Source organism: Spirosoma litoris (assembly GCF_054776755.1).
Genome location: NZ_BAAHBI010000052.1, coordinates 1 through 115,343 on the forward strand (window position 1 = coordinate 1; position 115,343 = coordinate 115,343).

General features: G+C 45.8%; 119 protein-coding genes and 3 tRNA genes (1 of these 122 running past the window's edge). 78 read left to right on the forward strand and 44 right to left on the reverse strand.

Annotation, left to right across the window (positions count from 1 at the left end):
- Positions 1 to 479 (reverse strand): hypothetical protein (locus ACYVGR_RS27775; RefSeq protein WP_460962968.1); only part of this gene is annotated, 479 nt, incomplete at its 3' end.
- A gap of 356 nt (positions 480 to 835) precedes the next feature.
- Here ACYVGR_RS27775 and ACYVGR_RS27780 point away from each other — a divergent pair.
- Positions 836 to 2,089: a tyrosine-type recombinase/integrase gene (locus ACYVGR_RS27780; RefSeq protein ID WP_460962970.1), complete on the forward strand. Its 1,254-nt coding sequence runs from the start codon at positions 836 to 838 to the stop codon at positions 2,087 to 2,089.
- On the opposite strand, the gene ACYVGR_RS27785 is transcribed toward ACYVGR_RS27780, so the two are convergent.
- The 3 genes from ACYVGR_RS27785 to ACYVGR_RS27795 form a co-directional block, all read right to left on the reverse strand.
- Positions 2,090 to 2,449 carry a helix-turn-helix domain-containing protein gene (locus ACYVGR_RS27785; protein WP_460962972.1) on the reverse strand — a complete coding sequence of 120 codons (360 nt, stop codon included), beginning with the start codon at positions 2,447 to 2,449 and terminating at the stop codon, positions 2,090 to 2,092.
- Between the two features lie 98 nt (positions 2,450 to 2,547).
- On the reverse strand, positions 2,548 to 3,297 hold the full coding sequence (locus ACYVGR_RS27790; RefSeq protein ID WP_460962974.1) for a hypothetical protein: 750 nt from the start codon (positions 3,295 to 3,297) through the stop codon (positions 2,548 to 2,550).
- A gap of 46 nt (positions 3,298 to 3,343) precedes the next feature.
- The gene (locus ACYVGR_RS27795) at positions 3,344 to 3,532 is read right to left on the reverse strand and encodes a hypothetical protein (RefSeq protein WP_460962976.1); all 189 of its coding nucleotides are present in this window, start codon (positions 3,530 to 3,532) and stop codon (positions 3,344 to 3,346) included.
- A 65-nt stretch (positions 3,533 to 3,597) separates the two neighbouring features.
- Here ACYVGR_RS27795 and ACYVGR_RS27800 point away from each other — a divergent pair, with 65 nt between their 5' ends.
- Positions 3,598 to 3,810, forward strand: a complete 213-nt coding sequence (locus ACYVGR_RS27800) for a hypothetical protein (RefSeq protein WP_460962978.1) — start codon at positions 3,598 to 3,600, stop codon at positions 3,808 to 3,810.
- On the opposite strand, the gene ACYVGR_RS27805 is transcribed toward ACYVGR_RS27800, so the two are convergent.
- The 4 genes from ACYVGR_RS27805 to ACYVGR_RS27820 are packed head-to-tail and all read right to left on the reverse strand — an operon-like array spanning position 3,807 to position 8,000.
- Positions 3,807 to 4,820: a hypothetical protein gene (locus ACYVGR_RS27805; protein ID WP_460962980.1), complete on the reverse strand. Its 1,014-nt coding sequence runs from the start codon at positions 4,818 to 4,820 to the stop codon at positions 3,807 to 3,809. The genes ACYVGR_RS27800 and ACYVGR_RS27805 overlap by 4 nt on opposite strands.
- A 53-nt stretch (positions 4,821 to 4,873) precedes the next feature.
- Positions 4,874 to 6,595, reverse strand: a complete 1,722-nt coding sequence (locus ACYVGR_RS27810; RefSeq protein ID WP_460962982.1) for an autotransporter outer membrane beta-barrel domain-containing protein — start codon at positions 6,593 to 6,595, stop codon at positions 4,874 to 4,876.
- Between the two features lie 22 nt (positions 6,596 to 6,617).
- Complete coding sequence (locus ACYVGR_RS27815) at positions 6,618 to 7,196, reverse strand: SHOCT domain-containing protein (RefSeq protein ID WP_460962984.1); 579 nt, start codon at positions 7,194 to 7,196, stop codon at positions 6,618 to 6,620.
- Between the two features lie 6 nt (positions 7,197 to 7,202).
- Positions 7,203 to 8,000, reverse strand: coding sequence for a LexA family transcriptional regulator (locus ACYVGR_RS27820; protein ID WP_460962986.1), 798 nt, complete (start codon positions 7,998 to 8,000; stop codon positions 7,203 to 7,205).
- Positions 8,001 to 8,130: 130 nt separating this feature from the next.
- On the opposite strand from ACYVGR_RS27820, the gene ACYVGR_RS27825 reads away from it, so the two are divergent.
- The 19 genes from ACYVGR_RS27825 (at position 8,131) to ACYVGR_RS27915 (ending at position 19,278) form a co-directional block, all read left to right on the forward strand.
- On the forward strand, positions 8,131 to 8,367 hold the full coding sequence (locus tag ACYVGR_RS27825) for a hypothetical protein (protein WP_460962988.1): 237 nt from the start codon (positions 8,131 to 8,133) through the stop codon (positions 8,365 to 8,367).
- Positions 8,364 to 8,537 (forward strand): hypothetical protein, encoded by a 174-nt coding sequence (locus ACYVGR_RS27830; RefSeq protein ID WP_460962990.1) that lies wholly within the window; start codon positions 8,364 to 8,366, stop codon positions 8,535 to 8,537. Before ACYVGR_RS27825 ends, ACYVGR_RS27830 begins: the two co-directional genes overlap by 4 nt.
- Positions 8,538 to 8,539: 2 nt before the next feature.
- The gene (locus ACYVGR_RS27835) at positions 8,540 to 8,842 is read left to right on the forward strand and encodes a hypothetical protein (protein WP_460962992.1); all 303 of its coding nucleotides are present in this window, start codon (positions 8,540 to 8,542) and stop codon (positions 8,840 to 8,842) included.
- A gap of 265 nt (positions 8,843 to 9,107) precedes the next feature.
- The gene (locus tag ACYVGR_RS27840) at positions 9,108 to 9,713 is read left to right on the forward strand and encodes a hypothetical protein (protein ID WP_460962994.1); all 606 of its coding nucleotides are present in this window, start codon (positions 9,108 to 9,110) and stop codon (positions 9,711 to 9,713) included.
- Complete coding sequence (locus ACYVGR_RS27845; RefSeq protein ID WP_460962996.1) at positions 9,701 to 10,018, forward strand: hypothetical protein; 318 nt, start codon at positions 9,701 to 9,703, stop codon at positions 10,016 to 10,018. The genes ACYVGR_RS27840 and ACYVGR_RS27845 overlap by 13 nt, the downstream gene beginning before the upstream one ends.
- 34 nt (positions 10,019 to 10,052) lie before the next feature.
- Positions 10,053 to 10,532, forward strand: a complete 480-nt coding sequence (locus tag ACYVGR_RS27850; RefSeq protein ID WP_460962998.1) for a hypothetical protein — start codon at positions 10,053 to 10,055, stop codon at positions 10,530 to 10,532.
- Positions 10,532 to 11,689 (forward strand): PD-(D/E)XK nuclease-like domain-containing protein, encoded by a 1,158-nt coding sequence (locus ACYVGR_RS27855; protein WP_460963000.1) that lies wholly within the window; start codon positions 10,532 to 10,534, stop codon positions 11,687 to 11,689. The genes ACYVGR_RS27850 and ACYVGR_RS27855 overlap by 1 nt, the downstream gene beginning before the upstream one ends.
- Positions 11,690 to 11,698: 9 nt before the next feature.
- On the forward strand, positions 11,699 to 12,475 hold the full coding sequence (locus ACYVGR_RS27860) for a 3'-5' exonuclease (protein WP_460963002.1): 777 nt from the start codon (positions 11,699 to 11,701) through the stop codon (positions 12,473 to 12,475).
- 30 nt (positions 12,476 to 12,505) lie between these two features.
- Positions 12,506 to 13,279 carry a hypothetical protein gene (locus ACYVGR_RS27865; RefSeq protein WP_460963004.1) on the forward strand — a complete coding sequence of 258 codons (774 nt, stop codon included), beginning with the start codon at positions 12,506 to 12,508 and terminating at the stop codon, positions 13,277 to 13,279.
- Positions 13,279 to 13,602, forward strand: coding sequence for a hypothetical protein (locus tag ACYVGR_RS27870; protein ID WP_460963006.1), 324 nt, complete (start codon positions 13,279 to 13,281; stop codon positions 13,600 to 13,602). Before ACYVGR_RS27865 ends, ACYVGR_RS27870 begins: the two co-directional genes overlap by 1 nt.
- Positions 13,603 to 13,655: 53 nt before the next feature.
- Positions 13,656 to 14,666: a hypothetical protein gene (locus ACYVGR_RS27875; RefSeq protein ID WP_460963008.1), complete on the forward strand. Its 1,011-nt coding sequence runs from the start codon at positions 13,656 to 13,658 to the stop codon at positions 14,664 to 14,666.
- Complete coding sequence (locus ACYVGR_RS27880) at positions 14,632 to 15,294, forward strand: hypothetical protein (protein ID WP_460963010.1); 663 nt, start codon at positions 14,632 to 14,634, stop codon at positions 15,292 to 15,294. The genes ACYVGR_RS27875 and ACYVGR_RS27880 overlap by 35 nt, the downstream gene beginning before the upstream one ends.
- Positions 15,269 to 15,613, forward strand: a complete 345-nt coding sequence (locus ACYVGR_RS27885; RefSeq protein ID WP_460963012.1) for a hypothetical protein — start codon at positions 15,269 to 15,271, stop codon at positions 15,611 to 15,613. The genes ACYVGR_RS27880 and ACYVGR_RS27885 overlap by 26 nt, the downstream gene beginning before the upstream one ends.
- Positions 15,614 to 15,836: 223 nt before the next feature.
- Positions 15,837 to 16,217 carry a hypothetical protein gene (locus ACYVGR_RS27890; protein ID WP_460963014.1) on the forward strand — a complete coding sequence of 127 codons (381 nt, stop codon included), beginning with the start codon at positions 15,837 to 15,839 and terminating at the stop codon, positions 16,215 to 16,217.
- A gap of 337 nt (positions 16,218 to 16,554) precedes the next feature.
- Positions 16,555 to 16,689: a hypothetical protein gene (locus ACYVGR_RS27895; RefSeq protein ID WP_460963016.1), complete on the forward strand. Its 135-nt coding sequence runs from the start codon at positions 16,555 to 16,557 to the stop codon at positions 16,687 to 16,689.
- 44 nt (positions 16,690 to 16,733) lie between these two features.
- Positions 16,734 to 17,315, forward strand: coding sequence for a terminase small subunit (locus ACYVGR_RS27900; RefSeq protein WP_460963018.1), 582 nt, complete (start codon positions 16,734 to 16,736; stop codon positions 17,313 to 17,315).
- A gap of 18 nt (positions 17,316 to 17,333) precedes the next feature.
- On the forward strand, positions 17,334 to 17,639 hold the full coding sequence (locus ACYVGR_RS27905; protein ID WP_460963020.1) for a hypothetical protein: 306 nt from the start codon (positions 17,334 to 17,336) through the stop codon (positions 17,637 to 17,639).
- An 8-nt stretch (positions 17,640 to 17,647) separates the two neighbouring features.
- Positions 17,648 to 17,845 (forward strand): hypothetical protein, encoded by a 198-nt coding sequence (locus ACYVGR_RS27910; protein ID WP_460963022.1) that lies wholly within the window; start codon positions 17,648 to 17,650, stop codon positions 17,843 to 17,845.
- Positions 17,845 to 19,278, forward strand: coding sequence for a phage terminase large subunit (locus ACYVGR_RS27915; protein WP_460963024.1), 1,434 nt, complete (start codon positions 17,845 to 17,847; stop codon positions 19,276 to 19,278). Before ACYVGR_RS27910 ends, ACYVGR_RS27915 begins: the two co-directional genes overlap by 1 nt.
- A gap of 8 nt (positions 19,279 to 19,286) precedes the next feature.
- Here the strand turns inward: ACYVGR_RS27915 and ACYVGR_RS27920 are convergent, their stop codons facing one another.
- Positions 19,287 to 19,826, reverse strand: coding sequence for a hypothetical protein (locus tag ACYVGR_RS27920; protein WP_460963026.1), 540 nt, complete (start codon positions 19,824 to 19,826; stop codon positions 19,287 to 19,289).
- Positions 19,827 to 20,031: 205 nt separating this feature from the next.
- Here ACYVGR_RS27920 and ACYVGR_RS27925 point away from each other — a divergent pair, with 205 nt between their 5' ends.
- Genes ACYVGR_RS27925 through ACYVGR_RS27950 form a run of 6 tightly spaced genes read left to right on the forward strand, consistent with a single transcriptional unit; the run spans position 20,032 to position 24,762 of the window.
- Positions 20,032 to 21,864, forward strand: coding sequence for a hypothetical protein (locus ACYVGR_RS27925; protein WP_460963028.1), 1,833 nt, complete (start codon positions 20,032 to 20,034; stop codon positions 21,862 to 21,864).
- A gap of 2 nt (positions 21,865 to 21,866) precedes the next feature.
- A complete protein-coding gene (locus ACYVGR_RS27930) occupies positions 21,867 to 22,859 on the forward strand; it encodes a hypothetical protein (RefSeq protein WP_460963030.1) in 993 nt (330 codons plus the stop codon).
- A 36-nt stretch (positions 22,860 to 22,895) separates the two neighbouring features.
- Positions 22,896 to 23,252, forward strand: a complete 357-nt coding sequence (locus ACYVGR_RS27935; RefSeq protein ID WP_460963032.1) for a hypothetical protein — start codon at positions 22,896 to 22,898, stop codon at positions 23,250 to 23,252.
- A gap of 4 nt (positions 23,253 to 23,256) precedes the next feature.
- Positions 23,257 to 23,784 (forward strand): hypothetical protein, encoded by a 528-nt coding sequence (locus tag ACYVGR_RS27940; RefSeq protein WP_460963034.1) that lies wholly within the window; start codon positions 23,257 to 23,259, stop codon positions 23,782 to 23,784.
- Entirely contained in the window at positions 23,784 to 24,380 is a 597-nt protein-coding gene (locus tag ACYVGR_RS27945) for a hypothetical protein (protein WP_460963036.1), read from the forward strand. The genes ACYVGR_RS27940 and ACYVGR_RS27945 overlap by 1 nt, the downstream gene beginning before the upstream one ends.
- A complete protein-coding gene (locus ACYVGR_RS27950; protein ID WP_460963038.1) occupies positions 24,337 to 24,762 on the forward strand; it encodes a hypothetical protein in 426 nt (141 codons plus the stop codon). The genes ACYVGR_RS27945 and ACYVGR_RS27950 overlap by 44 nt, the downstream gene beginning before the upstream one ends.
- Positions 24,763 to 24,784: 22 nt before the next feature.
- Here the strand turns inward: ACYVGR_RS27950 and ACYVGR_RS27955 are convergent, their stop codons facing one another.
- The 5 genes from ACYVGR_RS27955 to ACYVGR_RS27975 all read right to left on the reverse strand — a co-directional run bounded on the left by ACYVGR_RS27955 (position 24,785) and on the right by ACYVGR_RS27975 (position 27,765).
- Entirely contained in the window at positions 24,785 to 25,270 is a 486-nt protein-coding gene (locus tag ACYVGR_RS27955; RefSeq protein WP_460963039.1) for an RES family NAD+ phosphorylase, read from the reverse strand.
- Position 25,271: 1 nt separating this feature from the next.
- Positions 25,272 to 25,622, reverse strand: coding sequence for a hypothetical protein (locus tag ACYVGR_RS27960; RefSeq protein ID WP_460963041.1), 351 nt, complete (start codon positions 25,620 to 25,622; stop codon positions 25,272 to 25,274).
- 234 nt (positions 25,623 to 25,856) lie between these two features.
- On the reverse strand, positions 25,857 to 26,267 hold the full coding sequence (locus tag ACYVGR_RS27965; protein ID WP_460963043.1) for a hypothetical protein: 411 nt from the start codon (positions 26,265 to 26,267) through the stop codon (positions 25,857 to 25,859).
- On the reverse strand, positions 26,267 to 26,467 hold the full coding sequence (locus ACYVGR_RS27970; protein ID WP_460963045.1) for an effector-associated constant component EACC1: 201 nt from the start codon (positions 26,465 to 26,467) through the stop codon (positions 26,267 to 26,269). Before ACYVGR_RS27970 ends, ACYVGR_RS27965 begins: the two co-directional genes overlap by 1 nt.
- 113 nt (positions 26,468 to 26,580) lie before the next feature.
- Positions 26,581 to 27,765: a hypothetical protein gene (locus tag ACYVGR_RS27975; protein WP_460963047.1), complete on the reverse strand. Its 1,185-nt coding sequence runs from the start codon at positions 27,763 to 27,765 to the stop codon at positions 26,581 to 26,583.
- A gap of 203 nt (positions 27,766 to 27,968) precedes the next feature.
- Here ACYVGR_RS27975 and ACYVGR_RS27980 point away from each other — a divergent pair, with 203 nt between their 5' ends.
- From ACYVGR_RS27980 to ACYVGR_RS28010, 7 genes are all read left to right on the forward strand, one after another.
- Positions 27,969 to 28,520: a hypothetical protein gene (locus tag ACYVGR_RS27980; RefSeq protein ID WP_460963049.1), complete on the forward strand. Its 552-nt coding sequence runs from the start codon at positions 27,969 to 27,971 to the stop codon at positions 28,518 to 28,520.
- Between the two features lie 172 nt (positions 28,521 to 28,692).
- On the forward strand, positions 28,693 to 32,004 hold the full coding sequence (locus tag ACYVGR_RS27985; protein WP_460963051.1) for a hypothetical protein: 3,312 nt from the start codon (positions 28,693 to 28,695) through the stop codon (positions 32,002 to 32,004).
- A complete protein-coding gene (locus ACYVGR_RS27990) occupies positions 32,001 to 33,809 on the forward strand; it encodes a hypothetical protein (protein WP_460963053.1) in 1,809 nt (602 codons plus the stop codon). Before ACYVGR_RS27985 ends, ACYVGR_RS27990 begins: the two co-directional genes overlap by 4 nt.
- A gap of 5 nt (positions 33,810 to 33,814) precedes the next feature.
- Complete coding sequence (locus tag ACYVGR_RS27995) at positions 33,815 to 34,780, forward strand: hypothetical protein (RefSeq protein ID WP_460963055.1); 966 nt, start codon at positions 33,815 to 33,817, stop codon at positions 34,778 to 34,780.
- Between the two features lie 97 nt (positions 34,781 to 34,877).
- On the forward strand, positions 34,878 to 35,486 hold the full coding sequence (locus ACYVGR_RS28000) for a hypothetical protein (RefSeq protein WP_460963057.1): 609 nt from the start codon (positions 34,878 to 34,880) through the stop codon (positions 35,484 to 35,486).
- A 60-nt stretch (positions 35,487 to 35,546) separates the two neighbouring features.
- Positions 35,547 to 35,954 carry a hypothetical protein gene (locus tag ACYVGR_RS28005; protein ID WP_460963059.1) on the forward strand — a complete coding sequence of 136 codons (408 nt, stop codon included), beginning with the start codon at positions 35,547 to 35,549 and terminating at the stop codon, positions 35,952 to 35,954.
- Positions 35,951 to 36,898: a hypothetical protein gene (locus tag ACYVGR_RS28010; RefSeq protein ID WP_460963061.1), complete on the forward strand. Its 948-nt coding sequence runs from the start codon at positions 35,951 to 35,953 to the stop codon at positions 36,896 to 36,898. Before ACYVGR_RS28005 ends, ACYVGR_RS28010 begins: the two co-directional genes overlap by 4 nt.
- Before the next feature lie 54 nt (positions 36,899 to 36,952).
- Here the strand turns inward: ACYVGR_RS28010 and ACYVGR_RS28015 are convergent, their stop codons facing one another.
- Entirely contained in the window at positions 36,953 to 37,252 is a 300-nt protein-coding gene (locus tag ACYVGR_RS28015) for a hypothetical protein (RefSeq protein ID WP_460963063.1), read from the reverse strand.
- Positions 37,249 to 37,803, reverse strand: a complete 555-nt coding sequence (locus tag ACYVGR_RS28020; protein ID WP_460963065.1) for a hypothetical protein — start codon at positions 37,801 to 37,803, stop codon at positions 37,249 to 37,251. The genes ACYVGR_RS28015 and ACYVGR_RS28020 overlap by 4 nt, the downstream gene beginning before the upstream one ends.
- A 174-nt stretch (positions 37,804 to 37,977) precedes the next feature.
- Here ACYVGR_RS28020 and ACYVGR_RS28025 point away from each other — a divergent pair, with 174 nt between their 5' ends.
- From ACYVGR_RS28025 to ACYVGR_RS28110, 18 genes are all read left to right on the forward strand, one after another.
- Positions 37,978 to 38,562 carry a hypothetical protein gene (locus ACYVGR_RS28025; RefSeq protein ID WP_460963067.1) on the forward strand — a complete coding sequence of 195 codons (585 nt, stop codon included), beginning with the start codon at positions 37,978 to 37,980 and terminating at the stop codon, positions 38,560 to 38,562.
- Positions 38,562 to 38,771 (forward strand): hypothetical protein, encoded by a 210-nt coding sequence (locus ACYVGR_RS28030; protein WP_460963069.1) that lies wholly within the window; start codon positions 38,562 to 38,564, stop codon positions 38,769 to 38,771. Before ACYVGR_RS28025 ends, ACYVGR_RS28030 begins: the two co-directional genes overlap by 1 nt.
- A gap of 87 nt (positions 38,772 to 38,858) precedes the next feature.
- Positions 38,859 to 38,927 (forward strand) — tRNA-Tyr (locus ACYVGR_RS28035).
- Positions 38,928 to 39,233: 306 nt separating this feature from the next.
- A complete protein-coding gene (locus tag ACYVGR_RS28040; RefSeq protein ID WP_460963070.1) occupies positions 39,234 to 40,124 on the forward strand; it encodes a hypothetical protein in 891 nt (296 codons plus the stop codon).
- Between the two features lie 56 nt (positions 40,125 to 40,180).
- A complete protein-coding gene (locus tag ACYVGR_RS28045; RefSeq protein WP_460963072.1) occupies positions 40,181 to 41,227 on the forward strand; it encodes a hypothetical protein in 1,047 nt (348 codons plus the stop codon).
- 189 nt (positions 41,228 to 41,416) lie between these two features.
- On the forward strand, positions 41,417 to 42,019 hold the full coding sequence (locus ACYVGR_RS28050) for a hypothetical protein (RefSeq protein ID WP_460963074.1): 603 nt from the start codon (positions 41,417 to 41,419) through the stop codon (positions 42,017 to 42,019).
- Positions 42,019 to 43,758 (forward strand): hypothetical protein, encoded by a 1,740-nt coding sequence (locus ACYVGR_RS28055; RefSeq protein WP_460963076.1) that lies wholly within the window; start codon positions 42,019 to 42,021, stop codon positions 43,756 to 43,758. The genes ACYVGR_RS28050 and ACYVGR_RS28055 overlap by 1 nt, the downstream gene beginning before the upstream one ends.
- A 7-nt stretch (positions 43,759 to 43,765) precedes the next feature.
- On the forward strand, positions 43,766 to 45,277 hold the full coding sequence (locus tag ACYVGR_RS28060; RefSeq protein ID WP_460963078.1) for a hypothetical protein: 1,512 nt from the start codon (positions 43,766 to 43,768) through the stop codon (positions 45,275 to 45,277).
- Positions 45,277 to 48,096: a hypothetical protein gene (locus ACYVGR_RS28065; RefSeq protein WP_460963080.1), complete on the forward strand. Its 2,820-nt coding sequence runs from the start codon at positions 45,277 to 45,279 to the stop codon at positions 48,094 to 48,096. The genes ACYVGR_RS28060 and ACYVGR_RS28065 overlap by 1 nt, the downstream gene beginning before the upstream one ends.
- Positions 48,097 to 48,100: 4 nt before the next feature.
- Complete coding sequence (locus tag ACYVGR_RS28070; protein WP_460963082.1) at positions 48,101 to 49,873, forward strand: hypothetical protein; 1,773 nt, start codon at positions 48,101 to 48,103, stop codon at positions 49,871 to 49,873.
- A gap of 1 nt (position 49,874) precedes the next feature.
- Entirely contained in the window at positions 49,875 to 51,173 is a 1,299-nt protein-coding gene (locus ACYVGR_RS28075) for a phage head spike fiber domain-containing protein (RefSeq protein WP_460963084.1), read from the forward strand.
- A gap of 1 nt (position 51,174) precedes the next feature.
- Positions 51,175 to 51,564, forward strand: coding sequence for a hypothetical protein (locus ACYVGR_RS28080; protein ID WP_460963086.1), 390 nt, complete (start codon positions 51,175 to 51,177; stop codon positions 51,562 to 51,564).
- Entirely contained in the window at positions 51,548 to 51,946 is a 399-nt protein-coding gene (locus ACYVGR_RS28085; protein WP_460963087.1) for a hypothetical protein, read from the forward strand. The genes ACYVGR_RS28080 and ACYVGR_RS28085 overlap by 17 nt, the downstream gene beginning before the upstream one ends.
- A gap of 2 nt (positions 51,947 to 51,948) precedes the next feature.
- A complete protein-coding gene (locus ACYVGR_RS28090) occupies positions 51,949 to 52,263 on the forward strand; it encodes a hypothetical protein (RefSeq protein ID WP_460963089.1) in 315 nt (104 codons plus the stop codon).
- Between the two features lie 5 nt (positions 52,264 to 52,268).
- On the forward strand, positions 52,269 to 52,754 hold the full coding sequence (locus ACYVGR_RS28095) for a hypothetical protein (RefSeq protein ID WP_460963090.1): 486 nt from the start codon (positions 52,269 to 52,271) through the stop codon (positions 52,752 to 52,754).
- Complete coding sequence (locus ACYVGR_RS28100) at positions 52,742 to 52,975, forward strand: hypothetical protein (protein WP_460963092.1); 234 nt, start codon at positions 52,742 to 52,744, stop codon at positions 52,973 to 52,975. The genes ACYVGR_RS28095 and ACYVGR_RS28100 overlap by 13 nt, the downstream gene beginning before the upstream one ends.
- The gene (locus ACYVGR_RS28105) at positions 52,972 to 53,409 is read left to right on the forward strand and encodes a hypothetical protein (RefSeq protein WP_460963094.1); all 438 of its coding nucleotides are present in this window, start codon (positions 52,972 to 52,974) and stop codon (positions 53,407 to 53,409) included. Before ACYVGR_RS28100 ends, ACYVGR_RS28105 begins: the two co-directional genes overlap by 4 nt.
- A gap of 79 nt (positions 53,410 to 53,488) precedes the next feature.
- Positions 53,489 to 54,040 carry a CHAP domain-containing protein gene (locus ACYVGR_RS28110; RefSeq protein WP_460963095.1) on the forward strand — a complete coding sequence of 184 codons (552 nt, stop codon included), beginning with the start codon at positions 53,489 to 53,491 and terminating at the stop codon, positions 54,038 to 54,040.
- Between the two features lie 73 nt (positions 54,041 to 54,113).
- On the opposite strand, the gene ACYVGR_RS28115 is transcribed toward ACYVGR_RS28110, so the two are convergent.
- The 9 genes from ACYVGR_RS28115 to ACYVGR_RS28155 form a co-directional block, all read right to left on the reverse strand.
- Positions 54,114 to 54,863 (reverse strand): hypothetical protein, encoded by a 750-nt coding sequence (locus ACYVGR_RS28115; RefSeq protein ID WP_460963097.1) that lies wholly within the window; start codon positions 54,861 to 54,863, stop codon positions 54,114 to 54,116.
- Between the two features lie 119 nt (positions 54,864 to 54,982).
- A complete protein-coding gene (locus ACYVGR_RS28120) occupies positions 54,983 to 55,210 on the reverse strand; it encodes a hypothetical protein (protein WP_460963099.1) in 228 nt (75 codons plus the stop codon).
- An 881-nt stretch (positions 55,211 to 56,091) separates the two neighbouring features.
- A tRNA-Ser gene (locus ACYVGR_RS28125) sits at positions 56,092 to 56,178 on the reverse strand.
- Between the two features lie 80 nt (positions 56,179 to 56,258).
- Positions 56,259 to 57,359, reverse strand: coding sequence for an asparaginase (locus ACYVGR_RS28130; RefSeq protein ID WP_460963102.1), 1,101 nt, complete (start codon positions 57,357 to 57,359; stop codon positions 56,259 to 56,261).
- A gap of 75 nt (positions 57,360 to 57,434) precedes the next feature.
- Entirely contained in the window at positions 57,435 to 58,244 is an 810-nt protein-coding gene (locus ACYVGR_RS28135) for a TatD family hydrolase (protein ID WP_460963104.1), read from the reverse strand.
- Positions 58,245 to 58,321: 77 nt separating this feature from the next.
- Complete coding sequence (locus ACYVGR_RS28140) at positions 58,322 to 59,338, reverse strand: glycosyltransferase family 2 protein (RefSeq protein ID WP_460963106.1); 1,017 nt, start codon at positions 59,336 to 59,338, stop codon at positions 58,322 to 58,324.
- On the reverse strand, positions 59,325 to 59,972 hold the full coding sequence (locus ACYVGR_RS28145) for a polysaccharide deacetylase family protein (RefSeq protein WP_460963108.1): 648 nt from the start codon (positions 59,970 to 59,972) through the stop codon (positions 59,325 to 59,327). The genes ACYVGR_RS28140 and ACYVGR_RS28145 overlap by 14 nt, the downstream gene beginning before the upstream one ends.
- A gap of 76 nt (positions 59,973 to 60,048) precedes the next feature.
- Positions 60,049 to 61,179 (reverse strand): glycosyltransferase family 2 protein, encoded by a 1,131-nt coding sequence (locus ACYVGR_RS28150; RefSeq protein WP_460963110.1) that lies wholly within the window; start codon positions 61,177 to 61,179, stop codon positions 60,049 to 60,051.
- Between the two features lie 86 nt (positions 61,180 to 61,265).
- Positions 61,266 to 62,252, reverse strand: coding sequence for a lysylphosphatidylglycerol synthase domain-containing protein (locus ACYVGR_RS28155; protein WP_460963240.1), 987 nt, complete (start codon positions 62,250 to 62,252; stop codon positions 61,266 to 61,268).
- 47 nt (positions 62,253 to 62,299) lie between these two features.
- Between ACYVGR_RS28155 and ruvC the strand changes: the two genes are divergently transcribed.
- The 8 genes from ruvC to ACYVGR_RS28195 all read left to right on the forward strand — a co-directional run bounded on the left by ruvC (position 62,300) and on the right by ACYVGR_RS28195 (position 67,841).
- Complete coding sequence (ruvC, locus tag ACYVGR_RS28160) at positions 62,300 to 62,890, forward strand: crossover junction endodeoxyribonuclease RuvC (RefSeq protein ID WP_460963112.1); 591 nt, start codon at positions 62,300 to 62,302, stop codon at positions 62,888 to 62,890.
- A 60-nt stretch (positions 62,891 to 62,950) separates the two neighbouring features.
- Positions 62,951 to 63,208 carry a hypothetical protein gene (locus ACYVGR_RS28165; protein WP_460963114.1) on the forward strand — a complete coding sequence of 86 codons (258 nt, stop codon included), beginning with the start codon at positions 62,951 to 62,953 and terminating at the stop codon, positions 63,206 to 63,208.
- Between the two features lie 174 nt (positions 63,209 to 63,382).
- Complete coding sequence (locus ACYVGR_RS28170) at positions 63,383 to 63,550, forward strand: Txe/YoeB family addiction module toxin (protein ID WP_460963242.1); 168 nt, start codon at positions 63,383 to 63,385, stop codon at positions 63,548 to 63,550.
- Positions 63,551 to 63,678: 128 nt separating this feature from the next.
- Positions 63,679 to 64,791 carry a histidine kinase gene (locus ACYVGR_RS28175; RefSeq protein WP_460963116.1) on the forward strand — a complete coding sequence of 371 codons (1,113 nt, stop codon included), beginning with the start codon at positions 63,679 to 63,681 and terminating at the stop codon, positions 64,789 to 64,791.
- Positions 64,788 to 65,531: a LytR/AlgR family response regulator transcription factor gene (locus ACYVGR_RS28180; RefSeq protein WP_460963118.1), complete on the forward strand. Its 744-nt coding sequence runs from the start codon at positions 64,788 to 64,790 to the stop codon at positions 65,529 to 65,531. Before ACYVGR_RS28175 ends, ACYVGR_RS28180 begins: the two co-directional genes overlap by 4 nt.
- 118 nt (positions 65,532 to 65,649) lie before the next feature.
- Positions 65,650 to 66,408, forward strand: coding sequence for a dioxygenase family protein (locus ACYVGR_RS28185; protein WP_460963120.1), 759 nt, complete (start codon positions 65,650 to 65,652; stop codon positions 66,406 to 66,408).
- Positions 66,409 to 66,560: 152 nt separating this feature from the next.
- Positions 66,561 to 67,088 carry a hypothetical protein gene (locus ACYVGR_RS28190; protein ID WP_460963122.1) on the forward strand — a complete coding sequence of 176 codons (528 nt, stop codon included), beginning with the start codon at positions 66,561 to 66,563 and terminating at the stop codon, positions 67,086 to 67,088.
- A gap of 6 nt (positions 67,089 to 67,094) precedes the next feature.
- Complete coding sequence (locus tag ACYVGR_RS28195; RefSeq protein WP_460963124.1) at positions 67,095 to 67,841, forward strand: pirin family protein; 747 nt, start codon at positions 67,095 to 67,097, stop codon at positions 67,839 to 67,841.
- On the opposite strand, the gene ACYVGR_RS28200 is transcribed toward ACYVGR_RS28195, so the two are convergent.
- Positions 67,829 to 68,686, reverse strand: a complete 858-nt coding sequence (locus ACYVGR_RS28200; RefSeq protein ID WP_460963126.1) for a toxin-antitoxin system YwqK family antitoxin — start codon at positions 68,684 to 68,686, stop codon at positions 67,829 to 67,831. The genes ACYVGR_RS28195 and ACYVGR_RS28200 overlap by 13 nt on opposite strands.
- An 87-nt stretch (positions 68,687 to 68,773) precedes the next feature.
- Between ACYVGR_RS28200 and ACYVGR_RS28205 the strand changes: the two genes are divergently transcribed.
- Positions 68,774 to 69,196: a secondary thiamine-phosphate synthase enzyme YjbQ gene (locus ACYVGR_RS28205; protein ID WP_460963128.1), complete on the forward strand. Its 423-nt coding sequence runs from the start codon at positions 68,774 to 68,776 to the stop codon at positions 69,194 to 69,196.
- 84 nt (positions 69,197 to 69,280) lie between these two features.
- Here the strand turns inward: ACYVGR_RS28205 and ACYVGR_RS28210 are convergent, their stop codons facing one another.
- From ACYVGR_RS28210 to ACYVGR_RS28220, 3 genes are all read right to left on the reverse strand, one after another.
- Positions 69,281 to 70,165: a hypothetical protein gene (locus tag ACYVGR_RS28210; RefSeq protein WP_460963130.1), complete on the reverse strand. Its 885-nt coding sequence runs from the start codon at positions 70,163 to 70,165 to the stop codon at positions 69,281 to 69,283.
- A 220-nt stretch (positions 70,166 to 70,385) separates the two neighbouring features.
- On the reverse strand, positions 70,386 to 72,422 hold the full coding sequence (locus ACYVGR_RS28215) for a thioredoxin domain-containing protein (protein ID WP_460963132.1): 2,037 nt from the start codon (positions 72,420 to 72,422) through the stop codon (positions 70,386 to 70,388).
- A gap of 235 nt (positions 72,423 to 72,657) precedes the next feature.
- Positions 72,658 to 74,307, reverse strand: a complete 1,650-nt coding sequence (locus ACYVGR_RS28220; RefSeq protein ID WP_460963134.1) for a T9SS type A sorting domain-containing protein — start codon at positions 74,305 to 74,307, stop codon at positions 72,658 to 72,660.
- 123 nt (positions 74,308 to 74,430) lie between these two features.
- Here ACYVGR_RS28220 and ACYVGR_RS28225 point away from each other — a divergent pair, with 123 nt between their 5' ends.
- The 9 genes from ACYVGR_RS28225 (at position 74,431) to ACYVGR_RS28265 (ending at position 84,500) form a co-directional block, all read left to right on the forward strand.
- Entirely contained in the window at positions 74,431 to 74,886 is a 456-nt protein-coding gene (locus ACYVGR_RS28225) for a hypothetical protein (RefSeq protein WP_460963136.1), read from the forward strand.
- A 768-nt stretch (positions 74,887 to 75,654) separates the two neighbouring features.
- The gene (locus ACYVGR_RS28230; protein WP_460963138.1) at positions 75,655 to 76,425 is read left to right on the forward strand and encodes a polysaccharide biosynthesis/export family protein; all 771 of its coding nucleotides are present in this window, start codon (positions 75,655 to 75,657) and stop codon (positions 76,423 to 76,425) included.
- A 17-nt stretch (positions 76,426 to 76,442) separates the two neighbouring features.
- On the forward strand, positions 76,443 to 78,791 hold the full coding sequence (locus tag ACYVGR_RS28235) for a GumC family protein (RefSeq protein ID WP_460963140.1): 2,349 nt from the start codon (positions 76,443 to 76,445) through the stop codon (positions 78,789 to 78,791).
- 11 nt (positions 78,792 to 78,802) lie between these two features.
- Entirely contained in the window at positions 78,803 to 79,462 is a 660-nt protein-coding gene (locus ACYVGR_RS28240; protein WP_460963142.1) for a sugar transferase, read from the forward strand.
- Positions 79,463 to 79,485: 23 nt separating this feature from the next.
- The gene (locus tag ACYVGR_RS28245) at positions 79,486 to 80,847 is read left to right on the forward strand and encodes an oligosaccharide flippase family protein (RefSeq protein ID WP_460963144.1); all 1,362 of its coding nucleotides are present in this window, start codon (positions 79,486 to 79,488) and stop codon (positions 80,845 to 80,847) included.
- Complete coding sequence (locus ACYVGR_RS28250) at positions 80,831 to 81,472, forward strand: acyltransferase (RefSeq protein ID WP_460963146.1); 642 nt, start codon at positions 80,831 to 80,833, stop codon at positions 81,470 to 81,472. Before ACYVGR_RS28245 ends, ACYVGR_RS28250 begins: the two co-directional genes overlap by 17 nt.
- Entirely contained in the window at positions 81,469 to 82,887 is a 1,419-nt protein-coding gene (locus tag ACYVGR_RS28255; RefSeq protein WP_460963148.1) for a hypothetical protein, read from the forward strand. Before ACYVGR_RS28250 ends, ACYVGR_RS28255 begins: the two co-directional genes overlap by 4 nt.
- Positions 82,888 to 82,891: 4 nt before the next feature.
- Positions 82,892 to 83,764 (forward strand): glycosyltransferase family 2 protein, encoded by an 873-nt coding sequence (locus tag ACYVGR_RS28260; RefSeq protein WP_460963150.1) that lies wholly within the window; start codon positions 82,892 to 82,894, stop codon positions 83,762 to 83,764.
- A 28-nt stretch (positions 83,765 to 83,792) separates the two neighbouring features.
- On the forward strand, positions 83,793 to 84,500 hold the full coding sequence (locus tag ACYVGR_RS28265) for an acyltransferase (protein ID WP_460963152.1): 708 nt from the start codon (positions 83,793 to 83,795) through the stop codon (positions 84,498 to 84,500).
- A 186-nt stretch (positions 84,501 to 84,686) separates the two neighbouring features.
- Here the strand turns inward: ACYVGR_RS28265 and ACYVGR_RS28270 are convergent, their stop codons facing one another.
- The 3 genes from ACYVGR_RS28270 to ACYVGR_RS28280 are packed head-to-tail and all read right to left on the reverse strand — an operon-like array spanning position 84,687 to position 87,627.
- Positions 84,687 to 85,874, reverse strand: coding sequence for a glycosyltransferase family 4 protein (locus tag ACYVGR_RS28270; protein ID WP_460963154.1), 1,188 nt, complete (start codon positions 85,872 to 85,874; stop codon positions 84,687 to 84,689).
- Between the two features lie 2 nt (positions 85,875 to 85,876).
- Entirely contained in the window at positions 85,877 to 86,830 is a 954-nt protein-coding gene (locus ACYVGR_RS28275; RefSeq protein ID WP_460963156.1) for a glycosyltransferase family protein, read from the reverse strand.
- Between the two features lie 8 nt (positions 86,831 to 86,838).
- The gene (locus ACYVGR_RS28280) at positions 86,839 to 87,627 is read right to left on the reverse strand and encodes a WecB/TagA/CpsF family glycosyltransferase (protein WP_460963158.1); all 789 of its coding nucleotides are present in this window, start codon (positions 87,625 to 87,627) and stop codon (positions 86,839 to 86,841) included.
- 185 nt (positions 87,628 to 87,812) lie between these two features.
- Here ACYVGR_RS28280 and ACYVGR_RS28285 point away from each other — a divergent pair, with 185 nt between their 5' ends.
- From ACYVGR_RS28285 to ACYVGR_RS28305, 5 genes are all read left to right on the forward strand, one after another.
- A complete protein-coding gene (locus tag ACYVGR_RS28285; protein ID WP_460963160.1) occupies positions 87,813 to 88,607 on the forward strand; it encodes a tyrosine-protein phosphatase in 795 nt (264 codons plus the stop codon).
- A gap of 43 nt (positions 88,608 to 88,650) precedes the next feature.
- Complete coding sequence (locus ACYVGR_RS28290) at positions 88,651 to 89,523, forward strand: alpha/beta fold hydrolase (RefSeq protein ID WP_460963244.1); 873 nt, start codon at positions 88,651 to 88,653, stop codon at positions 89,521 to 89,523.
- 106 nt (positions 89,524 to 89,629) lie between these two features.
- Positions 89,630 to 90,946, forward strand: coding sequence for an MFS transporter (locus ACYVGR_RS28295; protein WP_460963162.1), 1,317 nt, complete (start codon positions 89,630 to 89,632; stop codon positions 90,944 to 90,946).
- 36 nt (positions 90,947 to 90,982) lie between these two features.
- Positions 90,983 to 91,057: transfer RNA gene (locus ACYVGR_RS28300), tRNA-Val, on the forward strand.
- Positions 91,058 to 91,414: 357 nt separating this feature from the next.
- Positions 91,415 to 93,121: a hypothetical protein gene (locus tag ACYVGR_RS28305; protein ID WP_460963164.1), complete on the forward strand. Its 1,707-nt coding sequence runs from the start codon at positions 91,415 to 91,417 to the stop codon at positions 93,119 to 93,121.
- 111 nt (positions 93,122 to 93,232) lie between these two features.
- Here the strand turns inward: ACYVGR_RS28305 and ACYVGR_RS28310 are convergent, their stop codons facing one another.
- Both ACYVGR_RS28310 and ACYVGR_RS28315 read right to left on the reverse strand, forming a co-directional pair.
- On the reverse strand, positions 93,233 to 93,397 hold the full coding sequence (locus ACYVGR_RS28310; RefSeq protein WP_460963166.1) for a hypothetical protein: 165 nt from the start codon (positions 93,395 to 93,397) through the stop codon (positions 93,233 to 93,235).
- 104 nt (positions 93,398 to 93,501) lie between these two features.
- Positions 93,502 to 94,614: an acyltransferase family protein gene (locus ACYVGR_RS28315; protein WP_460963168.1), complete on the reverse strand. Its 1,113-nt coding sequence runs from the start codon at positions 94,612 to 94,614 to the stop codon at positions 93,502 to 93,504.
- Positions 94,615 to 94,844: 230 nt separating this feature from the next.
- Between ACYVGR_RS28315 and ACYVGR_RS28320 the strand changes: the two genes are divergently transcribed.
- Positions 94,845 to 97,217 (forward strand): alpha-L-rhamnosidase-related protein, encoded by a 2,373-nt coding sequence (locus ACYVGR_RS28320; RefSeq protein WP_460963170.1) that lies wholly within the window; start codon positions 94,845 to 94,847, stop codon positions 97,215 to 97,217.
- Between the two features lie 198 nt (positions 97,218 to 97,415).
- Here the strand turns inward: ACYVGR_RS28320 and ACYVGR_RS28325 are convergent, their stop codons facing one another.
- The 3 genes from ACYVGR_RS28325 to ACYVGR_RS28335 form a co-directional block, all read right to left on the reverse strand.
- The gene (locus ACYVGR_RS28325) at positions 97,416 to 98,849 is read right to left on the reverse strand and encodes a TolC family protein (RefSeq protein ID WP_460963172.1); all 1,434 of its coding nucleotides are present in this window, start codon (positions 98,847 to 98,849) and stop codon (positions 97,416 to 97,418) included.
- A complete protein-coding gene (locus ACYVGR_RS28330; protein WP_460963174.1) occupies positions 98,842 to 102,045 on the reverse strand; it encodes an efflux RND transporter permease subunit in 3,204 nt (1,067 codons plus the stop codon). Before ACYVGR_RS28330 ends, ACYVGR_RS28325 begins: the two co-directional genes overlap by 8 nt.
- Before the next feature lie 128 nt (positions 102,046 to 102,173).
- Positions 102,174 to 103,262, reverse strand: coding sequence for an efflux RND transporter periplasmic adaptor subunit (locus ACYVGR_RS28335; RefSeq protein ID WP_460963176.1), 1,089 nt, complete (start codon positions 103,260 to 103,262; stop codon positions 102,174 to 102,176).
- A gap of 644 nt (positions 103,263 to 103,906) precedes the next feature.
- Here ACYVGR_RS28335 and ACYVGR_RS28340 point away from each other — a divergent pair.
- Positions 103,907 to 104,617: a response regulator transcription factor gene (locus tag ACYVGR_RS28340; RefSeq protein WP_460963177.1), complete on the forward strand. Its 711-nt coding sequence runs from the start codon at positions 103,907 to 103,909 to the stop codon at positions 104,615 to 104,617.
- Positions 104,618 to 104,773: 156 nt separating this feature from the next.
- Here the strand turns inward: ACYVGR_RS28340 and ACYVGR_RS28345 are convergent, their stop codons facing one another.
- From ACYVGR_RS28345 to ACYVGR_RS28375, 7 genes are all read right to left on the reverse strand, one after another.
- Complete coding sequence (locus ACYVGR_RS28345; protein WP_460963179.1) at positions 104,774 to 104,899, reverse strand: hypothetical protein; 126 nt, start codon at positions 104,897 to 104,899, stop codon at positions 104,774 to 104,776.
- Entirely contained in the window at positions 104,896 to 106,107 is a 1,212-nt protein-coding gene (locus ACYVGR_RS28350) for an MFS transporter (RefSeq protein WP_460963181.1), read from the reverse strand. The genes ACYVGR_RS28345 and ACYVGR_RS28350 overlap by 4 nt, the downstream gene beginning before the upstream one ends.
- A gap of 27 nt (positions 106,108 to 106,134) precedes the next feature.
- Positions 106,135 to 106,809: a FadR/GntR family transcriptional regulator gene (locus tag ACYVGR_RS28355; RefSeq protein ID WP_460963183.1), complete on the reverse strand. Its 675-nt coding sequence runs from the start codon at positions 106,807 to 106,809 to the stop codon at positions 106,135 to 106,137.
- Between the two features lie 78 nt (positions 106,810 to 106,887).
- Positions 106,888 to 107,658: an MBL fold metallo-hydrolase gene (locus ACYVGR_RS28360; RefSeq protein WP_460963185.1), complete on the reverse strand. Its 771-nt coding sequence runs from the start codon at positions 107,656 to 107,658 to the stop codon at positions 106,888 to 106,890.
- A gap of 117 nt (positions 107,659 to 107,775) precedes the next feature.
- The gene (locus tag ACYVGR_RS28365; RefSeq protein ID WP_460963187.1) at positions 107,776 to 110,964 is read right to left on the reverse strand and encodes an efflux RND transporter permease subunit; all 3,189 of its coding nucleotides are present in this window, start codon (positions 110,962 to 110,964) and stop codon (positions 107,776 to 107,778) included.
- An 88-nt stretch (positions 110,965 to 111,052) separates the two neighbouring features.
- Positions 111,053 to 112,159: an efflux RND transporter periplasmic adaptor subunit gene (locus ACYVGR_RS28370; protein WP_460963190.1), complete on the reverse strand. Its 1,107-nt coding sequence runs from the start codon at positions 112,157 to 112,159 to the stop codon at positions 111,053 to 111,055.
- A gap of 88 nt (positions 112,160 to 112,247) precedes the next feature.
- A complete protein-coding gene (locus tag ACYVGR_RS28375; RefSeq protein ID WP_460963192.1) occupies positions 112,248 to 113,588 on the reverse strand; it encodes a TolC family protein in 1,341 nt (446 codons plus the stop codon).
- Positions 113,589 to 114,025: 437 nt separating this feature from the next.
- Between ACYVGR_RS28375 and ACYVGR_RS28380 the strand changes: the two genes are divergently transcribed.
- Positions 114,026 to 115,343: the 5' portion of a glutamine--tRNA ligase/YqeY domain fusion protein gene (locus tag ACYVGR_RS28380; protein ID WP_460963194.1), read on the forward strand. It continues 425 nt past the right edge of the window; only the first 1,318 of its 1,743 coding nucleotides appear in the window; its start codon is at positions 114,026 to 114,028; its stop codon lies beyond the right edge, outside the window.

Genomic DNA, 115,343 nt, shown 5'->3' on the forward strand with positions numbered 1-115,343 from the left:
ATTGGTTCATGGTACACGAAGTTAAAAAAGTTTCGTGTCCGGATTTTTAGGACCATATCAAGAATAGTTCGGCGCTCAGCACTTGCAGCTTCACCTCCCCTACTCCGTTTTTTATTACAAAACGCATGCTTAATGAGAAAAACAGTTATCTCCTCATTTTCGCGTTCGAGATTCTCAGTTAGTTTTTCAATACGTTGCTTAATAGTATTGAGCTTTTTATTTTGTTCTTGTGCCCAAATGGATTTGCCTTTAAACGTTTGGCTTTCGGTATCCCATTGGGACTTTTTACATTCGATATGGGTAGACCCAAATTCGGAGCGTTCAGCGTTATACGTGACACGCATTTGAATAAATCCTTGTGGGTCGTCTTGAGAGGTGTCATTAGAGGTGGGTACTTTTTTAATGTCGGTGAGTAATTGATTATTCGTGGTGGATTTACGGAACCAGAAAAGAACGCACATTCTGTTAATATGGTACATGGTAAGCGGGATGTGCACCCTCGTGCAACCGCTCTACCAAAATGATGCCTATGTAACCGGGGGTATAAACGTAACCTGGCACGTAACCAAGTTAAAACCGCGTTAAAACGCAGTGAAGGCGGCAAATGTGGCTTAAAATAAAAATAGCCGCACTTTTGGGGTGCGGCTCGGTCATAATCAGACGGCTATAAAACCTTTCAGCAGAGAGCGAGGGACTACTATAGTTGTATTATATTCACAACTCAGAGTCTTATTATAGTTATAAATCAAAGGCTTAAATGGCTAAGAAAAATATAAATTACTCTCAATCGGGAATGGTTTATATTTTTGTTGCAACACAATTGAAACGCGTTGCAATGGCGATATCTCTAAAAATTATCCTTCACACCAAGAAGTACGGCGACGGAACCCAGCCCGTCATGCTCCAATGTATTCAGTCCTCCCCTACGGGCAATGTATGGAAACGGCGAATGCTGTGTAAAGTTAAACCAGCCCAGTTCGATAAGGCAATAGGACGGATTAAAAATCACCCCAATAAGACCTTTCTAAACGCTAAAATCACCGAGGCCTACAACGAAGCCGAACAGCGCTTGTTGAAGGCGGAGGCATCCGGCCAAAAGATTGACCCGGCTTACCTGATTGCCACTGGTGAGGCTGTTGTCAAAGCCGAAGGAAACCTACTGTTGCACGGCGAAAACTACATTGCTCGTTGTCAGCAAAAGGGGCAATACCATACAGCGCTGAAGTATAAGGGGCACGTCAATAAGCTGGCGGAATATCTGGGCAAAAACAAGGATAAGGAGCAGGTAGATATCCATATGGATGAGGTAACTGAAGACTGGATCTTGAAGTGGTCGATCTGGTTAAAAAACAATGGTACCAAATCCGCTAACAGCCTCCACCGGCGAATGGCCTTCATAACGACCCTGTTTAACGATGCCCGAAAACGCGGCCTGACCAAATCAGATCCGATGGCGTTTCTTGAGTTCAAAGAACAGCGGGTTCGTAAGCCTAAACTGAGCTTTGAGCAGATTGAGGCAATGGAGCAGATTAGCTTGATCGGAGGGATCGAGCACGCCCGCAATACGTTCCTGCTTCAGTTTTATGCCTATGGCACCCGCATCAGTGATGCGCTCAACTGGAAGAAAACAGATATCGAAAAAGATGGTGACACGTGGTACCTTCGGTATACAAGTATGAAAACGGGTGAGCTCGTCGATGTGAGACTAAATCCCAAGGCCAAAGAACTCGTTAGTCACTATCTTGATTCAGTACCAGGTGACTTTCTACTGCCCTGGTTATCTAAGTTTGTGAATAACCCTATCTTATCCGATCAGCAAAATAAAGAGCGATTGATTGAGCTTATCGAAGCCAAAACTACCCTGGTCAATAAGTACCTCAAGCAGGTAGCGACAAAATTAAACTTTAACTTAAAGCTGACCACCCACATTGCCCGGCATACCTTTGCTACGCTGGCCGATAGTCGGGTTACGGATAAACGAAAAATAAGTGCAGCACTAGGACACAGTAAGTTTTCAACGACAGAAGTGTACCTAGAAGAGCTTCGGCAGGCTGATGTAAATGATGCGATGGATGGGATTTGGAAATAACTACTTCTTAACCCGCAGTCGATACTCAGTCAACTCTTTGTACTCAATAACCTCCACCGTTGGCCCTACTCCTACCTGGCTCAAGCGCATGGGCGCAATATTTAACACTAGCCAATTCGGATTACAATCCAGTTCAACCAGGTCGTAAATAGTCCGGATTGTTATATCTTGCTTTCCTTTTTCGATCGCCGATACCGTCACTTGGGTAAGGCCCAACTTATCGCCAAATTCGGTTTGTGAAAGTCCCAAATGTTTGCGGTACTGCTTAAATCGCTCCTGGTGGGATTCGTAGTGAGTATTAATATTTTCAGCCATAGAAAACGAGGTTTTGTCGTAGGTTTGGGTAAATGAAATTTTCATTTCTTACCATATCTTTAAACTTAATAGGCAATTGCAAGTGATAGCATACGTGATAATAAAGTGTTGAGGGAATAGTTATAAATCGGCCATTTTCGTCATTAATTATCTCCTGAATCGATTTTAGGCATTGGAGGCATAGGTCCTCTTGGTATACCTCTTGTGTTTCTCTCGAAATTTTTATAAAATGGAATACTATTCGTATCTAATCGAGTAGTATCAGTCTCAATCTCTTTTGCAAATTTTCGTTCAGGCATTTTTCTCCATAGAAATGATCCATTGGCATCATGCATTCCATCATAGAAGGCGTAATCTTCCATTTCAATGCCCAAAAAAGAGTATTTAACAGCCAAGGCAATTCTAGCGCTAAATAGGTTGTAATTCGGGTCAGGCCCGTAAAATGTACCGGGCTCATAGTCAAAAGTATACGTTTGATTATGAGATAATTTCTTATAGACAGCTTGCGCATTCCCACCCATAACCTTACCAATATTTTCAACGCGAGTGGTCTGCAATGTATCTACAATCAATAGCGTATTGATATTTTTTATAGCAACCCAACTTTTATTAGTCACTTCAAAAATTAATGTTATTTTATCAGACGGGTTTTTTAATTCTATTGAAACATCTGGCAAAAAATTAACAACCGTATAGCCTGTTATTCCAATTATAGCCACAATTAAGGTGTAAACTTTTGCGCTCCATCGTTTTGCTTTCCCCCAAACTCTACTCCAGTAACTATTTATGATTTCTTGAGGTATTTGTGGCGTTTTTTTTACAGGAGCAACATTTTTTACTTGCTTAGTTGGCCGTTTGGTCCGTTTTGCTTTATTGGCCATCTTGTTTTTCATGCTTGCGTCCTTTGACTTTTCAATCACTAATGAGTATAGAGCTAATTCACTTGGGGGCCAGTTGATGCATTATCTCCAAGTGCTGAGCAGCTAATGCCCTACCAGACGAGTAATAGCTATCCAGAATAGCCCAGTCAACATTATCCAGCTTTCGGACATAGTTAGCCTCGGCCATATTGGCGCAAATCAGGGACTCGATATGAATCTTTTGTTTGAGGATGGCTTTACGAGACATAGTCCACTGTATTTATAGTGAATTAGTTTTACCTTTAACTCGTTATATAACTAAACCTTACAACTATGACAACTTTCGAAATTGTTGCAGTTATTGTCCTCTTCACACTATGGCCACTATCCTTATGGTTTGACTATCGGCTTAAAAAGGCTCGTCAGAAAAGCGAAGAACAATTAACGGCATTGCGGACGGAATTAAACCGAGTGCAAAATAACCTTGATGTGATAACCGAACACTTGCAGCTTATTTACCCAATTCAACATGCGAATAAAAACTAGTCCAAGGTCAACTCATCATCATCTGCTTCAGACGAGTCGCCTGCCTCATTCGTATTGTCAGCCTCATTCACATCCTTTGGCTCGTTGTTTTTCTTTGCCTCTTCCAATAATTTTTGGGCCTCTTTCAGTTCTTTTATAGCCTTTGCGTCTGGGAAAGCGTCTTTAACTTCTTTAGGAGCAATTAAAGACGGAGTAATCTCTACCCCCTTTTCCAATAAATCTCCAAACGTTTCAACTATACCTTTATACGTATTGAGTGTATCTGCCTTATCAGATGGTATATTATTGGCCTTTAGAATTCGCTGCACCCTTTCTAGTTTATCTAGTTCATGATTATCCTTAACTTGCTGCACAATTATTTCAAGCATATCATTTTTCGCCCTCATTGACCGTAAGTGCTCTGTTGCCATTTCACTCTTATGATATTCGGTTTTTAAGTCTATTGCGGACTGTATTAAACCACCGATAAGCTTAAGAATTTTACTGCCAATAATAGCATCAAACAATAATTTAAGCAGAATAGACCCCGAATCGACTTCTTTAAGCTCAACCTGACCTCCCAGGTCATATGCCGGTACTCCAATAGCGAATTTTAATTGACTTAATGTTTTTTCAAAATCTTCTAAAGTGTGAACATGGTAAAGCTTCACCGTTAAGCCATTCTCATCTGATTTTTCTAGTACATCTGGCTCAATATAATTTAGGAATTTATTAACAACGGTATCTAAGGAAGTAAAGGCTTTTATGAACCTATCTCCATCGTTTTTGTCTGTGGTAACTTCAGAATATCTGTCATTGTATTGGTTTGTAATCTTATTTATATCCTCAAGAACACTCGGATCAATTAAAAAAGGGGCAAATTGCTGAATCCTCTCAATTGCCGTCTTAAGAAGAATTACATATTTGAATGAATAATAAAATGGCTGCTCTTTATTCGGAAAAACTTGAACTTCTGGTTTAATGTAATTTCTGTATTCGCTTATTTGCCTGTAAGCTTGCTCTAAATTCATTTATAAAGTTTAGGTTAAAAGGTGTGATAAATTATTTTAAAAGGTAGTGAATTTCATTTTTTAATCAACCGCTTTAACTCCTCAATTTCAGCCTTCATCTCTTCAATCGTCTTTTCCTGCTTGATCTGATGCAGCGTCAACTCCTCCACCTTTTCCAGTAAAGCCGCATTCATCTTAACCAGATCCACGCCATCTTTCGCAACCTGCTCAGCCGACGGAACACCAGGCAAATGCTGATTAGCTTCAATGTACTTTTTGACCTCACTAAGCGGAGTCAATCGATAGCCTGGCAAAAACACCTTATCACTCCACTCAGACGCATTATTGATCCGTAACTGGTACCGAGCCTTGACAACCTCCCCCTTTTCATTGACAGAAAGGAACTGGTCGGTTGACTGAGTCGCAGGACTGGAGGTAGTGAGATTCGATAACCGCAGTCCGCTAGCATCAGGCATTTCGCTGACGACTTCTAAACGGGTTGTTGGAGCAGATGTACCGATACCGACGTTGACTTGATTGCCCAGAATTAGGGCGTTACTGATGGCTACTCGGGAGTTTGAACCAATGGCAGTGGCGTTCTCCAGATAACCAATAAACACATTGTCATCAGAATTACTATTAGCAGGCCCCGCGCCATTACCCACAAATGTATTGTGGCTTCCTGTTAGATTGCCTTTGCCAGCATCGGTACCTATGAATGTGTTTGATTTTCCAGTCGAAGTTATTAATCCAGCCCGGTAGCCAATAAATGTATTCGAGTCTGCGATCGCTGCAAATCCAGCAGAATTGCCAACGAAAGTGTTTGCTGATCCGGCTTTGTTTGCATATCCTGCCAGATTCCCGACAGCTGTGTTTTCTATTCCGGTAGTGTTGGCTAATCCAGTCCAGTGGCCAACAGCAACGTTATTGCTTCCAGTGGTGTTTAATTTTCCGGCTTCGTTACCCACAAACGTATTGTAGGTTCCTTCGGTATTTTTCCACCCAGCCGAGTTACCAAGAAAGGTATTGTTTGTTCCTGTCGTATTAGCGGTACCCGACTGAAAGCCAACAAAAGCATTACTCCATCCAATTGAGTTGGCAACTCCAGCGGATGAGCCTAAAAATACATTATTGAATCCACTTGTATTAGCATAGCCAGCATTACTACCAGCGAAAAAATTCTCCGAACCGACCGTGTTTTTAAAGCCTGAAGTGCTTCCTATAAATACGTTTCTATTACCATAGGTATTTAGATTGCCAGAACTAGCTCCAACAAACACATTACTATTTCCCTCCTTATTGGAAGCTCCAGAATAGGAACCCATAAAGGTGTTTCCATTTGCAGTACTAAGTTGCCCAGACGATTCACCAATAAATGTATTCCCTACACCATAATAATTAGTATAGCCTGAATTATTACCAATAAAAATATTCGATGTCCCACTACTATTATTAGTCCCCGCATTGACGCCTAAAAAGACATTATTGGTGCCAGTGGTAGTATTAGCACCTGCTGAAGATCCAATCATTACATTGGCAGCCCCTGAAGTATTTTTATTTCCAGTCGCCGGACCAATGAATGTATTATTATTGCCTGTTGTATTTGTCGATCCAGAATTAGTGCCAAGAAAGATATTGTAATTACCAGTAAAAGAATTATTGCCAGCGCCATTCCCAACTAATATATTATTCTGAGAAGGAGAACTAGAATTGGCAGGAATAATGACATTTGTTAATTGGGCATAAGCGTTCTCAACAAATAAAAATCCAATAAATACTGTAGCGACTAGTTTCATGGTGGGGATGGTTTAGGTAAGTTTATTGATTCAACAGTTTCTTCTTCTGGCTATTGAATTCGTCTTGAGTGATGGCGCCAGCATCAAGTAGCTGTTTTAGTTTTATAAGTTCGTCAGCTACGCTTCCATTTTTTGTGGGCTGACTGCCGACACTTCTAAACTGGGCAGGTGGCACTATTTCTCCCGCTTCAATGGCATTGTCTAGTTCCGTATAGTATCGAACGGGCATTCCAACACCCACAACCGCACACATTTTAAAGCCTTGTCGCTTAGTGCCATTTTGGACTAGGTCTTTTACAATTCCACGTTTACCAGCGTAATTGGATTCCATATATCGATAAACCATTCGGCCATTTACATAAGTAGTCCCGAAGCCTGCTGGATTTTCATATATAAAAGCGAATTGTTTATTAGGCAAGGATGCTTTCCCGAACGTCAATGTATCGCCGTTTTTAATTACCCAACCAGGAATAGATGTCTGGTAACCAGCAGAAAGTCGGTCTGAATCTACACGCTTTTCACGCATTTCATCCGCTGTTACTGGTTGAGAGTAAACTGCAATTGTAGAAGTAAATAGTAGTGTGGTAAGGATTGATTTCATGTAGTATTATCTATGATTCCAATCCCTATCTATCTTCCGTATTTTATATAGTTCATACACTTCAGATAGTCGAATTGGAAAATTTGGATATTCGTTTTTATTAGAATTTTTAGAAGCACAGGTTATTACACCTTCCTTAACATCTTGATCCACTATTCGCTTGCATATAACCCCGTCATGAGTAACAATTATGTAGTCGGTACCACCATTTTGATATAGCTTATAGTTCCACATATCAGGATCTACCTTTTTGCCAACGGCTACATCTCCATGTCCGATTGCGTATTTCGAACCATCATCCATAGAATCCCCCCTCACTTCAAAGGCGCGAAAGAAGCCTGGTTCTGGTGCCGGCAGGACAATCGAATATTTAGGTAACTCTATCAAGTATTCAGGGTCTTTCCAGCCGTGTGGATAACTGGCATATGCAAACTCAGGTACTAAAGTCATTGTCATCAGTACCATACCATTATCCAGTTCACGAAACTCCATGCCCGATCTACTGGTCATAATTTCTGTTTCGTCGACTAACCCTATTGGCCTGGCCTCGTCATGACTGGGCTTGCCTCTTAAATATGGATCAAGCCCTTCTCCATATTTAACTATCTCAAATGGCACATCTAACGCCTTAGACATTTTCACAAGAGTCTTATCCGTAAGTGTTCGCGTGCCACTTAGCATGCTCGAAACACTTTGTTCGGCAATTTCAATCATGCTAGAAAGTGTCCGTACGGATATATCTCTAGCATCTATAATTTTTCTAATGGCCTCTCTTGATTCCACGTCTAATACCGGAGTTTCCATATGAATTAAACAATATTGTATAATTATTAATTAAACATTTTTGCAAATGTTAAACAATATTGTTTAACTTTGTTTCACTATTATGACGAACGGAACGCGAACGTCATATGAACGCAATATAACTACACAAATGGTACTAACACAAGAACGTCAGCAACGATTGACCGAAAGGTTAGATGCCTTAAAAGACATTGGGGGGGCCTCCCTTGTCGCTGAAAAGGCAGGTGTAACGCTAAGAGTAATACAAAAAGCCCAATCTGGAGGCAACGTCAAGGTTTCAACTATGGAGTCCATTACAGCGGCTTTACTACTTGCTGAAAGCGAACGAAATCTTAAGGTCAGTAAAATTGAAGATGCACTAGCATGAACCCTACCCATCCTACTCCTACTGTTGCCGAACTAATGGATACGATTCGAGACTGTGCGATCAATCTTTCTGATGCCATCAAAAAAGCGAACGAGCGTGGTATTGACATCCATGTGCAAAAAGCGCCCGAAGGTTCTGACAATCTGATTCAAATCATCTATTCCGTTTAGTCATGGACCCATTTCAAGCCCTAACCGAGCTTCCAAAGCTCATTGAAGACTACAAGCGTGTGTCAGCTGAACTAGCTCAGGCGCAACGGGAATTAGCGGCCCTGAAAGACAACCAATACGTGACCTGGGATTGGGTGTGCAACTTCTTTGGTATCGATCTAAAAACAGCCAAGTTGATGCTAGCTGATGAGAAACTGTTCGTGCACAATCGCCAGATCAAGCGCTTTCCTAAAGCGGCCATTCTATCCTTTGCTGAGCGTAATTCCGTGAAGGTGAAGGATGTCTACGTAATGAACTACAAATAGCCGGTTGGCTTAATGATACTGCCCCGAAAGGGGAGTCGTGGGGAAACCCATGAATGGTGTGGATAGAAGCGTAGTAAGACCGGGGGCATTGCTCCCGGCTCTTCTAATCCCACCCAAAACGATGCAGAAAAGTAGGTTTAGGTAAAAAGTTAGTCAAGGCCGGGGGCGCTGCTCCCGGCACTTCTTCCCTGACCTAAAAGACAAAACCCGCTCCAGTTCGGGCGGGTCTGTGGGCAATCAATAACAAATATTAAACCGCTAATTTATGGAAAAACTCTTTGTAAAAGACAAGCCAACACTCGAAGGCTTTCCGCAGAACTACCTCCCACTACCCGTGGCGCAGGTGCTGCTCGACGAAGGCTTTCGGGTTATCGCCCGGATGGATGAGCGTCGGGTGTGGCTGGAATGCAATCTGGTGGAGATGGGCGAAGGAACGCCCGAACGCCCTGATTTAGGAATGGAGCATCACACGCTCACCCTGGAAATTGGCATGTTTGGCATGCACCTGATGAAGCACATTTTACCCTTTAGCCGACTACCGATGTCGGGGGTGGTGTACTCGGGCAAAGTGCCGGGCAATGCCCGGTTCATGAAGGAGCTTTTGGCGCACGCGGTCTGCACAGGTACGTATGTGTCAGTTGATGATGATGTCGTTTCGAATAAAATCGAAGATGCCCTGGAAGATCTGTTTGGTTGTCCGATGGAGGTAATTGCCGCCTGGCATCCCGTCAAAAAGCAGGTCAGTGTATTCATTAAGCATCCCGAAACGGACGCAATCACGCTGGATGTCCCTGACGCGATCGACGCGATCAATACCTGCATTGCCACCGCTTCCGCCACCCTACACCGCTTTATTCCATGCAACGCCTAGAAAATACGTTCCGCAAAGAGCAGCAGGTAGTTGCTCAGATTCAGCGCCGAGCTCTTACGCATGCGACACCTCGTGTAACAGTCAAACCAAGCCTGTTTAAGCGCCTGGCCTACCGGCTTCGCTGGGGTTCGGTTGGTTTGTTTCTCACCTCAATGGTGGCGATGGCTTTCATCGCTCGGATTGTAGCCTATTCTCTGTCCAGTGGTAAACAGGCCAATATTCTCTGCATCGGGCTGTTTTGTCTGCCCATGATTATCCTGTCGGGTATCCTGCTTCGGGAAACGCCGAAGGACCCCAAAAACTAATCGTTTCTCACCCTTTTTTCTTCAATCGATCATCATGACAACCAACAACACGTCGCTCCAACTGAGCGACACACTGGAATTACCGGCTCAAAAAAATCAGAATCTGGCCGTTCGGGCACTCGATCTGTCCATGCCGCTGCCTGATTTGAACGAAGCCGATGTAATGCCAATCGACTTGATGTCAGACTATTGGACACCCGAAATACCGGGTGAAGCCAAACGGGTCGTGTTCGTTAAACTCGACACCTCACCGGTTCGGGATGTGAATGACCCTGAGGTTACCCATGACCTGGCTTGCGCCTATTTTCTGGAAAAGACCGATAAAGGCGAAATCCGCCAAATCCGGAATGGCTCCAAGCGGCTGGTGGGGGCTTTGGAAACGGTTATAGCGCAGGGCATGGTCGGGCAGGGCACTCCCCTACTGGTTACGTTTCTGGGTAAAAAACAGAACCGTACCAACTCCTTCAAGAGTGACAACTGGTCCATTAAGCCGCTCAAGCTCAACATCGGCTAATGGAAACGGCAAACCTATTTGATACCCTGGAAGGGGCTGACATTGGGGCTGAAATCAATCCGCTGGGTTACGACCCGGCGGATTATTCAGATCTGGAAACCGTCATTCGGCACCTGCGTACCCGTCGTAAAATCGTCGGGGTGGATCTTCCGAAACTGGCGGTTAATGGCGAAGTGATTCGGGACTCATTCGAGAAATATCTGGGCAGCAAACACCTGGGTAGTTCATCGCTGAAAGAAATCCACAAGACCCCGTTGCATTTCTGGTGCGCGCTGCATGAGCCTAAAATCAGGCAGTCGAAAAAGGCGTTTGATCTGGGGTCCTGGTGCCACATGGCCTTTTTGGAGCCCTCCCGTTTCGAACGGGTGGTAACCGAACCCCAGGCGAATATGGCCACGCTGGCCGGAGTGGAGAAGCTCCTGAAATTCTGGGAGAAAAAACTGGAAAACGTTCGGCTATCGAGTGGTGACAAGATGGTTACCTACTGCAAGCGCCTGGCCAAACGGGCCAAGTGGAACACAGAAAAGCTCGACGGGAAAAAAGCACTTATCCGCTACTACCGGGAACGGTCGGGCTTTTCGATTGTCGATGGCCATACAATGGGGATTATTAAACTCATCCGTCGGCACTACTACGCCTACGGGGGTGGCATCCTACCCGAGCTAATGAAGGGGGCACCCGCAGAGTGTTCGTTTTACGGGAATGACCCCGAAACAGGCCTGCCCGTTAAGGTTCGTCCGGACGCGTTTCAACTCGCTGAAAACGTGGGGGCAAATATCATTATTAGCTTCAAAACGACACCGGCCGATAGCATTTCGAAGTTTGCCTATGATGCGGCTAAATACCGGTATCAGATGGCTGAGGCCATGTATTTGGATGTCGTCTCGCAGGTATCAGGTCGAAAGTTCACCGGAGTAATTACGGTGATGCTGCAAACGGTAGCCCCCTATCTACCCGCTGTCTTCTGGTGGGATGCCGAGCACCTGGCGGCTGGTAAGTATATGTACCGGACTGCGCTCCAGTCGGTAAAGTCCTGCTACGAAAAGGGGATGTTTCCGGGCTTTGATGCTCATGCTGCGCATCCTGACGACATGGGAATTATTCCCCTTAGTCTACCCGAATGGTCTTTACGTGAACTAACGCCTGTGGGCGCTTAACCTTTTACCATGCTCCAACTAACTCGACCCATTGTCTTTTTCGACCTGGAATGCACAGGCCTCGATAAAGAGCGCGACCGCATCGTTCAGATTGCGCTCTACAAACTCATGCCCGGTTTTACGGCTGGCTCCATGATTTCCTATCTGGTCAACCCGCAGATGCTAATCCCGGCCAACTCGACCGAAATCCACGGCATTACCGATGAGATGGTACAGGATAAACCTGCCTTTAGAGACATCGCGGGTGAGCTGTTCGAATTCTTCGTCGGCTGTGACGTGGGAGGCTATAACTCCAACAGCTTCGATGTACCATTCCTGTTTAACGAGTTTATGCGGGCGGGCTATCAGTGGAATGCCAGTGCGTTCAACATGATCGATGTCGGCAATCTGTTCAAGATTAAAGAGTCGCGTACCCTGTCGGCTGCCGTGCAATTCTATTGCCATCGGGAGATGGAAAACGCTCATGATGCGGCTGTCGACATCACCGAAACGGTAAATGTGTTTCTGGCGCAGCTGCTGCGCTATTCGGACCTGCCGGATACAGTGGAAGCATTGGCGCTGTTCACCAACTACGGCCAGCGGTTAGCGGATCTGTCGGGTAAGTTCTACTACGATCAGACCAACCAGCTGCGCTACAACTTCGGCAAATACAAAGGGGAATTGGTCGCTGACCACTTGGACTTTGCCGAATGGATGTACTTCAAGGCCAATTTCCCGACCGACACCAATGAGATTCTGGCTGAAGTACTGAACGTGTTTCCTGGCGAAACCGACGAGTGGGATTAAGCAAGTAATCAATAACAAATTCATAAAACTATGTCAGGAGTAATCAAAGAGATGGTGACCTATACGCACCATTTTACCAAGGAAGAACAGGAAGAAAATAACCTGGCTCTGGCTCATGCCCGTGTAGCAGTTACCGAACTGGAAGACGAGAAAAAAGCCGTTATGAGCCAGTACAAAGCCAAGATCGATGCCAAAACCAGTGACATGAATCTGTTGGCCCGGTTCGTCATCGATAAGTGTACGTCCCGGTCAAAATACGCAGCCAAGACCAAGAACTTCACCAAAGGTCTATGGGAATGGATTGATGAAGAAACCGGCGAAATCATCAAAACGGAAAAGCTTTCGCCGAAGGATCTGCAACAGGATATCCCGTTTCCTGAACCCGAAAAGCCAAAGGATGAAACGCCCGTCGGTGGGGATGTGCCGTTGATGGAACGGGAAACTCCGCAGGCTCCTCCCCTGCCACCGCTGGAAACGATCCTGAATCAGGACCGGCCAACGATTCCGTTTGATGCGATTGTCACGCCTACCGAAGTGGAGGATTTGAATAATGGCCATGATGGTGATCTTCCGGATAGTGTGCAAGATGTCCTGCTTTTGAAAGAAGCGTTTGGTTTGCCATCGTTGCCATCGGGTGAAACATCAACCGAGGAAACGACCTCTGATGATGACCAGGTAGAGAAAAGCGATAACGAAGGGGCTGATTTCGATGCGGATTCCTACAACCCGGAAGATGATCAGCCAAAGCCTGATGCTCCTAAAACCGAAGCTCCTAAGACTGGTAAACGTCGACCAAGGAAATAATGGAAACGATTCGGATACGTCTGCAAAAATTACTGGAGGCCAATGAGCAGATCATGGATGATCAGCCCAGTGATGCCCTGTATTTGGAGTGGGCTCAGCTGGCCTTGGCGGTGAGCGATTTGATGGATGGGTTTGAAGCTGTACTGAAGACTGCGAAAGCAACTAGGGATAAGCAAACCGATTTTTTCAAGGCTCGTCGGGCGAAGCTGGACACGCACAAGCTACTTGGTGAAGCGCAGGATTTGGAGAAGGATCTTGATAAACTGGTTAAGCACTGGCAAAATCAGATGGCTCCTCCAACAGGGCAAACTAGCCTGTTTTGATTACCTACCGGGCGTGACGTATAGGCATGCCCGGTAATTACCTACTCACTTGTATGAATTACCTTAAACTCACCCAAACGTTCTGGAATAAGCACGACAAATTACCTTTTACGGGTAATCAAACGCTGCTTTACTGGCGTTTGGTTTACCTCTTCAATAAGGAGGGCGATCGGGAGGTTTGGCCGGAATCCATGCAATTTCAGGATGGCAGTCTTAGCCATCTGGTGGGTATCTCCGTGAACACGATGATACCCTGCCGGAATGCTTTAGAAGAGCGGGGATTGATTGATTTTGAATCGACAGGAAAAGGATGCCGGGGAGGTGGGACCTATCGGCTTTTAGAGGCAACCTCATCAAAAAGTTCATCAAAAAGATCATCAAAATCTGATGAGGTTGCTGATGAACTTCCTAATGAAACCTCTGCAAATTTTGATGAGGTTGAGTCAAAAGATACGCAACAACCTCATCAAAAAGATCATCAAATTTTGAGTAGGTCCTATATATATATAGAATCCAAACCTCCAAACCTCCAAACTCTTAAAAAAACACTGCTCGTTGCTCATCGCAACGAGTCTTCGGTTCGAGTTGCTTGGTATTGGCTTTTAAAAAACAAAAAAAAACAAAAGCCCCCCTCTTCCGGCGCCCCCCCCAAGCTGGTCACCCAGATCAAGAACTTGATCGAGGCCCGAGTCGAAGGCTACTACTGGACCGGCAAGGATGGCAAAGCGGCTCAACAGCTGGCCGACAAGCTACGAAACGCGATTACCAGCAAACGAAAATCCGAGGGGGATATCACGCCCTGCACCGATGAGGATATCATCAATTCGCTGATCGTCCTACTCGATCAATCAGCCAAGCTCAAGGAGTACTATCAATTCACCGATGTACCAACCCTTAACGGGAAATTCAATGAAATTCTTACCCAACTCCGAATCCCAAGACAGCCATCCAGTACAGGAAAGCCAGTCGCTCCAGCTCATGCAACCCCAGAACAGCGGATTAGCAAAGTGGACGCCCTCTTCAAACGAATTGATCAACGTACTGGCACTGGCGGTGGGGGGTGATGCTCAGTCGAAAGAGTTGATAACCACGCATTGCAATGGCCTGACACCGGTTGTGGCCATGCATCCCGAAAAACCGCAGTTGTCGCTGATGCGCAAAGAAGATCCGGCCATGTGTCAGAAGGCACTGGCACTGGCCATCATGCGCATGACCGAGCTTATCAACGTTACCAACACGCTGACGCTGGATCAGGCTGATGATTTGATTGCCCGAATCAGTGGTACGTATTACTACCTGCGGCTTGATGAGATTCTGTATGTGTTTGAGAAAGGAATTAACGGAAAATTCGGGCGAACCTTCAATACATTGGATGCTAGTGTAGTGATGGGTTGGATCGAAAAGTATGATGTCAATGAGCGCACTGAACGGGCAATTGAACTGGCCAGATCTAATCAAGGTGAGCAGCAAAAACACCTTACCAAAGCCGAATTGACCGAATTCTACCAGAAGGCCAGCATTCCCAATCAGAACCCGTTTGTCGATAACAGCCACGTTCGTACAGCTAAAAAACTGGCCAACTCCGATGCTGACTACCGGGCCTTTCGGGCGCAGTATTACCAAAAGCTGAAAGAAACTCAGGCGCAACAAACCACCGAGCCAATCCATGAAAACAACGCTGACCCTGCCTGAGCCCACACTGAGCCTGAACGTCCTGCGTAAACTCAGTAAGCACGAATACAAAGCCCTGCGCGATCGGTATTTCTACATTTTCAAAGGGCAGCCGCATTGTCTGCACCCTGGACCCGTCAAGCTGACATTAGTACGCATGAGTGTCGGGGAACTGGACTATGATAACCTGGTCGGAGGAGCGAAACCGGCCATTGATGCGCTGGTCAATGCGGGCATCATTCGGGGGGATAAGCTGAAAGATATTGCCGAGCGCGCCTATGAGCAGGCGAAGGTCAAAGCCGGTCAGCAAAGCACAGTTTTTATCATTGAATGTCTATAGTCAATTACACATATCTCAACCATGATCCCCCACTACCATCTATCAACCGGTCATTGTCAATTTCTAATCGCACTCTCTGTGCTCATTCTGCTTATTCGCAATTACAGCAAACCGGTTCACAGCCGGATTCGGCTTCGAGTTCTGGCCGGGTTCTGTGTTGGGGTGTTGTTGGGACTGTGGCAGGTGATTAGGGAGATAAATCAAATTAATCCTAAATGAAACCATGCTTGAACTGGTCTTAAACTATAAATGGTTCGACATGATCGAATCAGGCGAGAAAAAAGAGGAGTATAGAGATATTAAACCCTACTGGATTAGGCGCTTGATATCTCCTTCGGAACCAATGGACGGGGAACACTGGGAGGAATTCTGTTCAGATCTAATGAATCCAGTCCGTTATGACAATGAGGCTGAAGTGATGGCCTACTTCGATTGCAAGTTCATTCCTTTTGCGTCGGTTCGATTTAGAAGAGGATATCAGAAAAACGCTAAAACGATGATTTGGAATTTGGGTCCATTAAGTATTGGCAATGCAAAGCCAGAATGGGCAGAAGGTCATATGGGTAGAATGATTGTACTGCCACTTAGTGAACGAACTCAATGAACCGCTACACCTACCTAGGCGACCGCATGACTGACCCAACCCTGAAAGGTCAGTTATGCACCGCTGAAATGAATGGAGATAAGTGCATCAGGGGCACAAATGGAAACATGCTGGTTCGCTTTGATAATGGCCGGGTGGCTAATGTGATTGGGAGGTTATTGAGGAAGGTTAAACCAGATTCATTATGTGGGGATTAATGTATGTATGGGATTGCCCCAAGTGTGGGTAACTCCTAGATGATGAGATTGCTTACAACTCACCTATCGTTGACGTCAGATCTGATAGTGTAGAGCATTTGAACTTATGCCTGGAATGTGGCTGTGAAGTGAAACAGCGCATGAGTACAGGTTCAGATGGACAGCCAATTCCAGTTATGGAGGAGGTTGATGACGAACGCATGCGTGAGTTCGCTTATGGTGATGATTCAGATGACGATGAGTATGTAGATGATGGCGATGACTGGTTAGATTAAAACCGATCACTATTTTTTATAGTATTATACTAATTTTATACTTAATGGAAGCGACACCCGAAACAAATCCCCTTGATAAGCTCAATGCCCGGCAACGCAAGTTTGTTGTCGAATATCTTGATTGTCTGAATCAATCTGAAGCTGCCCGGCGTGCGGGTTATTCAGAAAAGACCGTTCGCCTTCAAGGTCATCGCTTGATAACGAATGATAACGTTATCAAGGCCATCGCTTATTTGGGCGAACAAATGATGATGAGTGCTGGGGAAGCCGTTCGGCGTTTGACGGAGATGGCCAGAGGGAATCTGGTCCCTTTCTTTCGATGGGTTCAGGAGGTTCAATACAATGTCTTAACCGGTACTCCATTGACTGACTTGAATGGTAATGTGGTCACAATGCTCGTTGCCAAACTGGATCTGACCAGCGAAGAGGCTAAAGCAAACCTTCACTTATTGAAAAAAGTGAAACAGGGTCAGTACGGCTTGGAGATTGAATTGAATGACCCAAAAGATGCCCTTGACAAGATCCTGCAACTACATGGCCGTTACAAGCAGCTGCCTGGTGATGCCAATCAGCCGAAGCAATTATCGGCCTATGAGTTGCCGGATGGTACGACAATTATTTTTTAACGTTTAAATCAACTTCCTATGTCTATTGCAACAGTACAACGAGGATCAAAATCGTTTCGTGAAGCCGAATTCGGTTCAGGAGATATTATTATCATGAAGGCCCGTGAGACGACAGAGCATCCTTACGATAACATGATCATTTTGGCCGACGATGGGAATCCGCATGAGATAGGTGCTGATTCGGGATATGCGCAAACTAATACAGATCAGATTCCGATGGTTGGTGACCCTATTTCTTTGAAATTCAATAAGTCAACTAGCGTTCGCGTCCTTATTGAGGATCTATTGGAGATTGAGCAAAACCTAATTGCAGACGGAAAATAGATCATCCAATGCCAAAACTTACGATCAATTACCCCGTCAAAACATATAGGTCGGTTCAGGTTGATATTACGAAGGAGGAAGCGGATAAATTAGCGTTGATGGGTAACCTTGAACGAGCGATGTTTATCTACATTAAGCACCCATCGCCTGATCTAATTCCTGCTTTATCAAATCAGGAGGTAAGAATAGACTGGGAGAGTAACTAATGACAGCCATTCCCACAAACACCCAGGTATCATTTAATCCCGAGCGATTCCCAAAGGCAGCGTTGTTATTCAACGCTGCCCATTCGGGAAAGTACCGGGTTATTGTGTGTGGTGGTGCTATTCGGGGCGGCAAGTCCTTCGGCGTCGGTGGGGTACTTGTGACGCTTCACAAACGCTTTCCCTATAGCCGATCGATCGTGGTACGGGATAGTCTGCAAACACTCAGGATCACTACCCTGCCGACAGTCGAAAAGCTCATACCGCAGAACTTCATTAAGAAGTTTAAAGGCGATCCCCAATTTCAATGGAAGTTCACCAACAACAGCAGCTTTCAGTTCTTCTCTGAGCAAGACGCTACCGATCCGGAACGTAAACGGTGGAATGGCCTTGAAACAAACTATATCTGGCTAGAGCAGGCAGAAGAGTTACAAGAGGCCACCTACGATAAGGCGCTGGAACGCTTAGGGTCGTATTTCATCCCAAAGCATCTAGGATTACAACCTCCGCCAATCTTATTCGTAACAGTAAATCCAACAGATACCTGGGCAAAGACTAAGTTCTATGAGCCGTGGTTGAACGGTACGCTTCCAGACCACATTTGCTACATTCCGATGACGATCGACGATAATGGAGGTTTAGAGCCTTCGTTTCGTGAGTCGTTAAACATGCTTAGGCAGACCAATCCAATCAAATACAAAATCTTCGTCGAAGGTCGCTGGGACGTGCGCGAAAAAACGGGTGGTGAGTGGTATCACGAATTCGACTATGGCAAACATACCGTCGGCAAAGACAAAGGAGGTGTGCCATTTCTCCCCTCTTCGCCTGGTGATGTACACGGGACGTATGACTTCAATACTGTGCCTTACATGACGCTGTTACTGTTTCAGCCGGTTCGGTCATTGGCCAAAGTACAGCTTCGTTTCTTCAAAGAATACTGCTTAGCTAGTCCTAATAACTCAACGGCCAAGGTTTGCGAGTTTGCAGCCAGAGATTATCTGTTTCCGTTTCGAAGAACATTCACCTACTACGGCGATCGCCAAGGCGAAAACCGTGTTGAGGGAGAAGGTAACTTTCGTAGGTTCGACCGGGTTCGCAGTACACTTGCCCCCTTCCTTCACTCACGGTCGAATCAGGTCAACAAAGCTGTTGTCGTAAATACACTCATGCGGGATTTTATCAATGACGTGCTAGCAGGTCTAGTACCAGGTGTTGAAATTCTAATCGATGAGGATAATTGCCCGAACCTGATCAAGGATCTGGCCACTACAAAAGAGGTCTCCAATGGTATCAAAAAGGAGATTGGTAAAGATGCCAATGGAAACCGGTACGAAAAGAACGGTCACTGCCTATCTGCATTCACATACGGTGTTGGGACATATCTATATGATATTTTCCTACAATGGAAAAAGCGACGAGGGAAGATTGGAGAGTGAAAATTCTTTTACGGATAGACGTAGCCTTCGACGCGGACATATCTGTATTTGGCCGCTATGGCCGATGCTTCACCTTCCTTTGTAACCAATACGAAGTTGTCCCCTCTCTGGTCGCTGTAGTACAATTTTAGTGGAACTGTGCCTTCAACCTGACGTGGGAATACATAGCCGAGAATACCTATAAATTTATATTGAGCAGCAATTGCAGATTGCTCTCCCTCATTTGTGGCTGTAGAAAAGAAGTCATGGGGGCTTCCTCTTTCTGTCACTTTTAAATAAAGCTTTAGTGGCACAGTGCCATTTTCTGGATTTTTTAGAATAGTGCCCTCATGACGTACCTCCCTGTATCCTATTGCTTTAGCAAAATTGAATAATTGGTTTTCTGGGCCTTTTACAACTGTTGCATTATCATAAGATGGCCAAATAGCCAGACTTTGAGTAACATTTGGAATGTTGCCGTAGATTAAAAATAGCTCGCTTCGATCCTGAGCTTTACTAGGCATAGCAATCAAAATTGCTAATAAGATTGAGTACAATAAATGCTTCATATGAGTTTTAACAAGGTGTTTGTTCAAAGCGACGGTCTTTCAGCAATATAAGAAATTGAGGATTTCTTCTCCAAAAGAGATTTTATTACATTTGCACATATATTATTTTTAATCGTATTTTACGATAAATATTCGTTTTTATCTTTAGCGAATAGTAGTATTTGGCCGCGCCCGGTCGCATAGGGCAGTTAACCCCTGCGATCACATGCCCAACTTTTCAATCGACCAGGCGCGCGAACTGGTTCAGGATACGATCAATAATGGCACCCGCCACGCTGGCTATCAGCGCACGGTTGATTTGCGCGAAGATTACCTAACGATCCTGACGGGCAAAAACTGGCAGCGCTTCCTGTCCCGTTTCCGCCTTCGCACCGATCTGGAAGAATACCAGCAACAACTGGAGCTTACGCACCAAAATCTAAGTAGTACCTCATCCTTGTTGGAAAAGAAATTCGGCCAGATCAGCCGGATTCAGGACATTAAGAGAGGCCTGAATTTTGAGGGCACATCGAACCGGGATCAACAGGACCTTCAGGATGTACTAAACGACTTCGGTGGCGAAGGGTCTGCTCAGCGCGGTACACTTGAGGATTATATCACGCTGATTTACGATCGCATGGTGCTCTATGATCCAAACGCATTTATTCTATATGATTTCGCGCCGTTCAATGCACTACTAGGCGAACGGGCCCGACCCTACGGGATTGTTTTTCCGTGTCAAAACGTATTGAATTTCCGCCACACCCGAGGGGATCTGGATTATCTACTCGTTCAGGTATTTGTAGACTATAAAGATCCCGATGGAATAGCCAAAGTAGCTACCGACTACATCTGCTGCGCGGGACCTTTTACAGTTCGCTACTATGAGGGGGCTGATGGTCGTCAGGATTTACCTCAAGTTTATGAGGAATTTAAGGCTAAGTCTGAGAAACTATATCGCATTGCCTTATTCTCGCCTGGCGTTAAAAAGGTGCCTGCGGTTCGTTTAGGCTATATACTCGATATTGAGACCGATAATCAAACCTGCGTTTCTCCTGCCTTTCATTCAGCGCTTGATTTATTTCGTGAACTCATTGATCTGAAATCGCTTAATGATATCGTCACCAAAAAACATGGGTGGCCTCAGCGATTCAAGCAGACCCCTCCCTGCCCTGGTGAGATGAACCCGGAAACTAAATTCCGTGATGGCTGTAACGATGGTACCAACACGCGAACGGGCGAAACCTGCAAAGAGTGTGGTGGCACTGGCCATATAACCCACAAGTCAGAGCAGGATACCATCACCGTAGACTTGCCCGACAATCCAGAGGACTGGCCAGATCTGTCGAAGTTGGTTTATACCGTTCAACCTGAACTGGAGACCATCACCACATTTGATGAGAAAATTGAGAATAAGAAAATCGAAATTATTAAAACGGTTTTCTCATCCGATCAGCAGGTACAGGTCCAAAGTCCCGCCAAAACGGCTACTGAGTATGTCGTAAGCCGGGAAGATCAAAATAACACCCTATTACCCTGTGCTGATCAAAAGGCCCTTGTCATAAAGACATCAATTCTTCACGTTGCGGCTTTGATGAACATATCCGGCATCGTGAAGCCATTGTATGAATACAATCGTGACCTGAAGCTAAATAGTGCTGATGAAATTTTAGATAAGATCGCCGATAAAACCAGCAAAGTATCGTCGACTACGCTGGAGCAGATTTATGACGACTACTATCAGAAGGTTTATGCCGCTGATGAGATTGCGCTGGAGTGGTATTATTTTCTAAAAGCGCATATCCCGTTTTATCTCACGCCAAATGAGGAATTCGAAACCAATGTAGCCAGTGGTTATATAACGGATTCCGATCGGACCCGCCGTATTTATTGTGATACGATCGTAGCGGATCTACGCATGACGGCTCCAAACATTTTGCAATTATCCTACCCCGAGCAGGAGACTAAAATAACGGAGATAGTCGACAAGATTTTAGCTGAATTGCCTAAGACGGTTAGTCTGACCAATATTCCAACACCTCAACAACAACAGGCATAGTTATGGACTTTTCGCCCTATTTAGGTTTAGCCCGAAATCCAGAAACCTTATCAGGTCTGGTACCAGAAGGTGAGTCCGATTCGGTAGTAGATAAAACACTGCTTTATTTGGATGACATACCAGAATTGCCTCTCGTACGGATTCAGCAGCCTGACAACAAGGATGTAAGGGCAACTGCACGCATGCAGGCTAGTAATGTGCTCAATGCAGATCTCAAGGCATTCCTAGGTAATACATTCCAGAGTCGGCCATTGTATTCAGGCTTACTGGGCAAAGTCTCGTACACGCAATTTCTACAGCCCATCAGCCAAACCAAACGGGTCTTATTCAATATGCGCTACCTAACGGGCGGTGAACTGCTCATTCGCTCGGTGGGAATTATCGTGTCGGATAACCTAACCGATCAACTGATTGGGCTCTATAAAGTTGGTCAGGATGATCCCATTAAAAGCAAAACGGTCCCGACTATTCCAGCCCGAAGTACGACACAATACTCTGTTGGCGAGGCCTGGCGTATTCCGATGGATGGTGGCAGCTATGAGCTTCGTACAGTCCTGCCCCAAGGCGTGAAGGTCGCTGACAATCCATTAGCTTGTGGTGGTTGCGGAGGAATGGGGGCTTTGCATGGCATGATTACTAACTGTTGTGACGGCCGTGCGGATGGGTTTGTGATGACGCTGGGTGGCAGTTGCGACTATGATCCACTTTTGTTACAGCTAATGGAAAATGATCGCACCAGGCTGGTCATTGCCTATATGTTAGCCTATCAAACTGGCTATATCCTTTGTGTCCCGCCAGCGTCAGGACAAATCGAACGGGCTACTGTGCTCTCCGAAACGGATATGGCCAATGCAGCCGCTCAATGCCGACAGGAGTATCTAAATCGGCTTAGCTGGCTCAAGATGGAAGTGCCTAAGCTTGGCCTATCCACCGATAACACCTGCTTTCAGGCCGTTGCGCCACACGGCTGGAACCGATCAGGGGCTTTTCGATAGTGTATTTGTTTTTCAACCAATAATCCAGAAGTAATCATGAGTCTTTTAAACAAAAAACAACAGGCCCGGATCACGCTGACCACGCAAACGCACGTGACTGGTGCTACCAAAACGCTGGCCAATGCGGATGGTCCCATTCAGCTCATCGTCAATCCAGCGGCAACCCTGTCTGCTCTAGCCGTTACGTTTCCCGCTACCCCCTTTGATGGTCAGGTCGTGACAATTTCCGCAGGTGGCACCATGACAACAGGTACGGTAGTCACTGCACTTACGGTTGTTGCGAATACCGGTCAGGGTGTATTAGAGCCTACTGCACCTGGGTCAACAGCCGCAGGAAAAAGCGTTTCATACCGGTATAATTTGGGCTTAACCAAGTGGTTTCGGCTGTACTAAGCGAATGTCGACGACTGAATATCAGCAACGGATTGCGGCTATGCGGCAGATGTTGGAGACTCAAGCTCCCAACATTTCGCTTCGCATGGCCACAACCGGGCTGACTCTCGTCAAAGAGCGAAGTATCCGGGATGGCATCACCGTCGATGGTGCGTTTGCCGAATATTCGGCCAATGAAGTCTATAAGTCCTCATTCAAGAATAAGACCCTTAATTCAGCGGGTAGTGCGTATGCCTCTAGTGGTGGCAAAGGGACCTATGGCGAACTGCGAAAGGTGCAGGGGCGAAAGTCGGACCATGTGAATCTGTTTTACCGGGGGCGCATGTGGACGAGTTTGCGGATAATCAGCCAAACCCAAAACGGCTTTCGGTATTCGGTGCTCGTGGGGCCTTCAGATGATGAAGCAACGCAGATCCTGATCGCCAATATTAAACGATACGGCAATTTTCTAAAGCTGAACGCAGAGGAGCAACGCCTATTGCTGGCTGATGCCGAGGCTGATGTTCAGGATATTATCAATCAATTTTTATAATGGTCAACGCTCTTATTGCTCGCTACCTCGTCGATGCCCTATCGGATCTGAATGGTCCGGTTATTTCCCGTTTGGCAGGCCTGGTAAAAACGCTCGAAACAGATGCGTTTACGGCGCCCAAGAAGAGTCGTTTTCCAGCTCCTATTGAATCGACAGACTCCTACTATGCACGTTGGGGAAAAGCTTTCCCAGATCTGGTGCCTAATCAAAAGGAACGCCTTATTGTCTATTTCGAGGACTTCGGCGCTACCAATAGTAACGGGCGTTGGATCTCGAAACTTCGATTGATAGGATGGGGCAATAGTGGATTATTTGAAAATGTCGATATCAACCTTTTGCCTGTGGTTCTAATTACAAAAATCGCCAGGCTGCTTAAGCATGTACCGGTTGATTTTTATTCACCCGTAAGCGCGTTACGCTGTGAAGTCGTGGGCTCTCCTGCAGCCGACACAAATTTATTTAGCAGATACACTTATTCGGAAACGAGTAGCCAATATTTGCTTGCCCCCTATTTCGCTTTTGGTTTAGACCTGACTATAACTTATGTACTCAATGATGACTGCACTACTGAGCTTATTGCTTTGCCTGTTAATTAGCATTGTTGCTGGTATTGCTGCGAATGGCTATGTGAACATCCTGACCAAGCCCGGTCAGGTGTTAGACTTTTGGGCGAAGTGGCTCTATGATTTGCGGGATTGGTATGTAGGTACTACCCCAATGGACTTTCATGAAGGGGACGAGGGGCCAGAGATGGCTGAGTATTATGCTATTCGGCACCAGCGAGCGGACTACGTACTAAAACCGTTACTTACCTGCGTGTACTGTGTGGCTGGCCAAATGGGTTTCTGGCTGTCGTTATACTACAAATTATGGTATAACACCAACTATACTATTATTAGTTGTTTGATTACCGCAGTCATTGCCGTTTGGCTTGGTGGCGCATTTCAGGCTATTCAAAAAAAGCATTTTCCCTTGTAAAGCAGCAGAGTTGAATTTTATATTAGTATAGGGTTAAGTTAGTCTTACCAAGTAAACGTTTGTCGATAACATACTTTGATTTATCAAGCACTTTTATTTTACCCCTTCTAGCCAATTCATGTGCTGGATTTATCAGATAATTATTTTCATGCCCTGAAATTGCAGACGGAACTTTCATACATAAACTCCCTTCTACATTCAACCAGTAGTCGGTTTCTTCCCAAAGTTCTGGACACCAATTAGGCCAACCGGTCCAATTTTGAGATGGCGCTCCTAAATCATATATTGAAGTGGCAGGAACCCATAATTTCAGACAGGAATAGGAATCTTTAGCCAGCTCTATTTCAGGCTTCAGGTGTGCCAAGGTCTCCATTGCGGCTGACGACGGATTTGTGGCTGCGTATAGAACAGAAAGTCCCGGTCTGTTCCAACGCCCACCATGTAGAAACGCCCCCTTGCCTGTTAGGTCATCAATAAACGGTGTGGATGCAATTCTAAATAAAATCATACTAAAATACCCCGTATGCTATTCGTCCTAGAATATTCATGACCTCATCAGCACTATCATCTCTTTCAATTAGTTCAACTGGGCTGATTCCGCTGACTGGGTCTTTCGTGTCCAGCCACACTGAAAAATTAACCCGATCCTTAAAAATATATTTCCCATAGGTGCTCCAGATCTCATCTAGTTCAAACCTATACTCCCATTTTGTTGGCGATGATAGAAAAGGGTCACCGCTTCGGCTTTCAGGTTCAGCTGGAATTGGGGCTGCCTCTTCCGGAACAGACGATTCTTTAGGGGCGGTTTTGTAACCCTCCTCGTCATCATCGTCAGCAAACATAATTTCTCGCTCGTTCATTACTATGTCGTAGTATAGGTTGTAGAAAATCCATCTACAACGATCTCGCCATTAGGCAACTTAATCTACTAATTAAACGAAAAGTTTGCAAATAAAATGCTAATTAAGTGTTTGATAGTCAGTGTTTTTACTGTTCATTATCGTATAATACTATAAATAACTTTATTTTACATAATAATCGACGAAACAAGAGCGAAATGAAGCAATGACTACGGCCAATAAGTAACCTATAAACTAGCTTCCCGCTGGCTGCTCAGGATTTACAGAAATTTTATTCGTCCTAAGCAATTTAAGGGTTTGCCGAGCTTCATCAGCCTGTTTTTCTAGCTCCTTAATTCGCGGCTTTCTATCTGGAGGTGTTCTATGAAGCTCATCCATTATTTCGTTATAGGTTTTCTTAGCGCCCATTATAGCAATTTGCCGAAGTAATAAACTGGCGCCAAGTCGAAATAGAAAGGCTGCTCCTAGTCCTATTACTGGGGCAGCAGACGTAAGCACAATTCGCCAACCTGGATGAGATTCCAGTTGATTGGCAATGGCGGCTACGATAGTACCAATACTTACTTCTAAAGTTGGTGTCGACTTTTCTTTAACAACTTCTGTACTGGATTTTGGCGTGGTTGCAGGAAGGTTACCCTCGGCCATTATTTAGCAAGCTCAGCCAATTCGTGGATTTCTTTACGGTTGAGCCGAGTTGATACTGTTACAGATTTACCTGTATCCTTTCGAGTAACAGTAATATTTTTAGCCCCTTTTACTTTAGTAAAAAGGGTAACAGAAGAGATCAGTGCTGTCAAAATACTCCCCGCCAATAATACAATATTTAAAATCTCTGGTGTGTTCATCACTTAACTTCTTTAAATTAATTTTTCAATTATTTGTGGATAATTGAAAAATCTAAATTCCAATCAATCATTCAATAACTAACATAGAATCTATCAGTATAATAGATAGCAAGTTATAAAAGGTGGTAAGCTGAAGCTCCTTCATGACTTGGAATTAAATTTCCAACATTCATTCTTATTGAAAAGCCATTAATTAAATGCGACAATTTCTCTTCAATTTTTTGTTTCCAATTCGTTTCATACTTAAAGAACTTTATACATTTAATAGACGACCTATCCCAAAGAACTACATTTTTATAAAGGTCGTCTATTGCCTTTTCAAGCTCCCAAATACTAGATCTATATTTATTAATACATTGGATGTATTTCAAGTCCCCACCAATAGGAATAATCCTGGAATATAATCCCAGTAAGATAGTCAACTTTGTTTTTTTTGCACCAATCCCAGAGAAATAAAATGAAAGATTAGTATTAAGCTCAGAATAAAAATATTTGAGTCTTTCAAAAAACGGATCTAAATACTCTTGAAACGGATCTAAATGCTCTTGCTTCGGTTCCCTATGTGATAATAGTTCAGCTAATAATTCAGCCTCTAATTCCGTATTTAACTTTAAGTCAAAATTAAGAGGTTTAAATTTGTACCTTAGTTTTCTTTGATAGCCAACTAATTCTCCCCTAACATCAAGAACAGTCTCACAGCCTAGACCCACACTATTCAATACAGCATCCCCTTTTGCTTGACTGATATGCTTAACTAAATAGGATTTACCTCGATTATAGTCACCAAATAGAGCAATAGGATACTCTTTTTTAACGTCTTCAATTATTAGGCCAGGAATTGTCTCCGTAAGGTGCGATATTTCAGATAAAATCCTTAAACCAGATGAACCTACACCTATAAGTATAGGACGTTTTTGCTTATTTGCTTGCTCCTCACTTCTTTCAGGATAATTTTCAGCTGAATCGCGGGAATTATCATGTGTCCTAAGTACATTGCGGTTATCTAAAAAAATATCGCCCTCATCAAAGAAAATCATACTATCAACTTTACAGAAAAGTGATGCTGCTAAAGCACTACCTGGACTAACTTCCTCTCGCCTGCCAAGGAATACTTCAGTCTTTTTTAAAGGAGAAGGTAATACAGAGGAACAATCTTGAGATCTGACAATTGAAAGACTAGGATCAATGACAGGTGTAACGCAAGTGAAATAGTTATTTAAACCATCAAGACTACCTTCTAGTGTGTGATTCCAGACTAGATTCGCTACATGATCAAGGGTAATCATTAAGTCCTTCATGGCCTTTTGGTTCTAAATGTTAACTAAGATCTCACTTACTACTTCATCAGCTTCCTGGCTTAATCCACTTGCGTACGTCTAAGTAACGAAATATTTTCCAATAAAGTTGAGGAATTTATTTTTTAACTATCTCACAATCAGCCGATTACCATTATTTATAGTATAATATTATTTTAAATCGTATTTTGCTTTAAAAATTAGTCATGAGCGAAATTAATTCTAGTTTATTCCCCGTTGACATTCAGCCCAACGCTCCCCAGTTCGAAGCCAATGGCCGAATCTACACTGTCGATCGGGAAGTGCGACTGTCGGTCGATCGGGACTGGTGGTTAGAAAAATTTAGCATTGGTGCGTTAACCGGCCGCGATGGTATGGCCATCCTGCGCGAAATACGCCGGGCGTATGATGCCCTAAACGCAGGCACGATCGTCGATGCTGGGGTGATTCTGGATAACGTCATGCGCGGTGCGGCTGATCTGAATGCCAAAGAGGCTCCGCTCTATTATATCTGTACGCTCTTTATCAACCGAGAAGATGAGAATCGTCGTCATTATGATCTGGAATTAGCCAAACAGAAAATAGCGGACTGGCGTGCTGCGGGAATCAACTCCGATTTTTTCAAAGCGTCGGCACTAAACTACCTGAGCATTACCGGCGCTCACTTGAACACGCTCATGGAGACCTTTTCGGGAATAAATCTGCCCGAACTGAGCCTGTCGGACCAAGGTCCCCAAGATCCGTTCGACAGCAACTAAGGGAGCGCGATGCCTACTGGTCCGACCTACTGCTGAATTTATCCGAAGGAAGGCCAGAAGGCGTATCAACGCTTAAGCAAATGGATACCATTGAGTTCTGGTATTTCTATAAAGCCTGGAAGAATCGGCAACAGGCGATTGCCGATGCCTACAACCAAACCTAGTACCTGCCATGCAGATAGACCTTAAATACGACCTAGACCTCGAAGAAGCGTTTCGCAAATTCGATCTGCTTTCTAACCGGATGGGCACGATCGAAGATGCTCTGACAGGCATGCGTCGGCAAAATCCGTTCGTTGAGGCTAACCAATCTGCTTCGCAGTTCAATACGACGCTTGGTCAACAGGCGCAAGCATATAGGCGCGTCCAATCAACTACCGAAGCCTTTCGCCAGGAGCAGAAACGACTAGAAAATCAGCTAAAAGAGCTAAAGAGCCGGCAGGCTGAATTTATTGCTGCTGGTAAGTACGGCGAATTAAAGGAAAAAATTGCCCAAACCGAATCACAGCTGCGCAGGCTAGGTGATCAGTTAGACAATGCCAAGCAAAAATCAGAAGGTGTAAGAGGTGCTTTTGACAAAGTTGGTTCGGCCATTAAAACGGCTTTTACGGTTACAGGTATTTTGTTTCTAATCGAAAAAATAGTTGAATTAGGGCAAAAAGTTATTGAAGTAACCGGTAGTGGAGAACGTTATCAGAATCAATTTACGCGGATTTTTGAAGGAAATTCTCAGGTTGCTGAGGGTTATTTGGCAACACTCCAAAAAACAGCCGACACAACCAATTTTACGTTTGATGAATTAGCGGATAACGTTGCAAAACTCGCCAGTCGCGGTATTATTCCGACGGAAAAAGAACTTTTAAAGCTTGGCGATACTGCTAATTTCATCAACAAGCCGTTTGAGCAGCTGAATGAGGCCATTCTGGACGGGAGTAACCCGGAAAGGTGGAAAGAGCTAGGGTTTGTTGTATCCACTCAGGGGAACAAAATGACCCTCTCCTATGGGGATTTTAGCAAAACTGTAGACAAGTCCGTAAAAGGCGCTTATGAGGCCATTCAAGCGTTCGCGGAACAGGGCAAGGTACTAGGATCAACAGCTGAGGCAGGTAAGACACTTTCAGGTCGGATGTCTACCTTAGCTGATAACTTTGCTGGTATTTTTCGGACAATTGGACAGGGTAACAAGGGGGTTTTAAACGACCTGCTGGACTTGTTTTCAAGAATACTTATTGGAGCCAAAGACCTAATCAAAGGAATTCAACCCTTTGCCGAATCGTTTGGTGGAGCCTTCGTTTCTCTTGTTAAAGCAATCGGTGGTGCACTTGAATCACTCACCAATTTTTCAGATGCTACGACGTCAACAGCCACCGCAAGTCAAAAATTTGGTTTCTATTTATCCAAGTACATCATAAATCCCTTAACTGGCTTTTCGTTAATCATTGCCGGCGCAATTGAGGGGCTTAACCAAATGGTATTGTATACCGAGTATGCGGCCGCAAAACTCACTGGAAAGTCGAGCTTAGCGGCCGCTTTGGATCAACAGCTTAAAGATTCCAAAACACGTGTTGCTGAGATTCAGGCGGAACTGGCCAAGGTCGGAAAAGCTGCGAAACAGTCACTCGCGGATTATGAACGAACCGATAATCAACGTCAACGTCGTGAAGACCGTAGGGCCAGGTTAGCACAGGAGGCTAGCGAAAATTTCAAACCAACCCCTGGCAAAAACTCCCCAACCCAAGTTGATCAAAGTGTAATTAAAGCTCAACAAGAAGAATATAACTTATTACTTAAGACTCGTGATGAGTACGTAAAAGAGTATATGAAATTAGACGAGCAGTTCGGAAAAGACAAACTCGAAGCCTTAAAAAAGGATGAGGTTGCTTACATAACCGAAAAGGCCAGGCTCGATAAAATGGAAGTTGATGCCGAAGAGGCTCATCTATTAAAGCTATTGCAACTAGCTTCATCAAACCGGACTCAGATCAACAAGCTCACAGGTCAACGCGAAGTTGTTGCTGATACATCCGTCGTCTTACCCGCAGACATCCAAAGGCAATTTGACGATAAACGGAAACAGATCGATGCCGAGGCCGATCGACAAACGCGTATTGCCAAAATTCGCCAACAAGCTGAATTAATTGGTCTGGAGAAACAGACCAATAAAACGGAACTGGAGCTATTCGACGCGTACTGGGAAGAGCGGCTGCTGAAAGAAGGTAAAAATTCAGCTTTGCTTATTGCACTTACTAAAAAACGGGATGATGATCGCAATGCACTCATTCAGGACCAACTGATTCGGGATCAGAAAGCTCAGGAGCAGATTAGTCTGTACAATATTCAGCTTCGCACAAAAGGCACTGGTCAGACGGGTACGCAGTTTGCCAGGACGAATCAACTGGATGAGATTGCTCAGCAGTTAATATCTGCCGAGAATCAGATTTTTGGACTCAATGAGCAGAATGATCCCAAGAATACACCCGAAATCAAACGACTCGAAGCGTATGTAAAGGCCCTGAAGGAAAAGCGTAAAGAAATTGAGTTATTAGGTCCTGTCAACAAAGACATCTGGGATCTGCTAGGTATATCCAAATCCTTTAAAGACGAAACTGAACGGCAAGTCTTTTTGCAGGGGATAGATTTGATTAGTAACGCTATTCAACAGGCTACGCAGGCGGCTGTTGAATCCAGTGATGCCCGTATTCAAGCCTTAGATGCCCAGATTCAGGCCAAACAGGAACAGGTAGCCACGGAAGAGGAACGTGATAAGGAAGGCTATGCCAACAATCTGGCACTTCGTCAGGCGGAACTCGATGACCTGAAGCGTCAAAAGGCTGAAGAGGAGCAGGTTAAACGAAAAGCCCTTGCCGTTCAGCAAGCTCTTGATTTAGCTTCCCAGGTATCAAACAATGCGGTAACAGTTTCCAATACGGTGACGGCCATTTCTGAGATGTTTAAGCAGTATGGTAAAATTCCATTCATTGGCGTTATTCTGGCACTGGGTGCAGTGGCTACAATTTTGGGCACCATAGCGTCTGTAAAAGCTAAAGCCAAAGCGTTGACCCAGTTGCGCAAGGGTGGCCGTGTCCCGTTAGCCGGTCGATCTCACGAACAAGGTGGCCATCGTATTGAAGGTACAGATATCGAAGTTGAGGCCCGTGAACACGTTACCAATGCCCAGTCATCCGATCGTTTTGATAAGACACTTGAAGCAATTAACGAAAATGATCCAAAACGGGCGTTTCTGGCCCTCATAAAAGAAGGGGGATTCGGTTTGCCACAGATGGTCATTCAGTACATGCAGGGTCCTGATTTTCGCGCGAATAGTCAGTACAACATGCGACTACTGGAACAGCGGTTGGATCTTCTGATTGAAGAGCTACGCGTAGTTCAGAAGCATACCAAGCCTGGTAAACAATATATCGGCTTAGGTAATGGCATGTATTTGGAAATTGATGGTACCCATAAATATGTCCGAAAGCCATGAACCTAACCGTTGAATTAGCTTTACCTTCAGTCGATCCGACTGTATCTCAGGTTCGGGCGGTGAGTGCGGGTCAAAAAGACTGGAAGTTTTCGACTCAGCTTCAGGATGGCGAGTTGTACTATCGCACCAAGCTCAGCGGTTCGCTCATCGTAACGGGTGATGACTTCGCCTGGTTAGATGCACAACGGGAACGTTTTCCCTGTTGCGTAGAAGTGGAGGTAAATGTCTTTTCGCCAAATTGTGATACAGGTGATCTGGAACTATTCTGGCCTGGATACTTCAAAATAGATGCAGTACGGTTCGACTATACTGCTTGTTCTGCCGAAGTACGGGAAGTATTGCCCAGAGATGGCTATGATGCGTTATTTCGCGCCTGGCAGAAGCCTGTTAATTTACTGCAAAACGATCCCCAGCGCGTATCCTTTGTGGCCCTCTACCGGGATCATTATGTTAGCTCAATTGACTCTGACGGCAATCAGACAATTGGTGTACCCGAGGGCAATTCACCAGGTACCGGCTGGCAAAATGCCGAGCACGTCTATACCAACGGCATTCGACTCAACTATGCGCTCGATACACTGCTTACGCTGTCGATTACGGGCACAAAAGCCTCGTTTATACCGGGCATTACCAGTAGCTTTTACTTTGCTACGGCCAATCCCGTAACGGGGCGCAAAAATCTGGAGAAGGTAATATTAGCTGGATCGGATGCCAAGCGGCCTGTGTCGATCGACAATGCCGATATCCTGACGACTACGCTAAAAGATTTTCTGTCGGATCTGCGCGCGCTGCACAATGTGTATTACATGCTTGATCCGGAAACGGGACACCTTCGGTTAGAGCACTACAGTTGGTTCGCCCAGCGATCGTACGCGAATCTAAATCGGGTGTCGTTAAACCTAACCCTGTATCCGGATGCCTTGAAAGCCGCTAACAACGAAAGTGTAGATCTGGATAGTTTATTCGGCGTTGAGGAGTTGGTAATTACTAACAATAGTCCAAGCTACTTTGCGGAATACCGCACGGCATCGGTTCGCTATGACGATGGTTGTACGGTCAAAGACGATAAGGGCGAAGTAAAGAAAAATACGATCACTGTAGAGAAGATCTGGACCGATATCTATGCGGGGTATTCAAGTCCCGAGTCTGTGCCAGACGATTCTATTTTTCTGTGTGATATCGTGCCTGCTGGCACTATTCCGCAGGTGGTTAGTCAACTTCCCCAACTCGCAGTGGCCAGCAACAATGCAGAGTATCCAAATTATTCATCTGTGTTAGTCAAAATAGGCACGAACGGTTACCAATCAGCTGCGCTCTTATTTATTGATTTCCATCGCCACGGACGAAGCTTTACGCAGGGCGTTGTGAACGCAATCAAACAGGATGATGGCAGTTACGCCAACGGCCTGCAAATGGCCATGCTATCGACGACAAATACCCGTCGTCAGGAAGGAATTTCGATTCCGATATGTTGCACCGATCTGCCCATAAATTTGAATGGGTATGTGAAAACCAACCGCTTTGCACAAGGTCGATTGGATAAAGGTGTGTTTGATCCCAATGCAGACACGTTAACCCTTGACGTTGTGGCCGGTTCACGTTGTCAGCAGGTTATTGTCACTCCAGCTGATCCGGGGAGTGACTGCCCTCCCGCAGGACATATTATTACGGGGTATAGCCAACAAACCTATTGTGATTTTGAGCAACAAATTGTTGCGACCAATACGGATATTATTATTTATGCGGATGGGAATTGTGGCACTTATGAGCTGGCCAATCCAACCTATTCGACTGGAAACTGTTAACCGCTATGCCGACACTAACAAGCTTTGACGTTACGTTCGATAACACCTTCGCCCGAAGCCAGCCAACTGACGATACATTTCCTGAGGTTGGTGGCGATGGTGGTGGCGGTATTGCGGGTTCTGTATTTCCTTTTGCGACAAATCCTTCCTTACTGGCTAGTTGCTTGCATCATGATGGGCAGGGTTGGGAGCGGTGGAGTGGGGTTCCGATCGGCCTGCCTGGTTACCTGCTCCCGTTTGTATTAGCGGTGCCTATGCCTGGCAATCTAACTACATCCCCTTATTGTACAGAAGGGCTTCAGATTGTTGATGCTGATTCGGGTGCCGTGGTACTAGAGCCCTATGGCCTCTTATTATACCGGCTAAGCGGTGGCAGTACGCTTTATATAATCCATAATGGTAGTCAGCTGTATTCAGCACAAAGCGTTCCAGCGAGTTTACCGACGGGTACTTATCGCATTCAGCTGGGGGATGCTGTTTCCGAACCATTTGGCATTCGCTGCGGTCCCTGTAAGTTATTTCGGGTTCGACTACTAAATGATGCTCGACTAGGAGATCTGCTTTATGGCAGTTACGGATTTCAGCAGGTTTTTTATGTGGAGGGTACCCTATCCGGACCAACCTATAACGTAGAGGCAGGAACTGACAGCACATCAAAAACCATCTCAAAGATATGGACACTTTCCCTGCAAGGAACTACGGAGCCTATTGCTGATGCGCTGGCATTGGCAGGTGTTCACCGGTTAGTTGAAGTGTCGATCGTTAATGGCAGTGGCGCGCCTGTTCGATCAATACAGGCTATGGAGTTCGAAGCAAAAGGCCAAATAACGGTTAACAGTTCAGGCGGGTATGATATCGAATTGACCCTCCCTGTTTCAAAAACGTCATCGGGTTCCGCTTCGTCGACTAGTAATTGTGCGATTAGTGGTGGTAGTTTGACACTAACGCCAATTGAGTGTGAAATTACATGATTTATAATACTATTTTTTATCGTATTATACTTTTAAAATTAGTATTTATATTTGTTCAACTTGATCCCCGCCGGTGGCATGACTGGCATTTATGAGTATGGCACTTAATGACTTTTGCGTCGACTGCACCGATGATTACTGCGTCGACGCGGTATTGCCACCATTAGCAGTTGCTTGCGCAGTAACTAATGGACATCCGGTCGAGGAGGTATTTTTTACCGATCAGGGACACCCAGTTACTGGAGACCCGACGCAGGCAGCCAGCTGGACTACGCGGCTTAGCAACACATCAGATGGAACCGGCTCAGGATCTGGCAATGTGGCGCACCCTATCCGACATTTTGCGATCGTGAATGGTCAAAAGCCAGCGGGTACACCTACCTATATCAAAAATCAGGCAGGTACCCAGGCAACGCTGGATAAGTACACCCGAAGTATCACCTTTTTTGATGATGACAATTCGGACGCTAAATACGCCATGTACCGGGGCTATCAGTGTAACGGCAATGTGCTGTTGTATTACCGGTCTGGTAAGCATTTCTATGGTGGATCTGCCGGTGCTGGAAATGGGGTTGGTATTGCCTGCGTGATCAAACCTGTTCACGCGATCCTGCCTGGTTCGACTGATGGTGGTGCTCACCGGTGGATCGTCACCATCGAATGGGATGCCCGTTGCGAAGAGGACCGCTTCACGGCTCCGCTTTAATATTTAACCAACTTCATTGACAAAGCCGGAGGAGACTTCGGCTTTGCTTTTATTCATCAGATGGCAACTTTAAGAGCAACTGGGATTCACTTCACGTTAGAAATCCCAATTTATTCGCAAGATGCATTGTTCATTTTGGGCTATTCACGCAGTCGGGCTGCTGACCTCATTGAGAAGCATGGGGGATCAGTCGAATTAGTGGACTATATCAGAAATCTAAAGCAATGTAAGGGCGTCGCTACTCAAGATGGTGAGTCAGGGCGGTTTTTGATTTATATGGAAGATTTGCCCCGAAAGTCAACAGAACATGGCTCTTTGGTGCATGAGCTATTTCACCTCACTGAGCAAATCATGGAACGAGTTGGTATGAGGCATAAAATACGCTATTCATCAGAAGCTTATGCTTACCTGATTGGGCAATTGACTGCGGAAGTTTTAGGAAGGCTTTGGACGGCAACGAATATATGACGGAAGACGAATCAAAAAAGCGGATAGCGGCCATTGAGGCACTACAGCAAGCGTTCGATAATCGACTAGCCACGTTGGACAAAGATCTGTTAGCGGTACTTCTGGAAAATGCAGAGTCGATTATGGCTAACCCCAAAACGCTCTCCCTCCTACTAGGCAAGTTCGACAATCAATACCACGTGCCCGTGCTGCAACAATTTGGACTGGATATCCTGACTATAAAAACGCTCAATGATGGCTACTTTCAGGGTGCTATTGGCGAAACGATGGGCGGTAGAATGGTCAATGACGTACTATTTGAAAATGTCGCTCAACGGGTTGAGAAGCTCTTAACCGATCGCTTTGGCATTACACCTGATGGAGAGATAATCAGCCATGGACTGTTTGATTTATTTAGTCGAGACACGACAGTCAGGCGTCAGATTCAGCAGTTCGCGTACGGTCAGAAATCGTCCGGCGTTGGACTGGAACGATTCAAGAAAACACTCAAAGCGTTCATAGCTGGTGATGAAACAGCCGCCAGTCCAGCAGTGCCAGCGAGGGGCGTCTGGTCCAGGCATTACAACGTAGTGGCCTATGACGTATACCAGCAAGCGGACCGGGTAGCGCAGCAGGCCTTTGCTGAAGGTCTCAACATGACCGCCTTTTTGTATTTGGGGGGCAAAATCCCCAGTTCCCGACCGTTCTGTGTGGTTCGTGATGGGCGGTGCTTTCTTAAGTCCGAGATTGATAAAATGGGAACGCCTGCTGACAAATATGGAGGTTATGAAAATAAGGCAACAGGTTATTTTACTGGTAAACCAAAGTCCAACTATGCGCCTTTTAGTGATGCAGGTGGGTATTCATGCCGGCACCACTGGAGTGCAGTTTCCGATCGGGAAGCGCTGCGTAGAAGGGAGGACCTTAAACGGGTAAACGATAAGCTTATCGTCGTTTACCAATAATGCCAGACCACAGATAGTCTGGCATTATTGGTAAACGATTTAATTCGTTCTACATTATTCTGGGGTCGAATCTCTATTTAAAAAATACTTCAAATCTTCTTTTGCAATTTGTTTACCATGCTCATCAGTTACAATAACCTTTATGTTATTAGATGACACTTCAGTCTCAGTATTAAAATCTGACTGTTGCTGAAGTTTTTCTTGTCGTAATAAAAAAATCTTACCTGAATAGTAAACAAAAACTATTATTGCTAAGATAACAACCGAGTCAATAGCCTGGAAAGAGTAGTGATAGAAAAACTCTTTAATTTGCCTAATTATGTCTTCCAAAGGTTGTAATACTGTTAAGCTCATACCTTTTCTTTTCTATAGGTTATATTAAGCGCAATTCCGTAGCAAACGAATGCTAAAAGCGCTTCAAATGCAAAACTCTCTTTTAATAGTGTCAGCTTAGTATTTATGGTAGTATTGAGAATATAAATCCACACCCCAATAAAGAGAAAAATAAATGCGTAACTCTGGTAAATTATACTCTCATCCTTATCATTAGTTAAAAGGATTTTATACTTTCTTTTCTTCTTTATTTGGGCAAGAAGATTCTTATCAATGGCAGATAATTCAACAGGTTTTGGTTTTAAATTCCCAATAAGTAATCCAATGGCATTACTCACAGTACTTACAACCCAAAAAAACTCTAGACTTATTTGGTGACTAGACTTGATTATGATCTCCAAAGCCATGAATACAAATGGCAGTAAGACATTTAAAAACAGAAAAAAATAATCCCTAGTAAAAATCTTTATCTTAGGAAAGGTTCGGGCTAGAGCAGAGCTAGTATAGTATGTATAGAAAACACCCAGGATAGTACCAATTAGTATATCCAGTATTAAGGCCAGCGGATGCATCGTAAACTATTGGAATTCAAGTGGATATAAGACGTAGTAAAAATACATTCTTCCACATAGGAAACAATAGAGTGGATAATTTATAATTTCATATACTATTTTTTATAGTATTTTATTTTAAAATATAGTATTTATCATATCTTTGCTTTGCATTAGTTCAAAATCCTTTTTGCGATGACAAACGACATCCCTTACAAGCATCCGGAAACGGGGCAAGAGCGAAATTTCCCGGATGGACTCGGGGAAAAGTTGGGTTATGAACGCGTAGTAGGGTTCGTTCCCCCTGAAGTTCAAGAGCCGTCAGAATCGACTGGCACCGACCGGGAAAGCGAAGTTGAACACGCAATCGTCGTTCTTTCAGGTACGCTTTCCAATCCTTTTAATACGCTAAGTGAGAAAGAAAAGATGCTCATTGAGCGTCTTTCACTCCTTTTCGCTGATCTAAAAATCCAGGTCATTAGCCTGGAAGACGTTGCCGAAGTACTGGAGGAATATTCCACTCGTGATCATTTGTCTGCGGAGGATCTCTCCCAAATGCAGCGTATCGCTCATGTTGTTCTTGCTGATCAGTCAATTGAGATTCAAGGCAAACAGGAATTATTCACTAGTCCTTCCCTGATAGAAGTTCTTCGGGATATGGAAACTAAAATGTTGGCAGATCCCAAGATGAGTGCCCCCTCTAAAGCCGCTATGCAAAAGATTATTGATGATGCATTAGCGGCTTCAACTGCTCCAGCAATCCAACCCCCAACTGAATAATGGAGATCCGCCACAAGGTTACCAAGCAAAATCAGACCGTTACCCCTGAAGAGTGGGACGTTCTGAAAACGGAAGGTTTCGCCAAGAATTTCGATGTCATTTCGACCTCGGAGTTTTCGCCACCTGAATTAGCCATTCCTGCTATGAGTGCTTCAGCACAAACGGAAACACCTCCTGCTCAGGAGAAAAAAGAAAAGGCGAAAGCCTAAAGTCATCCCAGATACAATACCCGCTGACAGTCGGTTGGAAACGTTGGGATCAATCTATAGGTAGTCGGAAGTTGACCATCCGACGGATACACGATAGTATAAGGGTAGTATCCGGCCATAATGCCGGTGGTGTGGGTTCGAATCCCATTCGTGTAGCTAAGGCCGTTTTGAAATGAGGGTGTACGGAATTAGGCGGTTGTTGATGACCTCCAGTACCGAAACAAAAAGCCTGACCAGTCGGGTAGTTGATTGCCCTCCAGCCTGCTAACCACAGGTGCCTTTTATTAATCAACTACATCGATTAAGCCATCCGTACAGGAAAGTGTAATCGTGGTTATGGTCGGGCCGGGGTCGTTACAGATCCCACTCTTGCGAGTCAGCCGCACGATGCTGATAAAGTGCTTTGGGCTTAGGCACCTTACGTCTTCCCTGGTTCTGGATTACCATAAATCTAATCATATAATGGCATTACTGACTGAAGAGCAGCAAAACGTTGCTGTCAATGCGCTGGCCACGACGCTGGGCAAACCTGTTTCTGAGATTGAAGGCATGCTGGCAGGCGATAAACCTACCGACGTCGATAAGCTGGTTTCGGAGCGAATCAAATCGGTCCGAAAAGAAGGCGAAGATGCTGGTAAGGGAAAATTGCAAAAGGTAGCCAACGCCAAAGCCAAAGAGCTGTTTGGTACCGAAACCGCTGACGTGGAAACGATTGTCGATCTGCTAACCACAGTAAAAGACAAGTACAAGGCCCCAACTGATCCAGCATCTTTAACCGAAGAGCAGGTGAAGTCGCACACGGCGTTTCGTACGCTGGAATCGACCCTGGCTAGCGAACGGACGAAGCATGCGGAAGCGCTGGAAAAGGCAAAAAATGATGCGCTGGCAGAAGTCAATAAAGAACGACTAAACGCCAAGGCGTTGCAAGCGCTGACAGATTTCGGTGCTGTATTGTCGGATGATCCCAAACTGGCAGCGGTCCAAAAACGCATGTATTTGGAGCAATTGGAAGGGGTATCGACGAAAGAGGTTGATGGTAAACTAGAATTCTGGAAAACAGATGCCGATGGCAAGTCAACTCGGATTGAAACCGATAAGCTATTGCCAAAGTCGGAATCTGATTATCTGAAAGAACTCGTTGAAGCCATCTACACCACAAAGGTCAGTGAGCAGACTACCTCGACTGGACTGCAACAGCAGCAGGCTCAGCAGCAACAAGGGGAGAAGAAATTTAAAGGGCAGTTGCCCAAAACACAGCAGGAGTACGATGCCATTGTTCAGGATCGCGATAAATACACGATTGATCAGCGGCAGGAGGTAATCACCTACTGGAATACAAAAGATCAGAAATAACCGGTCTCACCGTTGGGGCCGGTCATCCTTTAGCCGAAGGTATCGGCCCCAACTACATGCCACAAGTAACCGGATTTTCCGCTTCACAAGTTGATCAACTTCTGATTGATCTCGAAAGTAAATGGCCAGACGCCCGTGGTAACGAGAATAACACCAATATTGTCGATACCAAAGTATTAAAAGGGATCTGGGCTGAACAAACCGCCGAATTGGAAGGGCCTTTGACCGACAACGATTCCTGTAATCCTGTCAAATTACTCTGGATGGAATCAGGTGGTACCACAATCACCGAAGGCTCGTCGACCAATCACACGGCTGTTACCTGCGAAATTGATGGCGATCAACCCGCTTCCAACAAGCAGGAAATACAAATTACGGATTACATTTCGGCTACCCTAAAAATCCCCGTTAAAGACTGTGGTAACCGGTATTCGTTCGACCAGAAGCTTCGCACCAAGCTCCAAAACACAATCATAGGCCTGGTCAATCGATTAGCGTCAAAAGTCCCGTTGGCGCTTCTGAATTTCTCAGGGGTGAATATCAATAAGGGCTTGCTAGGCACGTATGGTAAGTTAGTGGATGGGACAACCGACGATCCAACACTGACTAAAGTACCAGCAGGCAACTTCAACGCCTTCGATATCGTCCCTTACATCGCCGAGGTGGCCGAGCTTAACCGCTTTAAGAACCCAGCTGTTTTCGATGGGGGTAACCTGTTTTACCCTACCTATAATGCGCGTGGTCAGAAAAACACACCTGCGGGTGATGCTGGTCAGGAGAATCACTTTGATGATCTGCGCATTTACATGGATCGTCAGAATTTCCTTAAAAATGGGGGTGGTCTTTCTGATTCGACGTTCGTAGTTGATCGGGGTGCTGTGTACATGGCTACGGCGGCCTACGGACCCGTAAAAGAAGATGTAAACGGAAACGGTTTCTCAGAAACCCAATACCGTACTCCCTTACTAGGCTTACGCTTTCCAGATGGTCCAGAGCGAACGATTCCTGTTGAGGCAGATACCATTTTCCGTCGGGAACGCTTGCCCCTTGACAGCGATCCTAGCCGCTGCGAAGATCACTTTGTATGGGAGTTGAAAGTATAGTACATCATCCTGAAAAATCCGTTGATGTCTGTCAATGATGGGGTGAATGGTATCATTCGCCTGAAACGTGACGCATCGCTCAGTCAGATCGGAACGCCCATGCAGAAGGCGTTAGCCTAATTCTATTGCCTTAATTGCCTATTCGGTCCTGGTCTACCCATGCGACCGAATAGGCTTTTTTATACTCCTATGCTGCTCTCGTTTAGTCAACTTCTGGCTCTGGCTATTGAAATTCAGGAAGAAACCATTGATGGCGCTAACTCGGCCGATCGCGTTGGTGGATTTTTAGCGGAGCTGGTCAAACGGGCAACCATGCCCTATGATTCAACGGCGGCCTACGAGCAGGGGTCATACATATTTTTTGGTGATGCAGGGTATCGCGCGAAAGATGCTATTGGCGTTGGCGAATCCCCGTCGTCGGCTCCAGCGAAGTGGAAGATCATCACCGATGGTAGTTTTAAAACGCTGTTCGATAACGAAACGGACGCCAATAAAATCGCCGTTTTTTCGGCGCTACTATCGCTAATCGCTGGCAATCCAAGCCTAAAAGCCGCATTCAGAAATCAGATTCGGGCATTAAGTATTCCTGATTTCGTCCTGACCGGCATTCAAAACAACCAGGCAGCAATATTCAAAGTGGCCATAGATGGCACGGTTACCATTGTGCCTGCGCCGATCGACGTGGCCATCCCCGAACATGTCGGACGCTTTGGTTTAGGGCGCGGCTTTATCGCTACCGATTACACGCAGTTTGGAGCAATTGAATTCAACAATACAGACTTCTTTTCCTAATGGAAGATAAACCGCTTTTTCTCCGGATCTGGGATAACATACGCAAGGCGTTTGTTTTTTCGCCCTGGCCAATGAACCCAAATGGTCGGCCCTATATGGCGTTCATGGCGAATGTGTTATTTCAGGAGAACCCAAACCCTCAGATTTATGAAGCCATCCCTGACGGCGCAACGGGTGCTACGACTGCCGAAACGGAAGGTTTGCAGGGGGTGACCAATCAGGGCAATAGAACGGCGGATTGGATTGAAACGGGTGGCATTGCCATGGACAGCTCACCGGCACCAGTGGCGCCAACCGGATTAGCTTCGGTTTCTGAAATATCAGTACCTAATTATAATCAGGGAAATGTTATCAAGCAGCTGCTTGGGAAGATGACTTGGGCAGAAATTGCGGTAGAGTTAATCCCATACCTGAATGCAACTACGCCTTCTGATGGGCCAACCGTTGCCAATGCTATTCCAAACCAGACGGTTAATGTTGCGGGTGATGTAACTTTTGCCTTTAACGAAAACACCTTTACGGGGCTGAATCTGAATTATACCGTCACCAAAACGGATGGTTCTGCCTCGCCTTTTGCCTTTAATAGTTCATCGCGATCGTTCGTTTGGGGAGCTTCAGTGCCTAACGGCACCTATAGTCTTAAGGTTACTGCACAAGATAACCTAGGCCGTTCGATTGATACCACGTTCACGGTTACTATTGCAAGAGCTGTTGAGTTACCTAATATTCAGTCGATTATTCGGAAGTATGATCCATCATCGAAAACCGTTTACTATCAACTCAAATCGTCTTATCAAGGTAACGATATTGAGAAGTGGCCGGTTTATCGTTGCAAAAATGCATCTGAGAGTAATTGGCGTTCCGATTGGGCGGCTACGCTTGAGGCTAGTTTGTTTCAGGAATATGCCAGCGGCTACAAGGTCTATGCCTACGCGAACCTGACGGTTTCGGGTCAGGCGACGACGAACACAATCTTTCAGTTTAAGCCTTACCCAGACGCGCCCGATAGCGCCATCTTAGAGTTTCCGTATACGCTACCAAATGCGCAGGACTACGGCACAGAGGTTTATCATTACGAGCCTAGCAATGCGAAGGTAACCGAGTTTTATGCGGGGGCTATTGCTGGTCCTGAAAAATACCTTTCGTGTTATGCTGCTGGTTCTGGCATACTGAAAACCAACCTCGTTGCAACAGGGGATACACCAGTTTATGCAAATGGCCTGAAGGTTATGACCACTTCAGACGGGCCATATCCCAATGCAAACTTGTTTTCGGGTACAAAACCGTATGGGTCTCTATATGGAAACGCGGTCAATGGGTCATACAACCTAAGCATTATTGATGATGCGGGGAATACCTTAACCTACCCAATTGTAAAAACAGATTCGGGGCCCCAAGTGACACTGAAGGCTGCAACATCTGGGGGTGGTAGTGGTGATACCGGATCAGCTATTCCTATCAACACGTCGGTTGATACCTTCAATAAGTCGTTGTTTATCCCATCCATTCAATGGTCAGGTGGTAAGGCAAGGGTCGTACATACGAATAAGCCAGGATCAGGCATCTACCTGATTTCAGGACAGAATGAGATCACAGATCTACCCACAACCTACGATTACTACCCTGGTGATGAAATCGAAATCACTTACATACAGGGGGCAACGAGTTCATCGGACTTCTCATCGTGGGGGCTCAACAAAGCCCAGGTAATTATTCAATTCGGTCAAGCTCCAGCTTAATAAAACTATGCCACTTATTGATAAACCAGCCTGGCTCCAAAAGGACCAGAATAACAAAGGCGAACTGTGGGCACCCAAAGCCCAAACAAACCCGTCTGTTCCTTTTTATACGATACCCGGCGGAAAATTTCTATCGGTTAGCCCGAAAATTAACGGCTACAATCCGTTATCGATGGTTGGCAAAGGTGGTATTACCCACTTTCAGGATACGTCGGCTCCCTCCTCTATCCAACTCAACTGGATACATGCCTCGATCATGGCCAATTCGGGCAAAGGTGTTCAGACTCCCTACGGAACCCACGGATTTACGGAAGCCGACATGCAAACTGTCGTTAATTCGTTTCCAATCACCTCGTTTTCGGCGGATGAAGTAGCCGAGGGCGCTTATGGAATGCCTTTCGATTCTCCTGAAATGTTGTATTTCTATCAGGCACTTTCAGCAAAGTACTCGAACTCTTCGAGTAACCCTAACGGCGTACCTTTTCGGCACCTGGGCACCTATGGTTCGTTCGCCATTGGTCAGGCCAACTATTACGAATATTTCGCTGTTACGGGCGGTTCGCCGGTAATGCCCAACAATGCGATGTTTAAGCAATACCTGCAAACCAAGTCCAAAGCGCGGGAATTGTCAGCTTACCACTTTGCTCATTTCGCACCTTTGGGTATTGGGGCGAATATTAAGAATTACATCGACCGGCCAGACTACTGCCACATCTACTACCTCAAAAAATTTGAGATGGAGGCCCTTTGCTTTGGGTATGGTCGCGTGGGTGGGGTTGGTCCTGGGTTCATTATTTACGTGGACTGGAAGAACATCGAAGGTTTAGGCAACGCGCTACATAATGGCTATAAGCCTTCTCGTAAGGTCGACAGTCCAGATGGTTACGTCCTCAATACAGGTGATCAACATCCCCTTGTTGATTATGACATGCGGGTAGGTATGGGCTTCGTACTAGGTTTCTGCTTAGCGTCGGGTTGGTCGCAATTCAATGTGCCCAATCGATTCGGGACAAACCCACTAATCAAATCGAACGGGCAAACCTGGTCACCAACGACTCCCGGAACCACTTTTCCTGCTTCTCAGCCAGAAGCCGTTTTTGCGGACTACTATTTTGACGAAATGTTCCGGGGCGATGACGCTGGTGTAGAGGCAGGCTACTACTACAAAGAGATGGCCGCTACTGAAGGCGAAAAGTGGAAGTATGTACCGTATCGATTTGAAGGTTCGGAAACGTGGATCAATCCGCAAACGGATGAGGGAGCCGATAATGGTCCAACGACGACAATCTTGGAGCACGCATCAGCTTTTGATGGTCCGTATGCGCGTTTTGCTGGCGCTCGTCGGGGTCGGCCTGATGTGATGGCTCGTACCAAGAACACTACTGGCCACTGGTGGGCATTTGATCCTAGCCTACCTAAGGGCAAGCGGGAAAATATCATTGTGCAGTTGACGCCGGGTAAACAGGTTTCGGCCACGATTCAGGGAGGAGTACTGTCACCTAATACCGAGACGATCTAATGAATCCGTTCAGTTTTTCCGGCCTGCTCAAACTTGTTATCGCCAAGCTGACCCCTATCGCTGGCGATAAGATTATCGCGTCTGAACTTCGAGAAGTACTGAACGCGATAATCAACTCCATAGCGGCCTACCTGACGAAGTTGCAGGCGTTAGTTGATGTGAAGAACCTGAACAGCACGCCGAAAGGCCCCTGGAATGCTTTAACCAATAGCCCTGCATTAACTACCTCAGCCAGTGCAGACGGCGATTATTATGATGTAATCGTTGCAGGAACATCTAGCATCACAGGTACACCAACTGATTTTAAGCCGGGCGATCAAGCCAAGGCAAAGGGTGGGGTCTGGTATCGCATTCCTTCGTACCAGGTTGTTCCGTCAACGCGTGAGCTGTCGAGCCTCAACGTATCCCCTCGCTGGCTGGGTGAAGTAGCCACGTTAGGCGAACAGTCTTACCGAGCCGTAGCCGCTGACCCAATTGTTTGGCTGCCCGAACGCTCAGCCGGATTTCCATTTACGGATAATTCGACAGGCATCTACACAGGCGTACAACTCAGCATCAACACGATGCGACAGTTCATTATTGATCTGCAACTCAATAATACCGATCCCAATAAACTGTACTCTGTGGTCGATATTGCCCGGAACAAGCTGACCGACGGTACACCTGTTTGGCGTATTGGGATCTGGTCATCGGCACTAGATGGCACTGGCCAAGCCTTCGAATGCTGGTTTGTAACAACCGTTTCGCCTGAAGTTGGTGACTCGATTACCCTACATGATCTCACACCAACGACAGGTACGATAACTGGCAAGATTGCGGTCAATTGGTCAAGGCTAACGGATGCCACTAGCTGGTTTGGCATGTGGAATGACCAGGGTTATAAGTTAGTGCCTGAGGTGTTCGGGCGTTTGCCTCGTTGGGGCTACCTGAAGGCCTTGGAGTTCAAGACACTGAAAGACGACTACACCACTTCGAAGCCTTCGTTTTTGGTGGGTCTGGCTGATGGCGCTTTGCCGGGCGCTTACCTGCCGACGATTCAGTACAAGCACTCACGAGGAGACTCAGAGTATGCAGGTAATGGCCAGTACGGTTTTTCTGGGTTTGCGGTATACGAGCAGATGACGACACGCGTCATTATGCAGAAAATCTCGGTAAACATCTTCGGGGCGGCTGATTCGGTCGGTCAGGTTCGGGTGTATCGGAGCAGTCAGGTTTGGAACGGGAATTTTGCACAAGCAGGCTTCAACCTCATTCAGACCTTTAATCTGGGGGCTGGCGATTGGAACGATAACACAAAATTCCTTTCCGTTACGCTGACAAATCCTCTGCTCATTCTGCCTGGCGAATACATCACACTTGTGGCCTTCAAAACAGCGGGTACCCTGATTTCTTACAATAAGTGGTCAACCCAAGCTGGCTCGGCTCCGCTTCGTCACGCATTTCTCTGTACGCTCGATGCTAATCCAGCGTCAGCGACTTGGACGACTACGACTGTCGATTACGGGACGCCTTTGATAATCGAACGGCTTGACGACAGTGCCAACAAGTTTCGGCCTCGCCTGACGGTTCCTAGCAACATCTACGCAATGGTGGGGAAAGAACTCTGTCTGTATTTCGATGCGATGATCTATGCGCCTGATGCGGGACTAAAAAGCCCTGACGGTTGCACAGTAGAGGTGTTTTGCACAAAAGGTCGCTCCGATCAGCGCCGTTGGAGCTTTACGCCCGTTTCGGGTGATGTAGGTACGGCACCTATCACCATTCGGGTGCTCGATCTGGGGGGGAACGTGCTGGAAAAGATTACGAGGAACCTTGTCATAGTGGCCGCTTCGAATCCGGCCACGGCTAAGAATGCAACTTTCCTGGCTGATTCGACAATGCATGTGCCGGTACTGCCTACGACTATACAAGCCAACCTCGCAGCTCTGCCCGGAGTAGTGCCTACATTTCGTGGTTTACGAGGAACGGCTCCGGCAAAAACAGAAGCTCGTGGCGGGTATTCATATATACTCTATGCGACCTACTGGACAGTCTGGTATCGGGCTAATATCTCGGCAGGAAACGTGGTCGAAGGAGACGTCTACCAGGCACCCAACGGCATCCAAATCAAAATCGAAGAGGCTTATGTATCGCTCGGTTTTCTCCGAACCTCTCCGGTTGTTTTCGGCTCTTCGGCTCCTAACTCGGGAATCTGGACAAAGATTTCAGGGACTGGCGACGCTACGCTGACGATTAGTTCGATTGTCAACGCATCACAGAATCCATTCTGGAATCCGGCTACAGGCGCGGTTGATATTGCTTACTGGCGGGGATTGCTAGGCATGGGTTCGACAAAAATACAAGTGGCTCGTTTAAGTCTGGGCATCAATGATTGTAATCAGCCCCTTATGACAGAGGCAATGCACCAAACGAACATTGGCTATATAAAAACGATAGCGAATACATTCCTCGCTGACAATGCCGCCTGTAAAGTCATTGTCGAATTACCTACCTCATCACCTAGTACAGCAGGTGGCTGGGGTGCCACGTTCGGGGCTACCTTCTCGAAAGAAGATTTTCGGCTTAACATTCACAGATTCCGCGAACTGATTCTGTCGAACTTCGACAACGGTGTCTATAACGCTAATGTTGTAGTCGGCGGTGCGGCTCTGGGTGTCGATCGATACTGGGGATACGACCGAACAAACCTTTCCGCAGGCCCTCGCTATGCTGGTATTACTGAGGAGCAGCATACTGATGTAGCGCACCCAACCGTCTTCGGAGGATATCAGCAATGGGCTGATATGGCAACCCCTCAACTCATCGCAGTCTTAAACTAATCCTATGAAAAAGCTACTCATATTCTTGTTGTTGCCCCTTGCGGCACTCGCGCAGGTTCGGCAACCAGTTCCCCCAACTTTGAACTATCGGCAGGGGAATACGAACGAACTTGATGCTATTATTACCCGTTCGGGTATCGTTCTGACGCCCTCTAATTCGCTGACGATTACGGCGGAGATTCGAGCTTCTGAAGTTGGTCTTGTGCTGGCCAGATTGCCGATGAGTATAGGCGATTCGGCAACCGGATCGATCAAAACGATTCTGCCGAATCTCAGCCCTGGCCTATACGTGCTCGGTTGGACGCTCAAGTATGCCGGTGCTCCACCCATTTACTTCGGAGCCGCCAAACTGAATATTGTTCCAACCGGGCAACTTATCGGTATTGCCGACGCGACGGGCATAAACGTTTCGGTTAACCTGGTTAATCAGGTATTGCAATCGAATCTCGATTCAACGCCTTCCACAGCAATAGCAGCTACTTACGCAGAGCAGGCCAGAGCCGCATTTGATGCCATTCAGGGCATGTCGACAGACATTTCCTCGCAGGTCAGTAGTGTCACATTGGCAGCGTCTCAGGCCCAGACCTACAAGAACGCAGCTGCTACATCAGCGGGGCAAGCCTCGGCCTCGGCTACAGCGGCTCAGCAACAGGCTGCATTAGCCCAGACTTACTCGAACAGTACCAACACGTCGGCTACGAGTTCACAAACAGCGCTAACGGCTGCTCAACTGGCCTATGCCAACTCGTTAACAGCGTTATCAGCAGCGCAGACAGCAGCAACCAATTCGGCTACCTCGTTGACGGGCGCACAGCTAGCCTACGCGAACTCGCTTACCGCATTATCAGCGGCTCAGGCATCGGCCAACAATTCGGCAACGTCGGCCACGAATAGTCAGATAGCCCTCACGGCTGCTCAGTTGGCGTATACAAATAGTCAAACGGCACTAGCTGGAGCACAAACGGCCTATGCGAACTCGCTGACTGCCTTATCGGCGGCACAATTGGCCGCGACAAATAGCCAAACGGCTCTGACAGCTACCACGTCGGCCATGCAATCGGCTACCCTGGCCAATGCGAATAGTCAGACAGCCCTCACGGCTGCTCAGCTAGCCGCTACGAATAGTCAGACTGCCCTAACAGGGGCACAAACGGCTCTGGCGAATAGTCAAACCGCATTAGCCGGGGCACAACTGGCCTACACGAATTCCCTAACAGCCCTTTCGTCGGCTCAGACGTCAGCAACAAATAGCCAAACGGCGATGACAGCGGCTCAATTAGCTCTGACCAACAGTCAGACAGCATTGGCGGGGGCACAGCTTGCTTACACCAATTCGAGTACGGCTTTGTCTGGGGCTCAGTTAGCTTACAGTAACTCCTTGACTGCGTTATCAGCAGCCCAAACAGCAGCAACGAACAGTCAAACCGCAGCCACAGCAGCGATTACGGCGGCTCTGAACTGTACGGTCAATTTGGGCAATATCGCGACGACGGCAACGATTTCGCTGTCAGCCTGTAGCAACACCTTCGCCTATGGCACGCTAACAGGCAATACGACGCTAACGATTTCTGGCAACGCGCCGGGTAAGAGTTTGTACTTGGAACTCATACAGGGCGGGGCGGGCTCGTTTACCGCTACGTTTCCCTCGACAGTGCGATTTCCGGGAGCCGCTACAATCGACTGGAATACGACAGCAGGTTTGTATAACACGTTTTCGCTCGTTGGTCGGCCTAGTCAGGGCGGCTACGATATGACGGGATTCTACACGAAAAACTAAGATGAAAAAGCTACTAATCTTATTGTTTTTACCCCTTTCGCTATTCGCACAAGTGACGGTTAGGGGGGCTATGTCGCTGTTTACGCCCTCGTTAAACCTCGATTTTACCAAAGGCGTCATGCCTTCGGGGTTGACGTTTACGCGTAACAGTGTAGGCACCTATTTTGATGCAAGCGGGGTGATGCAGACGGCGACGGCGAATACGCCACGCTTTGATTACGACCCGGTTTCGTTGGCAATTAAGGGCTTACTTATTGAAGAAAGTAGGACTAATATACTTATCCGTAGTGCGGAACTCGATAATAGTGCAGTTTGGGGAAGATCAACGGCGGTACTAGTTACGCCGAATGCAATAAACGGGCCTGACGGTACTTTAAGTGCAGATAAGATAATTCAGACCACTATAAATGGGCGTCATACCATTGTATATCCTTCCATAACTCTAGCAGCAAGTACATCATATGTCGCAAGTATATATGTAAAGGCAGGAGAAATAAATAGGTTCTGCATGTTGGCCGATAACGGTGGTATAACTCCCTCAGCTTACTACAATACTACCTTTAATCTGACCAATGGAACAATATCTGCCGGTTCTACTGCCTTATCTTCAATTGTATCCGTTGGTAATGGGTGGTATAGATGTAGCATTGGCTTTAACTCTAATACGACTACTACTGGTTTTCAGATGAGTTACATTGTCGGCGATGGGACAGGCAATGTAACGGGTGATGGAGTTTCAGGACTATACCTCTGGGGGGCGCAGCTAGAAGCTGGAGCTTTTATAACTTCCTATATTCCAACTTTAGGCGCGGCTGTTCTACGTTCGGCTGATGTGTGTACACTACCTATAGGGTCTTGGTTTAACCAGCAGCAATCTAGTTGGTATGCTGAGTTTATGGGTGGCCGAACTAGTAACCAGGATGGTTACGGGAGAACCATAGGGGTAGTTGGTAGTAATGCGGAATTTGTATCCTCAAACGCCCCGGCTGGTAATAATATCACACTGTATCCGGGTACAGGCGGAAATGCTAGAAGTGTTAACATACCTACAACAATAGGAACGGTATTCACTTCATTTGTCAAGGCCGCATGTTCTTACGATAACACAACATTATTAGCATTTGTGACATCAAGGGGTATAAGTGCTAGTGGCGGATTAGGTGTAGCATATCCAACTATAAGTAGTTTAAGTATAGGAAGTCAGTCCTTTAATAATAATGTACTCAACGGCTACATACGTCGAATTACGTACTATCCCCGTCTAATACCAAATTCTTATCTCCAAGCTCTTACTAACTAATATGCAACTCGAACTTAACAGCGCGGAAAAGCTACGCGCGAATTGGAAGTACTTAACGCCCGAACAGATACAACAGCTTATCACCGATGGCATTGTGTCGGTTGCGATTCAGGCCGCTATCAATGCGAACGCCGATTGGCGGGTGTATACCGGGCGGGTAGATGTAGCCAGTTATTACCGGGCCTACGGCGAAAATATAGCGCCAAAAAAGGACTATACCACTGTCTTTTTAGACGCCCAGGAAACGCAAAATGTGGCTCTGTTCATCCTGCAAAGTAAGCCCGAAGTGTACGCGGCATTCTTGGCAGCAAACGACGGTGTGGCATTGGAGATTTTACCGCCTTACGTGCCAGAACCTGAAACCCCACCCAGCAATGAAGAGCCTGCTTAACTTCCTATTACTGGCGATTTCGCTAGTGTTATTTTCGGTGTTCTTCCTGATCGGCATGGCCTTCACCATCGGCTATAGTATTCGGCTCCGATCCTTCCGCAAAATGGTTGGTTACTGGTCAAATTCGGCACTGAGCATGGCACTGGTGATTGATTTACTGGGTAACGTGGTCTGTCGTGATTTTCTGAATTGGGCAATGATCAAGGGGGCTGACTGCTACGAATTCGGCAATTATAAAGAGACGATCAGTAGCGTCTTAGGCAAAAACAAAGCCCTGGGAACGCTTACTGATGCCGGTCGAGGCCTGGCTAATTTTCTTAACTGGTTGCAACCGAATCATGTCGAACTAGCTGCTGGTACTATCCTTAAAATTGACGAGTAACTATGGAACAAACGCCAAAACTCCTAGAATTCACCCGCCAAACAACCGCACACTTAGGCGCGGCAAAGGTCGGGCTGGAAGCGCTGGCCGGTGTCAGCATCACCGGCTCAGGGATCAGCGCTGCGGCAACTTATTACGGGGGCGGAAAAATTGAATTGCTTATACCGATCATTGGCTCCATGCTTGGCGGAATAAGTTTGCTGGTAAGGGCCTTGATCACCTATTACCTCAATGTGTCAGTGATCAGTAATCCCCTGAATAGCACGATTGAAGCCGTTTCCCAAACCACAACTATTTCTGAACCTGCTACTGCTTAATTTTTATGTTCCTGTTTTTGCTTCTTCAGCACGTTGCCGACCCGACCAAACCCTCAGCCGTGGCTATTTCGTCCAGTCCAGATTACATCATGCCGATGCTAGTCGGTATTCTGTCGGCTGCTGGAGGCTATCTGTTCAAAACGGTCATCGAACGTCCTAATCAAAAAGTCGAGCAATTCGAAGAGGCAAAATATAGGGGACTTCAGGAGGGGTTAGAGGCCAAACATCGAGCCCTCGAAAACAGCCTCAATGAATTCAAGTCGACTAACCAGTCGAATCTACGGGACTGGCAACACTGGCGAGAGCATCAATCAGAACGGACCACGAAACTGGAGTTGCAGGTAGAAAACATCACCAAGCAGCTGAGCGAGAAAATTGAACGCCTGGAAGATGGCGTCTCCGAAACCAAAGAGATTACCCAGGACATCCGGGAACAGTTGGCTGGCCTGAAAGTGCAACTCTCTGAAACGATAGGCAAATGGACAAAATAAAAGAGTATCTCAAAACGCACGGGCTTAGCCTGGGCTTCATGATCCTGGTGCTGGTAGCACTCGGCTTCGTCATTTCGGGTGCCATCAAACAGTTCAGGAGCAAAACGGTCTACGTGCTGCCTGATCCATCGCAGCCCGATTCGGTATTCTCCCAACCCGCTAAAACGGAGCAGTCCGCTCAGGCGCGTTGGGATTCACTTTCTAAAATTCAACCCAGATGAACACTAGAAAACTCATTGTCATCATTCTGTCGATTCTTTCGATCATGGTTTGGGCGGGTGTGCTAACCCAGGCGCAACCGTTGCCCGTTGTGCAGGACTGTTGTCAGCAGGCGATTTCCTACAAACACGATTTAGATGCGCTGACCAGCAAGTATCAGCAGACGGTAAACCTGTTGGAGCAAACCCGATCGGCTGGCAACGATCTGATTCGAGAAAAAGAATCGCGCATTCAGGCTGTTCAGAATGAGGCCAATTCGAAGCTAACCGTCGCTAGTACTAAAGAAAAAGTGATAGCATCATCGCTGACGCTGGCCACTACGCGACTGGATCTGGTCCGCTCTGAACTCGAAAACGTGCTGATGTTACCCTGGTTTGGCAACTGGGGAAAAAAGAAGGTGGCTCGGAAAATTCTTAAACAGATTACGAGCAACTAAAAAGGCCACCTGCAGCTGCAAGTGACCTTTCCACCATGTACCAAATGTTCAGTGTTTCTGATCTCTTATTACCAATACCATGCCAAATCCAATTAGTGTTACGTCCTTAATCCCCAAAGTCGTCGAAGTGGCCAAGCGATTCGTCGGCGAAAAAGAAGTAGGCAACAATGCCGGTTTCGCCGATCCTGCTTTTCAAATCGAAATGCAAAAATCTGGCTTTATGCGCGGCATGAGCTGGTGCGCCTTCTTCGTTGAAACGGTGTTTCGGGTAGCCCTGCAGGAAGAAAATCGGCTGAAACTTTGGGATAACCTAGAGCCTTTATTTTCACCGGGGGCCGTAGACACGCTGAATCGTTTTCAGAAAAAAGGCTACGATGTTCACCAGGTACCCAAAGTTGGCGATCTGGTCATTTGGCGGCATGGTGCTGGGCCTAACGGCCATATCGGTGTTGTCGTCGGAATTGGAATAGGTAAAACCTTTATAACGGTCGAGGGCAATACTACCGTAAGCGGGAAAGGAATTGTCCGGGAAGGAGATGGAGTTTGTTTGAAAAACCGTCAATATGGTATTCCTGTAACGAATAAGGTCGGGTCATTCAACCTGTTGGGCTTTGTTTCGCCAGTCAATTGAATAGGTATTGAGTAAAATAAATAAAAACGCCCGGTCGATTGAGCAGGGCGTTTTTATTTGCTATAAGATTGGTTTAGCCTTTTGTTCGCTTGTGACCAATTAGAATGGATACCGCATCTAAAGGCATGCGGGAATCATACAAGGGTTGAATCTTAAGGCCAATTTTGGTAAGTGCCCCCAATAAATATATAGCTCTGTCAGGCGCCTTTTCTTTTGAGTGAAATATTACAAATACTCCTACTTTATTTGAGGTGGTTACCGCATCCCCATTATTCGTCGGCCAATTCGCCTGTTTTAATACAGATGTGATTTCTTTTGAAAATGCAAAAGCTTCCTCATCACCTGCTTCAGCAATCAGATCAGTTTTGATTGTGGGTTCGGCTGACAGCTGTAGTAAACTTAATAGTTCTTCTTTCTGCTTATCTGATAGCATTCTAGGCTTCTCTTTCTCTCTGTCTTCTTCAATTTTTTTATTGAGTTCATATTCGGCTTTATCTCTCCTGATATTTGATTCGTTAAGTTTTATTGCCAGTTCAGCCTGTTTGTTTTTAGCCTCTGTAGCTACAACATTGGCGGATGCTGATTCAGCTTTCGCTGATTCAGCATTTTGATTCGCTATGGCGGCTTTTGCATTAGCCTCCGCAATTTTTTGATTAGCAATTTTCTCTTTAACCTCACTTAACTTGTTTCCATAATAAAAGGTCGCAATGGTTATACCAGCAGCTAATAGGACCGAAATGATATTTACAATACCCAAATTGTTAGTAAGTGATTCATATTTGGCTGACTCTGCAGCAAGTTGTGCTAATTCTTCTGGCGTCATTGTAAGAGGATTAAGGATTAGAATGCAATTAACCGCTATATCCAATCTCAAATTAAGACTTCAAATCGATTTGAGTTAACGGTAGTAAAAACGCCCATCCTGCTAGGAATGGGCGTTTTTTATTCAATAACTATCATCGTCTCCGGATCAATCGTCACTTCCCGATCAAAATCCGCCATTGCTTCATCACTACTCACATACTCTGGCCAGCCAGTTCGATTATTATACTGCTCAACAGATTCCCGTTTCGCGTACTGGGGTTTGATTTCGGTATAGCCTAATCCTTCATTTCGGATTACGTAGAAAGCGCCTGATTTGCCGACGAAGGCTGTGTATTGTTTTGCCATATAAAATTGAACCAATACTTCCCTTTTGAATGAAACGTTCGGTGCTATACTATTCCAAGAATTTCACAAATTACTAACAGCGTATTGATTTAATTATAAGGGAGTTATATTGTTTTGTCATTTGTCTGATGCTATGCATTCGTAGTATATTATTGTGATTACATATTTGATGCAGTAGTTTTGGAGCATGGTTATGCCAAAAAGAAGGCGTAACCAGAAGTTAGACTGGTTACGCCGGGTTGCTGAGGTAGTTGGACTACTGACCAGCTTGGAGGTAGCCACTCAGGGAGGAATCGATTTGGTCGTCAGAATCCTTGAGTTGCTCCACTTCTAACAAGCGCCTGGTACCTTTTGGTACTGGGCGTTTTGTTTTTAATTACGGCCCAAAGTTCAGGAGCATTATTGGAATATGCAAGATGAGCACTAGTTAAAATAGCAGTACCAATATTAGCAGTACTTAAAAAGGCAAATCATCTTCATTAGATGCTTCCTGATTAGATATCGGTTCAGGTTTAGCTCGTACTGGTTTACTAGGAACTGGAGCACCAGCGGGCACCGGATACAGCAGGTAATCATCGTATTTACTCCGTTTCAAAAAGGTCGGCCGATAATTCAGCAAATCCTTCTCCCGAACCTTATAGTCCCGTTGCAATCGCGGATCAGAAAAACCCTTATTTAGAAGAATGTAGACGGCTCCTCCCCTACCGAGTAAGACAATATGTTGTTTGGCCGTGGCTATTGTTACGCCTTAGGATAAATTATTTAAAACCTCAAAGCCATCTCTGTTGCATGCCAGAATTAAAAGCCGTTGCAACAGAATTGCAACGGCAATAAAAAATCCTTGCAAATATTTGAAAATCAAACACTTACAAGGATTAAAGCAGAGAGCGAGGGATTCGAACCCCCGGTACCCTTGCGAGTACTTCTGATTTCGAATCAGACCCATTCGACCACTCTGGCAGCTCTCTATTTGGTCGCCCAACGAATCGGAGTGCAAATATGTAGGATTGATTGTAAAAACGCAATATATAAGCCGCAAAAAAATTACCTATTCGCTCATTTCGCCACTAATCGGTTCAGCCAGAAGGGTTCGTAAACGGATTGACGCAGCTAGTCCACGGTCACTTTCGCGACCGAGTAACACCATAAGCTTAGTAATCGCGGCTTCGGTCGTAATATCAGCGCCACTGACCACGCCAATTTGCAGAAGTTGCTTGCTGGTTTGGTACTGCCCTTGTGTAACACGCCCACCTTCGCATTGCGACACATTAAAGACCAATACTCCCCGATCAATCGCTTCTCTGAGGGTATCCAAAAACCAGCTATCGGTAGGAGCATTACCTGCCCCGAAGGTTTCAAGTACTATTCCGCGCAAGTTTGGGATGTTCACAATCGATTCAACGACCGCCTGTGTAATGCCTGGAAAGAGCTTCAGAATCGTTACGTTCGAATCCAGTGCAGTTCTTATGGTAAGCGACTGGTCGGGCTGGTAAGCACGGATGAATGGGCGATTATAGTCAATACGAACGCCAGCTGTAGCCAGGTGAGGGTAATTTTCCGAGGCAAAGGCGTTAAATTGAACACTTTCCCGCTTTGTGGATCGATTACCACGTAGCAGCAGGGAGTTAAAATATACACACACCTCCGATACAACCGGGAAATGATTCCCGTCAGCATCCGTATCAATGGCGGCAGCAATTTCGAGGGCCGTAATGAAATTTTCGCGGGCATCGCTTCGGGCTACCCCAATTGGCAGTTGGGCACCCGTTAAAATAACGGGTTTGTTAAGACCAACCAGCATATAACTCAACGCCGATGCCGTATAGGCCATCGTATCGGTACCATGTAGAATCACAAAGCTCGTGTACAGATCATAGTTTGCCTGAATAATACGCGCCAATTCAACCCATACATCGGGCTTCATATTCGACGAGTCAATAATCTCGGGCAGGGTCAACAGCGTTATATCAAAGTCAAGCCGATTGAGTTCAGGTAAACGGTCAAGTACTCGCTCAAAATCGAATGGAACAAGCTGGCTGGCTTTTGTATCATAAACCATCCCAAATGTACCGCCAGTATAAATGACCAATACAGACGAACAGGAGCTTTTGACCGAGGTTGGATTAATGTGAATGGTTCTATAATTCATGCGCAAAACTGGATAATCGAAGGTTGCTCCTACTGGAACTGGAGTAATTGTGGTTTCATTTTAAGGTATGCCTTACTAATTGCCAGGAAGCAAATTGGCATATAAAGCAGGCAATAACGATAGGGCATTAGCGGTTGTATGCCGGGCAACATCATCAATGTGTACTTGCTTGAGGTTGGCAATTCGCTGGGCAATGAGTCGAATGTAAGCAGGTTCGTTGCGTTTTCCGCGATGGGGAACAGGAGCCAGATAAGGCGCGTCGGTTTCCAGAACGAGGTGTTCTAAACTAATATGAGGAAGCACCTTATCGAGTCCTCCATTTTTGAAGGTAGCTACTCCCCCAATGCCTAGCTTAAAGCCTAACTCAATGGCCCGGTTGGCTTCATCAAGGGTACCAACAAAGCAGTGAAAAATACCCGTCAAGTTTGGAAAGGCTAACTTTTCAATCAAATCGGCGGCTTCGGTAAAGGCGTTCCGTTCATGTCCAGATCGGGTATGCATCGAAACCGGCAAGTTCTGTTCGGAAGCCCAGCGCAATTGGGTTTCGAACGCCACAAACTGCTGATCTACGTAGGTCATGTCCCAGTAGAAGTCCAGCCCAATTTCGCCAACGGCCATAAAGGCCGTTTTATTCAGCTGCTCATTAACAACGGCAAGCTCCTGCTCGAACGTATCATTCACGTAAGCCGGGTGCAAACCCATCATGGGCAAACAACGATCGGGGTATTGGCCAGCAAGGTCCATCATACCAGGTATTGTTTCAGTAGCACAGTTTGGCATCCAGATTTGGCTAATCTGTTGCATCTCGGCCCGCTCAAGCATCTCTTTTTGCTCGTTAGCAAACTGCTGATCATAAATATGAGCGTGGGTATCAATTAAAATCATTGGAAGTAAGTTGTCAGCTGATAGTCAAGAGGCACAAGTTTGAGGATACGCATCCCCTAACGATTCTTGGCAATCAGCTAATTATAGGTTCGTCCTTTCCACTCAATCGTCGTGGGTAACAGGTAGAAGACGACCGATATTGGCCCGACGATGAGTTGGTAAATTTCAAAAAGCAACGCATACGGCCACAACTTGGTTTGCTTTAGGCGACTTAATCCAAACGAAAGTACCGTCGTTTGGATGAACAATTTGACCAGATACAGGCCTAAAGCCAACACGGGGGCCACAAAAGCCAGCCCGACTAACAGTGGAGCGACCAGGTATTGCAGGTATAACAGGCTAACCATCCAGATTGGTAAACTAGTTGCACCCCGCATCCATCGTTTACGCTGCTGCAGGAGAGCTGAAATAGTCTCAACAGGCTTAGTATGAGCCAAAACCCGCTCATCCAGTAAATTTCGGAATCCATAGCCTTGCCGAATGATGGCCTGAAAGAGCGCGTAATCTTCCGTTACCGAGAATGGTATCGACTCATATCCTCCAACGGCATCGTACGCTTGCCGACTCACGGCCATATTGTTGCCCATTGCCGTAATGGGAATCCCCACACTACTCACTAAATGGGTCAGCGTCAAATTATAGAGCCAGTCGATTTTTTGCAGTTTATGAAATAGTCGTGGGCCTTCGGGTAAGGTAACGCCAGTAACGACGCCTACATTTCCGTTAAACTGTCGGCTCATTTCGGCAAGCCAGCTCGGGGGAACCTGCGTGTCAGCATCGGTAAAAAACAAGATTTCTCCCTGTGTCTGGCGCACCAACTGAGCTAACACATTCGCCTTTCCCGCTAATCCAGGAACGGTTTGTGTAATAGAGATTAAGCGAAAATCAGGCTGATTGTCAGTAAAGAGTATCACGCGTTCGGCCGTTTGATCGGTAGATTGATCATCGCCAATCAACACCTCAACGGTACCGGGCCTAAACTTAAGTTGATCAATCGCCGAAAGACACTCCTGAATCGTTACCTCTTCATTACGAGCGGCAATCAGGATACTACTTGACGGTCGATTTGATACTGGCTGGCTAATATCCAGCATAAACAGGTTGGGGAACAGCCCGGAACGAATAGCCTCGTTCCGAAAAATGAGCCAGCATTCGGGGCAACACTTTTCGCATAGTAGGCCAGGCCTTCAGGCTATCATGAAACACCACAATAGAACCGGGTTTGGTGTATTGAATTGTTTTTTTTAAGCATACCTCAGCAGGCAGATTACGGTCGAAATCACCCGTAAGGACATCCCACATAACGATGGAATAATTTTCCATAACCTGAGCGGCCTGCGTCTTTTTAATACGCCCGTAGGGTGGGCGAAATAGCGACGTTTCAACCCCTAAGTGCTCCTGGCATTTTTGGATATTTTCCAGATAAACCGAGTCATCTGTTTTCCACCCATTCAGATGGTTAAACGTATGATTGCCGACCATATGCCCCGCTTCAAGTACTTTGTAAAGCATATCCCGGTGCTTACGAACGTTGTCGCCGATGCAGAAAAACGTTGCCTGAGCCGAGAATTTATCCAATTGCCCCAGCACAAACTCTGTGACCTCTGGAATAGGTCCATCGTCGAACGTCAGATAGATTGTCGGTTCGGCTTCGTCTTCAATCTTCCACCAGCATTCAGGATAGACAGTTCGAAGTAGAAAGTTTGACTTATGCAGAAAAAAAGACAAAATAGTTTACGGTTTATAGTTTACGGTCTACAGTTAGTGGATTCATGACGAACCGTAAACTATAAACCAAACCAGTTCAACTTAACTTGCGGTCTTTCCAGACATACCCTTTTCCCTGGGCAGCTAACCCGAAGAAAATAACGTACAATGGGTAAATCAATTGCGTCAGCGGAATAACCCTGACTGATATTTTTTTTTGTAAAAAAACAAGAATCTGTCGTAAAAACAAAAACTCAGGTACTGCTTTTAATCCTACAACTACAAGAGCCGTATTTCCGTTTAAAAATCCAGCTAACCAGCCCACTATGGCTACCACAGGAACGCTATTACTTAGAAAAACGAAAATGGCCAGCAACGAAGGCAGATAACTCTCGTAGGCACGCCATTTGCTCGCCCATCGTTTCCGCTGATTATAAAATGCCCGCAACGACCGGTGGGGTTGTGTGCGAACAATAGCCTCTTCACTTTTCAAAAACCGAACGCCATCCGGATAGCGGGCAGCAATCTTATGCATCAGAAACTCATCATCGCCGGAGGCCAGATGATCAACACCTGCAAAACCACCTACTTCGGTAAATATTTCCTTTACGTAACACAGATTGGCTCCGTTGCACATGGTCGGAAAACCCAGCGATAGGGTGCAGGCTCCGGTTCCAATTAGGCTCGAAAACTCTACGGTTTGTAAGGAGTCAAAAATGCCTTGTTCGGTTGTAAAGGTTACCGGTCCCGAAATCAATCGAGCGCCAGTTTGCTGATAAAAAGAGGCTATTGCCTTCAACCAATTAGGACCAACCCGGCAATCGCCATCTGTTGTAACAATCAGATCACCTGCCGCCAGCCTGATACTTTGCGTAATGGCTCGTTTTTTGGGAGATGCCGTTTTCTCATTGGCTAAAGCAAGTGGCCGCAGAGTAAAAGAGGCTCGCTGAGCATATTGCTGGACAATTGAGAGTGTCGCATCGGTCGATGAATCATCAGCAACAATCACCTCAAAGTGCCGGTATGATTGCCAGTTAAGATCGGCAAGCAGATTTTCAATATGCTTCGCTTCGTTACGAACTGGAATGACGACAGTTATAAAAGGCAGCGTTGTGGCGTCTGTTTCTATAGGTTGAGGTAGAACACTCGGAATTCGTAACCAGGCAACCCATAGCGTAAGCGTAAATAACGCATAGAGTAGACTAACTGTAAGTAAAAAGAATGTCATTAACGTTACCTATGTAATGGATAATGTACAATGCATAATTACCGATAGCCAGCATTATCCATTATTCATTGTAAATTATCCATTGTTCATTGATTTCCGTACCGGCTAATTTTCAGTTTCCACACCCAGATCAAGCCCACTAATACGGGCGTCAGAATATTTACCAACCAGAGTGCTAGCGTTGCTGTGAGTAATACAGGGGCTGTTACCACACCACTTGCTTGTCCGAAGGGAGAAAAAACCCATAATGCAGCAGCTTCCCGAACACCCAAATCACTCAGTAAATTAAAGGCAGGCGTAACTGTTTTCACCAGAAATACCAATCCAATGCCTGAAGCAGCTACGGGGATGGGTAATACAATGCCCACCAGTTGCAAGGCGCAGTAAAACTGCATCGAAAAAATGACATATCGCAAGGAGGCCATGCCTAGGGCTAATCCAATCTCGGCGTTTGTGTATAGGCCAGCCACCTTCCAATAGGTCGCAAAGCGCGCTAACGAACGTCGCGACGAAAGCCATTGAACCAGTCGGCGACGCACTAATCCAAAACCGACCCCGCCGAACGATAGTATACTCAGGCCAATGAGTAAGCTTTTTCCCGATGGCGTATTTCGTTCAGGTACGATTTCCAGATGTTGCGCCCAGGCTAGTGTTCCGAATACCAGGGCTACGTAAAATTGCATCCCCCCAGATACCAATGACGCCCCGATTGCCTCGGCCCGATGGGTACGCACGGATAATACACGTCCAGCCGTATCGCCTAATTGTGCGGGCAAGGCAAAGCCTAAAGAAACACCCGTCAGGACTCCCTGATAAGCCTGCCAAAAGGACGTTTTTTCAACGCGGTGGAGCAAAATCTGCCATTTGATCGCTTCAAATCCCCAGTTTATAGGCGTCAAAAAGAGTAACCCGAGCACCCATTGTTCGGGATGGCCAACCGTTCGGAATTGCGTTTTTACTAGTTCCCAATTGAAGGGTTGCTGCCGAACAACATGAGCGATGTAGGCCAGTAGCCCCGAAAAAACGACAACTTTAGCCCAAAAGACGATTTTTTTATTCGGTTTCAGCGACAATACGTAGGAGAACACGTTACTTTGTACAAGAGCCCAACGCCCAGTTCATGATTACAGCACCGATTTCATCTACCCTTACCAAAGAAAAAATTATTCTCGGTGTCGATCCAGGAACCCAAGTTGCTGGTTACGGCATCATTTCGGTAAAAGCGGGCGTCATGCACATGATGCAGTATGGCGTGGTTCAATTGACCAAATATAGTACATACCAGTTGAAGCTTCAGAAACTGTACGAAACCATTCTCCGGTTGGTCGACGAATACCACCCCGACGAGATGGCCATTGAAGATCCATTTTTCGGGAAAAATGTGCAGGCTATGCTTAAACTTGGGCGAGCACAGGGCGTTGTGATGGCCGCTGCCTTGTCCCGCAATATCCCAATTGTTGAGTATGCTCCCCGCCGAATTAAGCAGTCGGTAACGGGTAATGGAAATGCCTCTAAAGATCAGGTATCACAAATGGTCAGTCATTTGCTGAAAGAAAACCTGGACCCTCAATTCTTCGACGCTACTGATGCACTGGCCATTGCCATTTGCCATCATTTTCACGAAAATGCTTTGCCTGTGGCTCCCGGTAAAAAAACGAAAAAAGGTGCCTGGGGTGCCTTCGTCAGCGAGAATTCAGAGCGCATATTGTAAATACCTAAAAATATATTGTGTTATTTATAGACAAAATATAATCTCATAAAATACATATTTATGGAAACGACTTTCACTATTCGTAAAGACGAGTTAGATAGCGAGTTTTTGGACTCAATTAAGAGACTCTTTAAAAATGCCCGTGAATTGCAAATTACAATCACTTCTACAACTGATTTCAATTTAACTCAACCCGAAACAGCTGCAGAATATATCACGCGCGTGGAAAATGCAGCCCAAAATCTCGAAGCTGGACGCAATCGGGTCGTCATGACAGACGAGCAGTTTGATGATTTCTCACTCAATTTACTTAAATGAGAAATATTGGCAGTAATGTGTTGAGTAAAAATAAACCATCCGACTTCTGCCAGACCCATTTTAACTAGCCCGATGAGAAACATTATTTTTGAACAAGACCCGTTTGATGATTATGCAGACTGGGCGATTTACAATAAATCTATTTTTAAGCGCATATATTAAATTATTCGTGATATTCGACGCCATCCATTTGAAGGGATTGGTAAACCAGAACCACTAAAAGGAAATCTATCTGGTTGGTGGTCTCGAAGAATTACAGATGAGCATAGGCTTATCTACAAAATCGATCAAAACGGAGATATTTTAATTAGTTCGGTTAAAGGCCATTATGGCGATAAGTAATTTGATCGTAAATCTCTCTCGCTAAAAATACCTCATTATTCCATCTATTCACCGACACATTTTGCCTGCTGGCCACAATTCTGGCTACAGACCAACCGAGTTAGCCGATTGAGGAGTAATTTCCCTGCATGAATAATCGGCTTTCGACCATCGCCATTCATGTCCTTGGTTGCCTCACCTTTCTGGCCTTACCCTATATTTTTGCGTCGAATGGATTGGCGAAGCTGGCCGAACTCCCTCGAAATCCGCATGAGCAACGCAACCTGGTTTCGTATGTACTAACGATTGCTTTTTTCTATGCGAACTACTACATCCTGATTCCAAAGCTGTTTTTTCACCGAAGCTATGTTCTCTACGCATTAGCTTCATTAGGCTGCTTTTTGTTGATTGAAAGTGCGCTTGTCGTGATCAACAAACAAGGATTGGGTTCATCTGTCCGACAACCAGAACCTCCTCCTGGCGAACGTATGGAACGCCGACCTCCCCCACCCTTCCCTCATGGTGATCGCCCCCCTTTCCCGCCAGAGGGGTTTCCAAATCCAGGTCCTGAACGATCCAATTTACCTTCGGAGCTTAGTCAGACGTTTTTTCTGACGTTGGTTGGCTTTCTGCTGGCGCTGGCTATCCGCGTGAATAATCGATGGCGGGAAACCGAACAGGAAAAAATTCAGACCGAACTTTCTTACCTCAAAGCGCAGATTAACCCCCACTTTCTGTTCAATACGCTCAACAGCATTTATTCGTTGGCCATTGTCGAATCGCCCCCAACGGCCGATGCCATTGTTAAACTATCTTCGTTTTTACGATACGTGATTCAAGAATCCCAGAAAAATCTGGTTTCACTCCGAAACGAGCTAGATTATATTGATCAATATATTGCCCTCCAAAAGCTGCGGCTAGGCGATACTGCACAGATTAATTTTACAATTGAAGGTCATGCCAATGATAAGCAGATTGTGCCCCTGCTCCTGATTTCGTTCATCGAAAACGCATTCAAATACGGTGTCAGTCCGGAAGAGCCATCAACTATTGACATTTCGATTTTCCTTAAAGGCGACGAACTTCATTGTTTCGTAGCCAATAAGAAAGTACGTGTTTTTCAGCCAACGGCGGTTGCTAGTGGCATTGGGCTGGCCAATACGCAGGCTCGTTTACAAATCCTCTACCCCGAGCGACATCACCTGATTATCAATGACAAACCGGACCGTTTTACAATCGATTTATCCATTACCCTCTCATGATACGTGCCATTGCCCTGGACGACGAACCGCCCGCTTTACGGGTGCTCACCCACTTCTGCCAGCAAGTAGACTTTATCGATCTGCAAAAAACCTTTACGCGTACCAATGAAGCCTTGCGGTATATCGAGCAATTTCCCGTCGATCTACTGTTTCTAGACATCAACATGCCGTCGATGTCGGGCATTGACTTTTACAAGACTATTGGTTCGGCTTCGGGAGATCGGTCGTCACTCACTATACCGGCCAATCGCATGGTTATTTTCACTACGGCCTACGCGGAATATGCTGTAGAAGGCTTCACACTGAATGCGATCGATTATCTGTTAAAGCCCTTTACGTTCGAACGTTTTTTACAGGCCACGAATAAAGCCGCTGATTTCTACCGCTGGCAGCAACATTCCGATAAGGTCAACGAAGCCTACATTTACGTCCGGGCCGATTACACCCTACACAAGATTTTACTGGCCGATATTTTATTCATTGAAGGTTTAGACGATTATTTAAAAATCCACTTTCAATCCGAAAAGGGTGCCACGAACAGACCTATTGTTGCTCGAATGACCATGAAAGCGATGCTGGAACGGCTCCCCAGCGATCGGTTCAGCCGGGTTCATCGTTCCTATATCGTTCCCTTACAACGCATAGAAGCTGTGCGAAATAAAACTATTTTACTGGAAGGCCGGGAGATTCCGATTGGTGCCAGCTATGAAACCGACTTACTAAACCGGCTCGGACAATAAACCTTTTGTTTACCGACACAAATGGACTGTTTACCGCAAACCCCACGAACAGAGCAACATTAAAGAGAATCGCTGCGTACTAGCTGGTATAAATCAACTTCCTATTTAATCCTACAGTATGGAACGCAAAGAGTTTTTGAAACGTGGTTTTGGTAGTTTATTAGGCATCGCTGCCGTTGCACCGCTTGTTGGAAGCTGCTCATCCTCAACCATTGATCCGGCGTCGACCACAACAACGAGTTCGAGTACCAGCACATCAACAGGCTCGACCAATGGGAGTTCATCAAGCAATTGTAGCGTTACACCTACCGAAACCGAAGGGCCTTTCCCCACTAAAGTTCCTGCTAATTTCGTCCGAAAAGATATCACGGATGGGCGAACAGGCGTAGCGTTTACCATGAATATCACGATCAAAAACGCGAATAATAGCTGTGCTGCTTTGGCTGGCGCGCTAGTTGACGTCTGGCATTGCGATAAAGACGGCTATTATTCGGAATACGGTGGAACGGGGATGCAAAGCGTTAATTTTACGACTGTCGACTTCCTGCGTGGCCGACAAACAACCGATAGCAATGGGTTAGTCTCGTTCACGTCTATTTTCCCAGGATGGTATGCGGGTCGGGCTCCGCACGTTCACGTACATATTTATAACTCAGCCGGAAAGTCGTTGCTCGTGACACAGATTGCGTTCCCCTACGACATTACAACCATTGTTTATACAACCGCTCAGTCATATGGGTACACGAAAGGCGTTCAGGATACCAAGAACGAATCGGACAACGTATTTTCGGATGGCTTTACAACCGAATTAGCGACCGTTTCGGGAAGTATATCGGGTGGGTATACACTTACCCATACGATTGTAGTAAGCGCTTAAATGATCTACGAATTGCGCGGTACGACACACACTCTTATATCATAAAATGTTTTTTGACAGGATTAACAGGATTTCCAGGATTTATTTTGTCAATAACTCAGCAAATCCTGTTAATCCTGTCAAAAAAAGAACTTGTCTTACAATTCACTTTTATGAGTAAAGGGATCATTCGTCTGAGTTATCGGAAAATTATCGATGTTACGTCTCAGAAGCCCTGGGATAAATTCGTTTTTGAGGATACCTACATGGAGTTTTACATGCAGGCACAGTATTATAACCAGGAAGCTAAATACAGCACTTTTCAGGAGTTACTTGATCATGTTCCCAACGCCGATAAACTCCATCAGTTGACCAGTAGAGCGGCTATTGGGTATATCCGGCAGTTGAATCAGATCATCCCTGACATTGCAAACAGTTCCGGAAAACTGTGTCTTCCCTTTACGCAATTCAAGTTTGAGATTATCCAGTCGCATGTTCAGACGAAAGATGCACACAGAATAGCCATTGTATTTTACAGCGAACCGCTCACCTGGATCGACACCGTTCATGATCGGTTACTCATTGCTTACGGGGATCAACGGGAAGCATTACAAGCCGGCAGCGACGTAGAAACACACTTCGTTGCGCTACAACCGTATCTGAGCATTTCGTCGTATCAACAGGCCAACTTAGCCAATTAAGCTTCTATGGATAACCAAACACAGGCTCAGCTATACCTGGCCGATCAGCGAGGTTGCTCCCAAATCGAGCATTTTCGAAGTTTTCACGGATTTAATTTTGGTAGTTATGTGAGCGAACACAGAGAACCGTTTGGCGCCCTGAAACTCCTAAACGACGATACGTTAAAGGCTGGCAGTACTATTGGTATGCAGGTTGAAGAAAACACAACCGTCATGCTGCTTCCGGTGGTTGGTGGTCTTGAATACAAAAGCAGTCTGGCGACTGGATTTCTGGAAGCGGGGCAGGTTCAGATTTTGTCGCTGGCGGCTGGTATGAGATACGAGGTCAGCAATCCATACGAAACGGAGCTTATTAATTTTATACAGATCTGGCTAACAGACAAATCCAACGAGTTTATGCCCACTAGCCACCAAACAAATTTTGACCTGACCAACAAAAACCAGCTCCTTCCTCTAGTGGCCATTAATACCGACGATCAGGCTAACCATTGCCAGCATTTTGGGTCTATTGGCAGCTATACTGGCCGGGAAGAAGCCGTTTATCAGACAAGAAAAGCGGAAAATGGCGTCTTCGTGTTTGTTTTAAACGGTGCATTCGAAGTACAAAATCGGCTTCTTCATGAACGCGACGGACTCGCGTTATCGTCTATACGAAACGGTGAAGTTGATTTTGAGGCTTTATCCAATGAAGCCCTCCTCTTATTATTGGAAGTCCCGATGAATAGCAGAATTAGAGGCACTTACAGCCGATAACTCATGTAGCATTGTACGCCTGAAGTTGTTCGGAAAATCGACAAAACGCAGGTTGATGAGGTGGCTTCTCCATCATTGATAGCAGGTTTCCAGTTTAATTTTTCGGGAGTCCACTCGGGCATATTTCGAATTACCTGCTGGACATAACTGCCAACAGCGGGCACCTGCGACTCATAATAGGGAGCGGTATAAACAGAGACGCTAACCCGAATAACCTGACCTATTTCATTGATTGTCAGCGAAGCATTAACTCGTCTTACCCGCTCTCCATCCAGTACGGTTGCCAATTTTTGGCCCAAGTAGTTCTGTAAATCTTTGGGTTTACCCAAAAACTTCGCTGGTTGGTAAAACGGTTCGCATTGTTGCTCTACGCCATCCAGCGTATAACACTTACTCTTGGTAAGGCGCCCACTCTTATAAAACTCTTTGCGCTTAATAGTGCCATCTTCATAAAAAGCCATGAAGGGCCCATTTAGCACATCCTCCTTATATTCACAGTTTATGTATAACTGGCCGGAAGGATACATAATTTTGGTAGGCCCGTGATGAATTATCCGGCTTATACTATCCAGCTGAAAGCCGTTAGCGAGCGTTTTGGGCAATAAAGTGTAGGAATCGGTTCGGAATAGTATGCCATTTTTCCGGTAAATCCGAACAGTAAAGTACTGGTTATGTTTTCCAAAGTACAAGATTTCTTCATTGTAGTCAGCAAACTCATGACGAACTGAATAAGCGAGTCCAGTATGAACAGAATCTGCCTGTGCCCATACCGATTGGCCTGCGAACCAAAACATCAGGAAGCTTAGGCCATTGAGCCAATACTTCTCGTTGAGCATAATCCTCATTTCACAACTATATAAGCTTTACGCAATGACAACTGATCAGTGCCTAAGATAGTTATTCTTCCAATAGTGCACCATTAACTTTCCATTATGGCCGTCTACCAACGCACCCTTCACTTACCCGCTTACGCTCGTGGCTTTCATCTGATCACCCGACTTATTGAGCGGGAATTTACTGATCTTCAACGGATTCGGGTTGGCCTGTTGCATGTGTTTATTCAACATACATCAGCTAGTTTGACCATTAACGAAAATGCGGACCCAACCGTTCGGGGTGACTTTGAGCGTTTTTTCAATAAGGCCGTCCCTGAAAATGAACCTTACTTTCAGCATGATTACGAAGGCTCCGACGATATGCCTGCCCATCTAAAAGCCGCCATGCTTGGCCATTCGGTAACCATTCCAATTACAAACGGGCGACTAAATTTAGGTACATGGCAGGGTATTTATCTGGGCGAGCACCGCAATGATGGCGGCCGACGAACGCTGGTCATGACGGCTTGGGGAGAATAGAAAATGGCGAATGTTTTTTTGTAAAACCATTCGCCATTTTCTATGTATATCTATTAATCAATCGCTAAGTTGAGAGTTATGCGTTTAGTAGCCTTCATAATCAAAAGTTAACGTCTCAACTACATTACCACCGGTAGTCGTGATACGCTTGGTTGGTAAATTGTTAGCATTGTACGTGTACGAATAGAAGGTCGTAGTACTACCTGTTACGGCCGAGGTTATATTATTCTGACTCAGATTCAACGAGTTATCAATTCCACCGTAATAAGTGTAAAAGGGGCCAAGTACTCCCGATCCTGTAAAAGGAAGAAATACACCTGGGGCAGGAATGACAAATACGCCATAAAACGGATTTATTTTATCGTCGAATGTATAGTTGGTGTTTACCGATCTACCATACACTGGCGGGAAAGTCGATGGCTCACCTATACGTCTTACCGTAAATTTTTCAGAGGACGAGGTCAGGTTACTTCCTGTAAAGGTAAACGAACCACCTCCGCTGGACACCAGACCGCCTACTGCAATTGCTTTAGTATAGGTTGAGACCTGATTAGCGGCATTATATTGAAGGCCGATAATATAGGTGGATGGTGAGTTCAGCAATTCCGACAGTTGCCCGGCTGAATTGTACGAAAACATGTAAGTTTCAGTAGTTGATCCACGCCTAACTACCGAGTGTACTGCCTGCGTAAGCCGACTTTGACCATCATATTGGAAAACTGTGTTCTCTACAGAAGTTGTACTACTATCAGGAGCCTGGTATCCAATAATCAGACTAAGACGTCCTTGTGCATCGTATTTAAATGCACTCACCTTAGCTGTATTATTACCTCCATCCTGAGTTATCGTTTTTATCCGAAGTCGACTATCTCCGGGTGCAATTGCTGGAGTTAGATGATCCTTACACCCAAAAAAGCCCACAAAAAGGAGCAGCACACACAAGCTTTGCAGTAAACGTGTAGTATTCATAGGATTATAGTGATAAACTAGTATGGTTCAAGTTATACACTTAATGCTACATCAACTAAACCACTGTTTATCAATGCTATAAAACGGTACCGCTCAGTTGATTTAGACTATGCTAATCTGCGGTGAAGGTATTTAATTTCTAATCAATTTCAATATTTTATTGGACAAAATACAGATCAAGCACGCAAGATATGTAATAACAACCATAACGAGTCGCAACTTAATGGAGTAGCTGCCACACTCCCTCTGTGCTAGTTACGGGCAGCTGGCAGGCACGGTTGTAGCAGACATAAATCGCCGTTTCCCCGTTTATCAGATCTCGTTGTTCTAATAAAGGCAGATTACTTTTTTCTGATGTACCACTTAGGACTTTGTTCGGGTAAAACTCCGCATCAAGTTCGGCTCTAAACTGATCTGCTTTGGGGCCAACAATCGCAATTTCAGCAGTAGGTCGTGAACGCAGGGCAAACTGAGCAGCCCAGTTGGTGAGGTAATCGGCATTTTGTTGCACAAGCGGTTGCATCCGTCCTAACATCTGATCGGCCCGTTCGGCATATTCAGGCCGATCGAGTAACAGGCTTAGCGTATACAGGTTTTCGGCCATCATTGAGTTGGATGATGGTATGACATTGTCGAACAACTCTTTTCGACGGGCAATCAGTTCTTCTCCATTTTTGTCGGTAAAGAAAAAAAGGACTTCCGGCCCAGTTAGCTCATCGACAGATGTGTCGCTAAAGTTAGCTAATACGTATTTCGTTAGCTGATCAGCTTCGGAAAGCCAGCTCTCGGTAAAGGTAGCCTGATAGAGGGCCAGTAATCCATCGATGACCGCAGCGTAGTCGTCCAGGAAACCAGCCTGACGGGCACGGCCCAATTTGTAGGTATGCCAAAGCCGTCCATTTCGACTATCCTGCATCTTTTTCAATAAAAAGTAAGCCAGCCGAAGGGCGAGCGTCAAAAATTCCGGCTCACCAAAAACACGGTAAGCGGTTGCTAACCCTTTTAGCATCAGCCCATTCCACGAACACAGAATTTTGTCGTCCAGCCCAGGTCGTATGCGCGTATCTCGCACTTGCAGTAGTCGGATATGTGTGGCATCCAGCCGAACGTTCAGGTCGGCTAACGACCATCCCATACGCTCAGCAAACGCTTCGTCCGACTTAGTCCGGTGCAGAATATTCGTATGTTCCCAGTTCCCGTTGTCGTTTATGCTGTATAATTCTGCGAACCAGTCATAATCTGGCCCTAGTATTTCCTTTAACTCCGGCGTGGTAAAGGTGTAAAATTTACCCTCTACTCCTTCACTATCGGCATCCAAAGCCGAATAGAAACCGCCTTCCGGGCTAAGCAACTCCCGTTGTGCAAAGCCAATGGTCTGATAAACCACATGTTTATAGAGTGGGCTTTTCGTTAAGCTATACGCTTCAGAATATAAAGAAAGGAGCTGACCGTTGTCGTACAACATCTTTTCAAAGTGGGGCGCCAACCAGTCGCCATCTGTCGAATAACGGGCAACCCCCCCCCCAAGCTGATCATAAATACCACCTAAGGCCATCCGATCAAGTGTCAGTTTCACCTGATAAAGAGCTGCCTCATTGCCGGTCGCCTTATAATAGCGTAACAGGAATCGCCAGATACTTGGCATCGGGAACTTCGGTGCCCGACGCATACCTCCTTTTTCATCATCCGCTTTCACCGCCACTTTCCGATACAGCACATCGATCGTTTCGGAGGCAAACAAAGGATCATTTTGGGTCAGTCCATAGCGCTCGGCATCGGTCAGGTTCAGCTCTCGGGCAAAGCCCTCTGCTGACTGCGTTAAATCCTGCCGATGTTCCGCAAAAGCAGACCGAATACTATCGAGTAAATTGACCCAATTCTTTTTGGGTAGATAGGTCAATCCGTAAAAGGGCTTGGCATCTGGCATTAGAAAGACGTTAAGTGGCCAACCACCTTGCACGCCCATTGCCTGCACCGCATCCATATAGATAGCGTCAACATCCGGTCGTTCTTCCCGGTCAACTTTAATGCAGACGAAATTCTGATTCATTACCTCGGCCACATCTTCTTTCTCAAAGGACTCCCGCTCCATCACATGACACCAATGGCAAGCCGAATAGCCGATGCTAACCAGAATCGGCTTGTCTTCGGCAATGGCTTTATTGAGTGCTTCTTCGCCCCAGGGGTACCAGTCAACTGGGTTTTCGGCGTGCTGAAGTAAATAAGGGCTTGTTTCGTATTGGAGTTGATTGGGCATAATCAGTAAGTAGTCAATAGTCGTCAGGCAACAGTCAGAAATGGTCAGGCTTCGTTAAACCCTAGTCCTGCTTTAATCGGAGCTAGTGCTTGACCAACTAGATTCTAGGGATTCTATAGATTCTTTCGATTCTATCATCTTTGATTATTAGTACAATAGGACCAAAAGAATCTATAGAATCCCTAGAATCTAGTTTGCCAAAGTACTAGTGTTAAGAAATAGTCAAGACTGGTAGCTATCGATTTATAATTATTTTTTTCGTCTGACTTCCGATTTCGTTTTGAATCCGGAGAACATATAATCCGGCAGGCAAAGCAGCTACGTCAATAACCTCCTTAACACTGTTAACCCCTCTCCTAACGACGGACTGGCCAGTTGTGTTTAATAAAATCAGGTCGGTAGCAACCGTAGGCAGGCTTCCAAACGACACCGTTAAGGTAGTTTGGGCCGGGTTTGGGGACACCCTAAGGTCGGCAAATGCAGGTTCTATTCCTGTTACTGTCCCTATATCAAATCGGCATAGGTACACTTCCGTACCGGTTAATTCAATAACGCGCTGCCAGGATTTGTAACGAACTGTCAGGCTGGTTTTCGCGCCATCGGACGCATACGGGTTTTGCGCAGCAATCAGGATTTTAGTATCCTTCACGACACCTCGCCAAACGGGCAGTTGCTTATCCATCAGGTCTCGTGCGGGTGTTTCAATTACCAGCTCATACGGCCCCTGAAACATATCGGCAAAGCGAGACAGGCGATAGAGTCCGTGCGTAAAATGCTCGTAAGCTGCGTAGATATCCGTACGTGTTGATGCCAGTGTCGGGTTTTCCCAGAGCCACAAGCCCGCTGCGCCTGAAAAGAAGGGAAAAATAGCGGTCGCTTCGGCCATGAACGGCTGAATGAAGTTTAGGGCACTGCTTGAGCCATCATCGTGATACCGCATCCAGACCCAGGGCACGACGGGCTTTGTACTCCAGGCCCGGTTTACTTCAACCTGAAACAATAGATAGGCCAGGTAATCTTTCGCCAACGGATTCGGGTAGTCGTAATAGTAATAAGCCGAGGGCGACAAAGCGTCGAGTTGGTCATAATAAGGACCTCCAATACCACGCCCAAGTGAATCCTGCACCATGTAATTGGTTCGACTTAAGTTAGTCGTCCAATCGGTCCAGGTGAAGGTGGGGACATTCAGGTACGTGTTTAAGCTTAAGACGGGGGTATCGGCATAACTGCTCACACTAACTCCCGAAAGATCGGCGTGTTGGCGTACATACCGCACGCCTTCGGTGTAGAGATTACGCATCGCTTTTTTATAAGCCGCCACAAAGTCAGCATCAGACAGGTTACGATAGGCTTCAGGAACCCGCGAATCGGTTTTAATTTTCAGGATTCGGGTATCAGTTTCCTGAAAACGTTCAATATCTAAAGCCAATCGATTTAAAGGAAGAACGTACATACCAGCCGCATTTTTCTGCCCACCTGCCAGATCCGACAAAAAACGATCCCATTTGGCCCGATAGGCAGTCAAATCATTCGACCAGGGGCTTTCGATCGTCTCCCACGGCTGACCTAATCCGTCTGCAAATCCGTAATACACCAAGGCTCGTTGCTTCGCCTGTACCAGTGAACCGTACTCGCTATCTTTAATATCCACCAAATGGCTAAATCCATGTCGTAGCGGGCTTGCCTGTACATCGGTAAAGCGAGGACCTCCGTATATGACCGGAAATGGCAGCGTAAAATCGGGAAACTTACTCCACTCAATCTGGTTAGGTTGGCTAACCGGTGTGAAGCTGAGCGGAGCAGCACACTCCTGGGCGTTGGCCGTTGAGCAAAAACGTAGCCAACATCCAATAAGCCAGACAAAAATGCCAAATGAGACGCGCATGGATTGAAATTTCGCCAAAACTAGTGAATTTTAGGGGCGTAAAATGACCCGGTTGCTAAACGAATTGGCAAACACCGCTCGTTATTTCGTTAAATAGGTCTACTAAAACGACTTTATCTCGTTATGAATACACTCCGATTTTTGATGGTATGTACCATGCTGTTGCTTACACTGACCCACTGCTCTACCGATAGCAACAACCCCACTCCTACCCAATCCTCACAAACCGACTTACTGGTTGCCAACAACTGGCGCACCGTTCAGGTATCAACTCCCGATGGGCAGGCCATTAACAAAAGTCGCCTAAACCTGGCTACTCAGGTACTCTATGACCTCAATATGCAGTTTCGAAACGATGGTACTGTACGAGCGCTTGATCCAAAGCAATCCAATTCGGTTGTCAATGGCGGCACCTGGAAATTAGCGGCTGACAACTTATCGATCGATGTAGATGTATCGGGCTTTAAAGGTAACTTCCCCATTGTTCAATTGACCAAGAGCAAGCTTATCCTTCGCCAGCGGGCTCCAGTCGATGGAAAAGACGCCGATATCAATCTGGAGTTCGATCCTACGTTATAAGTACTCGCCACATTAGCGGCAAAACAGACCGACAACCATAAGCGAGAATTGTCAACCTAAAAATTTACGTTTATACTCTATCGTTAACTCCAAATAGGCATTAATCGAAATCAATATAATTCCTTTACAATGCACCTCTTTTAAGAAATTAAGGGAGGTGCATTTTCTTTTATACCCTGTTTTTCATTGATCGTAAGATGAATCCTCTCTAGCCCACAAAACTGTTCAGATTCGCGTCCAACTATATTGTCCAACTCGACTGAATTTACCTATTCCTTTGGCAAAATAGATTCTAAATGTTTTTATAGATCCTTTCGGTTCTATTGTACTGATAATCAGAAATGTAGAATCAACCGCGCGGGCGGCCCCGAGAATCTATAGAATCTAAATTGGACGAGTACTAATCTTGATTCGGGTTGCCAGTGACTATGCGGCCAAACAACGTCTAAGAGCTACTATACCGTAGAGCGCAGCGCAAGTTTATTATTAAATACACAATTATTCATAGATAGATATTTATTGGTATAAATTTTGCTAAAAATAGCTTATTAACTATCAAAATCTCTTTTCTCAAACTGGCTGTTTGACGTATTTTTTACGGATAATTAGCCAAACAGAATGAGCCTGATTTAGTCTGCCCAAGTCTTGTCTTAGGACGGCATAAAATCTCGGTTTTTTGACCTGTTTATGGATTTCTACCACAATAGAATAGTACCCTATTTGAACGGTTGGACTAGTCTTAGTCTACCAGCTCTTCGTGTTGTCAGAATGCTCACCCTCTGGGGATTTTTAGTGCATTTGATAGGCTGTGTATCGTCTAAGCAAGTTGTCTATTTTCAAGACAATGTCGGGACACGAGGTAGTGTCCAACTAGCGGACGCTTACATACCACAAATACAACCAGGCGATGTTTTATCTATTCAAGTCAGTAGCCTTAACCCAGAGGCTAGTGTCTACTTTAATCCATATACACCTACCAGCGCAGCTAGTGTACGCACCCAGCAACAGACCAATACTAGTGGTTTACCCGAAATGGCTGGCTATCTGGTAACTCCATCAGGCGAAATTGAATTACCTCTTGTTGGCCGTCTTACTGTTTCCAACCTGACTATAAGCGAATGTAATGCGCTGATTAAAAAGAAGTTGATCCCTTTTCTGAAAGAACCAACCGTTAATATCAGAAATCTGAACTTTCGTATTTCGGTACTTGGGGAGGTAAATCGACCCGCTCTTTTCACGATTCCCAATGATCAGGTCACCTTAATTGAAGCGATAGGTCTGGCAGGAGATGCTACTATTTATGGGCGTCGGGACAATGTACTAGTTATTCGGGAAGAGAGTGGAAAAAAGACGTTTACCCGAATCGATTTAACGCAGCGCGATCTCTTCCGCTCCCCTTATTACTATTTGCACCCTAATGATATTGTGTATGTCGAGCCGGGCAAAGCGCGCGTAGCCAATGCCGACCGCTTTTACCTGATTGTCCCAACTGTCCTCAGTGCCTTGTCGTTCATCGCCATTTTACTCACTCGAAGTTAAGTCAATGCACTCGCGCTATGTCTAATACATCTACTTATTCTTATGTGCCTTACCAGGTAATGGATGCCGATAGCAACTTTCGAGCCACGTTGCTTCGTTATGCCCGCCACTGGTATTGGTTTTTACTAACGAGTGGGCTGATGTTAGTAGCCGCTTATTTTTTCTTACAGTTTAAGCAGCCTATCTATCTCAGCCAGAGCAGTTTGTTAATCAAGGACGAGAAGAAAGGGCTCGATTCAGATAATATTCTGAAAGACCTTGAGATTTTCGCACCAAAAAAAATAGTCGAGAACGAAATTGAAGTGTTCAAATCGCACACCCTGATGAATCAGGTTGTGCGAGAACTAGGACTCGACGTAACCTATTATCACGATACGCCTTACGGTCGGCGGGAAATATTCCAGCAGGCTCCTATTCGGCTTATTATTGAACAACCCACCAGCGCTCTTTATCAGAAAAAGCCATTTACGGTTCAGTTTATCGACGCCAATTCTATTAAAGTCGATGGTAAACTGTATTTTCTTAATACCAGTATACAAACGCCTATGGGGCGCCTGCGATTCTTTCCCAGGCAGGCCGTTTCTGCTACGACTAAGCCATTGCTCATTCAGGTGTCACCTCGCAACCAGACCGCGAATAATTTTCTGCGCGTATTAAAAGCAGAGCCCACCAGTAAGGCATCTACTGTAATTATGCTATCCATTGAAACGGGCGTCCCCGACAAAGGAGAAGCGATTCTGAACCGGCTGATTGATTTATACACGAAGGCCTCTGTACTGGATAAGAATCGAGTTGCCTCAAATACGCTAAATTTTATCGACGATCGATTGCAACTGGTATCAGGTGAATTACAGACGGTTGAAAAGGGAGTTGAAAACTACAAGTCATCGGAGGGAATTACTGATTTAGGCATTCAGGCGAAAGGGTTCCTGGAAAGCGCACAGCAAAACGATACTGAACTGAACCAGGTAACTATTCAACTCAATGCGCTGGACGACATTCAGCAGTATGTTAACAGTCAGCCTTCTAACCGGAGTGGTACACCCGCAACCATCGGTTTAAATGACCCCACCTTGCTGGGCCTGGTCGAAATGTTCATGAAACTGGAAGCACAGCGCGATCAGTTACTGCGGACCACATCTGAACAAAACCCACTGCTGCAAACGGTTACTAGTCAGCTCCGAACGGTTAAATCCAATATTTCAGAAAATATTGGCACGATGCGGGAAATTCTGTCAGGAACCCGGCAGCAATATCTAGCGAATAACCGAAAAATAGAGAGTGTCATTAAAACGATTCCAGCCAAAGAACGTATTCTGTTGAACATTACCCGGCAGCAGGCCATCAAGAACGACCTGTATACCTATTTGCTCCGAAAGCGGGAAGAAACGGCCGTTTCATACGCATCGGCTATCTCGGACTCCCGCGTAATTGATGCCGCACTTACGGACGAAAAGCCAATTAAGCCAAACCAACCGTTATTTTATCTGCTGTTTGCTCTGGCAGGTCTGGCGCTACCAGCTGTTTTTCTAGCCGTATATGATCTAGCCAATAATCGGGTTATGCATCGCTCCGATGTCGAAGAAGGTACGCACGTCCCTATCCTGGGCGAGATTATAAAGAAAAAGCAGACTGAAGCCGTTGTAGTTGCGAACCGAAGTAACACCGTCATTGCGGAACAGATCCGCATGCTACGGACTAATCTAAACTATCTGCGCAGCAATCAGGACAGTAGCCAGGTTCTATTGTTCACGTCCAGCATTGAGGGAGAAGGGAAATCTTTTATATCGTTGAACCTGGGCGCTAGCCTGGCTTTGGTTGGGATGCGAACGGTAATTCTGGAAATGGATCTTCGGAAACCCCGGCTTCGTCAACAGCTTAATTTACCCGATGCACCCGGCCTAAGCGAGTACCTTTCGGGCGAAACAACGCTAGCCCAGGTTGTTTCGGCATTACCGGATAAACCGAACTATTTCATCATTACCAGTGGTGCTTTGCCACCCAATCCATCAGAAATTCTGGCGGGAGCACGGCTACAACAGCTCATTCTTGAGCTTCGAAAACACTTTGATTATATTCTGATCGATGCCCCGCCAGTTGGCCTGGTCACCGACGCGCAACTGATTGCCAATCATGCCGATGCCACTCTTTACATCGTCCGCCATGACGTAACACCCAAAAACTGCCTGAAAATGCTGGAGTCCCTTTATCGGGAGAAGCGGTTCAATAAACTCAATGTTATACTCAACGCTGTTCAAAACGATGCCTCTAGCTATTACAGCTATGGTAGCTACAAAAGCAAGTTGTATCAGGACAAAAAAGCCCTGAAAAAGAAGACGTTTCTCAGTCGATTCAACCTAAACTAAAACCGGCAACTATGGTCTCCGAGGCAGTTAAATCCCAGGAGGTTGAGCAACGTAAAGCACAGCTTCTGGCAACGTATTTGGTTCGTTATTCTACGAAACGGGTATTCGACCTGGTAATGAGTAGTCTGATTACTATCCTTTTTTTAAGCTGGTTAATTCCACTTATCGGAATAGCTATTGTGCTTACGTCGCCTGGACCAGTCATTTTTGTACAACTTCGCTCCGGTCGAAATGGGCAGCCGTTCCGATGCTTCAAATTCCGAACGATGTATACATCGAAAGATGCTTTTTTGCCAGCAGCAAAAAATGACCCTCGCGTAACACCACTTGGGCGCATTCTTCGTCGGACAAATTTGGATGAACTACCGCAATTTTTAAACGTGTTGATGGGCGATATGAGCTTGGTTGGGCCACGTCCTCACCCTCTGAATCTTGACGCCGAATATTGGTATGCATTACCCAATTATCCCCTTCGTTACGGCATTCGCCCTGGTATTACGGGCTTAGCACAAATACGAGGTTGCCGGGGTAGTATTAGTTACAACCTGATGATGAAACACCGGGTTGGCTACGATCTATTCTATATTCAGAAAGCGTCATTTATGCTTGACACATTCATTTGCCTACGAACACTGGTAGCCATGTTCTCTAGTAATACCGATGCTTTTTAACCTTCATTAATCAACGTCCATTTGTGATAAAATTTACATTTCGTCAACACATTGATGCCCGGAGCCTAATCGTCTATCGAAACATTGTCGAGTCGATCCTGCTTAAAGGAGCTGGCGTCGTGATCGGATTTCTGACGGTTACTCTAACTGTTCAGTATATCAGTGTCAACGACTTTGGTATCTGGATGACCATCACCTATCTAACCAGCTGGTTCAGTTTGGTAGATGTAAGTTTTGGCAATGGACTACGAAACAGCCTGGTGCTCTTTTTTGATACCGGCGACGATGATCAGGCAAAAAAATACGTCAGCACGCTTTATTTTCTTTCGGGCGCGTTTGCCCTAGTACTCTGCGTTGCTTTCGGAATCATTCATTTTTTTCTGGACTGGACTACCCTGCTCAATATCGACAGCAAGCAACCTGCTCTTATCAATACAATCATTACCTATACCTTACTCAGCTTTAGTATACAGCTTCTGCTCAAACCAATCAACTCGATCCTTCTGGCCGATCAACGAGCGTCAGCCGTAGCCTGGATATTGCTTATCGTCAACGTACTGATCATTAGCCTGATTTATATCGCTTCGACCGTACTAGATGAATCGTTGTTGATCATTGCGCACATTTACAATGTGGTACCCGTGCTTGTGTATGGAGGTATTTCCGTGTATTATTTCCGAACGATCTATTCGCGATTAGAACCAAGTATAGCGCACATTGACTTTACGCTGATCCCTAAACTAATCACCGTAAGCGGCCAGTTTTTCTTCCTACAGTTGATTAGTGTTATTGTATTTACCTCGGGTGGGCTTTTTATCTCCTACTATCTGGGTTCTGATAGCGTGGCCCCCTACAGCATCGCGAATAAATATTTCAGTGTGTTACCCTTCATTTATGGGATTTTCATAACGCCCTACTGGTCGGCCTTTACAGATGCTTACGTTAAACACGACACTATCTGGATTAAGGCCACCATTCGACGGCTCAACCTGATTTGTGTTGCCATATCTGGGCTTGCGTTCCTGATGCTTGTAGTCGCCCAGCCTGCATTTTCGGTCTGGATTGGCACCAAAATACAGATCCCAACCGCCCTCTCTGTCTGGCTAACGGCCTATGTCATTAGCTTTGTTTTCCTGAGTAATTACAATTACTTCGTCAACGGAGTTGGGCAAATCAAGCCACTCGTGCAGGCTTCGCTGGCCGGTATTGTCCTGTACTTCCCGCTCAACTACGTGCTCTTTCGTTTTACGGATGCGGGGGCAGCTAGTGTCGTTATTGCCGGTACGATCTGGAATTGTTGTTTGCTAATCGTATGCATGCGGCAATACCGCCAGATAATGGTTACGCTAACCCATGAACCCGCCGTTTATGCTCTTCAGGATTAGCCGACTTACTTACCGAAGCGTTCGATTCGTAAAAAGGCGAATCTGGCAGGTAGCTCAACAGTTCCTCACTCAACTGTATTTCTACCTCAACGGGGTACAATATGGGAAAGGGATGAGAAGCTATGGCGTTCCGGTTGTTGACATTACAGATGGCAGCCAAATGACCGTGGGCAAGTCTTTTGTCCTGGTCAATGGCATGAATTACAGTAACCGAATCGGTCGGCAGCAACCCTGTTTTTTCATTGCGAACCTGGGCGGCAAAATCCAGATCGGCGATCATGTAGGAATGAGTGCTACGGCCCTGGTATGTCATGAGTCGATCACGATTGGCAACCACGTTACCATTGGCGGAAACACGGTCATTTATGACACCGATTTCCATAGCCTGGATGCTGCCCAGCGGGCAGGTTACGCCGATAATGCGCTGGCAGTCACGGCACCGGTACTTATTCAGGATGGAACCTTTATTGGTGCCCACGTTACGATACTGAAAGGGGTTACTATTGGCCGCCATGCGGTGATTGGGGCGGGGTCGGTGGTAACGAAGAGCGTTCCCGCCAATCAGGTCTGGGCGGGTAACCCGGCCCGGTTTGTGAAAGATTTATCTACCGACTCAGGCTCATGAAAAGGTATCTTCTGATCATCGTTTGTTGTCTGGCCGCGCAGCTAACCCCGCTCCTCTACCGGGCTGCCTTCAACTACAATGAGTATTTCATCTATCCTTCTTTCCTGAGCCATACGTTATTAATTGTTCCCATCTTCATCTTATTCCACTTAAAGAATCGCTTTACAAAAACCTTCCTGACTTTTTGGATATTGTGGCTGCACCTTGGTGAGCTTAAAATATTAAACTACTACGCCATCAATCCGTATTACATTTCAATGGATGAAGGGTGTATCATTTATAATCTCTTCCTGATTGCCATGAGCGTCGGGATGCTCCTCCACGATGTAAACCATACCATTCCATCCATCACGCCTGAGCAAGCGGAAAAAGGACGCCCCCTCTTGAATGATTTGACCTGGTTGGAATATCCACTTTTATTTTTCCCGCTGATCTGGTTTATCGACTTCTTCCGCAATGTGGGCTACATCCCCATTTTCTCCGGCAACGACGTAACCGAAAAAATGTACCGTATCGACTACGGCTATGTGTATAATTTTGGCTTCTTCAATTGTGTCTCGTCGTTACTTCTCTACGACCGCTTCCTGAAAAGCACCAGAAAATCCGAGAAAATAATCTGGCTTATCCTGACGATTCTGGCAATTCTCATTACCTCGATTGATAGCAAGCGCTTATTCCTGCTCATATCCATTGCCTCTATTTTTTTCTACGAAAAAATTATAGCGGGCAGATTCACCATCAACCTGCGATCGGTGGGTATGCTTTTCGGAGCGGCCATACTGTATGTGAGTTTACAGAATTTACGACTAGGAAGCAGTGCAGCCTCTCAATTTGCCCGAGAAGGACTCCCGATGGGGGTCGAATTCCGGGAGTACATCCGAGCAGTAAATGAGTTCAAACCGGGCGAAATTCCGGGATATGACCTTACGGCCAGTACACTAGCCAATCTGGTTAATTCTGCCATCTTAAACATAGTCGGTATTAACAAAGCCGATCTGATTACCAAGGATAGTGCCCTAACCTTCATGACTATCTTCGATCCCAATAATACAATGGGGATTCGAACGGGGTTGATTTCGGAACTGTATTTCGCCTATGATTTCTACGGGTTGATTATTATGCTGGTCTTCGGTTATGTGGTTAGCTACGTGGCTTATGCCATGCTAGCTGCACAGATGAAATCCAATATGCTCCTGCTGATTGTCATTTTTTCGTTGCTGATGCTGACCGCCTTTGGGCAAAGTTCAGTAACAGCAGGCTCATTGTGTGTGCTGTTCTATTTACACCTCGTAATTCGGTGGGCCCGACCAACGCGTTACACAAATGACGAGGATTCACTAGATCAGGAAGACCAGCCTTTCGATACACACCCAACGGAAAGTTCTGGTTTGCTTATCCGGTACTATAACCACTGAAGTTATGATCTACGTGGTTATTCCGGTCTATAACCGAAAGCAGTATACCCGAAAATGTCTTGCCTGCCTGAGCGCGCAAACGGAACGTGCGCATACGGTAATCGTTGTTGATGATGGGTCTACTGACGGTACAGCTGAGATGATTCAGGCTGAATTTCCAGAGGTGATTGTCTGTTTTGGAAATGGCTCGCTCTGGTGGGCAGGCGGCACCAATGTAGGCGTACGATATGTACTTAAAAATCTGCCTGTTACAAACAATGACTTCCTATTGACCCTCAATGACGATACCGAAGTAGGCCCCGACTATTTGACTAATTTATTGAAAGCCTACGACCGGAAACGTCCCTGCCTGATTGGTTCAATATCTGTTGATATTCAGGACCCGAACCGCCTGTTGTATGCCGGAACGCAGTTAGACATCTCATTCGCCAAACTACGGGATGTAGCGAAAACCCGCTTCAATCATCAGTACGCAATGCTAGCCACAAACCCGCTTTCCATACCTTCCGATTGCTTGCCTGGGCGTGGCTTATTGATTCCCATAATTGTCTTTAATAAAATCGGGCTATTCGATGAAATCCATTTTCGGCACCATATGGCCGACCTTGATTTTTCGATACGCGCCAAACAGGCAGGCTTCCCTCTATTTGTCGCCACCGATTGTATGGTCTATGAACACGCCGAAGCGACCGGTCTGGTCTACAACAAATCAACCTCGTTACGCCAGTTCTGGGAAGCTTTATTCACGACCCGGTCGCCACTAAACCTCAAAACTCGGTACCACTTCGCCCGAATTCACGCACCAGTTATGCCGCTCTATTTCACATTCGATCTGGTCCGCATTTTCGGAGGATATTTTTACCGGAAAATGCATTAAAGTTGTTCCATTCAGCTCCCACATGGTTATGAAACAGCGAATCAAGGCGTTTATCAAACAACATCCGATGCTCCTAAAGCTAGCGTTAGTGATTCAAACGGGGTCGTTGTTGAAGCCGACGCTAACGAAAAAGATTCGTGGCCAACAAAACAGAATTACGGTTGCTCCATCCGTCTTTTGCGTAAACTGCGTGGTGGATATTGTTGGCAGCAATAACACCATCATCGTAGAGGAAGGGACCCGCCTTAACGGGGTCACGTTCTACATCAGAGGCAATTCAAATCGCATTTTTATTGCCAAACAAGTGCAGTTCAAACGGGCGGGTAGTCTCTGGATGGAGGACGATGGCGGAGAAATCTGGATTGGGGAACGGACCGAAATCGAAGATGCACACGTTGCCGTTACAGAGCCTAACTCCACCATCCAGATCGGCAAAGGTTGCCTACTGGCATACGATATTGATTTGCGTACGGGAGACTCCCATTCTATACTCGATGCCACAACGCAGCGACGAATTAACTATGCCAAAAATGTAGTCATCGACGATCATGTCTGGATAGCAGCGCACTGTAGCATACTGAAAGGGATCCACGTTCGAAAAAACTCCATCGTAGCCACCCGATCGGTATTGACAAAGTCATTTGATCAGGAAGGCATACTTCTTGGCGGCAACCCCGCTAAAATTCTGAAGGAGAACATAACCTGGAATCGGGACCGAATTTACGAAACAGATTAGTGACTACCCTGTGAACCTTTTCTACCAGGACAGCGCTAAGAATCTTAATATATTTTATCGTTACTGCTCTGTGTGACCCCGATGGGGTCAAATGTTTATAGAAATGATCTTCCACTATAAATAGTTGACCCCATCGGGGTCACACAAACTATAGGTCAACTTAACTCTGCTTAATTCCTTGTACGATCAAACAAGTGCCGTTTTGCCCTTGATTAACGTTTCGTACAAACTCATTGTAGCCTGGTAAGATGCTGCTTTAGAATACTGCCCATACTCCATACGACTGGTCCGAGCATATCGCTCCAGCTCTTCGGGTTTTAGTTGGCTCATTTGCTCGATAGCCCGAATGAGGTCATCACTACTGCCCGTTTTGAACAAGATCCCCGTTTTGCCATCTTTCACGATCTGGTTTAGGTTTTCCTGATCCGAACAAATAATAGGCGTTCCGGTTGCAAACGCTTCAAGGATAACGGTGGGCAACCCTTCATACCATACCGACGATACAATGAGTGCCCGACAGTTTTTTAGAGTTTCGAGCACCACCGAGCGTTCTTGCCAGCCTAGTAGCTCCACATGAGGGTGCGTTTTGGCCCTTAAGCTCACTTCTTCCCTTAAGGGACCATCGCCAATGATGCGTAGCTTGAAAGGTGCTTTTCGGGCCGCTTCCAGCAAAATACGAATCCCTTTTTCGGGCGATAGTCGACCAATAAACAGGAAATAGTCCTGCCGCTTTTGAGGATCAGCGTATCCAGCATCGATCACAAAATTCGGCTTTATCACTACCTGAGCGGGTGAAAGGCGCAGGGACGAGGACAGAATTTTCTGACGAGAAAAATCAGTTAGGACAATAAATCGGTCCACACTGCGCCAGATGCCCGTCAGTTTATGAAGCATCGTTATTAGGGTTAGTTGAGCCGATTGCACATGTGAATCGCGGAAGCAGGCATGGCGAATACCCGACAGAGGAACCAGTTGTGTCACGCAAGTTTCGCAGGGCACCTTTCCTTCTCGTACGAGGTAACCGTTTAAACAAAATAAGCGGTAGTTATGTACCGTCATGACGACAGGCACGCCACGCAGCTTGGTCGCTCGGATGACAGACGCGGTAGCAGTATAAAATAGGTTGTGTATGTGTACGACATCGGGCCTGAACCGATCAATGACTTCTTCTGTCAGAGCGGCCGATTTGGTGTTATAAAATGTTCGAGTTGCAGCCCCTAGCTTGTGCGTAAACGACCCTTCGAAATTTTCGTTGGTAAATGTAAGCGTCTCGACCTCTACGCCATACTCACGCAACAGAGCAACTTCCTGCCGAAAAATAGTATCTTCTCCCCCAGCCAACTGGTAAAAGTTATGAATGACTAGTACACGCATATTTATGAGTTCAACGGGTTAGTCATGCCTGAACGAGTTTTCAGGACTGAGGTAGCAGCCATGAGGTATGTTTTCAGCTTATTCCAGGCTCGAACCGGAATACTAAATTTTCGACGAAACCGCCGGGCATAGTCTGGATTGACCACTACAGAGGTAGGCAAGTGAAACTGTCGGGTTACACCCGAATCCAGAACGGTTTTATAGCGATTGTAAACAACCTCCGTCGTTGAATCAATGGAGTCGACACCGATGTTGATCGTTTTGGAAACGGTCGGATAAACGGTTACTCCTTTCGCTTTAAACTCACTATAACACAGACGAATGTCCCAGGCATCAATTTCTTTCGTTTGTGCTCGTGTCAACATACGAACCCGGTCCTGACCATCTTCATTAAACGCCTTTCGAGCTTCTTCGTCGGCAATGAACGCGTCAAAATCGGTCAACTCCCAGTCTACTTTCTGCCAGCGATCGGCCCAAATGGCCCACCCCCAGGCACAGCTTCTTCCGAAGAAATACACATCTGACTCGTAGTCAGTTGGCCGTGGAAATGGAAACGTATACCCCCCTATCGAGAATACCTTGGGGGTATCGGCATACTCTGCCAGACACTGGTTCATGTAATCCAGGAAGTTTCGGCTGGTTATGATATCGTCTTCCAGTACAATCACTGACTTATGTTTCTGAACAACAGACGTTACGCCTGCAATAATCGAATTAGCACATCCCTGATTCTGCCTCTGATAAACCCGATGTACTTGTTTAAATCCGGTTATACGATCTACTAACGCCCGAACAGCGTCAACTTTAGCCGCTTCATCCGCCCGTTCGGGTCTGGGTCCATCCACAAAAACGTACAGCTCACTTTCAGAAGCTAAGTAGTTGTTCTGAAGGGCCGTAAGCGTTTGCTGAAGTTCGTTAACACGCTTAAAAGCGAATAAAACTATTGGGGCTGGCATAGTAGTCGTCAGTCTGACTTCTGGAGAAACCATTGCTTCAGGAGGTAATACACAAACAAGGAATTGGTCATAAAATAGCGTGAGAACAAACGGCGTGGCTCCTGAAGTAACCGATAGATCCACTCTAAACCAGCCAGTTGCATCCAGCGGGGAGCTCGTTTTTGCACACCCACAGTTACGGGCAATGCTCCACCTACTCCAAGCAAAACAGCAGGAATTCGGTGGGATAAACCAGCCATCCACTTCTCCTGCTTTGGGCAACCTAACGCCACAAAAACTAGCCTTGCTCCCGACGCGCTGATGCGTTCCACAATGTCCTCTTCTTCGGTAAACGTAAGGTCTCGGAAAGGTGGAGAATACATACCCGCAATCGACAGGTTAGGGTGGTAATGCCGACAAAAACGAGCGCAGGAGTCAAGAACTTCAGGCGTCGAACCATAGAAATAAACAGACACCTTCTCCGAAGCCGCTTCCTGTAGTAATGTCGGGAGTACGTCTAACCCTGTAATCCGTTCCTGCCGAACGCCGTATAGGAACCGTAGCGCCCAGACTAATGGTACACCATCAGTAGTAGTCCAGGTGGCGGCATTAACCTTATTGGCAAAGGCTGGATCGCGAGTGGCTTCAACAACCATGTGCGCATTGGCAAAACACGCGTAGCCCGAACGGCGTTGGTGAGCCGCTTGCAGTACTTCCTGAATAAACACATGATACGAAACAAGCGTCACCTCCAGACTACCAATTTTCTTCCGAAAAGAGGGCAGTGCTTGTACGTCGGAAGTAATTGAAAATGACATAGTACCGGCGACTAATAACCTAATGATAGTAGACGAAAAATCCACTCAAAGTAACATTCGCCAGGAATTCGCCGGATGGCACATTACTGATAGAAAGCCCATTCGATGAACCTTCTCAATGCAGTTTACTGTACATTTACAAGCAGATGAATTGACCATCTGACATTAGTCTTGCCTTCCACCCAATGAATCGTGTAAATAAATTACTAAGTCACCTGCTTTCCTTATTCCGAAATCAGCCTGGCTCGTCTACTGAACCACCCACTTGCTACTGGCAAACGGATATACATTCTCACCTTCTGCCAGGTGTCGATGATGGAGTTAACAGTCAGGAAGAAGCGCTTATCTGCCTGCAACAATTATCGGCCTGGGGAATTCGTAGAATTATCACGACACCACACGTTAGCCGGGATTGGTATCCAACTACGCAGGCAACCTTGCTCAACGGGCAGGCTATGCTACAAGCTTTAGTGAACGAGCACCAGATTCCATTGGTCATTGAGGTGGCCGCCGAATATCAAGTCGACGAATTATTTCTGGAGCTGCTCCGAGATGACCAGTTACTGAGTTTTGGGAGTCAAAAGTATGTGTTGTTTGAAACGGGATGGGCGGCTGCGCCTACTTTTCTAAACGAAATAATCTTTCATTTACTTACTCAGGGATATCAGCCATTGCTAGCTCACCCTGAACGCTATACGTATTACCACAATGATCTAAAAGCCCTGTCAGATTTGCGCAAGGCGGGCTGTTTGTTTCAATTAAACTGGGGATCTATGACTGGCCGTTATGGTCGAAAAGTGCAAGCGCAGGCTCACCGCTTATTGACGAACAAATGGGTCGATTTTATGGGATCGGATATCCATCGGCCAGCTGATCTGAGTTTGTTTAACCAATTAGTCGCTTCAGCAGATTACCCCCTTCTGGCACAACAACCGCTCCGTAATCAGGCATTGTTCGATGAACTAAATCAAGTTAACTAACCTATTTTACTCTTATTCCGACCTGGCCGCATGTATGGAAGCTATACGCTTTGAAACTGAACCCGGATTTTTTATAACGGCCGATGCCTGGGGTGACCCGGCGAATCCGCCTGTGCTGCTGTTACATGGTGGTGGCCAAACAAGGCATTCGTGGGGCGACACCGCTCGTTGGCTGGCCGATGCAGGCTGGTACGCGATTGCCTTCGATGCACGTGGGCACGGCGACAGCGACTGGTCGGCTGAGGCCCATTATAGTATTGACTACCTGGCCAGCGACCTCCGCTCTATAGTTTCTCAGCTCGATCAGAAGCCTGCTCTGGTAGGCGCGTCGATGGGTGGCATGACGGCTCTGATTGCCGAAGGCGAGCGTCCCGCTGGTACCGAATCCATTTGCACCGCAATTGTTCTGGTCGACATTGCTCCTCGAACCGAGCAAAAAGGCATTGAGCGAATTTTTGCCTTTATGAGCAACAATCAGAACGGATTTGCCAATCTGGATGAGGCTGCCGACGCCGTTGCGGCCTACCTCCCTCATCGTCCGCGCCCATCTGATCACAGCCGCTTAGAAAAAAATCTTCGTCTGCGAAAAGGTCCATCGGGTGAGCTTCGGTATTACTGGCATTGGGACCCAACCATGCTGGCCGTCTGGCGACAAACGACAGACCCCGCCAAGCAGACTCAGAATGAAGAACGCTTGTACAAGGCCGCTCGGGCGCTAACCGTACCCACGCTGATTGTTAGAGGAGGAATCAGTGATGTAGTCAGCGAAAAAGTAATGGCGGAATTTCTGGATGCGGTTCCACACGTGCGCAGCGTGAGTGTTTCCGATGCTGGTCATATGGTTGCCGGCGACTCAAATCATGCGTTCACGAAGGCAGTAATAAACTTTTTAATGAGCGAAAGAGTGAATGAGTGAATGAGTGTGGCACATCAACTGTGTTTCGTATCTTCACTCTCTCGCTCATTCACCCTTTAAGTTTTTCACTCATTCATTCTTTCGCTCATTCACTCATTCACTCTTTATGCCCAAAAACTCCCCCCGTACACTTACTGCCTGGACTTTTTATGATTGGGCCAATTCGGTGCATTCGCTGGTCATCGTGTCCAGTATTTTTCCGGTTTATTTCTCTGCCACTGCGCTCAACGAGACAGGTGGACCCATCATTAACTTTCTGGGCATTTCCATAAAGAACTCAGTTCTGTTTTCGTATACCATCTCGGCTGCGTTTCTGTTTACGGCCCTATTATCGCCCCTTTGCTCAGCCATTGCCGATTATAGTGGCCGGAAGAAAACGTTTATGAAAGTTTTCTGCTATACCGGAGCCATCAGTTGCAGTCTGCTTTATTTTTTCACGAAGGAAACCACCACGTTTGCCATTATCTGCTTCTGGATCAGCCTCATAGGCTGGAGTGGCAGTATTGTATTTTACAACTCCTACCTGCCCGACATTGCCACCGAAGATCAATTTGATCGCGTCAGCGCGCGCGGTTTTTCGATGGGGTATTTGGGGAGTGTGTTGCTCATGATTCTGAACCTGCTGGTGATTCTGAAACGGGAGTGGTTTGGGAATATCTCGGAGGCTATGGCCTCGCGAATTGCCTTTCTCACGGTTGGCTTATGGTGGATCGGGTTCGCGCAAATTCCGTTTAGTCGACTACCCGATGGCGTTAAAAAGGCAACGGATAAAACAGGCAATTACCTGCTCAATGGCTTTAAAGAGTTGCGACAGGTTTGGGCCAGTTTGCAGGAACGCCCGCTCGCCAAACGCTTTCTGGTTTCGTTTTTTGTCTACAACATGGCGGTAATGACCGTTATGTACGTGGCCACCATTTTTGGAAGCGACGAGTTGAAACTACCCGGTCAAAGCCTGATTATCACGATTCTTCTTATTCAGCTGGTCGCCATTCCGGGGGCCTACGGATTTTCCTGGCTATCCGAGCGTATCGGCAATACATATGCCCTGATGACGGCAGTATTCATTTGGATTCTGATTTGTACCGGAGCCTATTTTGTGCAAACCGAGACGCAGTTTTTTGCGTTGGCCGCTGTCGTTGGGCTGGTGATGGGTGGTATCCAGTCGCTGTCTCGTTCAACGTATTCCAAACTCATTCCGGCTACGAGCGATACGGCCTCTTATTTCAGTTTTTACGACGTCATCGACAAGACTTCTACGGTATTTGGTACCCTGGTTTACGGGTTAATCGAACAACTAACGGGCAGCATGCGCAACAGTATACTGGCGCTGTTGGTCCTGTTCGTCATTGGGTTCCTGCTTTTATTGCGAATTCCTTCACAAAAAGTTTACCACACCCATTTGGAAACTGAGGAAGTTTCGTAGTTTTGCAGCCCGGTTGATCAAGACAGCCGGTTTCAAAGGAGGTTAGCTCAGTTGGTTCAGAGCGCTGCTTTGACAGAGCAGAGGTCAGCGGTTCGAGCCCGCTACTTCCTACTAAAATCAAAAACCCCTCAAATCAGTTTGATTTGAGGGGTTTTTGATTTTAAAGTGTATCAAATAACTAAATACACTAATGAATATATCCAAACAAGGGGTACTCTACTAAAACTAAATACTACCATTTATCAAATAAGGCTAATTCCGACTGCATTCACTTGTTGAACTCCTGAAGGAGCCCGAATAATCATTTGATAATCAATATATTACCATTCGATTCACAAGTAACGTGTCAAAATTGTAACAAAAGTTGGTGCATTTGATATATTTGCGGCCGAGGTAGACGTACCACAAAGTACTTGATTTAAGAAGGTTAGCTATTCTAGCCTACTATTGGTCATTGATCATCCTTATATGGCCCGCACTATAACTTTTACTGGAAATACATTACGCCAATACATTTTCGGTATTGATGAACATGAAAGCAGAGAAGAATATGATAAGTACAAAGAGGAGTTCTATTACCATGGAAGTAGTAATAGAAGAGCCCAAAGAAGTATGATGCAAAACAATCCTAATGTAGAGCCAATAGGGTTTTGTATACCATCAGAGTTATATTCTGATTATTACATGTTACATCAATACAGAAATGGTAGCCCTGTTTATGCTAGAATGCCAGAAGAAGATTGGAATGAATACAAAAAACCCCCACAATATATCATTACAGGACGAACATCTTTTGGAGGCCATTATGATTATACTACAGCAGTCATAACTTTAAAGGAATTTAAAACAAGTATACGTATTAGTAATTGCGCATTTATAAATTCTGTCGAAATACACCAACTCGAATCTAGCTCATATATTCATTTTTCAAACTGCATTTTTAATCAACCCATCATAATATTAGAAACGAAAGCTACAAAAATAACTTTCTCTAATTGTGACTTTGTAAATAATAAGATTTCGATTGTGGATTGTGCACTAGAGAAACTTACCATATCAAATTGTAAAAATATCGCTATCACTATTAACAACGATGTTCCACCTGTAAATTCCTACATAAAAATTAACGATTTCGATCATAATATAAAATCGATTTTATTTTCAGAACTCTTTAATGTTGAGTCAATAGACATCAAAGCTGGCAATATAAATAGTATAGAATTCAAAGACTTTATTTCCAGGAAAACTACAATTAATTTAAATGTCGATAACCTTCAAATATCCAACAATACTATAAATAATGAAAAACAAGATTATTTTTTTATTGACGAACTAGCATTTACAATAAATGCTAAAAATGAAAATTTAATCTCATTGCTAGAAAATATACATATTGGAATTTTTACCGTATCTGGCACCTTAAAGAGTTCTACAATAAATATTATAAATACTAAAGTCAATAAATTGTTTATACATGACTTCATCAATGAAGGAAAATTCAGATTCAATGATGTTGAGATTACGGATGAAGGCGAAGGTGAAATAGTAAGATCTCAATTAAGTAAAGCTGAATTTAATTATGTTGATTTTAGTAAGGCAAACAGATTTAAAATATTCTTAAGTAATATAACAGAGATAGTTACAAATAATACCATATTTCCAGTAAATATAGTTGGGAAGGATGAAAATGATTTTAAGGGAATAAGAGAAATATATAGACAACTAAAAAATGCCGCAGGAAAACAAGGAGATAGAATAAACGAATTATACTATGAAAAACTAGAAATGAGTACTCTTGAAAAAATACTAACAAAAAGCAAAAACTGGAATGATAGATTAATACTCTGGTCAAATAAAGTGTCTAATGATTATGGGCAAGATTGGACACTGTCTTTATCAGTTCTTTTGATGGGGAGCCTATATCTATTTGTTACAATTAAATTAACCTTGTATAGTATGCAATTCGATACTCCTCCAACCTTTGAGCATTTAGCACAATATATTAATTTCACATTAAATCCACTTCATAAGTTCTCCGATATTTTCTATAATTATCCTAAAGATATTAATTCTACTCAATTAGGTTTTGCACAAGTTCTCGATGCAATAAGTCGTCTATTTTCTGGATATATGATTTTTCAATTCCTCAAAGCATTTAGAAAATATGTTCGTTAACAAAACTTAATGTGTCAATTAACACTTATTACTAATCTCTCCACTCAATAGTGTGTCCCCTTCTAATAACCGGATTAGGGCGTTTGTGTCGCAAAACAAGCGCTCTTTTATTTATTCACTCCGTAATTCTCGCTGGTATTCCACAGCATCCTGACCCCACTTTATTTTCCCCGAAAACCGGCTCACATCCAATGGTTGTCCAGTAGGTGGCTTGATTTTGTCCAGGGCTTCCTTAATCTGTTTAGGCGTAGCGTCCTTTTTTAGCCGAATAGTCATAATAGTTTGTTCGTATATCTGTCCCAAAGATAACTGTCCTAAACCCAAAAAGTGAGTTAGTGAAATCATTGTAAGTTTATAACAATTGCGTTCTAACTAAGATTTCACCCCTCCCCTAACCGCTTCCCATTCAAATACTTCCGAAGCGGAATATCGTACAAGGTCATGGCGATGTACGCTTGTGCAATCATGAAAACGGTGGTTAGCGATATTATCAGGAGAAGCTCCTGGGTGTCGAGTTTGTGATTGCTGATGTAGTAGGCAAATAGCCAGATGGCCCAGTAATGCGTCATGTATAAGGGATATGATAATTTCCCCAGAAATTCGGAGAGATTGACCATGTTTGGCGATAACGTCGAACCCGCTCCCAACGAAATAATTAGCGGAAAATATAGTAACACAACCAGCGCTTCGGCCAGCCAATTCCAGCTACCATAAGGCATCAAAAAGGCAAACGATACTAAAAGGGCCAGACCTAAAAAACCGATTTTGTTTTTGATAATCCAGTTGGCGCGGTAGATGAACAATCCCGCCGAAAACGAATAGGAAACACGGGCGCAGCCATCCCAGAAATTGTCCTTACTCCAGCCGCCCATCAGATTTCCAGTCTGGTAGCTAATCCAAAAGATCCATGCGCCTGCCAATATTGTCAGCACGGCCAGATAACGACGATTGAGTCGGCAAAGGATAAGTGCATAAACCAGATTGGCGACATACTCCCAAAACAGTGACCAGGCAGGGGCGTTGAAGCCAAACAGGTTAAAAACACGCTCTTTCATGACGGGAAGCGGAATCACCAGAATTGAGCAGGTAAACAGCAATACAAGTTTACCGATCGTGTAGGCCCCCGAATTATCGACAAACGGGTCGGCCAGAAAAGCAATCAACCCCAACACAGACCCCAGAATAACCAACGGATGCAACCGGATTAGTCGGGCTTTTAAGAACTCCGTAATCCCTATTTTTTCAATTCGGTCATCATAGGCATAGCCGATAACAAATCCGGATAAGCAGAAGAAAAAGTCGACAGCCAAAAAACCATGACCAATAACGTTCTGGCGAGGATCGGGGTAGACGCATTCCATGAAATGAAAAATCACTACCGCAAACGCTGCAATGCCTCTCAATCCATCCAGAATGACAAAATGCGATTTTGGCTTTAGAAGCCCAGGAATAGTGGAATTACCGTCAGAAGGCCCGACGTTTAGGTTGGTCATGCTAGTCTTGGAAGGACAAAAGTTAATCAGAGTTGTATACTGAATGGAAGCAGCTCTATGGTAGTAGCAAAAGTACATTGTTTTGTTTTCTGTTCTTTTTTAACCGCACTCGCTAAGCAAAGCTGTTTTTTATGACGATTAAGATGAGGTATGATTTTGTTGTTTTCAGCTAAAATTGTACTTAAATCACAGAAATCATAAAAATCAGCGGTCTATTGACCCTTAAGCGTATGCAAAAACTTCGTTATACGGCCACTTTGGTCGTATCGATACTGGCCGGAATGGCTTTAGGCACTTCGTTCGCCCAAACTAAAGAAATGTACAGTGCTGAACTTATGCGTGGCCTCTCGAACAAAGGGGCGCATGTAACGAAACCATACATTACAGCCGGGGATCGAACTTACATTGTCGGCACACAAAACGGCGATTTCCCTGATCTGGGGTCGCATGTGAAAGGAGAAATGGGGGGCTTGTGGATGGCTCCGATCAAACTGCTGGATGGTTTCTGGTTAAAATTGACGGATTCAGACAAAAACGATGCTACCTGGCTAAAAGATGCCAGCGAGTTTATCACCTATCCCTACGGCAACAAATTTTCCTATAAACCTGTGCTGGATGGCATTCAGGTCGAGCGGTTCCAGTATTGCCCACAAGGCAAAGAGGGAATGGTTATTACCTATACGCTCAATAATACGACCAATAAACCGCGTCGTTTACAATTGGATTTCGTCGTCAAAACAGACGTTAGCCCCGTTTGGTATTCGCAGGAAAACAATATTATTGACGCGCCCGATTCCATCTCCTGGAATGCCAAACGGGCGGTTTATTTGGCAAAAGACACTAAACATTCGTGGTTTACGGTCTGGGGGTCTTCCGTACCCGCTAGTGGACACGCGCTCAATGTTCCGACGCCAACGGAAACCATTGGCCTGGGCAAGTCAGCCTCATCAACGCATTCGGTGGTCCTTAAACCCAATGAACACCTTACAGCCGTTTTCGTTGTAGCTGGTTCTACTAAAACCAGCGAGATGGCGCTTGCTAGTTATGAGGCTATTCTAAAAAATCGGAATCAGTTACTGCGTGAAAAACAGGCGCATTATGCAGCTATTATTAACCGGGCCAAAATTGACATTCCAGACAAGAAACTTCAGCAGGCCGTCAATTGGGGGAAAGTCGATACTGAGTGGTTAGTTAGCGATCTGACTGGTATTGGTCGTTTTCTGGGTGCTGGGGCCATTGAGTATCCCTGGCTTTTTGGCTGCGACAACTCCTATGCGCAACAGGGAGTCGTTGCCTTGGGTGGGCACGACCTGGCAAAATCTACACTCAGAACAATCAAGCAGGTTTCCGAGAAAACGAACGCCAATGGCCGTATTATCCACGAAATGTCGTCCAATGGATTTGTCGGCAATAAAGGCAATACGCAGGAAACGGCCCAGTTTGCCATAGCGGTCTGGAAAGTATTTGAGTGGACGGGCGATGTTGCTTTTCTCCGGGAAATGTATCCGTATATTCAGAAAGGAATCCATTGGCTGTTAGTGGATCAGGATAAAAATGGCAATATGTTTCCTGAAGGTTATGGCATTATGGAGGTGAAAGGGCTGAATGCCGAACTCGTTGATGTAGCCGTATACACACAGCAGGCGTTGGAAGTAGCCGCTAAAATGGCTGCCATCGTTAACGACCCAGCTTCCCAAAAAGACTATGCCCAGAAAGCCGCGCTGCTGAAAAACAAAGTCAATACATTGTTCTGGGATGAAACCGAAGGCAGCTACTGCGATTTTTATGGCACTCGCGAACAGGCCATAAAGACGACCAAAGGAGCGATAGAACAGGTCCAACTCGATCTTGATGCGGATAAACAGTCAGCATCTTTGGCTAAAAAACAAGAGTTTTATAAAAAGCTGCTTGCACATCTGGAAACGCTCCCCGCTGGTACGCAGAGAGGGTGGTTTACCAATAAAAACTGGGTGATCAGCACGCCGATCGAATCGGGGATTGCCCCGTCGGATAAAGCCATCCGATTGCTTAACAAAGTGCGCACTGAACATACCGGGGAGTATGGCCCCTACCTATCGGCCGTTGAACGACGGAATATGATGACCATTGCAACCGGTGTTCAGGCAGTAGCGGAGGCCGCCTATGGACGTACGGATGAATCCCTGTGGTACGTCAATAAAATTGTGGAAACATTTAGCCGAGTCCTGCCCGGTTCTATTTCCGAAATGATGCCCGATTATGGGTGCCCTGCTCAAGCCTGGACAATTTACGGGCTGGCGGTACCGCTCATTACCCACGTTTTTGGTGTGCAACCCGATGCCTATAAAAAAGCGATCGCATTTTCGCCACACCTGCCATCGGGCTGGGATTCTATCAGCCTGACCGAACTCCCGGTTGGCGATAACCTGATTTCGTTTGCCGTACAAAAATCCGGCAAAGGCCTCCAGTATACGCTTAACTCAAAGAACGCAGACTGGCACTATACGCTTAAACTCGCGAATCTTCGGGGTAAGAGCTACGTATTGAATGGGAAGACATTAGTCGCCAATTCGGACGAGCTGCCTATTCAGGGTAAATCAGCTACGTTACTGATTCTGGATTAATCTATAAATGACGAGTGCTTGTCTAATTTAGATTCTAGAGATTCTTTTGCTTCTAATTGATGGATTACACGCTGATTATCAGCAGAATATCACCAATAGAATCTACTTTGGTAAAGCACGAGTCCCGAACTGGATTAACGGCTTATGGTTAATCCAGCTCGGGACTCGTTTATTGACTCTAGTTAAATCGCAATTGGCTTATTTCCAGCCGCCACCCAATGCCCGATAAGTATTGATCAGGGCATGCATTTGCTGCATTCTGGTTTCAATAAGCTCCATTCTGGCCTCAAGTACATCACGTTGAGTCAGCAGCACCTCCATATAATCGGCTCTGGCAGATGTGAATAACTTGAGCGATATGTTGGTCGACTGGGTAAGTGCCTGCACCTGATTATTTTTCGCGTCGTATTTTTTACTCAGATTATCAATATTTGACAACTGATTAGCCACCTCTATATACGCATTCAATACCGTTTTCTGGTAATTATAAACGGTCTGGATTTGCTTGGCATTAGCACTTTTGTATCTGGCCGTAATGTCATTCTTGTTAACAATAGGCCCAACTAAGTCGCCAGCTAATGAAGCGACCAACGCTTGCGGAGTATTCAGCAGATACAACGGGCTATAGGACATCACGCCTAAAAATCCTCTCAGATTGAGTGATGGATAAAAGTTTGCTTTTGCGACACTGATATCCAGTTTAGCCGCTTCCAGATTCCATTCGGCCTGTCTGATGTCGGGCCGATTGGCTAACAGTTGCGATGGAATGCCCGCCTGGATTTTAGGTGGCACTAAGTCGCTAAAACTTTGCGAATTCCGCTGAACATGCTGCGGAAAACGTCCCACCAGAAAGTTGATCCGGTTTTCTGCTTCAACAATTTTCTGCTGAATTTCGTACTGAAGGCTCTGCGTTTTAGATACTTCAGCCTCAAATCGGCGAACAGCCAGTTCGGTAACCTTAGCCGCTTCTTTTTCCTGCTTGGTGATCGACAACGCGTTGTTCAGGATAACCAGGTTACGCTGAATGATATCCAGTTGTGTATCCAGCGCCAGAAGTTCATAGTATGAGTTGGCGATTTCGGCAACCAGATTGGTTACCTGGAAATTTTTCCCTTCAATAGAAGCCAGATAACTCGCTACAGCTGCTTTCTTGGCATTCCGTAATTTGTGCCAGATATCCACTTCCCAGCTAGCTGTGGCACCAAAATAGAAATTCGGCAAAACAGCTGGAGTGGGGACCCCCGGTTTTATTTCTGAAATCTCATCACTGGCCCCCTGACTGGTGTACCGGGATACTTTGTCAATACCAGCTCCACCACCCAGACCAACGAAAGGTCGGTAGGCCCCGCTTCTGGCGAATACTTCGTTGTTGGCAATCTGGATTTCCTGTAATGTAATATTAAGTTCCTGGTTGTTATACAACGCCGTGTCAATCAGGGCCGCCAGATTGGCATCTGTAAAATAGTCCCGCCATCTGGACTGCCCTGTGTTGGTGCTATCCAGCGAGTTATTGTAACTCGCTGGCACTGCTTTATTCACATCTTTCTGGACCAGAAGTGGTACCGTACAAGAGGCAGCGAATAGAGTAATAAACGTTACTCCTAATCCGCTTACTATTCGTTTATTACTCATTGATTTCACTTTCTTCAGGTTGGTGGAAACTGTCTACTGAATGAACCAGGTTTTCAGTTAAGGAACTATCATCTTCATCTTTAATCATCTTCCTGCCATCGGCCAGACTACCAAATATGTAGTATAGTCCAGGGATGATGATGACCCCAAAAATGGTTCCGAATAACATACCGCCCATGGCCGATGCACCAATCGTACGGTTCCCAATCGCACCAGCTCCTTTCGCAATGATCAGCGGGATCAGACCAGCTACGAAAGCGAAGGAAGTCATCAGAATCGGGCGGAAACGAACCTTGGCACCCTCAATAGCTGCGTTCAGAATGGTTTCACCCTGCTGACGTTTCTGAACTGCAAATTCTACAATCAGTACGGCGTTTTTACCCAACAGACCCACCAGCATGATCAGACCGATCTGGGCATAAATGTTGTTCTCCAGCCCCATTGCTTTTAAGAGGAAGAACGAACCGAATATACCAACCGGCAGCGAGGTTAATACCGCTAACGGAATGATGAAACTTTCGTATTGGGCCGCCAACACCAGATAAACGAAGGATACCACAATCAGGAAGACAATCAGCGTCTCGTTACCCCGAATCGATTCGTCGTACGAAAGACCTTCGAAGGCAATGTCATAGCCTTTTGGCAGGGTCTTCGCAGCAACTTCCCGGATGGCCGCGATGGCATCTGCCGTCGTGTAGCCTTTCGCTGGTTGTCCCTGAATAGCCGCTGAATTGTACAAATTGAAGCGGGTAATTTCGTTCGGTCCCTGGCCTTTTTTCAACTTCATGAACGCTGAGTAAGGCACCATTTCGCCCGCGTCGTTTTTAACGAACAGCTTCAGAATATCAGAAGGTAGTCTTCTGAACTCAGGATCAGACTGCACGTATACCTTGAAGAACTGGTTGAATTTAATGAACCCTTGTTCGTAGGTACTACCGATCATGATGTTGAGGTTATCCATCGCTTTACCGATCGATACACCTTTCTGCATGGCCAGGTTGTTGTCAATTTCCAGTTCGTACTGAGGATAGTTGGCTGCAAAGAAGGTAAATAAGCCCATCAGCTCTTTCCGTTTGCCCAGATCTTCCATGAACTTTTTGTTCACCTGATCAAATTCATGGTAGTCTGTTTCGGTGTTTTTATCCAGCAAACGCATGGAGAAACCGCCTGATGTACCGAAACCTGGAATAGCTGGTGGCTCGAAGAATTCGATGGTCGCGCCAAGGTTTCGTGTTTTCCCTTCCAGCTCTTCCATGATTTCCTTTACGTTTTTAGAACGATCGCCCCAGGGCTTGAGGTTGATCAGACAGGTACCGGCGTTAGAACCCCGACCTTCTGTCATGATCTCGTAACCAGCCAGTGAAGACACCGATTCGATACCTGGAACCTCTTCGCAAATTTTCTGAAGCGACTGAGAAACCTGGTTGGTTTTTTCCAGCGTGGTGCCTGGTGGCGTCTGAATGATGGCGTAAATCGTGCTCTGGTCTTCGTTCGGGATAAAGCCTGCTGGCAGAATCTGGTTCTCGTAGGCAATGCCCAGACAGAAAGCGACTAAGATCAGGAACGTAACGAATCGTCGGTTAACAATCAGTCGCAACAGACCTACATAGCGTCCAGTCATCTTATCAAAGCCCCGGTTGAAGCTATCGATCATCTTGGTCAGAATATTTTTCTTCTGCGCATGTCCATGATGATTTTTCAACAACATGGCGCACAACACAGGCGTCAGTGTTAAAGCGATCAACGCCGAAATTACAATAGAGCTAGCCATCGTAATCGAGAACTGACGATAGAAGGTACCAACCGGACCCGTCATGAAGGAGATCGGCAGGAATACCGATACCATCACCAGCGTAATGGCTATAATAGCACCACTAATCTCACCCAGTACTTGCTTAACGGCCCCAAAGGGAGATAAATGCGGTTTTTCTTCCATCTTGGCGTGCACCGCTTCCACGACCACGATGGCATCATCGACCACGATACCGATAGCCAGTACCAACGCGAAGAGCGTAATTAAGTTGATGGAAAGACCAAACGCCTGAATCACAAAGAACGCACCAATCAAGGATACCGGTACCGCAAGAATTGGAATCAGGGTTGACCGCCAATCGCCCAGGAATATAAACACCACGAAGGCCACCAGAATAAACGCATCCCGCAACGTATCAATTACCTGCTCGATCGATGCATCCAGGAAGTTCGAAACGTCGTAACTAATTTTATAATCCACGCCCGGCGGGAAGGACTCCTTCATTATTTCGAGCTTATGCTTCACCTGCTCGATTACATCGCTGGCATTACTACCATAGTTTTGCCGCAACACGATAGCCGCCGATGGGTGTCCATCCAGATTGGAGTAGATGTTCACGAATTCACTACCCAATTCAACCCGGCCAATATCCCTTAAGTGAATGCTTTCCCCCTGCGCGTTAGCGCGAATAATAATACTTTCGTATTCCTTGGGTTCGCTATACCGTCCTTTATACGTAAGTACGTATTCAAGCGATTGGGCAGCAATACCGGAGCTTTGACCAAGTCGGCCCGGCCGACCAATGATACTTTGCTCCCCTAAGGCCTTCATTACTTCTTCTACCGAAATGTTGTAGGCCCGCATCCGGTCAGGGTTCAGCCAGACACGCATGGCATACCGCCGACTACCCAATATTTGTGCTCTGGCCACCCCTTTCGTCCGCTGGATTTCGGGGATCATTTTAACCGTAGCGTAGTTGAACAGGAACTTCTCGTCAATCCCCTTTTCTTTGGCGTAGAGGTTGACGTACATCAACATACTAGGCTGGATTGGCGTAATAATAACCCCTTCTCGTTGAACCAGCTCAGGCAAGAGCGGCATAACCTGGTCAACCCTTGTTTTTACCCTGATAACGGCATCGTTCGGGTCCGTTCCCGGTTCAAAAATAATCCGAAGGGTAGCTTCACCGGCGCTGGTTGCATCGGTTGCTATGTAACGCATGTCCTGAACCCCGTTGATCGCCTGTTCCAGCGTAATCAGCGTTGATTTAACCAATACATCAGCACTGGACCCTGGATAGTCAATAAATATGTTTACGGTAGTAGGCGCAATATCCGGGAATTGAGAAATCGGCAACTGCTTGATTGCCAGTACACCGATAAAGACTATCATGATGGATATCACGATAGCAAATACCGGTCTACGAATAAATTGTGTGAACATATCTTTTGCTTTAAGTAAATGAATAATTCAAAATCGGGGCCGCCCGTGCGGACTAATGTATAATGAGTAATAGCCTGATAATGAATTGACTTCCATTGTCCATTAGTCATTATACATTAACCATTTACTTACTCGGCATATAGCCCCAGATTCGAGATAACAGCAGCAGGCTGCACGAATTTGTATTCTATTTTTTCGTTCTCTTTCACCTGCCGTAAGCCTTCCAGAAGGATCTTATCATCTTTGCTCAGACCCGATCGAACAACAAAAATGTGTGGCATCTCTGCGCCTATCGTGATCTCTCTCGACCGAATTTTGTTGTCTTTATCCACTACATATACGTACTTCTTTTCCAGAACCTCGAACGTAGCTTTCTGTGGGATGATCATGGCGTTTCTAAGCGGCAGAGTCATCTGAATATTGCCGGTTTCGCCGTGCCGTAACAAGCCATTTGGATTGGGGAATGTAGCCCGGAAAGCAATGTTACCAGTTTCATTGTTAAAGTCGGCCTCAATCGTTTGAACCACACCCGGATAGTTATAAATCCGTTGGTTGGCCATCAGTAAGTTTACACTGTTCAGATTTTCCTGCTGAGCGTGCGTTTTGTAATTCAGGTACTCGGCTTCCGGAACGTTGAAATACACCCACATTTTACTGTTATCCGAAAGTGTGGTTAGTAAATCACCTTCGTTAACAAGGCTTCCCAATCGTACCTGAAAGTGATCCATGATTCCATCGAAAGGTGCTCTTACTTCCGTAAAGCCCAAATGCACTTTGGCTAACGATACTTCAGCATTTGCCTTATCGAGCTTCGCTTTTGCCAATGCTAATTCGTTTTTCGAAACGATATTACTATCGGCCAGCGCTTTGGTGTTTTTATACTCAACACCAACAAAATTGGCTTCCGCTTCTGCTTTTTGTAATTCAGCCTGATATTGAATCGGCAGAATCTGGAACATCAATTGCCCTTTTTTGACGTATTGACCTTCATCCACAAAAATCTTCTGAAGGTAACCCTTTTCCAGCGCCCTTAACTCGATGTGCTGGATAGACCTAATCTGACACACATACTGATTTGTAATGGTCGTGTCTGTCAACAAAGGGCTGCTGACCGAATATTTAATTTCCTCCTCTTTTTCCTCTTCTTTATGAGTACAGCTTGTATAACCTAATAACGTACACAAGCTTATAAGCATTAGCATCAGACTTCTCTTCATGATAATCTAAATTTATTACAAGAAACTTTTTTAAAATTTTAATAAGTGAGCGCTAGCCAATTTGTTTTGTTGTCGAACTTTTTGATTTTCAAGACCTACATCAGCCCGTCTGGTTTTTTCTACGACTGCAGTTAACGGGTAAACCGAGCTTGACAAAGCTACTAAAAGCGACCATGACTAAAACATTTTTTCATGTAACGACTAAATCATAGGCCGGTTGATCTGATCCCATGTCCGTAGAGTATATGAATTTTTCAAACGGATTGTCGGCGGCTTCGGCAAGTTGAAGAAGGGCTCGCTGGGCACAGAGAAATCAATGGGACCTAGACGCCAATGGGCTTAGAATCGACTTACACAAAGGTATTTTACCAGTACGCGGACTACATTAAAAAAAACTTAAGACCCGATTAGAAATTCTTTAAACAATTATTTTTTTTTGGACAATACCGTGTCAGGCACAGGCTATTCTGATTTTCATGCGGTTTTAATTGTACAATTTAAACAAATAGTTGTTATTAAAATTGACTTAAGCAAAATTGGTTAAAGAATGATGAAAAGAATATTAAAAACGGGTTAGAAGTCATTTTAATCATTTCCGGAAAGAATATGGTTTATAAATTTGGCAAGGTCAAAGCGCTATTCTTATGCAAATCTTACTGGTTGACGAAGATGTTAAACTGGCAATGTCTCTGAAGCGTAGCCTAAGGGAGTATGGCTTTAAGGTTTCTGTAGCGCTCGATGGAGCAAGTGCCCGAAAGCTAATCGGGTTTGGGGGGATTAATTTGATTATAACCGAAATTAATCTGCCCGATATGAGTGGCTACGAACTTTGCCGTGACATCCGGTCTCAGAATATCCAAATCCCTATTATTATCCTCACCACTCAGGGAGCTATTGAGAGTAAACTGACCGGGTTTGAAACTGGCGCCGACGACTATGTGGTTAAACCTGTCGAGTTTAGCGAACTACTCGTTCGAATTAAGGCGAATATTAAACGTAGTTACCAATCCTACGATGTTGAACTAGCTGAGTCAACTCAGCTAACGATGGCTGATTTAACGCTCGATCTTCGAACAAAGACAGTCAATAGGGCGGGAAATAAACAGATCAACGTGACACCCCGCGAATTTGCCTTACTGGAGTATTTCTTACGAAATAAAGGAACGGTACTCAGTCGCGAAGAGATTACGCAGAATGTTTGGGAAATGCCGACGAACGTTGGCAACAATTTACTCAACGTATATATGAACTCGTTGCGTAAAAAAATTGACAAGGATTTTGACATAAAGCTAATCCACACCCGGAAAGGAATCGGTTTTGTCATGAAAGAATACGACAAATATGACAATGCCTAAACCACGCTGAGTTTGTCTCAAGTAGCGTAATTGGAGAGTCTCTTGTTGTAGAACTGACCGATAAAACGAAGAAGAGGCTTTATACGTCGACTGGTTCGGAATCGCTGAGTAGTGTTGGTAAACGATTAGATTTACTTTGTTGTCGATTTTTTTAGCTTACTGAGCGTAATTGGTACTGTCGGCCGCTGTCTGGGTTTGTGCACTGAGCGTCCAGAAAATGCCAGCTACAACAAGAAATCCCCATTTGTTTACCCGTTCATTTATAGATAAGAAGCTCATCATTCCTTTTCTAAATTGGGTAGGAAAGCGGTTAATATACCCAATAAAGGCAAAAACGAACACACATAAAAAACGTAGTTGATGCTTGTCTCGTCGGCAAGTTTACCAAGCAAAGCCGACCCCAGACCGCCCATGCCAAAAGCAAAACCGAAGAATAAACCCGCTATCATCCCCACCTTTCCGGGCATCAGTTCCTGAGCGTAGACAATAATGGCCGAGAAGGCTGATGAGATTAATAAGCCAATACACACAGAAAGTACACCTGTCCAAAACAGATTTGCGTAAGGCAGCAGGAGTGTAAACGGAGCGGCTCCCAGAATAGAAATCCAGATAATGTATTTTCGCCCAAATCGATCGCCCAACGGGCCGCCCGCCAGTGTTCCAACAGCAATTGAAGCCAAGAAAATAAACAACTGAATCTGAGCACTTTCGACCGATAGTCCGAATTTGTCCATTAAGTAAAACGTATAATAACTGGTCATTCCTGCCAGATAGAAGTACTTGGAAAAAATCAGTATCAGCAGAATTGCCATCGAAGCGATGATCCGGGCATGACTTAAGCCTACCCGATTCTCGGTAAGGGTTTTACTTACTTTGGGCAAAGCAACTGTTTTATACCACTGCCCTATCTTCGTCAGCAAAACAATTCCGAATAAGGCAACTAAGCCAAACCACATCACACTTCGTTGCCCAAATGGAACAACGAGCAAGGCAGCCAGCAAAGGCCCTAATGCACTCCCCGCATTACCACCCAGCTGAAAAATCGATTGAGCCAATCCCCGTTTTCCACCCGACGCTAAATAGGCAACCCGCGAAGAATCGGGGTGAAAAATAGAAGACCCGATTCCGATTAGGCTGACAGAGGCCAAAATCCAGTAAAAACTCGATGCGTAAGCAAGACTTACCAGCCCCAACAACGAAATACCCATGCCGAAGGCCAGCGAAAAAGGCTTAGGGTGCTTATCTGTATAAAAGCCAACAAACGGTTGAAGGATTGAAGCCGTTAACTGATAAGCTAACGTCACAAGCCCAATTTGGGAGAAATCAAGATGGAAGCTAACCTTAATCAGCGGATAAATAGCAGGGATGATCGCCTGAAGCATATCGTTCAACAAATGAGCCAGGCTAATTGAGTACAAGACCGAATAAGCAGTTTGCTGAATACGTTCTTCGGGTTGCTGGATAGGCGTCAGTTGTCCATTATTCATCATATCATCTGATGTTTAAACCTAAAAAAATTAATGTTTCAGAATCTGGGTTGCGTAGTTCAGCGCTTTTATCTCATCACGCTCTTTAATACTCTGAAGCAGTGCTTTATGCAGACCGTTAGTCTGAACAAATGCCTTTGTATCCGGATAAATCTGCAGAAACCAACTTTTCAGACGATCCGAAAAAGCTTGATACATATCGGTCAAAATAGCATTACCCGATGCCTCGGCAATGCTTAGATGAAAGTTAATATCGGCCTGTATGCATTCTTCCAGCAACCCGTCATGCGCTGCCTGAACACGTTGTGCCAGAAATTCTTCCATACGCTCAAGCTGTTGTTGTGTACGGTTGATGGCAGCTTTCTGCGCAATTTTCACTTCAATCAGTTGCCGTACCTCATCAATGTCGCTGGCTTCAGCTCGCTTTAAGCGTTGGTCCAGTGTCTCATTACTAGATGAATACGCCTTAATAAATGTCCCAACACCTTGCTGAACGCGCAGCAAGCCCGAATTCGCCAGCATGCGAACGGCTTCCCGAATGGTCGATCTACCGACACCGTACTGTTTCATCAGTTCGGGTTCGGTAGGCAGTTTCTGATCGGCCACGTAATGCCCTAATTGAATGTAGTTGCTGATCTGATTCGCAACTTCTTCGGCAAGTGACCGTTTTTGTATTGGGCTATTCATCATATCATCTGATGACAAAGGTAGCCTGTTTTTTGAACAGGTCAACTTTTTTTATACATTTCCATGTTCCACGCCTTTATTGCCTTACCCTATTGATTATCCGGCTGTAATTGTAAATACCGGCGTTTCCTGAAAACGGGAAGCCACAATAAGCTTGGTGTTGCCCATATGAGGCATAAATAAATCGCTGGCTACCTGCGGACAATTATTGTCTTTCGAGAGGTGAGCCAATAGCACGTGGCTCATGTAGTCGGGCTTGTGTGCTCTGAACAGATCCAGTGCCTGCTGATTCGACAAGTGCCCCTTTCCGCCCCGAATCCGTTGTTTAAGGAAATACGGATAACGACCATTTGCCAGCAAATCATCGTCGTAGTTGGCCTCTAGAAAGGCCGCATGACATTTCTGGAAATGATGAATCAGATGCTCACAGGGAGCACCAATATCTGTGAAGACGCCCACATTCGTTTCTTTGTAAGAGACCAGAAAACTATGTGGATCACTGGCATCATGCAATTTGGGGAAGGCCGTAACACAGAGATCGCCAATCCAGACCGGCTCGTATCCCCGCAAGGCCCGAAGTGGGAACGTTTGAATGGAAAAGCCCGAATTTTGTAACGTACCGGGTGTGATAAAGACCGGCAACTGATATTTTTTAGCAAGTTGAGGAATACCCCGGATATGGTCGGAATGTTCGTGAGAAACAAAAATTGCCTTCACCTTATCCATCGATAAACCCAGACGCAGCATCCGCCGTTCGGTTTCTTTACAGGAAATACCCGCATCAATCAGGACTGCTTCCCGGTCATTTCCAACGTAATAGCAATTTCCGTTACTGCCCGAATTTAAGGAGGTAATAAACAAACTCATGATAATCTAACAAGCTACGTATTGACAATGATTCTGTAGATTCTATCGATTCTAAACGTTTAGAATCGATAGAATCTACAGAATCAATTTACTCTGTTAGACGAAGATACGCCTTTATCAGGCATGTGCAGGCTGTTCACCCTCTTTCGGGTCGTCTTTTTTTGCATTCGCCTTTAAGGCCGCCAGCCCTTTCTTGCCATAGGCCAGCCGGGTAATGCCAACATATAAAACCGGCACAACGAAAATAGCCAGTGACGTAGCAGCCAGCATACCGCCTAACACGGTACGGCCAATGGTAGCTCTGGCAACACCCCCTGCCCCACTTGCCAGGGCCAGCGGGAATACCCCCAGGATAAACGCCAGCGATGTCATCAGGATTGGGCGCAATCTCAACCGAACGGCTTCGATAGTTGATTCGAGCAAGTCCTCCCCTTTATCGACGCGCTCTTTGGCAAATTCCACGATCAGGATGGCGTTTTTGGCTGCAAGACCAATCAGGGTAATCAGACCAATCTGAGCGTACACGTTATTGGTTAGATAAGGGAACAGAATGAGTGCCGTAATCGCCCCTAAAGCCCCAATTGGTACGGACAGGAGTACGGAGAACGGCACCGACCAGCTTTCGTATAAGGCAGCCAAGAACAGGAACACGAAACCAACTGACAGCATGAAAATGTAAATCGAACTACTGCCCGCATTGATTTCCTCCCGGCTTAGTCCACCAAAGTCGTAAGCATAGCCAGCGGGAAGCACTTTAGCCGCCACTTCCCGAAGAGCGTCGTTGGCCTGGCTACTGCTATACCCTGGTTTAGCAACGCCATTCAGTTCGACAGAGCGGAACAGGTTAAAGTGGGATATCAACGGCGCGTTCTCGATTACACTGGTTTTGATTACTGTGCTAATGGGCACCAACTGACCCGCCCCATTGCGAACATAATATTGATTAAGTGCCTTTATATCATCCCGGTACATGGTATCGGCCTGCGCAACGACCCGGAATTTGCGACCATAAATAATGAAATCGTTGACGTACTGACTTCCCAGCAACGTTTGCATAGTCGTGTAAACGGAGCTAACCGAAATACCCAGTTTTTTACATTTATCCCGATCAACATCGACTCGATACGCAGGCGATTTAGCCGTGAAATACGTAAAAGCGCGGCCAATTTCCGGGCGTTTGTTAGCCTCAGCCAGAAAATTCTGTACAACCCCATCAAATGCCTGGACATCATCATTGGTTTCGCGCTGTTGAATCTCGAAAGTAAACCCTGACGATTGGCCCAACCCCGGAATAGCGGGTGGTTGTAATACCTGTGGCCGAGCATCGTTTAAGCCCGATAATGCCTTCTGTAGCTTCACCACAAGTGAATCGGCCTGCATATTCCGCTCCTTCCGCTCCTCCCAGGGTTTTAAGGATATAAAGACAGTCCCGCTGTTTGATTTAGACGCGAACGTAACTGCGTTCAGACCACCCAGAGCCGCAAAGTGAGCAACGTACGGCTGCTCTTTCAGCGTACTCATTATCTTGTTGAGCACCACCAAACTACGAGTCGTAGAAGCCGCTTCGGGAATTTCAAAGGTAACGATCAGTCGGCCTTCATCTTCGGTTGGAATGAAGCCGGTCGGTTTGGCGCGGAACAATAAGCCAGTGCCAATATAAACCACAACCAGACCTACAATAACTAGTGGTGTGGCTTTGATGAGCCGCTTCACGCCATTGGAATAGGCATTCGTAATCCGCTCGAACCACTGATTAAACTTGTAAAACAGCTTGTTCAGCCCCGTTGCTTTTTCATCAATGTGCATCGGGCGCAACAGCAGTGTACACAAAGCGGGGGTCAGCGATAAGGCGACAAAAGCCGAAATCAGTACCGACACCGCAATCGTGATCGCAAATTGCTGATACAAACGGCCGACGATACCCGGAATAAAACCTACCGGCACAAACACAGCGGCCAGAATCAGGGCGATAGCAATAACGGGAGCCGAAATCTCACGCATGGCTTCTCGGGTAGCCTCCTTGGGTGTCATGCCCTTATCGAGGTTAACTTGTACGGCTTCTACCACCACAATGGCATCATCCACCACAATCCCGATCGCCAACACAAACGCAAAGAGAGTCAGCGTGTTTATGGTAAAGCCCAATGGCACAAACAAGGCGAATGTACCCACAATGGACACCGGAATGGCCAGCAAGGTAATAAGGGTAGCCCGCCAGCTCTGGAGGAACAAAAACACAACAAGGATAACCAGAACCAATGCTTCCAAAAGCGTTTCGACCACTTCGGAGATAGACACCTGAATCACCGATACCGACTCAAAGGGAACGACATATTCAATGTCTTTGGGGAAGGTTTTTTTCAGGTTGTCCATAGCCGCATACACACCTTCGGCAGTGGCCAGCGCATTACTACCCGGCAACTGATAGACAAGCAAGTACGAAGCCCGTTTGCCATCTACGAACGAATTGCTGGCATAGGAAAATTTACCCAACTGCACCCGCGCAACATCTTCTAGATACACAAGAGACCCTTTCGAGGGATCGCTACGAACAATGATTTTTTTAAAATCCTCCTCCTTACTTAGTCGGCTATTGGTAAAAACGGAATACTCAAAAGCCTGCGAAGCGGGCTGGGGCGAAGCACCTACCGAACCACCAGCCACCTGAAGGTTTTGCTCCTGTAAAGCAGCAACTACGTCGTCGGGGGTCATTCCGAGTTGGGTCAACCGGTCGGGTTTGAGCCAGATACGCATACTGAAATCATCGGCCCGGCTGAAAATATCGCCCACACCTGGTACCCGTAATAAGGCATCCCGAATGTAAATGTTTGTGTAGTTATCCAGAAACGAGACATTGTGCGTACCGTTTGGCGAATAAATAGCCACCAGCATAAACAACGATGGATTCCGTTTACGAACCACAACCCCCAGACGCGTAACTTCCTGTGGTAATTGTGGCTGAGCAATACCAACGCGATTCTGCACATCCAGGGCTGCAATATTCACATCGGTACCAACCTTAAATGTCACGTTCATGGTCATTCGACCATCGTTCGTGGCATTGGTCTGTACGTAGTCCATACCCGGTGTACCATTCACCTGCGTTTCGATGGGTGTAGCCACGGTCTGTTCTACCGTCTGGGCATCGGCACCCGTATACGTACCCGTCACCTGCACAACCGGCGGTGTAATATCGGGATACTGACTGACCGGCAAACTCAATAAGGCCAGCACACCCAACGCAACAATCACAACGGATGCGACTATGGCCGTAACGGGTCGATTTATAAATATTTCTGCGAACATGTCTTTTTAGGAGTGAGGAGTGGGAAGCGAGGAGCGAGAAGGCTGACACATCAGCAACTCCTCTCTCCTCATTTCTCGCTCCTATTACTTACTTTACTTGCACCTTTGCTCCATCCCGAATTTTCTGCGTGCCCTCGGTTACAATGGTTTCGCCTTCGGTTAGGCCATTTTTCACGATTACCTGACCGTTAATGCGAGCACCCAGAGTCACTTTTTTCTGACTGACCTTACTGCTATCGCCCACCACAAACACAAAATATTCGCTCATCTGCTCAGTTACCGCCTGGTACGGAATCAGCAATTGGGGCTCCCCACTGCTGTTTTTCACCCGAACATTGGCATTTAGGCCCACCTTTAACTGTTTATTGGCGTTTGGAAAGGCAACTCGAACCCGCAACGTACCGGTTTGGGGATCAACCGCCCGGTCAATGATTTTCACAGTACCAGGATATGGGTATTTACTACCATCGGGCAACATGAGTATCAGCGTTGAATCGCGGACGACATTGGGCTGGTTCTGTAATTTGAGAAACCGTGGAATCTGCGATTCATCAATCTGAACATCTGCCGCAATCGGATTGTCCGACGAGATAGTATTGAGTGGTGTTGAGCCGGGGGCTACAGCCGCACCTAATCGTACCTGCGAGATACCAATTGTGCCATCCATTGGCGCATAGATGGTTGTGTATTTCAGATTTGTTGCCACTTGCTGGATGGTAGCCTGAGAAGCTTCAACCTGCATTTTGGCCGCTTCCAGGGTAGCGTTGGCATTATCGACCAGTTGCTTGGCTACCGCATCCTGCTGCGCCAGCGTATTGTACCGATCAGCATCTTTCTGAGCCCGGTTTAGGTTGGCTTTCTGCACATTCAGATTGGCTACAGCCTGATCGTAGGTTGCCCGATATTGCTGAGGGTCGATGGTATACAGTTTTTGTCCTTTACTAACGTGTTGACCATCCTGAAAAAAGATCCCCGTAATATTTCCGGCTACCTGCGGCTGAATATCCACCTGCAGAAGAGCCGTTACGGTCGCCGGGAATTGATCATAGTAAACAGCACTGCCTTTAGTAACCTTCACAGCCGTTACTGCAGTAGGAGGTGGTGGGGCTTGCTGTTGATTTTTATCTCCGCCACAGGCGGTAAGTAACAAGGCCAGGAAAGATCCCGAAATGGCCAGATTTATAGGATGCTTCATAATTTTTTGTGTATCCAGCCCAAAAGTCTGATACATTATTTTGGATAGAACTACCGAGTTGGTAAGCCCGGTATCAGGTCAGTTAGTATCAAATCTGGATTACGCCGAGGGATCGCTGAACGTCTAATTTGCTGACTAGCACTTGATACAATGCGTTAAATACATTTAGTCGGGCAGTGCGAAGATCGGCTTCAGCAATGGTCACGTCCAGGTAGGTTTTGATGCCAGATCGATATTGCAGGTTAATAACCCGGTATACATCTTCGGCTAGCTGCTGATTTTCGACCAGTGCCAGATAATTCGCCAGGTTACCTTTATAGTTGGCTAAAGCCGTTGCATACTCCGCGTCGACAGCACTATTCAGGGCGGCCAAATCCCAGTTAAGTCGTTGAACCTGCAACTCTGCAATTTTTGTCTGATGAATACGCCGTCCTCCCTGAAAAATAGGTAGTGTTAGTGTTAAGCCAACCAGTGAGTTCGGAAAGGAAAGACTGTAAAGCTGCCCGAATGAACTATTCTGATACAACAAGTTATAGTTGCCAAAGGCCGATACCGAGGGTAAATAGGCCCAGCGATTGTAACGAACATTGGCATCCAGCAATCGGCCCTGCGTTTGCAAAAGCTGATACTCAATTCGGTTTTGTGGATTCACCAGTTGCAACGTATCCAGAGCAACTTCGCGAACCAGTTGCAGGGTATCATACGACACGGCCAGTTGGCTGTTCGGTGGATAGCCCATGGTTTGTTTTAGCGTCTGGTATTTGGCCCCAATCAGATCTCGATACTGCTTTCGTTGGGCCAGCGAATTGTTGAGGGCAATCTTCGCTCGCTGGGGATCGGTTTTGTCGACAATACCACTTTGATACTGGTTCGTCGCGTCCTGTAAACTGCGCTGCAATCGGGCAATGTCCTGACTCAGAATATCAACCTGACGTTGCGTCAGAATCAGGTCATAAAATGCTTTGCTAACATTGACCACCACATCAATCTTATTTTTGACGGTGGTTTGTGTAGCCTGCGTCCGATAAACATCAGCAGTCCGACTAGCTAATAAAACATCCCGATTAAAAATACTTTGCGTCACTGAAAGCGAAGCTGTCGAGGTGTTGGCCGCTCCCAAGCTTACCGGCTGTTTTTCGCCCGTAGTGGCGTTGGGAATGAGTGTAACGGGTAGTTTGAGGTAGTGAAGCAGATTGTACGAAGCATTGATTTGCGGATACCAGGCGGCTAATGAACTTTGCACGGTACGTTCGGCAATATCCTGATCAATAATCGATTGGCGAACAACTGGCTGATGGCCTAAAGCGTACTGAATGCAATCGGCTAAATAGGCTTGCCTGGCTAAAGAATCCGTTGTTTTCTGAGCTACTACATCAATTGAAAAAAACCACCCAATCGTAAAAAGAAAGGCAATAAACGTTTTATTCATACAGAACACCCGTCGTTCGAATATAGTCAACAGCGTGTACTACTTACAACTCGTTCGAGCAACCATTTTGTTCGTTCATGGCCAATAAATTAGCGATTGGAATAAGCTACTTAAGTAATTCTGCGAACCTGCCTATCCGTAAAACAACTTTCTTTATTATCCTGATAATGAAGCGATTTAACCAGTGGCTAATTTTTGAACGATGCCAGTAAGCGCCATGTTAAAATATCTTTAATCTGTTCATTTAGGCCTCTGACAACCCTAAAACGTCCAGCCAACGGTACCAATTCAGCTGGATTTTTGCGAATGCGATAGGGCCTTTTCGGCACCTACACACCACAACCGAAAATTCGTTCGTTTTTGCTTTAGCACAGTTTGGGTTTGCCAAAGCGGGGCAAAGGCCGTAATTTTCGCACTATTTATCAGTACGCAACCACATGACTGAAGCAACTAAAGATTCCGGCGAAGGCGTTACCAACGAAAATAATTCTGTCAATGGCAGCGGTGTTGGCAATTCCCTCAACTTTATTGAACAAATCGTAGAAGAAGACCTGGCCGCTGGCAAGAACGGTGGGCGTATTCATACGCGCTTCCCACCCGAACCCAACGGCTATTTACATATTGGCCACGCCAAATCTATTTGTCTGAATTTTGGGCTGGCCGATAAATACGGCGGGCAGACAAACCTCCGTTTCGACGACACCAATCCTGTTACGGAAGATACCGAATACGTCGATTCGATCAAGAACGATGTTCGCTGGTTAGGCTTTAACTGGGAGAACGAATTTTATGCATCCGATTACTTCGACACGATTTATTCCTTCGCCGAAACCCTGATTCAGAAAGGATTAGCGTACGTAGATGATTCGACATCGGAGGAAATTGCCGCTCAGAAAGGTACACCTACCGAACCAGGTCGACTGAGTCAGTACCGTGACCGGAGCGTTGATGAAAATCTCGATCTGTTCCGGCGGATGAAAGCGGGCGAGTATCCCGATGGTGCCAAAGTTCTCCGGGCGAAAGTCGATATGGCTTCGCCGAACATGCAGTTGCGCGATCCAATCATTTACCGCATCAAGCACGCGCATCACCACCGCACAGGCGACGCCTGGTGTATTTACCCGATGTACGATTTCGCGCACGGACAATCCGACTCGATTGAGCACATTACGCACTCGCTTTGTACGCTGGAATTTGAGGTGCACCGTCCTTTATACGATTGGTTCATTGATAAACTTAACATCTTCCCTTCTCGCCAGATCGAGTTTGCGCGGCTTAATTTGACCTACACGGTTATGAGCAAACGTAAACTGAAACAACTGGTGGAAGATGGGCATGTAAGCGGTTGGGACGATCCCCGGATGCCAACCATTGCTGGTATTCGCCGTCGTGGCTATACGCCTGCCAGCATCCGCGAATTTGCCGACCGTATCGGGATTGCCAAACGCGATAACCTGATCGATGTAGGTTTGCTGGAGTTTTGTATCCGTGAAGAACTGAACAAAACGACTCATCGGGTGATGGCTGTTCTCGACGAAAAGCCGCTGAAACTAGTCATTACGAATTATGAACTGGGTCGGGAGGAAATCATGCGGATTGAAAACAACCCCGAAGATGCCACCGCCGGAGAGCGCGATGTTCCGTTCAGTCGGGAGGTGTACATTGAGCGGGACGATTTCATGGAGAACCCGCCGAAAAAGTTCTTCCGATTGTTCCCTGGCGGTATGGTTCGGCTAAAAGGAGCTTATATCATTA

Coding starts and splice junctions, on each gene's coding strand:
- ACYVGR_RS28320 (WP_460963170.1), top strand. CDS start 94,845: ATGCAAAAACTTCGTTATACGGCCACTTTGGTCGTATCGATACTGGCC.
- ACYVGR_RS28090 (WP_460963089.1), top strand. CDS start 51,949: ATGGAACAAACGCCAAAACTCCTAGAATTCACCCGCCAAACAACCGCA.
- ACYVGR_RS28270 (WP_460963154.1), bottom strand. CDS start 85,874: ATGCGTGTACTAGTCATTCATAACTTTTACCAGTTGGCTGGGGGAGAA.
- ACYVGR_RS28045 (WP_460963072.1), top strand. CDS start 40,181: ATGCCACAAGTAACCGGATTTTCCGCTTCACAAGTTGATCAACTTCTG.
- ACYVGR_RS28105 (WP_460963094.1), top strand. CDS start 52,972: ATGAACACTAGAAAACTCATTGTCATCATTCTGTCGATTCTTTCGATC.
- ACYVGR_RS27945 (WP_460963036.1), top strand. CDS start 23,784: ATGGTCAACGCTCTTATTGCTCGCTACCTCGTCGATGCCCTATCGGAT.
- ACYVGR_RS27810 (WP_460962982.1), bottom strand. CDS start 6,595: ATGAAACTAGTCGCTACAGTATTTATTGGATTTTTATTTGTTGAGAAC.
- ACYVGR_RS28060 (WP_460963078.1), top strand. CDS start 43,766: ATGCCACTTATTGATAAACCAGCCTGGCTCCAAAAGGACCAGAATAAC.
- ACYVGR_RS28165 (WP_460963114.1), top strand. CDS start 62,951: ATGGAAACGACTTTCACTATTCGTAAAGACGAGTTAGATAGCGAGTTT.
- ACYVGR_RS28175 (WP_460963116.1), top strand. CDS start 63,679: ATGAATAATCGGCTTTCGACCATCGCCATTCATGTCCTTGGTTGCCTC.
- ACYVGR_RS27845 (WP_460962996.1), top strand. CDS start 9,701: ATGCAACGCCTAGAAAATACGTTCCGCAAAGAGCAGCAGGTAGTTGCT.
- ACYVGR_RS27895 (WP_460963016.1), top strand. CDS start 16,555: ATGAGTACAGGTTCAGATGGACAGCCAATTCCAGTTATGGAGGAGGTT.
- ACYVGR_RS28075 (WP_460963084.1), top strand. CDS start 49,875: ATGAAAAAGCTACTAATCTTATTGTTTTTACCCCTTTCGCTATTCGCA.
- ACYVGR_RS28130 (WP_460963102.1), bottom strand. CDS start 57,359: ATGAATTATAGAACCATTCACATTAATCCAACCTCGGTCAAAAGCTCC.
- ACYVGR_RS27825 (WP_460962988.1), top strand. CDS start 8,131: ATGGTACTAACACAAGAACGTCAGCAACGATTGACCGAAAGGTTAGAT.
- ACYVGR_RS27785 (WP_460962972.1), bottom strand. CDS start 2,449: ATGAAAATTTCATTTACCCAAACCTACGACAAAACCTCGTTTTCTATG.
- ACYVGR_RS28050 (WP_460963074.1), top strand. CDS start 41,417: ATGCTGCTCTCGTTTAGTCAACTTCTGGCTCTGGCTATTGAAATTCAG.
- ACYVGR_RS28250 (WP_460963146.1), top strand. CDS start 80,831: ATGCTCTTCAGGATTAGCCGACTTACTTACCGAAGCGTTCGATTCGTA.
- ACYVGR_RS28325 (WP_460963172.1), bottom strand. CDS start 98,849: ATGAGTAATAAACGAATAGTAAGCGGATTAGGAGTAACGTTTATTACT.
- ACYVGR_RS28255 (WP_460963148.1), top strand. CDS start 81,469: ATGAAAAGGTATCTTCTGATCATCGTTTGTTGTCTGGCCGCGCAGCTA.
- ACYVGR_RS28310 (WP_460963166.1), bottom strand. CDS start 93,397: ATGACTATTCGGCTAAAAAAGGACGCTACGCCTAAACAGATTAAGGAA.
- ACYVGR_RS27965 (WP_460963043.1), bottom strand. CDS start 26,267: ATGGCCGAGGGTAACCTTCCTGCAACCACGCCAAAATCCAGTACAGAA.
- ACYVGR_RS28100 (WP_460963092.1), top strand. CDS start 52,742: ATGGACAAAATAAAAGAGTATCTCAAAACGCACGGGCTTAGCCTGGGC.
- ACYVGR_RS28210 (WP_460963130.1), bottom strand. CDS start 70,165: ATGAATACTACACGTTTACTGCAAAGCTTGTGTGTGCTGCTCCTTTTT.
- ACYVGR_RS27990 (WP_460963053.1), top strand. CDS start 32,001: ATGAACCTAACCGTTGAATTAGCTTTACCTTCAGTCGATCCGACTGTA.
- ACYVGR_RS28120 (WP_460963099.1), bottom strand. CDS start 55,210: ATGGCAAAACAATACACAGCCTTCGTCGGCAAATCAGGCGCTTTCTAC.
- ACYVGR_RS28095 (WP_460963090.1), top strand. CDS start 52,269: ATGTTCCTGTTTTTGCTTCTTCAGCACGTTGCCGACCCGACCAAACCC.
- ACYVGR_RS28065 (WP_460963080.1), top strand. CDS start 45,277: ATGAATCCGTTCAGTTTTTCCGGCCTGCTCAAACTTGTTATCGCCAAG.
- ACYVGR_RS28230 (WP_460963138.1), top strand. CDS start 75,655: ATGCTCACCCTCTGGGGATTTTTAGTGCATTTGATAGGCTGTGTATCG.
- ACYVGR_RS27840 (WP_460962994.1), top strand. CDS start 9,108: ATGGAAAAACTCTTTGTAAAAGACAAGCCAACACTCGAAGGCTTTCCG.
- ACYVGR_RS27960 (WP_460963041.1), bottom strand. CDS start 25,622: ATGAACGAGCGAGAAATTATGTTTGCTGACGATGATGACGAGGAGGGT.
- ACYVGR_RS27835 (WP_460962992.1), top strand. CDS start 8,540: ATGGACCCATTTCAAGCCCTAACCGAGCTTCCAAAGCTCATTGAAGAC.
- ACYVGR_RS27850 (WP_460962998.1), top strand. CDS start 10,053: ATGACAACCAACAACACGTCGCTCCAACTGAGCGACACACTGGAATTA.
- ACYVGR_RS28190 (WP_460963122.1), top strand. CDS start 66,561: ATGAGTAAAGGGATCATTCGTCTGAGTTATCGGAAAATTATCGATGTT.
- ACYVGR_RS27805 (WP_460962980.1), bottom strand. CDS start 4,820: ATGAATTTAGAGCAAGCTTACAGGCAAATAAGCGAATACAGAAATTAC.
- ACYVGR_RS28275 (WP_460963156.1), bottom strand. CDS start 86,830: ATGCCAGCCCCAATAGTTTTATTCGCTTTTAAGCGTGTTAACGAACTT.
- ACYVGR_RS28080 (WP_460963086.1), top strand. CDS start 51,175: ATGCAACTCGAACTTAACAGCGCGGAAAAGCTACGCGCGAATTGGAAG.
- ACYVGR_RS27940 (WP_460963034.1), top strand. CDS start 23,257: ATGTCGACGACTGAATATCAGCAACGGATTGCGGCTATGCGGCAGATG.
- ACYVGR_RS28010 (WP_460963061.1), top strand. CDS start 35,951: ATGACGGAAGACGAATCAAAAAAGCGGATAGCGGCCATTGAGGCACTA.
- ACYVGR_RS27780 (WP_460962970.1), top strand. CDS start 836: ATGGCGATATCTCTAAAAATTATCCTTCACACCAAGAAGTACGGCGAC.
- ACYVGR_RS28020 (WP_460963065.1), bottom strand. CDS start 37,803: ATGCATCCGCTGGCCTTAATACTGGATATACTAATTGGTACTATCCTG.
- ACYVGR_RS28235 (WP_460963140.1), top strand. CDS start 76,443: ATGTCTAATACATCTACTTATTCTTATGTGCCTTACCAGGTAATGGAT.
- ACYVGR_RS28025 (WP_460963067.1), top strand. CDS start 37,978: ATGACAAACGACATCCCTTACAAGCATCCGGAAACGGGGCAAGAGCGA.
- ACYVGR_RS27995 (WP_460963055.1), top strand. CDS start 33,815: ATGCCGACACTAACAAGCTTTGACGTTACGTTCGATAACACCTTCGCC.
- ACYVGR_RS28345 (WP_460963179.1), bottom strand. CDS start 104,899: ATGATGAGCTTCTTATCTATAAATGAACGGGTAAACAAATGGGGATTT.
- ACYVGR_RS28200 (WP_460963126.1), bottom strand. CDS start 68,686: ATGAGGATTATGCTCAACGAGAAGTATTGGCTCAATGGCCTAAGCTTC.
- ACYVGR_RS28260 (WP_460963150.1), top strand. CDS start 82,892: ATGATCTACGTGGTTATTCCGGTCTATAACCGAAAGCAGTATACCCGA.
- ACYVGR_RS28375 (WP_460963192.1), bottom strand. CDS start 113,588: ATGAATAAAACGTTTATTGCCTTTCTTTTTACGATTGGGTGGTTTTTT.
- ACYVGR_RS28350 (WP_460963181.1), bottom strand. CDS start 106,107: ATGATGAATAATGGACAACTGACGCCTATCCAGCAACCCGAAGAACGT.
- ACYVGR_RS28285 (WP_460963160.1), top strand. CDS start 87,813: ATGAATCGTGTAAATAAATTACTAAGTCACCTGCTTTCCTTATTCCGA.
- ACYVGR_RS27905 (WP_460963020.1), top strand. CDS start 17,334: ATGTCTATTGCAACAGTACAACGAGGATCAAAATCGTTTCGTGAAGCC.
- ACYVGR_RS27860 (WP_460963002.1), top strand. CDS start 11,699: ATGCTCCAACTAACTCGACCCATTGTCTTTTTCGACCTGGAATGCACA.
- ACYVGR_RS28215 (WP_460963132.1), bottom strand. CDS start 72,422: ATGCCCAATCAACTCCAATACGAAACAAGCCCTTATTTACTTCAGCAC.
- ACYVGR_RS28030 (WP_460963069.1), top strand. CDS start 38,562: ATGGAGATCCGCCACAAGGTTACCAAGCAAAATCAGACCGTTACCCCT.
- ACYVGR_RS28070 (WP_460963082.1), top strand. CDS start 48,101: ATGAAAAAGCTACTCATATTCTTGTTGTTGCCCCTTGCGGCACTCGCG.
- ACYVGR_RS27790 (WP_460962974.1), bottom strand. CDS start 3,297: ATGAAAAACAAGATGGCCAATAAAGCAAAACGGACCAAACGGCCAACT.
- ACYVGR_RS27795 (WP_460962976.1), bottom strand. CDS start 3,532: ATGTCTCGTAAAGCCATCCTCAAACAAAAGATTCATATCGAGTCCCTG.
- ACYVGR_RS27975 (WP_460963047.1), bottom strand. CDS start 27,765: ATGAAGGACTTAATGATTACCCTTGATCATGTAGCGAATCTAGTCTGG.
- ACYVGR_RS27885 (WP_460963012.1), top strand. CDS start 15,269: ATGAAAACAACGCTGACCCTGCCTGAGCCCACACTGAGCCTGAACGTC.
- ACYVGR_RS28360 (WP_460963185.1), bottom strand. CDS start 107,658: ATGAGTTTGTTTATTACCTCCTTAAATTCGGGCAGTAACGGAAATTGC.
- ACYVGR_RS28370 (WP_460963190.1), bottom strand. CDS start 112,159: ATGAAGCATCCTATAAATCTGGCCATTTCGGGATCTTTCCTGGCCTTG.
- ACYVGR_RS27970 (WP_460963045.1), bottom strand. CDS start 26,467: ATGAACACACCAGAGATTTTAAATATTGTATTATTGGCGGGGAGTATT.
- ACYVGR_RS28315 (WP_460963168.1), bottom strand. CDS start 94,614: ATGACCAACCTAAACGTCGGGCCTTCTGACGGTAATTCCACTATTCCT.
- ACYVGR_RS27820 (WP_460962986.1), bottom strand. CDS start 8,000: ATGGAAACTCCGGTATTAGACGTGGAATCAAGAGAGGCCATTAGAAAA.
- ACYVGR_RS27900 (WP_460963018.1), top strand. CDS start 16,734: ATGGAAGCGACACCCGAAACAAATCCCCTTGATAAGCTCAATGCCCGG.
- ACYVGR_RS27855 (WP_460963000.1), top strand. CDS start 10,532: ATGGAAACGGCAAACCTATTTGATACCCTGGAAGGGGCTGACATTGGG.
- ACYVGR_RS27915 (WP_460963024.1), top strand. CDS start 17,845: ATGACAGCCATTCCCACAAACACCCAGGTATCATTTAATCCCGAGCGA.
- ACYVGR_RS28005 (WP_460963059.1), top strand. CDS start 35,547: ATGGCAACTTTAAGAGCAACTGGGATTCACTTCACGTTAGAAATCCCA.
- ACYVGR_RS28340 (WP_460963177.1), top strand. CDS start 103,907: ATGCAAATCTTACTGGTTGACGAAGATGTTAAACTGGCAATGTCTCTG.
- ACYVGR_RS28015 (WP_460963063.1), bottom strand. CDS start 37,252: ATGAGCTTAACAGTATTACAACCTTTGGAAGACATAATTAGGCAAATT.
- ACYVGR_RS27920 (WP_460963026.1), bottom strand. CDS start 19,826: ATGAAGCATTTATTGTACTCAATCTTATTAGCAATTTTGATTGCTATG.
- ACYVGR_RS28225 (WP_460963136.1), top strand. CDS start 74,431: ATGAATACACTCCGATTTTTGATGGTATGTACCATGCTGTTGCTTACA.
- ACYVGR_RS28110 (WP_460963095.1), top strand. CDS start 53,489: ATGCCAAATCCAATTAGTGTTACGTCCTTAATCCCCAAAGTCGTCGAA.
- ACYVGR_RS28335 (WP_460963176.1), bottom strand. CDS start 103,262: ATGAAGAGAAGTCTGATGCTAATGCTTATAAGCTTGTGTACGTTATTA.
- ACYVGR_RS28115 (WP_460963097.1), bottom strand. CDS start 54,863: ATGACGCCAGAAGAATTAGCACAACTTGCTGCAGAGTCAGCCAAATAT.
- ACYVGR_RS28205 (WP_460963128.1), top strand. CDS start 68,774: ATGGCCGTCTACCAACGCACCCTTCACTTACCCGCTTACGCTCGTGGC.
- ACYVGR_RS28055 (WP_460963076.1), top strand. CDS start 42,019: ATGGAAGATAAACCGCTTTTTCTCCGGATCTGGGATAACATACGCAAG.
- ACYVGR_RS28140 (WP_460963106.1), bottom strand. CDS start 59,338: ATGCTGGATATTAGCCAGCCAGTATCAAATCGACCGTCAAGTAGTATC.
- ACYVGR_RS28040 (WP_460963070.1), top strand. CDS start 39,234: ATGGCATTACTGACTGAAGAGCAGCAAAACGTTGCTGTCAATGCGCTG.
- ACYVGR_RS27800 (WP_460962978.1), top strand. CDS start 3,598: ATGACAACTTTCGAAATTGTTGCAGTTATTGTCCTCTTCACACTATGG.
- ACYVGR_RS28330 (WP_460963174.1), bottom strand. CDS start 102,045: ATGTTCACACAATTTATTCGTAGACCGGTATTTGCTATCGTGATATCC.
- ACYVGR_RS27830 (WP_460962990.1), top strand. CDS start 8,364: ATGAACCCTACCCATCCTACTCCTACTGTTGCCGAACTAATGGATACG.
- ACYVGR_RS27950 (WP_460963038.1), top strand. CDS start 24,337: ATGATGACTGCACTACTGAGCTTATTGCTTTGCCTGTTAATTAGCATT.
- ACYVGR_RS28280 (WP_460963158.1), bottom strand. CDS start 87,627: ATGTCATTTTCAATTACTTCCGACGTACAAGCACTGCCCTCTTTTCGG.
- ACYVGR_RS28365 (WP_460963187.1), bottom strand. CDS start 110,964: ATGTTCGCAGAAATATTTATAAATCGACCCGTTACGGCCATAGTCGCA.
- ACYVGR_RS27930 (WP_460963030.1), top strand. CDS start 21,867: ATGGACTTTTCGCCCTATTTAGGTTTAGCCCGAAATCCAGAAACCTTA.
- ruvC (WP_460963112.1), top strand. CDS start 62,300: ATGATTACAGCACCGATTTCATCTACCCTTACCAAAGAAAAAATTATT.
- ACYVGR_RS28185 (WP_460963120.1), top strand. CDS start 65,650: ATGGAACGCAAAGAGTTTTTGAAACGTGGTTTTGGTAGTTTATTAGGC.
- ACYVGR_RS28000 (WP_460963057.1), top strand. CDS start 34,878: ATGGCACTTAATGACTTTTGCGTCGACTGCACCGATGATTACTGCGTC.
- ACYVGR_RS27980 (WP_460963049.1), top strand. CDS start 27,969: ATGAGCGAAATTAATTCTAGTTTATTCCCCGTTGACATTCAGCCCAAC.
- ACYVGR_RS27910 (WP_460963022.1), top strand. CDS start 17,648: ATGCCAAAACTTACGATCAATTACCCCGTCAAAACATATAGGTCGGTT.
- ACYVGR_RS27870 (WP_460963006.1), top strand. CDS start 13,279: ATGGAAACGATTCGGATACGTCTGCAAAAATTACTGGAGGCCAATGAG.
- ACYVGR_RS28220 (WP_460963134.1), bottom strand. CDS start 74,307: ATGCGCGTCTCATTTGGCATTTTTGTCTGGCTTATTGGATGTTGGCTA.
- ACYVGR_RS27935 (WP_460963032.1), top strand. CDS start 22,896: ATGAGTCTTTTAAACAAAAAACAACAGGCCCGGATCACGCTGACCACG.
- ACYVGR_RS28295 (WP_460963162.1), top strand. CDS start 89,630: ATGCCCAAAAACTCCCCCCGTACACTTACTGCCTGGACTTTTTATGAT.
- ACYVGR_RS27985 (WP_460963051.1), top strand. CDS start 28,693: ATGCAGATAGACCTTAAATACGACCTAGACCTCGAAGAAGCGTTTCGC.
- ACYVGR_RS28150 (WP_460963110.1), bottom strand. CDS start 61,179: ATGACATTCTTTTTACTTACAGTTAGTCTACTCTATGCGTTATTTACG.
- ACYVGR_RS27865 (WP_460963004.1), top strand. CDS start 12,506: ATGTCAGGAGTAATCAAAGAGATGGTGACCTATACGCACCATTTTACC.
- ACYVGR_RS28265 (WP_460963152.1), top strand. CDS start 83,793: ATGAAACAGCGAATCAAGGCGTTTATCAAACAACATCCGATGCTCCTA.
- ACYVGR_RS27875 (WP_460963008.1), top strand. CDS start 13,656: ATGAATTACCTTAAACTCACCCAAACGTTCTGGAATAAGCACGACAAA.
- ACYVGR_RS28240 (WP_460963142.1), top strand. CDS start 78,803: ATGGTCTCCGAGGCAGTTAAATCCCAGGAGGTTGAGCAACGTAAAGCA.
- ACYVGR_RS28135 (WP_460963104.1), bottom strand. CDS start 58,244: ATGATTTTAATTGATACCCACGCTCATATTTATGATCAGCAGTTTGCT.
- ACYVGR_RS27815 (WP_460962984.1), bottom strand. CDS start 7,196: ATGAAATCAATCCTTACCACACTACTATTTACTTCTACAATTGCAGTT.
- ACYVGR_RS27955 (WP_460963039.1), bottom strand. CDS start 25,270: ATGATTTTATTTAGAATTGCATCCACACCGTTTATTGATGACCTAACA.
- ACYVGR_RS27925 (WP_460963028.1), top strand. CDS start 20,032: ATGCCCAACTTTTCAATCGACCAGGCGCGCGAACTGGTTCAGGATACG.
- ACYVGR_RS28180 (WP_460963118.1), top strand. CDS start 64,788: ATGATACGTGCCATTGCCCTGGACGACGAACCGCCCGCTTTACGGGTG.
- ACYVGR_RS27890 (WP_460963014.1), top strand. CDS start 15,837: ATGCTTGAACTGGTCTTAAACTATAAATGGTTCGACATGATCGAATCA.
- ACYVGR_RS28085 (WP_460963087.1), top strand. CDS start 51,548: ATGAAGAGCCTGCTTAACTTCCTATTACTGGCGATTTCGCTAGTGTTA.
- ACYVGR_RS28195 (WP_460963124.1), top strand. CDS start 67,095: ATGGATAACCAAACACAGGCTCAGCTATACCTGGCCGATCAGCGAGGT.
- ACYVGR_RS28305 (WP_460963164.1), top strand. CDS start 91,415: ATGGCCCGCACTATAACTTTTACTGGAAATACATTACGCCAATACATT.